This window comes from Enterovirga sp. CN4-39 (genome assembly GCF_049446235.1).
GTDB lineage: Bacteria > Pseudomonadota > Alphaproteobacteria > Rhizobiales > Beijerinckiaceae > Enterovirga.
Genome location: NZ_JBMSEF010000015.1, coordinates 1 through 109,158, shown reverse-complemented (window position 1 = coordinate 109,158; position 109,158 = coordinate 1). Strand labels below are relative to the sequence as shown.

The 109,158-nt window shown below is 68.3% G+C and carries 114 protein-coding genes and 1 pseudogene (1 of these 115 only partly in view); 51 read left to right on the top strand and 64 right to left on the bottom strand.

The annotated features are described in order from the left end of the window. Both ACO2SS_RS21470 and flhA read right to left on the bottom strand, forming a co-directional pair. Window positions 1-114, bottom strand: the beginning of a protein-coding gene (locus tag ACO2SS_RS21470) for a hypothetical protein (RefSeq protein WP_423279866.1). It extends 375 nt beyond the left edge of the window; only the first 114 of its 489 coding nucleotides appear in the window; the start codon lies at window positions 112-114; the stop codon falls past the left edge of the window. Window positions 115-260: 146 nt separating this feature from the next. Next, a complete protein-coding gene (gene flhA, locus ACO2SS_RS21465) occupies window positions 261-2,270 on the bottom strand; it encodes a flagellar biosynthesis protein FlhA (RefSeq protein WP_423279895.1) in 2,010 nt (669 codons plus the stop codon). 307 nt (window positions 2,271-2,577) lie between these two features. Here flhA and ACO2SS_RS21460 point away from each other — a divergent pair, with 307 nt between their 5' ends. Continuing rightward, window positions 2,578-4,383 (top strand): chloride channel protein, encoded by a 1,806-nt coding sequence (locus tag ACO2SS_RS21460; protein WP_423279865.1) that lies wholly within the window; start codon window positions 2,578-2,580, stop codon window positions 4,381-4,383. A gap of 78 nt (window positions 4,384-4,461) precedes the next feature. Beyond that, window positions 4,462-4,716 carry a hypothetical protein gene (locus tag ACO2SS_RS21455; RefSeq protein WP_423279864.1) on the top strand — a complete coding sequence of 85 codons (255 nt, stop codon included), beginning with the start codon at window positions 4,462-4,464 and terminating at the stop codon, window positions 4,714-4,716. A 44-nt stretch (window positions 4,717-4,760) separates the two neighbouring features. Here the strand turns inward: ACO2SS_RS21455 and ACO2SS_RS21450 are convergent, their stop codons facing one another. The 8 genes from ACO2SS_RS21450 to ACO2SS_RS21415 all read right to left on the bottom strand — a co-directional run bounded on the left by ACO2SS_RS21450 (window position 4,761) and on the right by ACO2SS_RS21415 (window position 14,282). Beyond that, window positions 4,761-5,816 (bottom strand): glycerol dehydrogenase, encoded by a 1,056-nt coding sequence (locus ACO2SS_RS21450; protein WP_423279863.1) that lies wholly within the window; start codon window positions 5,814-5,816, stop codon window positions 4,761-4,763. Between the two features lie 14 nt (window positions 5,817-5,830). Then, complete coding sequence (locus ACO2SS_RS21445) at window positions 5,831-6,658, bottom strand: carbohydrate ABC transporter permease (RefSeq protein WP_423279862.1); 828 nt, start codon at window positions 6,656-6,658, stop codon at window positions 5,831-5,833. After that, window positions 6,658-7,527 (bottom strand): carbohydrate ABC transporter permease, encoded by an 870-nt coding sequence (locus ACO2SS_RS21440; RefSeq protein ID WP_423279861.1) that lies wholly within the window; start codon window positions 7,525-7,527, stop codon window positions 6,658-6,660. The genes ACO2SS_RS21445 and ACO2SS_RS21440 overlap by 1 nt, the downstream gene beginning before the upstream one ends. Window positions 7,528-7,702: 175 nt before the next feature. Continuing rightward, window positions 7,703-9,025 carry an ABC transporter substrate-binding protein gene (locus ACO2SS_RS21435; protein ID WP_423279860.1) on the bottom strand — a complete coding sequence of 441 codons (1,323 nt, stop codon included), beginning with the start codon at window positions 9,023-9,025 and terminating at the stop codon, window positions 7,703-7,705. 31 nt (window positions 9,026-9,056) lie between these two features. Continuing rightward, a complete protein-coding gene (locus ACO2SS_RS21430; RefSeq protein ID WP_423279859.1) occupies window positions 9,057-10,124 on the bottom strand; it encodes an ABC transporter ATP-binding protein in 1,068 nt (355 codons plus the stop codon). Window positions 10,125-10,126: 2 nt separating this feature from the next. Next, complete coding sequence (locus tag ACO2SS_RS21425) at window positions 10,127-11,644, bottom strand: xylulokinase (RefSeq protein WP_423279858.1); 1,518 nt, start codon at window positions 11,642-11,644, stop codon at window positions 10,127-10,129. 26 nt (window positions 11,645-11,670) lie between these two features. Beyond that, window positions 11,671-13,128 carry an FAD-binding oxidoreductase gene (locus ACO2SS_RS21420; RefSeq protein ID WP_423279857.1) on the bottom strand — a complete coding sequence of 486 codons (1,458 nt, stop codon included), beginning with the start codon at window positions 13,126-13,128 and terminating at the stop codon, window positions 11,671-11,673. A 134-nt stretch (window positions 13,129-13,262) separates the two neighbouring features. Beyond that, complete coding sequence (locus ACO2SS_RS21415) at window positions 13,263-14,282, bottom strand: LacI family DNA-binding transcriptional regulator (protein WP_423279856.1); 1,020 nt, start codon at window positions 14,280-14,282, stop codon at window positions 13,263-13,265. Window positions 14,283-14,661: 379 nt separating this feature from the next. Between ACO2SS_RS21415 and ACO2SS_RS21410 the strand changes: the two genes are divergently transcribed. From ACO2SS_RS21410 to ACO2SS_RS21400, 3 genes are all read left to right on the top strand, one after another. After that, entirely contained in the window at window positions 14,662-15,507 is an 846-nt protein-coding gene (locus ACO2SS_RS21410) for an outer membrane protein (RefSeq protein WP_423279855.1), read from the top strand. A gap of 643 nt (window positions 15,508-16,150) precedes the next feature. Continuing rightward, a complete protein-coding gene (locus tag ACO2SS_RS21405; RefSeq protein ID WP_423279854.1) occupies window positions 16,151-16,732 on the top strand; it encodes a YqaA family protein in 582 nt (193 codons plus the stop codon). Between the two features lie 8 nt (window positions 16,733-16,740). Further along, on the top strand, window positions 16,741-17,253 hold the full coding sequence (locus tag ACO2SS_RS21400; RefSeq protein WP_423279853.1) for a disulfide bond formation protein B: 513 nt from the start codon (window positions 16,741-16,743) through the stop codon (window positions 17,251-17,253). Here ACO2SS_RS21400 and ACO2SS_RS21395 read toward each other — a convergent pair. Beyond that, on the bottom strand, window positions 17,220-17,789 hold the full coding sequence (locus ACO2SS_RS21395) for an HNH endonuclease (RefSeq protein ID WP_423279852.1): 570 nt from the start codon (window positions 17,787-17,789) through the stop codon (window positions 17,220-17,222). The genes ACO2SS_RS21400 and ACO2SS_RS21395 overlap by 34 nt on opposite strands. A 137-nt stretch (window positions 17,790-17,926) precedes the next feature. Here ACO2SS_RS21395 and ACO2SS_RS21390 point away from each other — a divergent pair, with 137 nt between their 5' ends. Then, window positions 17,927-18,421, top strand: a complete 495-nt coding sequence (locus ACO2SS_RS21390) for a GFA family protein (protein ID WP_423279851.1) — start codon at window positions 17,927-17,929, stop codon at window positions 18,419-18,421. A gap of 1 nt (window position 18,422) precedes the next feature. Here the strand turns inward: ACO2SS_RS21390 and ACO2SS_RS21385 are convergent, their stop codons facing one another. The 10 genes from ACO2SS_RS21385 to argH form a co-directional block, all read right to left on the bottom strand. Beyond that, a complete protein-coding gene (locus ACO2SS_RS21385) occupies window positions 18,423-18,629 on the bottom strand; it encodes a hypothetical protein (RefSeq protein WP_423279850.1) in 207 nt (68 codons plus the stop codon). A gap of 50 nt (window positions 18,630-18,679) precedes the next feature. Then, window positions 18,680-19,561: a 3-hydroxybutyryl-CoA dehydrogenase gene (locus ACO2SS_RS21380; protein ID WP_423279849.1), complete on the bottom strand. Its 882-nt coding sequence runs from the start codon at window positions 19,559-19,561 to the stop codon at window positions 18,680-18,682. Window positions 19,562-19,597: 36 nt separating this feature from the next. Continuing rightward, window positions 19,598-20,542, bottom strand: a complete 945-nt coding sequence (locus ACO2SS_RS21375; RefSeq protein WP_423279848.1) for an electron transfer flavoprotein subunit alpha/FixB family protein — start codon at window positions 20,540-20,542, stop codon at window positions 19,598-19,600. A 25-nt stretch (window positions 20,543-20,567) separates the two neighbouring features. Continuing rightward, window positions 20,568-21,317: an electron transfer flavoprotein subunit beta/FixA family protein gene (locus tag ACO2SS_RS21370; protein ID WP_423279847.1), complete on the bottom strand. Its 750-nt coding sequence runs from the start codon at window positions 21,315-21,317 to the stop codon at window positions 20,568-20,570. Between the two features lie 144 nt (window positions 21,318-21,461). Beyond that, on the bottom strand, window positions 21,462-22,037 hold the full coding sequence (locus ACO2SS_RS21365) for a cob(I)yrinic acid a,c-diamide adenosyltransferase (protein ID WP_423279846.1): 576 nt from the start codon (window positions 22,035-22,037) through the stop codon (window positions 21,462-21,464). A 40-nt stretch (window positions 22,038-22,077) separates the two neighbouring features. Next, window positions 22,078-22,275 (bottom strand): twin transmembrane helix small protein, encoded by a 198-nt coding sequence (locus tag ACO2SS_RS21360; protein ID WP_423279845.1) that lies wholly within the window; start codon window positions 22,273-22,275, stop codon window positions 22,078-22,080. An 18-nt stretch (window positions 22,276-22,293) separates the two neighbouring features. Next, window positions 22,294-24,897, bottom strand: a complete 2,604-nt coding sequence (locus tag ACO2SS_RS21355) for a TIGR02302 family protein (protein ID WP_423279844.1) — start codon at window positions 24,895-24,897, stop codon at window positions 22,294-22,296. A 106-nt stretch (window positions 24,898-25,003) separates the two neighbouring features. After that, window positions 25,004-26,272, bottom strand: coding sequence for a diaminopimelate decarboxylase (gene lysA / locus ACO2SS_RS21350; protein ID WP_423279843.1), 1,269 nt, complete (start codon window positions 26,270-26,272; stop codon window positions 25,004-25,006). 27 nt (window positions 26,273-26,299) lie between these two features. Next, window positions 26,300-26,677, bottom strand: coding sequence for an LPS translocon maturation chaperone LptM (lptM, locus tag ACO2SS_RS21345; protein ID WP_423279842.1), 378 nt, complete (start codon window positions 26,675-26,677; stop codon window positions 26,300-26,302). A gap of 61 nt (window positions 26,678-26,738) precedes the next feature. Continuing rightward, window positions 26,739-28,133 (bottom strand): argininosuccinate lyase, encoded by a 1,395-nt coding sequence (argH, locus tag ACO2SS_RS21340; protein WP_423279841.1) that lies wholly within the window; start codon window positions 28,131-28,133, stop codon window positions 26,739-26,741. Between argH and tlpA the strand changes: the two genes are divergently transcribed. Beyond that, entirely contained in the window at window positions 28,132-28,782 is a 651-nt protein-coding gene (gene tlpA / locus ACO2SS_RS21335) for a thiol:disulfide interchange protein TlpA (RefSeq protein ID WP_423279840.1), read from the top strand. The two genes, argH and tlpA, sit on opposite strands and share 2 nt — an antisense overlap. Window positions 28,783-28,867: 85 nt before the next feature. Further along, on the top strand, window positions 28,868-29,056 hold the full coding sequence (locus tag ACO2SS_RS21330; protein ID WP_423279839.1) for a hypothetical protein: 189 nt from the start codon (window positions 28,868-28,870) through the stop codon (window positions 29,054-29,056). A 99-nt stretch (window positions 29,057-29,155) separates the two neighbouring features. On the opposite strand, the gene ACO2SS_RS21325 is transcribed toward ACO2SS_RS21330, so the two are convergent. Together ACO2SS_RS21325 and ACO2SS_RS21320 are read right to left on the bottom strand one after the other, a co-directional pair. Next, complete coding sequence (locus ACO2SS_RS21325) at window positions 29,156-30,829, bottom strand: acyl-CoA dehydrogenase family protein (protein ID WP_423279838.1); 1,674 nt, start codon at window positions 30,827-30,829, stop codon at window positions 29,156-29,158. A 57-nt stretch (window positions 30,830-30,886) separates the two neighbouring features. Then, window positions 30,887-31,819 (bottom strand): DMT family transporter, encoded by a 933-nt coding sequence (locus ACO2SS_RS21320; protein WP_423279837.1) that lies wholly within the window; start codon window positions 31,817-31,819, stop codon window positions 30,887-30,889. Between the two features lie 41 nt (window positions 31,820-31,860). On the opposite strand from ACO2SS_RS21320, the gene ACO2SS_RS21315 reads away from it, so the two are divergent. The 7 genes from ACO2SS_RS21315 (at window position 31,861) to ACO2SS_RS21285 (ending at window position 37,552) form a co-directional block, all read left to right on the top strand. Then, window positions 31,861-32,751 (top strand): YihY/virulence factor BrkB family protein, encoded by an 891-nt coding sequence (locus ACO2SS_RS21315; protein WP_423279836.1) that lies wholly within the window; start codon window positions 31,861-31,863, stop codon window positions 32,749-32,751. Window positions 32,752-32,753: 2 nt separating this feature from the next. Further along, window positions 32,754-33,509, top strand: a complete 756-nt coding sequence (locus ACO2SS_RS21310; protein ID WP_423279894.1) for an RNA methyltransferase — start codon at window positions 32,754-32,756, stop codon at window positions 33,507-33,509. 63 nt (window positions 33,510-33,572) lie between these two features. Further along, complete coding sequence (locus ACO2SS_RS21305; protein ID WP_423279835.1) at window positions 33,573-34,781, top strand: alpha/beta fold hydrolase; 1,209 nt, start codon at window positions 33,573-33,575, stop codon at window positions 34,779-34,781. A 10-nt stretch (window positions 34,782-34,791) separates the two neighbouring features. Next, window positions 34,792-35,133 carry a DMT family transporter gene (locus ACO2SS_RS21300; protein WP_423279834.1) on the top strand — a complete coding sequence of 114 codons (342 nt, stop codon included), beginning with the start codon at window positions 34,792-34,794 and terminating at the stop codon, window positions 35,131-35,133. A 79-nt stretch (window positions 35,134-35,212) separates the two neighbouring features. Next, window positions 35,213-36,094 carry a glutamate racemase gene (gene murI, locus ACO2SS_RS21295; RefSeq protein ID WP_423279833.1) on the top strand — a complete coding sequence of 294 codons (882 nt, stop codon included), beginning with the start codon at window positions 35,213-35,215 and terminating at the stop codon, window positions 36,092-36,094. Window positions 36,095-36,267: 173 nt separating this feature from the next. Then, window positions 36,268-36,885 carry a 30S ribosomal protein S4 gene (gene rpsD, locus ACO2SS_RS21290; protein ID WP_423279832.1) on the top strand — a complete coding sequence of 206 codons (618 nt, stop codon included), beginning with the start codon at window positions 36,268-36,270 and terminating at the stop codon, window positions 36,883-36,885. 409 nt (window positions 36,886-37,294) lie between these two features. Beyond that, window positions 37,295-37,552 (top strand): hypothetical protein, encoded by a 258-nt coding sequence (locus ACO2SS_RS21285; RefSeq protein ID WP_423279831.1) that lies wholly within the window; start codon window positions 37,295-37,297, stop codon window positions 37,550-37,552. Here ACO2SS_RS21285 and ACO2SS_RS21280 read toward each other — a convergent pair. Further along, window positions 37,539-37,994, bottom strand: a complete 456-nt coding sequence (locus ACO2SS_RS21280) for an Lrp/AsnC family transcriptional regulator (RefSeq protein WP_423279830.1) — start codon at window positions 37,992-37,994, stop codon at window positions 37,539-37,541. The two genes, ACO2SS_RS21285 and ACO2SS_RS21280, sit on opposite strands and share 14 nt — an antisense overlap. Window positions 37,995-38,473: 479 nt before the next feature. On the opposite strand from ACO2SS_RS21280, the gene msuE reads away from it, so the two are divergent. The 6 genes from msuE (at window position 38,474) to ACO2SS_RS21250 (ending at window position 44,974) form a co-directional block, all read left to right on the top strand. Further along, entirely contained in the window at window positions 38,474-39,037 is a 564-nt protein-coding gene (msuE, locus tag ACO2SS_RS21275; protein ID WP_423279829.1) for an FMN reductase, read from the top strand. A gap of 11 nt (window positions 39,038-39,048) precedes the next feature. Continuing rightward, complete coding sequence (locus tag ACO2SS_RS21270; RefSeq protein WP_423279828.1) at window positions 39,049-39,999, top strand: sulfonate ABC transporter substrate-binding protein; 951 nt, start codon at window positions 39,049-39,051, stop codon at window positions 39,997-39,999. A 35-nt stretch (window positions 40,000-40,034) separates the two neighbouring features. Beyond that, window positions 40,035-41,213 (top strand): FMNH2-dependent alkanesulfonate monooxygenase, encoded by a 1,179-nt coding sequence (gene ssuD / locus ACO2SS_RS21265; protein ID WP_423279827.1) that lies wholly within the window; start codon window positions 40,035-40,037, stop codon window positions 41,211-41,213. Further along, the gene (gene ssuC / locus ACO2SS_RS21260; RefSeq protein WP_423279826.1) at window positions 41,210-41,992 is read left to right on the top strand and encodes an aliphatic sulfonate ABC transporter permease SsuC; all 783 of its coding nucleotides are present in this window, start codon (window positions 41,210-41,212) and stop codon (window positions 41,990-41,992) included. The genes ssuD and ssuC overlap by 4 nt, the downstream gene beginning before the upstream one ends. 10 nt (window positions 41,993-42,002) lie before the next feature. Then, window positions 42,003-42,827 (top strand): ATP-binding cassette domain-containing protein, encoded by an 825-nt coding sequence (locus ACO2SS_RS21255; RefSeq protein WP_423279825.1) that lies wholly within the window; start codon window positions 42,003-42,005, stop codon window positions 42,825-42,827. A 173-nt stretch (window positions 42,828-43,000) separates the two neighbouring features. After that, window positions 43,001-44,974, top strand: coding sequence for an HWE histidine kinase domain-containing protein (locus ACO2SS_RS21250; RefSeq protein WP_423279824.1), 1,974 nt, complete (start codon window positions 43,001-43,003; stop codon window positions 44,972-44,974). 11 nt (window positions 44,975-44,985) lie between these two features. On the opposite strand, the gene ACO2SS_RS21245 is transcribed toward ACO2SS_RS21250, so the two are convergent. After that, entirely contained in the window at window positions 44,986-45,153 is a 168-nt protein-coding gene (locus ACO2SS_RS21245; protein WP_423279823.1) for a hypothetical protein, read from the bottom strand. 266 nt (window positions 45,154-45,419) lie between these two features. Here ACO2SS_RS21245 and ACO2SS_RS21240 point away from each other — a divergent pair, with 266 nt between their 5' ends. The 9 genes from ACO2SS_RS21240 (at window position 45,420) to ACO2SS_RS21200 (ending at window position 53,541) form a co-directional block, all read left to right on the top strand. Continuing rightward, a complete protein-coding gene (locus ACO2SS_RS21240; RefSeq protein ID WP_423279822.1) occupies window positions 45,420-46,469 on the top strand; it encodes an ABC transporter substrate-binding protein in 1,050 nt (349 codons plus the stop codon). A gap of 13 nt (window positions 46,470-46,482) precedes the next feature. Continuing rightward, window positions 46,483-47,277: an ABC transporter ATP-binding protein gene (locus ACO2SS_RS21235; protein ID WP_423279821.1), complete on the top strand. Its 795-nt coding sequence runs from the start codon at window positions 46,483-46,485 to the stop codon at window positions 47,275-47,277. Continuing rightward, window positions 47,274-48,059: an ABC transporter permease gene (locus tag ACO2SS_RS21230; RefSeq protein ID WP_423279820.1), complete on the top strand. Its 786-nt coding sequence runs from the start codon at window positions 47,274-47,276 to the stop codon at window positions 48,057-48,059. Before ACO2SS_RS21235 ends, ACO2SS_RS21230 begins: the two co-directional genes overlap by 4 nt. 9 nt (window positions 48,060-48,068) lie before the next feature. Then, window positions 48,069-48,647 (top strand): TRAP transporter small permease, encoded by a 579-nt coding sequence (locus tag ACO2SS_RS21225; protein ID WP_423279819.1) that lies wholly within the window; start codon window positions 48,069-48,071, stop codon window positions 48,645-48,647. A 2-nt stretch (window positions 48,648-48,649) separates the two neighbouring features. Next, complete coding sequence (locus ACO2SS_RS21220; RefSeq protein WP_423279818.1) at window positions 48,650-49,957, top strand: TRAP transporter large permease; 1,308 nt, start codon at window positions 48,650-48,652, stop codon at window positions 49,955-49,957. A 39-nt stretch (window positions 49,958-49,996) separates the two neighbouring features. Then, entirely contained in the window at window positions 49,997-50,971 is a 975-nt protein-coding gene (locus ACO2SS_RS21215; RefSeq protein ID WP_423279817.1) for a TRAP transporter substrate-binding protein, read from the top strand. Window positions 50,972-51,266: 295 nt separating this feature from the next. Then, complete coding sequence (locus ACO2SS_RS21210; protein WP_423279816.1) at window positions 51,267-51,806, top strand: PAS domain-containing protein; 540 nt, start codon at window positions 51,267-51,269, stop codon at window positions 51,804-51,806. Window positions 51,807-51,927: 121 nt separating this feature from the next. Then, complete coding sequence (locus tag ACO2SS_RS21205) at window positions 51,928-53,055, top strand: 5-methyltetrahydropteroyltriglutamate--homocysteine S-methyltransferase (RefSeq protein ID WP_423279815.1); 1,128 nt, start codon at window positions 51,928-51,930, stop codon at window positions 53,053-53,055. Between the two features lie 78 nt (window positions 53,056-53,133). Then, complete coding sequence (locus ACO2SS_RS21200) at window positions 53,134-53,541, top strand: hypothetical protein (RefSeq protein WP_423279814.1); 408 nt, start codon at window positions 53,134-53,136, stop codon at window positions 53,539-53,541. A 59-nt stretch (window positions 53,542-53,600) separates the two neighbouring features. On the opposite strand, the gene ACO2SS_RS21195 is transcribed toward ACO2SS_RS21200, so the two are convergent. Continuing rightward, window positions 53,601-54,752 carry a ceramide glucosyltransferase gene (locus ACO2SS_RS21195; protein ID WP_423279813.1) on the bottom strand — a complete coding sequence of 384 codons (1,152 nt, stop codon included), beginning with the start codon at window positions 54,750-54,752 and terminating at the stop codon, window positions 53,601-53,603. Window positions 54,753-54,873: 121 nt separating this feature from the next. On the opposite strand from ACO2SS_RS21195, the gene ACO2SS_RS21190 reads away from it, so the two are divergent. Continuing rightward, complete coding sequence (locus ACO2SS_RS21190) at window positions 54,874-56,211, top strand: tetratricopeptide repeat protein (protein ID WP_423279812.1); 1,338 nt, start codon at window positions 54,874-54,876, stop codon at window positions 56,209-56,211. A gap of 136 nt (window positions 56,212-56,347) precedes the next feature. Here the strand turns inward: ACO2SS_RS21190 and ACO2SS_RS21185 are convergent, their stop codons facing one another. The 3 genes from ACO2SS_RS21185 to ACO2SS_RS21175 all read right to left on the bottom strand — a co-directional run bounded on the left by ACO2SS_RS21185 (window position 56,348) and on the right by ACO2SS_RS21175 (window position 60,245). Then, the gene (locus ACO2SS_RS21185) at window positions 56,348-56,842 is read right to left on the bottom strand and encodes a MucR family transcriptional regulator (RefSeq protein WP_423279811.1); all 495 of its coding nucleotides are present in this window, start codon (window positions 56,840-56,842) and stop codon (window positions 56,348-56,350) included. 288 nt (window positions 56,843-57,130) lie between these two features. Then, window positions 57,131-58,987: a feruloyl-CoA synthase gene (locus ACO2SS_RS21180; RefSeq protein WP_423279810.1), complete on the bottom strand. Its 1,857-nt coding sequence runs from the start codon at window positions 58,985-58,987 to the stop codon at window positions 57,131-57,133. Between the two features lie 49 nt (window positions 58,988-59,036). Continuing rightward, the gene (locus ACO2SS_RS21175) at window positions 59,037-60,245 is read right to left on the bottom strand and encodes an ABC transporter substrate-binding protein (protein ID WP_423279809.1); all 1,209 of its coding nucleotides are present in this window, start codon (window positions 60,243-60,245) and stop codon (window positions 59,037-59,039) included. Window positions 60,246-60,418: 173 nt separating this feature from the next. Between ACO2SS_RS21175 and ACO2SS_RS21170 the strand changes: the two genes are divergently transcribed. Both ACO2SS_RS21170 and ACO2SS_RS21165 read left to right on the top strand, forming a co-directional pair. Beyond that, a complete protein-coding gene (locus ACO2SS_RS21170) occupies window positions 60,419-61,363 on the top strand; it encodes a 3-hydroxyacyl-CoA dehydrogenase NAD-binding domain-containing protein (RefSeq protein WP_423279808.1) in 945 nt (314 codons plus the stop codon). Window positions 61,364-61,417: 54 nt separating this feature from the next. Then, window positions 61,418-62,311, top strand: a complete 894-nt coding sequence (locus tag ACO2SS_RS21165) for a 3-keto-5-aminohexanoate cleavage protein (protein ID WP_423279807.1) — start codon at window positions 61,418-61,420, stop codon at window positions 62,309-62,311. 3 nt (window positions 62,312-62,314) lie between these two features. Here the strand turns inward: ACO2SS_RS21165 and ACO2SS_RS21160 are convergent, their stop codons facing one another. After that, window positions 62,315-62,959, bottom strand: a complete 645-nt coding sequence (locus tag ACO2SS_RS21160) for a MarC family protein (protein ID WP_423279806.1) — start codon at window positions 62,957-62,959, stop codon at window positions 62,315-62,317. Between the two features lie 237 nt (window positions 62,960-63,196). Here ACO2SS_RS21160 and ACO2SS_RS21155 point away from each other — a divergent pair, with 237 nt between their 5' ends. The 4 genes from ACO2SS_RS21155 (at window position 63,197) to ACO2SS_RS21140 (ending at window position 65,902) form a co-directional block, all read left to right on the top strand. Then, window positions 63,197-64,369, top strand: coding sequence for a zinc-dependent alcohol dehydrogenase (locus ACO2SS_RS21155; RefSeq protein WP_423279805.1), 1,173 nt, complete (start codon window positions 63,197-63,199; stop codon window positions 64,367-64,369). Between the two features lie 12 nt (window positions 64,370-64,381). Continuing rightward, on the top strand, window positions 64,382-64,933 hold the full coding sequence (locus ACO2SS_RS21150) for a cyclase dehydrase (RefSeq protein WP_423279804.1): 552 nt from the start codon (window positions 64,382-64,384) through the stop codon (window positions 64,931-64,933). Window positions 64,934-64,998: 65 nt separating this feature from the next. Further along, window positions 64,999-65,619 carry a hypothetical protein gene (locus tag ACO2SS_RS21145; RefSeq protein WP_423279803.1) on the top strand — a complete coding sequence of 207 codons (621 nt, stop codon included), beginning with the start codon at window positions 64,999-65,001 and terminating at the stop codon, window positions 65,617-65,619. Between the two features lie 67 nt (window positions 65,620-65,686). Further along, the gene (locus ACO2SS_RS21140; protein WP_423279802.1) at window positions 65,687-65,902 is read left to right on the top strand and encodes a hypothetical protein; all 216 of its coding nucleotides are present in this window, start codon (window positions 65,687-65,689) and stop codon (window positions 65,900-65,902) included. Here ACO2SS_RS21140 and ACO2SS_RS21135 read toward each other — a convergent pair. After that, the gene (locus ACO2SS_RS21135; RefSeq protein ID WP_423279801.1) at window positions 65,889-66,440 is read right to left on the bottom strand and encodes an RBBP9/YdeN family alpha/beta hydrolase; all 552 of its coding nucleotides are present in this window, start codon (window positions 66,438-66,440) and stop codon (window positions 65,889-65,891) included. The genes ACO2SS_RS21140 and ACO2SS_RS21135 overlap by 14 nt on opposite strands. Window positions 66,441-66,480: 40 nt before the next feature. Beyond that, window positions 66,481-67,737 carry a class I SAM-dependent methyltransferase gene (locus ACO2SS_RS21130; RefSeq protein WP_423279800.1) on the bottom strand — a complete coding sequence of 419 codons (1,257 nt, stop codon included), beginning with the start codon at window positions 67,735-67,737 and terminating at the stop codon, window positions 66,481-66,483. Window positions 67,738-67,955: 218 nt separating this feature from the next. Between ACO2SS_RS21130 and ACO2SS_RS21125 the strand changes: the two genes are divergently transcribed. Continuing rightward, window positions 67,956-70,346 carry a DUF2235 domain-containing protein gene (locus ACO2SS_RS21125; protein WP_423279799.1) on the top strand — a complete coding sequence of 797 codons (2,391 nt, stop codon included), beginning with the start codon at window positions 67,956-67,958 and terminating at the stop codon, window positions 70,344-70,346. Window positions 70,347-70,349: 3 nt separating this feature from the next. On the opposite strand, the gene purB is transcribed toward ACO2SS_RS21125, so the two are convergent. The 4 genes from purB to ACO2SS_RS21105 all read right to left on the bottom strand — a co-directional run bounded on the left by purB (window position 70,350) and on the right by ACO2SS_RS21105 (window position 74,873). Then, window positions 70,350-71,657 (bottom strand): adenylosuccinate lyase, encoded by a 1,308-nt coding sequence (gene purB, locus ACO2SS_RS21120; protein WP_423279798.1) that lies wholly within the window; start codon window positions 71,655-71,657, stop codon window positions 70,350-70,352. 156 nt (window positions 71,658-71,813) lie between these two features. Beyond that, window positions 71,814-72,497, bottom strand: coding sequence for a ribulose-phosphate 3-epimerase (gene rpe / locus ACO2SS_RS21115; RefSeq protein WP_423279797.1), 684 nt, complete (start codon window positions 72,495-72,497; stop codon window positions 71,814-71,816). A 607-nt stretch (window positions 72,498-73,104) separates the two neighbouring features. Next, window positions 73,105-74,112: a P1 family peptidase gene (locus tag ACO2SS_RS21110; RefSeq protein WP_423279796.1), complete on the bottom strand. Its 1,008-nt coding sequence runs from the start codon at window positions 74,110-74,112 to the stop codon at window positions 73,105-73,107. Window positions 74,113-74,186: 74 nt separating this feature from the next. Further along, window positions 74,187-74,873, bottom strand: a complete 687-nt coding sequence (locus ACO2SS_RS21105) for a LysE family translocator (RefSeq protein ID WP_423279795.1) — start codon at window positions 74,871-74,873, stop codon at window positions 74,187-74,189. Window positions 74,874-75,205: 332 nt separating this feature from the next. Between ACO2SS_RS21105 and ACO2SS_RS21100 the strand changes: the two genes are divergently transcribed. Beyond that, window positions 75,206-75,769, top strand: coding sequence for a hypothetical protein (locus ACO2SS_RS21100; protein ID WP_423279794.1), 564 nt, complete (start codon window positions 75,206-75,208; stop codon window positions 75,767-75,769). A gap of 741 nt (window positions 75,770-76,510) precedes the next feature. On the opposite strand, the gene ACO2SS_RS21095 is transcribed toward ACO2SS_RS21100, so the two are convergent. The 8 genes from ACO2SS_RS21095 to ACO2SS_RS21060 all read right to left on the bottom strand — a co-directional run bounded on the left by ACO2SS_RS21095 (window position 76,511) and on the right by ACO2SS_RS21060 (window position 82,697). Continuing rightward, the gene (locus tag ACO2SS_RS21095; RefSeq protein ID WP_423279793.1) at window positions 76,511-77,638 is read right to left on the bottom strand and encodes a branched-chain amino acid ABC transporter substrate-binding protein; all 1,128 of its coding nucleotides are present in this window, start codon (window positions 77,636-77,638) and stop codon (window positions 76,511-76,513) included. A 129-nt stretch (window positions 77,639-77,767) separates the two neighbouring features. Further along, the gene (locus tag ACO2SS_RS21090) at window positions 77,768-78,121 is read right to left on the bottom strand and encodes a DUF6867 family protein (RefSeq protein WP_423279792.1); all 354 of its coding nucleotides are present in this window, start codon (window positions 78,119-78,121) and stop codon (window positions 77,768-77,770) included. A 7-nt stretch (window positions 78,122-78,128) separates the two neighbouring features. Then, window positions 78,129-78,434: a type II toxin-antitoxin system RelE/ParE family toxin gene (locus tag ACO2SS_RS21085; protein ID WP_423279791.1), complete on the bottom strand. Its 306-nt coding sequence runs from the start codon at window positions 78,432-78,434 to the stop codon at window positions 78,129-78,131. Next, window positions 78,413-78,646, bottom strand: coding sequence for a hypothetical protein (locus tag ACO2SS_RS21080; RefSeq protein ID WP_423279790.1), 234 nt, complete (start codon window positions 78,644-78,646; stop codon window positions 78,413-78,415). The genes ACO2SS_RS21085 and ACO2SS_RS21080 overlap by 22 nt, the downstream gene beginning before the upstream one ends. A 49-nt stretch (window positions 78,647-78,695) precedes the next feature. Further along, a complete protein-coding gene (locus ACO2SS_RS21075; RefSeq protein ID WP_423279789.1) occupies window positions 78,696-79,478 on the bottom strand; it encodes an ABC transporter ATP-binding protein in 783 nt (260 codons plus the stop codon). Further along, window positions 79,475-80,329, bottom strand: coding sequence for an ABC transporter ATP-binding protein (locus ACO2SS_RS21070; RefSeq protein WP_423279788.1), 855 nt, complete (start codon window positions 80,327-80,329; stop codon window positions 79,475-79,477). Before ACO2SS_RS21070 ends, ACO2SS_RS21075 begins: the two co-directional genes overlap by 4 nt. Beyond that, window positions 80,329-81,780 carry a high-affinity branched-chain amino acid ABC transporter permease LivM gene (gene livM / locus ACO2SS_RS21065; RefSeq protein ID WP_423279787.1) on the bottom strand — a complete coding sequence of 484 codons (1,452 nt, stop codon included), beginning with the start codon at window positions 81,778-81,780 and terminating at the stop codon, window positions 80,329-80,331. The genes ACO2SS_RS21070 and livM overlap by 1 nt, the downstream gene beginning before the upstream one ends. Then, window positions 81,780-82,697, bottom strand: a complete 918-nt coding sequence (locus tag ACO2SS_RS21060; RefSeq protein WP_423279786.1) for a branched-chain amino acid ABC transporter permease — start codon at window positions 82,695-82,697, stop codon at window positions 81,780-81,782. Before ACO2SS_RS21060 ends, livM begins: the two co-directional genes overlap by 1 nt. A 214-nt stretch (window positions 82,698-82,911) precedes the next feature. Here ACO2SS_RS21060 and ACO2SS_RS21055 point away from each other — a divergent pair, with 214 nt between their 5' ends. Further along, entirely contained in the window at window positions 82,912-83,382 is a 471-nt protein-coding gene (locus ACO2SS_RS21055; RefSeq protein WP_423279785.1) for a CoxG family protein, read from the top strand. 7 nt (window positions 83,383-83,389) lie between these two features. Here ACO2SS_RS21055 and ACO2SS_RS21050 read toward each other — a convergent pair whose 3' ends face one another. The 3 genes from ACO2SS_RS21050 to ACO2SS_RS21040 form a co-directional block, all read right to left on the bottom strand. After that, window positions 83,390-83,866 carry a DUF6644 family protein gene (locus ACO2SS_RS21050; protein WP_423279784.1) on the bottom strand — a complete coding sequence of 159 codons (477 nt, stop codon included), beginning with the start codon at window positions 83,864-83,866 and terminating at the stop codon, window positions 83,390-83,392. 22 nt (window positions 83,867-83,888) lie between these two features. Further along, a complete protein-coding gene (locus tag ACO2SS_RS21045) occupies window positions 83,889-84,251 on the bottom strand; it encodes a DUF6152 family protein (protein WP_423279783.1) in 363 nt (120 codons plus the stop codon). Between the two features lie 102 nt (window positions 84,252-84,353). Then, on the bottom strand, window positions 84,354-84,935 hold the full coding sequence (locus tag ACO2SS_RS21040; protein WP_423279782.1) for a DUF1003 domain-containing protein: 582 nt from the start codon (window positions 84,933-84,935) through the stop codon (window positions 84,354-84,356). A gap of 208 nt (window positions 84,936-85,143) precedes the next feature. Between ACO2SS_RS21040 and ACO2SS_RS21035 the strand changes: the two genes are divergently transcribed. The 6 genes from ACO2SS_RS21035 (at window position 85,144) to ACO2SS_RS21010 (ending at window position 92,196) form a co-directional block, all read left to right on the top strand. Further along, complete coding sequence (locus ACO2SS_RS21035; RefSeq protein ID WP_423279781.1) at window positions 85,144-85,584, top strand: hypothetical protein; 441 nt, start codon at window positions 85,144-85,146, stop codon at window positions 85,582-85,584. Window positions 85,585-85,673: 89 nt separating this feature from the next. Continuing rightward, entirely contained in the window at window positions 85,674-87,677 is a 2,004-nt protein-coding gene (locus ACO2SS_RS21030; protein WP_423279780.1) for an acetyl-CoA carboxylase biotin carboxylase subunit, read from the top strand. 151 nt (window positions 87,678-87,828) lie between these two features. After that, window positions 87,829-88,383, top strand: coding sequence for a gamma-glutamylcyclotransferase family protein (locus tag ACO2SS_RS21025; protein WP_423279779.1), 555 nt, complete (start codon window positions 87,829-87,831; stop codon window positions 88,381-88,383). Further along, window positions 88,380-88,688, top strand: coding sequence for an acylphosphatase (locus ACO2SS_RS21020; RefSeq protein ID WP_423279778.1), 309 nt, complete (start codon window positions 88,380-88,382; stop codon window positions 88,686-88,688). Before ACO2SS_RS21025 ends, ACO2SS_RS21020 begins: the two co-directional genes overlap by 4 nt. Window positions 88,689-88,730: 42 nt before the next feature. Beyond that, a complete protein-coding gene (locus tag ACO2SS_RS21015) occupies window positions 88,731-90,665 on the top strand; it encodes an FUSC family protein (protein WP_423279777.1) in 1,935 nt (644 codons plus the stop codon). A 172-nt stretch (window positions 90,666-90,837) separates the two neighbouring features. Beyond that, window positions 90,838-92,196 (top strand): TAXI family TRAP transporter solute-binding subunit, encoded by a 1,359-nt coding sequence (locus ACO2SS_RS21010; RefSeq protein WP_423279776.1) that lies wholly within the window; start codon window positions 90,838-90,840, stop codon window positions 92,194-92,196. 407 nt (window positions 92,197-92,603) lie between these two features. On the opposite strand, the gene ACO2SS_RS21005 is transcribed toward ACO2SS_RS21010, so the two are convergent. Further along, on the bottom strand, window positions 92,604-93,014 hold the full coding sequence (locus ACO2SS_RS21005) for a rhodanese-like domain-containing protein (protein ID WP_423279775.1): 411 nt from the start codon (window positions 93,012-93,014) through the stop codon (window positions 92,604-92,606). Window positions 93,015-93,080: 66 nt separating this feature from the next. Between ACO2SS_RS21005 and ACO2SS_RS21000 the strand changes: the two genes are divergently transcribed. From ACO2SS_RS21000 to ACO2SS_RS20985, 4 genes are read left to right on the top strand one after another with little or no spacing between them, the layout of a single operon-like run. Further along, window positions 93,081-93,788: a DUF599 domain-containing protein gene (locus ACO2SS_RS21000; protein ID WP_423279774.1), complete on the top strand. Its 708-nt coding sequence runs from the start codon at window positions 93,081-93,083 to the stop codon at window positions 93,786-93,788. A gap of 7 nt (window positions 93,789-93,795) precedes the next feature. Then, window positions 93,796-94,086 carry a DUF3253 domain-containing protein gene (locus ACO2SS_RS20995; RefSeq protein WP_423279773.1) on the top strand — a complete coding sequence of 97 codons (291 nt, stop codon included), beginning with the start codon at window positions 93,796-93,798 and terminating at the stop codon, window positions 94,084-94,086. Further along, window positions 94,083-94,391, top strand: a complete 309-nt coding sequence (locus ACO2SS_RS20990; RefSeq protein ID WP_423279772.1) for a YciI family protein — start codon at window positions 94,083-94,085, stop codon at window positions 94,389-94,391. Before ACO2SS_RS20995 ends, ACO2SS_RS20990 begins: the two co-directional genes overlap by 4 nt. A 55-nt stretch (window positions 94,392-94,446) precedes the next feature. Next, the gene (locus ACO2SS_RS20985) at window positions 94,447-94,650 is read left to right on the top strand and encodes a YgaP family membrane protein (RefSeq protein WP_423279771.1); all 204 of its coding nucleotides are present in this window, start codon (window positions 94,447-94,449) and stop codon (window positions 94,648-94,650) included. Window positions 94,651-94,675: 25 nt separating this feature from the next. Here ACO2SS_RS20985 and ACO2SS_RS20980 read toward each other — a convergent pair whose 3' ends face one another. The 5 genes from ACO2SS_RS20980 to ACO2SS_RS20960 form a co-directional block, all read right to left on the bottom strand. Next, a complete protein-coding gene (locus ACO2SS_RS20980; protein WP_423279770.1) occupies window positions 94,676-95,380 on the bottom strand; it encodes a ribonuclease activity regulator RraA in 705 nt (234 codons plus the stop codon). A 17-nt stretch (window positions 95,381-95,397) separates the two neighbouring features. After that, complete coding sequence (locus ACO2SS_RS20975) at window positions 95,398-96,234, bottom strand: aldo/keto reductase (RefSeq protein WP_423279769.1); 837 nt, start codon at window positions 96,232-96,234, stop codon at window positions 95,398-95,400. A gap of 153 nt (window positions 96,235-96,387) precedes the next feature. Then, complete coding sequence (locus ACO2SS_RS20970; protein ID WP_423279768.1) at window positions 96,388-97,248, bottom strand: hypothetical protein; 861 nt, start codon at window positions 97,246-97,248, stop codon at window positions 96,388-96,390. Window positions 97,249-97,346: 98 nt separating this feature from the next. Then, a complete protein-coding gene (locus tag ACO2SS_RS20965) occupies window positions 97,347-97,973 on the bottom strand; it encodes a glutathione S-transferase family protein (protein ID WP_423279767.1) in 627 nt (208 codons plus the stop codon). A gap of 45 nt (window positions 97,974-98,018) precedes the next feature. After that, a complete protein-coding gene (locus tag ACO2SS_RS20960; RefSeq protein ID WP_423279766.1) occupies window positions 98,019-99,188 on the bottom strand; it encodes an isovaleryl-CoA dehydrogenase in 1,170 nt (389 codons plus the stop codon). 131 nt (window positions 99,189-99,319) lie between these two features. Here ACO2SS_RS20960 and ACO2SS_RS20955 point away from each other — a divergent pair, with 131 nt between their 5' ends. Further along, window positions 99,320-100,903 (top strand): ABC transporter substrate-binding protein, encoded by a 1,584-nt coding sequence (locus tag ACO2SS_RS20955; RefSeq protein WP_423279765.1) that lies wholly within the window; start codon window positions 99,320-99,322, stop codon window positions 100,901-100,903. Window positions 100,904-100,968: 65 nt separating this feature from the next. On the opposite strand, the gene ACO2SS_RS20950 is transcribed toward ACO2SS_RS20955, so the two are convergent. From ACO2SS_RS20950 to ACO2SS_RS20900, 11 genes and pseudogenes are all read right to left on the bottom strand, one after another. Next, window positions 100,969-101,757, bottom strand: a complete 789-nt coding sequence (locus ACO2SS_RS20950) for a GH25 family lysozyme (protein WP_423279893.1) — start codon at window positions 101,755-101,757, stop codon at window positions 100,969-100,971. 213 nt (window positions 101,758-101,970) lie between these two features. After that, window positions 101,971-103,038 (bottom strand): ABC transporter substrate-binding protein, encoded by a 1,068-nt coding sequence (locus tag ACO2SS_RS20945; protein WP_423279764.1) that lies wholly within the window; start codon window positions 103,036-103,038, stop codon window positions 101,971-101,973. Window positions 103,039-103,041: 3 nt separating this feature from the next. Next, on the bottom strand, window positions 103,042-103,374 hold the full coding sequence (locus ACO2SS_RS20940; RefSeq protein ID WP_423279763.1) for a hypothetical protein: 333 nt from the start codon (window positions 103,372-103,374) through the stop codon (window positions 103,042-103,044). Continuing rightward, complete coding sequence (locus ACO2SS_RS20935; RefSeq protein ID WP_423279762.1) at window positions 103,371-104,129, bottom strand: ABC transporter ATP-binding protein; 759 nt, start codon at window positions 104,127-104,129, stop codon at window positions 103,371-103,373. The genes ACO2SS_RS20940 and ACO2SS_RS20935 overlap by 4 nt, the downstream gene beginning before the upstream one ends. 198 nt (window positions 104,130-104,327) lie before the next feature. Then, window positions 104,328-105,137, bottom strand: a complete 810-nt coding sequence (locus tag ACO2SS_RS20930; RefSeq protein ID WP_423279761.1) for an ABC transporter permease — start codon at window positions 105,135-105,137, stop codon at window positions 104,328-104,330. Then, window positions 105,134-105,961: an ABC transporter permease gene (locus tag ACO2SS_RS20925; protein ID WP_423279760.1), complete on the bottom strand. Its 828-nt coding sequence runs from the start codon at window positions 105,959-105,961 to the stop codon at window positions 105,134-105,136. Before ACO2SS_RS20925 ends, ACO2SS_RS20930 begins: the two co-directional genes overlap by 4 nt. Continuing rightward, on the bottom strand, window positions 105,958-106,482 hold the full coding sequence (locus ACO2SS_RS20920) for a 2,4'-dihydroxyacetophenone dioxygenase family protein (RefSeq protein WP_423279759.1): 525 nt from the start codon (window positions 106,480-106,482) through the stop codon (window positions 105,958-105,960). Before ACO2SS_RS20920 ends, ACO2SS_RS20925 begins: the two co-directional genes overlap by 4 nt. A 13-nt stretch (window positions 106,483-106,495) precedes the next feature. Next, complete coding sequence (locus ACO2SS_RS20915; RefSeq protein WP_423279758.1) at window positions 106,496-107,245, bottom strand: SDR family NAD(P)-dependent oxidoreductase; 750 nt, start codon at window positions 107,243-107,245, stop codon at window positions 106,496-106,498. Beyond that, on the bottom strand, window positions 107,242-107,973 hold the full coding sequence (locus tag ACO2SS_RS20910; protein WP_423279757.1) for a FadR/GntR family transcriptional regulator: 732 nt from the start codon (window positions 107,971-107,973) through the stop codon (window positions 107,242-107,244). The genes ACO2SS_RS20915 and ACO2SS_RS20910 overlap by 4 nt, the downstream gene beginning before the upstream one ends. Before the next feature lie 334 nt (window positions 107,974-108,307). Beyond that, the gene (locus ACO2SS_RS20905) at window positions 108,308-108,544 is read right to left on the bottom strand and encodes a DUF6894 family protein (RefSeq protein ID WP_423279756.1); all 237 of its coding nucleotides are present in this window, start codon (window positions 108,542-108,544) and stop codon (window positions 108,308-108,310) included. A gap of 496 nt (window positions 108,545-109,040) precedes the next feature. Beyond that, window positions 109,041-109,158: pseudogene (locus ACO2SS_RS20900) on the bottom strand (sugar O-acetyltransferase); the annotation flags it as partial.

The following is a 109,158-nucleotide window of genomic DNA, read 5'->3' as shown; positions in this document are numbered from 1 at the left end:
GTTCGGGATCGTGAGAGTGACGGCAGGATCGTCGGATGGCACGGCGAGATTCTTCGCCCACGCGGACGACACCAGCGCGACCGCCATGGCGGCCCCGATAAGCAGCTTCTTCATGACTATGTCCTGAGCTTGAGGCGCCGTTCTTGATGCGATCTCCCCAAAGACCGCGCGGCGATACGGGCGGTAGGGCGCTCGCTAGACTTCGTCAATACTGCAAATGCTTCACGGTCTCGGCATGATGAATGCGGCCGTGGATAGTCTTACACGCTGCCCACCGTCTTGAGCCGGACGCGCGAGTGGATCTCCGCCTGACCCAGCACGGGCGTCTCCCGCCGGAACCGCTCGATGATCGAGCGGACATAGGGGCGGGAGCTGGAAGAGGTGACGAGCACGGGCATCTCGCCCATCCGGGCCGCGTCCTCGAACCGCTCCCGAACCGCGGTGACGAACTCGCCGAGCTTGGACGGCTGCATGGCGAGGTGGCGCTCCTCGCCCTGGCCCACGATCGAGTCGAGGAAGGCCGTCTCCCAGGCGGGCGACAGGGTGACGATGGGCAGGTGCCCCTGCGGCGCGGTGTATTGCGCGCAGATCTGCCGGGCGAGCCGCATCCGGACATGCTCGGCGATGTCGCGCGGGTTCTTCACGACGCCGACCACATCGGCGACGCCCTCCAGGATCGTGCCGAGATCGCGGATCGAGACGCGCTCCGCCAGCAGGAGCTGAAGGACACGCTGGATGCCGGTCGTCGAGATCTGCGAGGGGACGAGCTCGCGGACGAGATCGCCGTGCTCCTTCGGCAGCTCCTTGAGCAGCTTCTGCACCTCGATATGCGACAGGAGCTCGGCCGTGTGCCCCTTGATGACCTCCGTCAGATGGGTCGAGATCACGGTCGCGGCGTCCACGACCGTGTAGCCGCGCAGCGAGGCCTCCTCGCGCAGCACGTCGTCGATCCAGGTCGCAGGCAGGCCGAAGGTCGGCTCCAGCATGTGCTGGCCGGGCAGCTGAACCTGGCCGCCCATCGGGTCCATGGCCATCCATAGATTCGGGAAGACGCGGCCCGTGCCGGCTTCGACCTCCTTCACCCGCACGATGTAGGTGTTGGGATCGAGCGTGACGTTGTCGAGGATCCGCACGGACGGCATCACGAAGCCGAGCTCCGAGGCGAGCTGGCGGCGAAGGGCCTTGATCTGCTCGGTGAGCCGGTCGCCCCCCTCCGTGCCGTTCACGAGCGGCAGGAGCGCGTAGCCGATCTCGATCTTCAGGTCGTCGATCTTCAGCGTCTCGGCGATCGGCTCCTCGGCGGCGGGTGCGCCCGGCTGGCCGGCAACGGCCTGGACGGCGTCGGCCAGCGCCTTGGCCTTGTTCTGGCCGTCGAGCTTGTAGGCGAGCCAGCCGGCCGCGGCCGCGAGCGTCGCGAAAGGCAGGATCGGGATGCCGGGCAGCAGGCCGATTCCCGCCATCACGGCCGCCGACATGCCGAGCGCCTTCGGGTAATGCGCGAACTGCTTGTGCAGGGCTCCCGCAGCCGCGCCGCGGACGCCCGCCTTCGAGACGAGGAAGCCTGCCGCGATCGAGACGATCAGGGCCGGCACCTGGCTGACGAGACCGTCGCCGGCCGTGAGCAGCGTGTAGCTCTGCGCCGCCTGGCCGAAGGAGAGGCCCTGCTGCGCGACGCCGATGATGATGCCGCCGACGACGTTGATGAAGGTGATGAGCAGGGCCGCGATGGCGTCGCCGCGCACGAATTTCGAGGCGCCGTCCATGGCGCCGTAGAAGGCGGATTCGTCCTCGAGGTTCTTGCGCCGCTCGCGAGCCGTGTCCTGGTCGATGAGCCCGGCCGAGAGGTCGGCGTCGATGGCCATCTGCTTGCCCGGCATGGCGTCGAGGGTGAAGCGGGCCGCCACCTCGGCGATGCGGCCCGAGCCCTTCGTGATGACGACGAAGTTCACGATGATCAGGATCGCGAAGACGATCACGCCGATCACGAAGCTTCCGCCCATGACGAAGTTGCCGAAGGCTTCGATCACGTGGCCGGCGGCCGCGCCTCCCTCGTGCCCATGCGCAAGGATCAGGCGCGTCGAGGCGAGGTTCAGGGCGAGCCGGAACATCGTCGCGATGAGGAGAACGGTCGGGAAGATGGAGAATTCGAGCGGGTTCTCGATGAACAGGGCCGTCATCAGGATGAGGACGGACATGATGATCGAGAGCGCGAGCAGCAGGTCCAGCAGCAGCGCCGGCATGGGGAAGACGAGCACCACCAGGATGCCCATCACGCCGACGGCAAGGAGGAGATCCGGCCGCCGGGTCAGCGCCCGCAGGTCGCCGAGGCTGGGAATGGGCACCGCCCCGAAGCGCGACGCCGCGGCCGGCGCCACACTGCGCGCGCCGTTGATTGCCGCCACTCCCTCGCTCATCCCGCGCCCGTTCGCACCGACCCCACCCGGCAAGTCTTGCCGACCGCATGGTTAGCGCGGAGTAAACACCGGCCGGCCGATGCGGGCTGCCGGAGCGGCAATTCGGGATTCGACCGCGCTTGAAGGAACCGGGCGCGCTCCCAGCGGTCATGTAACCGGATCGATGATGTCCACGCTCGAGCTCAAGCGAGGCGCCGGCGCGCCGCTCACGCCCGGCCTCACGGCTCGGGCCCTCTCGTCATTGCGCAGCCGCGTCCGGGCGAGCGAATTCTGGCTCGTGACGATCGCTGCCCTGATCGGGGCGGTGACGGCGCTCTTCGTGTCGGGCCTGAGCTGGGCCGCGCAGGCCATGCATCACGTTCTGTTCGGCATTGGCAGCGTCGAGCGGTTGTCGAGCGCGGTCCTGCTGCCGCCCTGGTCGCTCGTATGGCCTGCGGTCGGCGGGCTGATCCTCGGGGTGACCTCGCTCTGGGTCGTCCGCTGGCGAACGCGGCCCGCCATCGATCCGATCGAGGCGAACGCGCTCCATGGCGGACGCATGTCCGTCGTCGATTCAGGGGTGGTCGTCGGGCAGACGCTCGTCTCGAACGGCTTCGGGGCATCCGTCGGGCTGGAGGCAGCCTATACCCAGGGCGGCGCGGTGCTCGGCTCGCGTCTGGGTCTCGGCCTGCGGCTCCGCCGCGCGGAGGTGCGGGTCTTCGTCGGGTGCGGCGCCGCTGCCGCGATCTCGACGGCTTTCGGGGCCCCGATCACGGGCGCCTTCTATGCCTTCGAGCTCATCATCGGCACCTATTCGGTCGCGACGGTCGCGCCCGTCATGGCGGCCTCGCTCGCGGCCTTTCTGGTCGGGGATGCCATCGGGGTCGCGGCGACGCCGCTCGAGGTGGCAGCCCGGCCGCCCAACGAGGCCTTCGCCTACCTCATCTTCATGGCGCTCGGCTTCGCGTCGGGATTGGCGGGCATCGCCGTCATGCGCGGCGTGACCGCGGTCGAGCAGCTGTTCCAGAAAACCCGGATCCCGCCGACGGCCCGTCCGTTCCTCGGCGGCGCGATCGTCGGGGCCCTGGGCTTCATCACGCCGCAGGTGCTGTCTTCAGGGCATGGCGCCCTTCATGGGGTGCTGGAGAGCGATGCGCCTCTCTTCGCCTTCGCGTCCCTCTTCTGCCTCAAGATGCTGGCCTCCGCGGTTTCCCTCGGCTCGGGCTTTCGCGGCGGCCTCTTCTTCGCATCGCTCCTCCTCGGGGCGCTGCTCGGCCGCGTCTTCGCGAGCGCCATCATGCTGGCCGCGCCGCATCTGGCGATCGACCCCGTCACGACGGCGGTGGTCGGCATGAGCTCGCTTGCGGTCGCGGTGGTGGGCGGCCCGCTGACGATGACCTTCCTCGCGCTCGAGACTTCCGGCGATCTCCTGATCACCGGGATCGTGCTCGCGGCCGCCACCGTCTCGAGCGTCACGGTGCGCGAGTTCTTCGGCTATTCCTTCTCCACCTGGCGCCTGCACCTTCGCGGCGAAACGATTCGGTCCGCCCACGATATCGGCTGGATCCGCTCGCTCACGGCCGGACGCATGATGCGCCAGGACGTCAAGACGGTCCGCGAGGACATGCCCTTGGCGGAGTTCCGCAACAAGTACCCGATCGGATCGAAGCACCGCGTGGTCGCGCTCGACAGCGAGGGCCGCTATGCCGGGCTCGTGAACGTGGCCGACGCCTATGCGCCCGAGGAGGAGAAGCCCGTCAAGGCAGGCCGCGTCTGCGACCTCCTCCACCTCCGTCGCGACGTTCTCACGCCGAACATGAACGTCAAGGAGGCGATCGCAGTCTTCGACAGGACGGAGAGCGACGCGCTCGTTGTGGTGGAGGATCTCGCCAGCCGGAAGGTGCTGGGGCTGCTGACCGAGCAGCATGCGCTGCGGCGCTACGCCGAGGAACTCGACAAGGTGCGCCAGGGCCTCAGCGGCACGATCTAGCGCGACGCCCGCAGCTCACAGAGGGGAGGCCCGGTTGCCCAAGTGGCCTCCGGGCGTCCTGCGGCCTAAATGGGGTGCATGGACACGACCCCGCTCACCTGGACCCGCGACGAGATCGCCAGCGTGCCCTTGCGTCGGTTCAGGGCGCATTCCGGCGAGGTCGAGGTCGGCTATGTCGAGTACGACGGCGGCAACCGGATGTGGGTCTGGGCGAGCCCGCTCGCCGAGGACGCCTGGGGCTGGGGTGCCGACGAGAGCGGCGCCATGCAGGGGCTCGAGACCTGGTTGCGAGCCTGGCTCGAGAACTTCAGGCCCTTCTTCGCCCCCAGCTGACGCGGCCGCCCCGCTGCCGCCGATGTGATCGCCGCGGCAGGAGCTCAGGCGCCGGCCTCGACGAGGCGCATCGCCGCGATGATGCTGTCCTCCGTCGCCGGCTTGCCGAGGTGCTTCATATGGGGCGCCGCGAGCGTCGGACCGGCGATCGTCGCGTAATCGGACATGCTCGGGTCGCGCAGGCCCAGATCCACGAGCCGGCGCGGCAGGCCGCAGGCTTCCGAAAAGGCCGCAATGCCGGCCCGTTCCTCCGCCGCGAGGCCCTCGTGCGCCACCTGGACGAGGGTCCCATACGCGACCAGTTCTCCATGCAGGGCGCCCGCCAGCTTCGGATGGGCCGTCAGGCCCCGCGTGAGTGAATGAGCCAGGGACAGGCCACCGGATTCGAAGCCCAGTCCGGAGAGGAGCACGGCCGCCTCGACGACATTTTCCAGCGCCTGGTCGGGCTCGTTCCGGTCGCAGGCGGCGAGCGCCGCGACGGCATCGCGCCGGACGGTGGCGTAGCACGCATCTGCGAGCGCGAGCGCCGCAAGGGGTGGATTGCCGCCGAAGAAGTTGATCCCGCCCGCAGCCGCGCAGGCGCGCGCCTCGAAGGTCTTCGACATGCAGTCGCCGATCCCCGCCGCGAGCAGGCGCCGCGGTGCGCGGGCGATGATGGCCGTGTCGACCAGGACGACGTCCGGATTGGAGGCGAGCATCTCGACCCCGACGATGGCGTGTTTCTCGTCATAGACGACGATGAGCCGGCTCGTCGGGGCGTCATTGGAGGCAATCGTCGGCACGACGACGATGGGGCATCCGATGCGCTTGGAGACGCCCTTGCCGGCATCGATCGCCTTGCCGCCGCCCATGGCGACGACGACGTCAGCGCCCGCTCCGCGAGCCTCGGTCGCCAGCCTGTCGATCTCCGGATGCGTGATCTCGCCGCCGAAGCGCAGGACCGTGACGCCCGGAAGGGGCGGTCCTTCCCTGTCGAGCGCGATGGGATCGGCGACGACGACGGGCGAGCGGCCGAGCGCCGCCACGATTTCCGGCAGGCCGGACAGCGCGCCGGGGCCCTGAATGTAGCGGCGGGGAGCGCCCAGGATCCGTAAGCTCAAGGCGTTGTCTCCGGTTAGCCCTTGGTCGCCCCGGCCGCGAGGCCCTGGATGAAGTAGCGCGACAGGAGCGTGAACATGAGGAACAGGGGAAGCGCGATCAGCGTCGCGCCCGCCATCACCTCGCCCCAGCGCAGCTCGAACGAGCCCACCATGGAGGCAAGGCCGACAGGCAGGGTCTTCTGCGTGTCGGACGAGATCATCACGAGCGCATAGGCGTAGTCCGTCCAGGACAGCAGGAAGGAGAAGACCGCAACCGTCACGATGCCCGGAAGCGACAGCGGCAGCACGACCCGGACGAAGGAGCCGAGACGGGTGCAGCCATCCACCATGGCCGCCTCCTCCAGCTCGAACGGCATCGACTTGAAGAATCCCCACAGAAGCCAGACGCCGAGCGGAAGGGTCAGCGTGCAATGCGCGATCACGAGCGCGAACAGGCTGTCCGCGATGCCGAGGGTGACGAAGATGCCGTAGAGCGGGATCGCCAGAAGCATGGGCGGGAACATGTAGGCGTACAGCATCGAGCCGATGATCAGCATCTTGAACGGCATGCGGAAGCGCGTGACCGCGTAGGCGATCACCACCGACGCGACCAGCGTGATCGCGACGACGATCAGCGCCACGAGGATCGAGTTCCGGAACTGCTGCGGATAATCCGTCACCTCGAGGAGGTTCCGGTAGCTTTCCAGGGTCACGGTCTGCGGCAGGAAGGTCGGCCGGGCGAACAGGTCCTGGGGCGTTCGCAGGCTCGAGACGATCATCCAGTAGATCGGAAAGAACGACCACGCCGCGATCCCGAGCGCGGCGAGCCCGATCCCGATCCGTTGTGGGGCCGAGCGGCGCATCAGCGCTTCTCCTCCAGCGGGAAGAGCCGGATGTAGATCGTCACCACCGTCATCAGGATCAGGAAGGACACTGTCGCGACCGCCGCGCCGCCGCCGACGTCGAAGAGGGAGAACGCGCGCTTATAGGCGAGGATCGGCAGGTGCTCCGTCGCCCCCAGAGGCCCGCCGCGGGTGAGCAGCCAGATGATATCGAACTTGTTGAACATCCACACGGCCCGCAGCAGCACCACGACCGTGAGGACGGGCTTCAGCTGCGGCAGCGTCACGTGGAAGAAGCGCGCGACCGGTCCCGCGCCATCGACCTTCGCGGCCTCGTAGAGCGCCGGCGGGATCGTCTGCAGTCCCGCCAGGACGCAGATCGTCACGAAGGGCGTCCAGAGCCATACGGACGCGAAAATCACGGAGGCCCGCGCGGTCGCGGGCTGCTCGAACCACGGGATGGTGCCGAAGCCCAGGTCGCGGGCGAGAACCGTGAGCAGGCCGACGGAGCCGTCGGCAAGCCACTGGAAGGTGAGCGCCACGACGACCGTGGGCAGAAGGTAGGGCAGCGTTGCGAGGCCGCGGACCAGGCGCTGGCCGAAGAACGGCTGGTTCAGCACCATCGCGAAGGCGATGCCGATCACGACCTGCAGAGCGATCGCGGCGATTGAATAGAGCAGGCCGTTGCCCATGGCCCGCCAGAATTCCGGCTCGCCGACCACGCGGATGTAGTTGCCGAGCCCCACGAACCGGGGCTCGGCGATGAAGGAGGAGGCCTGGTGAAGCGAAAGCCAGATCGCGTTCAGGACCGGGCCCCCGACGAACAATGCCGTCAGGGCGACGCCGCTCCAGAAAAAGGCCCAGATGACCCAGTCGTGCCGCGAGCGCATTGATCAGTTGCTGGCCAAGGACCGTGGCGCTTGTTCCGGCCTCATCCTGCGATGCTCGCCCGAAGCGACCGCGAAAGACGCGCAACAGCAAGTCCTTCGCCGGCCGACCGGGTGCCCGGACGGAGCCCGGGCACGACGGCTAGCCTCGTCAGCATGAGAGCCACTTCGAACATCGTTACCCGGCAATGACTCGGTTCATCTTTGCGACCGCCTCCTCGACGCAGGCGTCCGATGCCATGTTCTTCAGGACCTTGTTCTGGATCATCTCGGGGATGATGAAGGACTCGAAGATCTTGGCCGGCCGGAGATCCGGCTTCGGTCCCTCCGTGTCGATCGACCGGATGGTGATGTTCGGATCTTCGAGGAAGCCCTGCATGGTCTTCACGGCGGCCGCGTGTTTCTCGATCAGCGGATGCGCCCGCCACCGCGGATCCTCGTAGATGTCGAGCCGCGGCGGCTGGAAGTGGAGCGGCGCCGAATGGAGGAAGTTGATGTAATGCGCATCCGAGAACCACTCGAGAAAGCGCACCGCTTCCTCCGACATGGGTGTCTTCCCGACCACCCAGCCGTCATAGCCGTGATTGACGGCTGCGCCTTTCCCGCTGCTGTCGGGATACGGCATCATTCCGTACTTGTCGGCCAGCTGGGGCGCGCGCTGCTCGAGGATCTCGATCATCCGCCCGGCATAGGGGGCGTGTGATGCCTGTCCGGACGAGAACGCTCCGGTGATCTGGCCGAATCCGGCCTGGGTCATGCCGGGCGGCATGGTCTTGTAGAGGTCGGCGAAGAAATCGAGATAGGCCGCCGTCCGCTTCTTGTTGGCGTCGCTCGCGAAGGTCAGGGTCCAGTTGTCGTCGAAGATCGACACGCCCTCGGCCCACATGTAGCCGATGCTCATCCAGCTCGTGGCATCGTTGCTGCCGATGGGCGTGGCCATGCCGAAGCGCTGATTGCCGCCCTCGTTCGACGACGTCTTGCGGCAGTTCTCGAGGAGCGCCGCCCAGGTCTTCGGCACTTCCAGCTTCTGCGCCTCGTACAGGTCCTTGCGATAGAACAGCCAGCAGAGATTGTAGTCGTACATGTACCAGTATTGCTGGCCATTGACGGGGAAGAGGATCCGCTTCCCCCACTTGTGCTTGTTGACGAGGTCGGTGATCGGCGTGAGCTGGCCTTCGTTGGCGAGCGTCAGCACGTGCGCGGCGAAGATGATGGTGGAGATGTCGTAAGGCCGGCCGCCTTTGATCGCCGCGACCGTGCGCGTGTAGGCATCGCCCGACGGAACGGTGTCGATGGTGACCTTGATCCCCTTTTCCTTCTCGTACTGAGCCGCCGCGACGCGGAGGGCCCGAACGGAATCCACGGCGGGCTCGCCGTTGAGGAAGCGCAACTCCTTCGTCTGCGCGTGAACGGCGGGCATCGGGAACGTGGCCGTGGCGGCGGCGCCGGCCCCGATCGTCAGGACCGTGCGGCGGGACGGACCTTGGATTGTCTTGCTCACCTGCGTCTCCTCCTCTGTGTGTTGTTTTGGTTCAGGCGGCGAGCGCCTGTCCGTCTTGGTCAAACAAGTGCAGCCGCGCCGGCGGGGCCCTGAGGCGGATGACGTCTCCCGGACCCACGGCGTCGTCCCTGTCGATCAGCGCGCGAACGGGCTGCCCCGCGTCGAGCAGGAGCACGCTCTCGGCACCCATGCGTTCGACGGCGACGACCCTGGCCGGGAAACCTGCCGGATCGCGTTCGAGATGCTCGGGCCTGATCCCGAGAGTCAGGGCCTGCCCCGGCCTGAGCGCCGAACACGAAGCCTCGAGCGGGATCGTGAGATCACGGGCGCGGAAGACGGGCCGGCCGGCTTCAGCCACGAGGCCGCCGCCATCGATGAAGTTCATCTCGGGAGAGCCGATGAAGCCGGCGACGAAGCGGTTCGCCGGCCGGTCATAGACCTCCAGAGGCCGGCCGACCTGCTGCACGACGCCATCCTTCATCACGCAGATGCGGTCGCCCAGCGTCATGGCTTCGACCTGGTCGTGGGTGACGTAGATCATGGACGTCCCGATCTCGCGGTGGAGGCGGGCGATCTCGTCGCGCATATGGACGCGCATCTTCGCATCGAGGTTGGAGAGCGGCTCGTCGAAGAGGAAGACGTCGGGCTCGCGGACCAGCGCGCGGCCGAGCGCCACGCGCTGCATCTGGCCGCCGGAGAGCTGGCGCGGCTTTCTGGCGAGAAGCGGCTCGATCTTCAGCATCTCGGCGGCGCGACGCACGCGCAGGCCGATTTCCGCCTTGTCGACACCACGCATCTTCAGGCCGAAGGCGAGGTTCTCCTGGACGGTCTTGTGGGGGTAGAGCGCGTAGTTCTGGAACACCATGGCGACATTCCGCTCGCGCGGCTCGAGCCGCGTGACGTCGCGCCCGCCGATGCGGATCGTGCCGCCGCTCGTCTCCTCGAGACCTGCGATCATGCGGAGCGTCGTCGACTTGCCGCATCCGGACGGCCCGACGAGGACCATGAACTCGCCCTCGGCGATGGCGAGATCGACCGCCTGGACGACGGTGAGGCCCGAGAAGCTCTTCGTGACCTGCTCGAGGGTGACGGAGGCCATGCTCAGGCCCCCGCCATGTGGGCGTGGATGCGGTGGTTCAGGGGCGCCAGCGCCGCCTGGATCTCGCGATAGAGCACGAAGCCGCGAGCGTAATGCTCGGCGCGCTCAGGATCCGACCTATGGGTCGCGACAACCCGGATGGCAGCCTCCGCGGCTGCCTCGTCCGAGAAGGCGCCGATGCCGACGCCGGCAAGGAGCGCCGCCCCGAAGCTTGCATCCGCGACGGCCGGCAACTCCACCGTCACGTCGAGGACATCGGCCAGGGTCTGGCGCCAGAGCGCGCTCTTCGCGCCGCCTCCCGTGAGCCGCGCCGTGGCGAAGCCGAGCCCGTTCGCGCGCAGCACCTCGAGGCAATCGCGCAGCGAATACGAGATCCCCTCGTAGAGCGCCCGCACAAAATGCCCGGGACCGTGATTGAAGCCGATCCCGACGAAATCCGCACGCAGGAGCGGGTCCCAATGCGGGCTGCGCTCGCCGTTCAGGTAGGGGTGGAAGAAGAGCCCTTCCGAACCCGGCGGGACTGCGCTGGCGAGACGTTCCATCTGGTCGAAGATCGCCGAGCCGTCCTCGCCGTCGCGACGGAAGAAGGTGTCGCGCAGCCATTTGTGCGCGGAGGCGCAGGAATTTGTCGCCGTGATCACGTACCAGTGGTCCGGGATCACGTGCGGGTAGTTGATCATCTCCTTGTGGGGAACCGCGTGCGGCGAGAGCACGCTGACGGTGGCCGCGGTCGCGAGCTTCGCAACCCCGATGCCGGGTCGCATCATCCCCGCCCCGTAGGTCTCGACGGCCGTATCCGACGTGCCGCAGATGACCGGAGTGCCTTCGGCGAGCCCCGTTGCGCGGGCGGCTTCCGCCGTGACGGAGCCGACCCGGCTCTTGGGCTGCACGATCGGGGGCAGCGAAGCCAGGGGCCAATCGATCAGGCCGCAGAGCTCGTCGGACCAGTCGCCCGTCCGGGCATCCACCATCAGGGTGCCGACGCCGTCGATGAGGTCGGTCTCGAACCCTCCCGTGAAGCGGGAGCGCAGCCAGTCCTTGGCCACGTAGAGGCGATGGACGCGCCGGAAAGCCTCGGGCTCGACCTCCTTCAGCCACAGCATCTGCGGCAGGGTCCAGGTCGGGTTGGCACGGTTGTAGCCGATCTCCAGGATGCGGTCGTCGGCTCGCTCGCGCAGCGCCCTCGTCTGCTGGCCGGAGCGCTGATCGTTCCAGAGGATGGCAGGGCGGATGACCTGACCGGCCCGGTCTTCCAGCACCTGCGTATGCGCGCCCGCCGAAAAGGAGATGGCGGCGATGCGCTTGGGATCGCCGCCGGCCCGCGCCAGGGCGGCGGGCACGGCTGCGCAGGCGGCGCGCCACCAATCCCAGGGGTCCTGCTCGCTCCAGCCCGGCTTCGGGGCCGATGTCGAGACCGCGTGGCTTCCCTCGCCGGCAAGCGCGCCGTCGAACGTGATCAGGCTCGCCTTCAGCGAGCCCGCCCCGAGATCGATCCCGAGAAGGAGATCAGGCGCCGGCATGGGTAAGCCCCGATTGCGCCGCGGCCTCAGCCATGCCCGACCTCGACGGCTCCGGGCGCAGGACGGAGGCCCAGCTTGCCGGGGTTCAGGCGATTATCCGGATCCAGCCCGTCCTTGATGGCCTGCAGGATGTCCATGCCGTGACCGAGCTCGCGGCGGAGCCAGCGGTTGCGGAACACGCCCGCCCCATGGTGGTGCGCAACGGTGCCTCCGCAATCGAGGGTCGCGCTCTCGAGCGCATCCCACAGGCGGGCGTGAAGCGCGAGACCCTCCTCATCCGGCATCGGGGGAAGGCGGATCGTCATGTATTGGCAGGCGCCCTCGGCATAGACGTGAGACCAATGCGCTCCGAAATGCATCTCGGGGCAGATGCCGAGGGCGGATGAGCGGCAGGTCTCGTATAGCTTCGCAAGGCTCGACCAGGGCGCGCAGACCTCGATCGTGTCCATGAAATAGCCGGCCGCCTGCCACTTGCCCGAATAGGATTCGTAGCGGACCTCACGCCAGTGGTTAAGCGGAGCGTCATCCGCACGGCTGGCGCCTTCGTCCTCGCAGATCGCCAGGGCTTCCGCCTCCTCGGCCGCAGCCGTCCGCGCCGTGCCGCAGAAGACCATGATGGCCAGGATCGGCTTCGACTCGAAGGCTGCGAGGCCGCCCGTTCGCTCCCGGCTCTCGGTCTCGTCGTAGATGCGCACCACCTGTGGCCGGAGCTCGGCCTGCATGATGCGGCGCGCTGCGGCGAGCGCGGCATCCTGGCTCGGAAAGGCGAGCACGATTCCATGCTCGACCTCGGGCTTGCGGAAGATGCGCAGCGTCAGCTCGGTGATCACTCCGAGCGTGCCTTCGCTGCCGACGAAGAGGTCGATGAGCGAGGGCCCGACGGAACGGCGCGCGACCGGGCGCACCTCGATCTGCCGGCCGTCCGGGAGCACGGCCTTCAGGCCGACGACGATATCCTCGATCTTTCCGTAGCGGGAACTCGCCTGGCCGCCGCCGCGGCACGCCGCCCAGCCACCGACGGTCGAGATGTTGATGGATTGCGGGAGGTGGCCGCAGGTCCAGCCGGCGGCGTTCAGGGCGCGCTCGAACTCGCCGCCGTTCATGCCGGCCTGGACCACTGCAAGCCCGTTGGTCTCGTCGATCTCGACCAGGCGATCGAGGCGGGTGAGGTCGAGCATGACCTCTCCGCCGAGCGGGATCGTGCCGCCCAGCACGCCGGATCCAAGGCCGAAGGGAATGACGCGGAAGCCGTCGCGCTGCGAGCGCGCGAGGAGCTCGGCGACCTCGCGCTCGTCGGCCGGCTTCGCGACCGCCACCGGCAGCGCGCCGGGAAGTCCGCCGGACCGGGCCTTGAAGATGCCGAAGGGGAGTCGATCCCGGGCGTAGCGGGTCAGGGTCTCGCCGTCGGTCGAAACGTGGTCCGCGCCCACGACGTCGGCGAGGGCGGCAACATGGGGGCCGGTACCGGAAACGGCCGCACTCATGCGGATCGGCCCCGCCGCGAGGCGTGGTAGCTGGTCATCGGCGTTCCTCCACGGCGCTGTTGCGCAATCGTTTGTTCTACCCTGCGGCCACTCGCCGGCTCTGTCAAGCGGGTAGGTCTATGCCCGCAGCATCTTCAGCTCGGGGGAGGGGCTGTGGATCGGCGCAGAATGAGGCCGTTCGGCGCGAGAAGGGGGGGAGCGTCCAAATGCTCACCCCCGATAAGACGAACGAGGAGTTCGACAGCCCGGGCGCCCATGCTTTCCGTCGGGGTCTGGACGGTCGTCAGTGCCGGATAGATCATTGCGGCAATGGGGGCGTCGTGAATGGCGACGACTGAGACGTCCGATGGGATGCCCAGGCCGGCTTCGTGGAGGGCCGCGAGCGCCCCGGCGGCAGAGACCACGGTTGCGGCGAGCACGGCCGTCGGCCTCGGATGGAGGCGGGCCAGGAGCGCCTCCATGGCCTCTTTGCCGCCCTCGACCGTGTAGCCCGCAGCCTCCACGAGATCCGGATCGAACGGCAGCCCGTACGCCTTCAGCCCCGCCTGGAACCCCGCAAGGCGTGCCCGGCCGTTGAACCCTTCGAGCCGGCCCGCGAGATGGGCGATGCGGCGATGTCCGAGCTTGAGGAGGTGCTCGACCCCGACCCGGGCGGCTTCCTCCGAGTCGAGGGCCACGGCCGGAGCGCTTCCGATACGCCGGTTCATGAGCACGAAGGGGACGCCGGTATCCTCGAGCGCTTCGATCAGGCCGCGATCCTCGTCGAGGCTCGCGACCAGAAGTCCGTCGACCCGGTGCGCGCCCGTGAGCCGCTTGTACTCGCCTTCCGCTGCCCTGCCCGGATCGCGGTGCGAGATGATGAGCGAGTAGCCGAGTGCGCTCGCCGCCAGCTCGGCCCCGCGAATGGCGGAGGAGAACACCGGATTGTCGAGCTGCGGCACAACGATCCCGAGTGCAAACACCCGCGACGTGCGCAGACCGCGAGCCAGGGAGTTGGGCCGATAGTCGAGAGCTTCGGCGACCTTGATGATCCGCGCCCGCGTCTCGTCGCTGACACGCTGCGTCGCGCTGCCATTCAGAACGCGGGACGCGGTCGAGACGTCCACCGCGGCGAGGCGCGCGACGTCCTTGAGATTGGGCCGTTGGGGATGCATCGTCGGAAGCTTGAGGATCGATCCGGTTCGGCGTCCAGGCCGTAAATGGTCCTACCTCAACTTGCGGCGGCAACGGTCCCAATGCCCCGGCGGCGAGACGGCCCAGGCGGGTGGAGCGCTGCGGAGAACAGTCCGACGGTCTCGAATATCTCCTGACTTCGCGGTGCTTCCGGCTGCATGAAGCGGCGTCTTGCGCGTATAGAAGTCGGTTACAGAAAATAGATCGTCATGCTAATCGTCATGAAGGCAGGATGGAAAAAGGGAGTACCCCTTTCGTATATTGGTGAGTTCATAATTTGAGGGCCTGATGTTGCCGATATACACCAGATCGAAACGGGATTTGGGTGCAGGATGGAAGCGTAGCAACTGAGAGGGCTCCATGCGTTTAAAGCTACTCACCGCAACGGCGCTTACCTGCATCTCAGCATCGGCCTTCGCTGCTGACCTGCCGACCCGCGCCGCTCCACCGCCCTACGTGGCCGTTCCCGTCTTCACTTGGACGGGCTTCTACGCCGGTGTGAACATCGGCGGCGGGTTCGGCGTGAATGGCGACCGAAACCGCATCGTTACGATCGCTCCGGGCGGCCTGCCGGGTCCGCTCGGCGGCTATGCCGGAACGGTAACGCTCAGCGGCAACAACAACCAGGATGGCATCGTTGGCGGCGGTCAGATCGGGTACAATTACCAGATCGGCAGCTTCGTCATCGGTCTCGAAGCTGACATCCAGGGCGCAGACCTGGCCGGTAATCGCGCCGGCACGGTGATTTTTGCGCCTCCTCCGATTATTCCTGGCGGAGGGATATTCGCTCCGGCCATCAACAACCGCGCGGGCGGTATCGAGTGGTTCGGCACGGTGCGCGGGCGTGTCGGTTACGCCTGGGATCGCCTGCTCGTATTCGGGACAGGCGGCTTCGCGTACGGCGACGGGCCGAACATCAATTGTGCGACGGCTCTCGGCGCCGTCGCCTGCGGCAGCAACCTCAACGATATCCGCACGGGTTGGACTGCCGGTGGTGGCGTGGAATACGCCTTCACGCCGAATTGGACAGGCAAGATCGAGGCACTCTACGTGAGCCTCGACCGTAACCGGGCCGGCAACTTCGTCGGCGCAACGTCCATCGGCGGGGTCGTCACTCCGGTGTTCGTCGCGGGCAATCGCCAGCGGACTGCCGACGAGTTCGTGGTCGTCCGCGCCGGCGTGAACTGGAAGTTCAACACGTTCTGATCGCGAGAAACTCGGAAACGAGGGCCCGGCGGCAACGCTGGGCCCTCTCGCTTGATTGAGGCCCAATCTCGCCTGGCCGTGTTCGCTTCGCATGACAGCGGGCAGCGGCAGATTTTGCGTTGCCGTTATCAGTAGCGATGGTTCATTGGTGCAGCTTTATGTCGACGAGCGCCATGTTTTTGCCAATATAACGGCCAGAAAATGTCAGCTAGCATCAACAAGAAGGCGCAAATTATTCTAGAAATGAATGTCATTGACTTGACATTTGTGCTGGACGGAGCGGGAATGGCGCGTGTTCCGAAGCATCATTCGGGCGGGACACGTGGAGCAATCTGAGGAAACTTAGATCCCGGCCCACAACGATGGGTCGGGATTTTTCTGAGTGGCGAGCGCTGCGGGCTCAGGCGCTGTTCTGTCCTTCTTGGATTTTCAAGCCTGCCCTCGCCCGCGAATTTACTCCCGACTTCTGCGTCTGTTTCTCGGCGTTGTGCCTGAACGGCGCATTTAGGTAGGCCAGTCTCACCCCGGCGCGAAGTGAGGTGAAGGCCGGTCGGATCTCACGGGGCGACTGCGACCGTGCTGCTCTGGCCAGCTTCGCGGGGCTGTGGTCAAAGTCGCGCGCTGGTTCGTGGGCAGAGGCCGGATGCTGCGCAAGACTTATGACTGGATGCTCGGCATCGCGGCGCGGCCGAGCGCGCCTTACGCGCTGGGCGCGGTGTCCTTCGCGGAAAGCTCGTTCTTCCCGGTTCCGCCGGACGTGATGCTCGTCCCGATGGCGCTGGCGCGCCCGAAGCGGGCCTGGTTCTACGCTGCCCTGTGCACGGTGACGTCCGTGGCCGGCGGCCTGCTCGGCTATGCGATCGGTGCGCTGCTCTACGATTCGGTCGGGAAGTGGCTGTTCCAGCTCTACGGCCTCGAGGCCGGGGCGGAGGCGTTCCGCGCCGCCTATGCCCAATATGGCGCCTGGATCATCCTCCTGAAGGGCTTCACGCCGATCCCGTACAAGCTCGTGACGATCACGTCCGGCTTCGCGGGCTATGATCTGCTCGCTTTCACGATCCTGTCGCTCATCACGCGCGGCGCCCGCTTCGCGCTCGTGGCGGCGCTGCTCGGGCGCTACGGCGATATCATCAGGGGCATTCTCGATCGGCACCTGGGGGCCGTTGCGGCCCTTCTGGTCGTGTTCGTCATCGGCGGCTTCGCCGCCATCAAGTTCCTGTACTGAGCCCGACGATGATCGACCGGCTGACGCCACGGGCGATCGCGGTCCTGATCGTCCTCGTCGCGCTGGCGACGATTGGCGGCGCGCTGGTATCGGAGCACGTCTTCGGGCTGGTCCCCTGCAAGCTGTGCCTGCTCCAGCGCCAGCCGTATTACTGGGGCATCCCGCTCGCGATCCTGGTCGCCCTCGCGCCGCAGGGGCTGCTGCGGCCGGGGCTGCTGGTCCTGTCGCTGGTGTTCCTCGTCAGCGCGGGCCTGGGCGCCTACCATTCCGGTGTCGAGTGGGGCTGGTTCCTGGGGCCCTCTGATTGCGGGGGAGGGAGCGGCGCCGCGCCGGGTGCCGTCGGGGATTTCCTCCAATCCCTCAACAACGTGCGCGTGGTGAGCTGCACGGAGGCGGCTTGGCGCTTTCTCGGCCTTTCGCTCGCGGGCTGGAACGCGCTCGTCTCGCTTGCCCTGGCGGGCCTGGCGGTGCTCGGGGCAGCGCGCGCTCAGGGCTCCAGCTCGGTGTCCCAGTACAGGTAGTCCAGCCAGCTTTCGTGCAGGAAGTTCGGTGGGAAGTGGCGTCCTGCCCGATGCAGGTCGTGGAGGTCGGGCGCGTAGGGTGCCTGCCGGGGCCACATCTCGGCGTCGCGGGGGAGTTGGTCGCTCTTTCTCAGATTGCAGGGAGAGCATGCGGCGACGACGTTCTCCCAGGTCGTGAGGCCGCCCTTGGACCGGGGAATGACGTGGTCGAAGGTGAGTTCGTCGCGCGCTCCGCAATATTGGCAGGTGAAGCGGTCGCGAAGGAAGACGTTGAAGCGGGTGAAGGCGGGGTTGCGGGCGGGCTGAACGTAGGTCTTCAGGGACACCACGGAGGGAAGTCGCATCTCGAAGGAGGGACTTCGCACCATCCGGTCGTATTCGGACACGATGTTCACGCGGTCGAGAAACACCGCCTTGATCGCGTCCTGCCAACACCAGATCGACAGGGGAAAGTAGCTGAGCGGTCGGTAATCGGCGTTGAGCACCAGCGCCGGGCACGCTTCGGCGTTCACAGTAGGCTGCACGTGAACCGTCAAAACACCTCCTCCGGTTGGATGAGAGGCCACGGGGCTCGCACTGCGGGCAATCTACCGTTTTCATGACGGGGTTGTGAAGCTTTCCCGGATCGGCAGAGTTGCCGCATTCACAAGGTGTGACTGGAGGAGACCAAACGATGTCCCTCACGCTCGTCGGATCGTGCCACTGCAGGGCAGTCCGCTTCTCCGTCGCGACCCACACGCCCCAGCCCTATCAGCTCTGCTACTGCTCGATCTGCCGCAAGACGGCCGGCGGGGGCGGCTATGCCATCAATCTCGGAGCCGATTCGGCCTCTCTCGTCGTCGAGGGACGCGACGCGCTCGGGATCTACCGGGCCGAGATCGTGGGCGAGGACGGGCGCTGCGAGGTGAGCGAGGGCCAGCGGCACTTCTGCCGTCGCTGCGCCTCGGCCCTGTGGCTCTACGACGAGCGCTGGAGCGAACTCGTCCATCCCTTCGCACCCGCGATCGAAACGCCGCTCCCGGTGCCGCCGGAGCGGGTTCATATGATGCTGCGCTACAAGGCGAACTGGGTCGTGCCGGCGATCGGGGAGGGCGACACCACCTTCGATGAGTATCCGGAGCAGTCGATCGAGGACTGGCACCGCGCACGGGGCCTCTGGGTCGACTGACTCAGACGCTGACGTCGATCAGGGTTCCCTGGCCGGGAGGCGGCCTTGCGGCGCCTTTCGTGGCCTCGAGCGCCTGCTCGACGAGGCCCACGACCGACGCTTCCGCATCGGCCTGCTGCTTCACCATGGCGGTCGCGAGCGCCTGGCCGGTCGCGGCGCCCTGCATGGTGACGAGGGAGGCCGCGAGCGAGACAGGCGAGAGGGACATGCCCCGATCCTTGCCGCGGCAGCTTTCGGGGCGGTTAACCGCGGGGTCGCTCAGCGCGTCGGGACGGGATGCTCGCCGCGGTAATCGTAGAAGCCGCGCTTCGTCTTCCGGCCGAGCCAGCCGGCCTCGACATACTTCACCAGGAGAGGGCAGGGCCGGTACTTCGAATCGGCTAGGCCCTCGTGCAGCACCTGCATGATCGACAGGCAGGTATCGAGGCCGATGAAGTCGGCGAGCTGCAGCGGGCCCATCGGATGGTTCGCACCGAGCCGCATCGCCGTGTCGATCGCGTCCACCGATCCGACGCCCTCGTAGAGGGTGTAGATCGCCTCGTTGATCATGGGCAGCAGGATGCGGTTGACGATGAAGGCCGGGAAGTCTTCCGCGACCGTCGAGGTCTTGCCGAGCTTGGCGATCAGCTCGCAGGCCGATTCGAAGGTCGGCTCCTCCGTCGCGATGCCCCGGATCAGCTCGACGAGCTGCATCACCGGGACGGGATTCATGAAGTGGATGCCGATGAACTTCTCGGGCCGATCGGTGGAAGCGGCGAGGCGCGTGATCGAGATCGACGAGGTGTTCGTCGCAATCATGGTCTCCGGCCGCAGGACCGGACACAGCTTCTGGAGGATCGCCCGCTTGACCTTCTCGTCCTCGGTCGCAGCCTCGATCACGAGCTCGCAGCTGCCGAGTTCCTCATAGGTTTCGGCGGGCGTGATCCGGGAGAGGGCCGCCTTGCGGTCCTCTTCCGTGATGGCCCCGCGCGACACCTGCCGCGCGAGGTTGCCGTTGATCGTGGCGAGGCCTTGGTTGATGCGGTCCAGGGAGAGATCGTTCAGGCGGACGTTCAGCCCGGCCCGCGCGCAGACATGGGCGATGCCGTTGCCCATCTGGCCCGCGCCGATGATGCCGACCGTCTTGATCTCTGTAGCCATGATCCCCTTCACCTGCCTCGCTTTGCGAGCGCCCGGTCAGCGTTGCGTCTTGCCCAGCTCCTGGTCGAGCTCGGGCAGGATCTTGAACAGGTCGCCAACCAGTCCGTAGTCCGCCACCTGGAAGATGGGGGCTTCCTCGTCCTTGTTGATGGCGACGATCACCTTGGAATCCTTCATCCCGGCGAGATGCTGGATCGCCCCGGAGATACCGACCGCAATGTAGAGGTCGGGCGCGACCACCTTGCCGGTCTGCCCGACCTGCCAATCGTTCGGAGCATAACCCGCATCGACGGCAGCGCGCGAGGCGCCCATGGCGGCCCCGAGCTTGTCCGCGATCGGCTCGATATAGGTCTTGAAGTTGTCGACCGAGCCGAGCGAGCGTCCGCCCGAGATGATGATCTTCGCAGCGGTCAGCTCCGGCCGCTCGCTGTGAGCGATCGCCTCGCCCTTGAAGGTCGAGACGCCCGGATCCTCGCCGCCGGAGACGGCTTCCACGGCAGCCGAGCCACCTTCGCCGGCGGCCTTGAAGGCTGCGGTGCGAACCGTGATCACCTTCTTCGCATCCGTCGCCTGGACGGTCTGGAGAGCGTTGCCGGCATAGATCGGCCGCTCGAAGGTGTCGGCCGACTCGATCTTGGTCACGTCGGAGACCTGCATCACGTCGAGCAGGGCGGCGACGCGGGGCATCACGTTCTTTCCCGTGGTCGTCGCGGCGGCGACGAGCGCGTCATATTGCGGGGCGAGCGACACGATAAGCGCGGCGAGAGGCTCGGCGAGCGCATGGCCGTAGCGGGCGTCATCGGCGAGGAGGACCTTCTCCACACCCTCGAGCTTCGCGGCGGCGTCAGCGGCGGCCTGGCAGCCCGAGCCCGCAACGAGGATATGGACGGGCGCGCCGAGCGCCTTGGCGGCGGTCAGCGCCTTCTTGGTTCCATCGGCCACGGACGCGTTGTCGTGGTCGGCGACGAGCAGCGTTGTCATCTATCCGTTCCTGTCCGCGTAGCCGTCAGAGGACGGCCGCCTCGTTCTTCAGCTTTTCCACGAGCTCGGCGACGGAGCCGACCTTCACGCCAGCCTTGCGGCCACCCGGCTCCGTGGTCTTCAGCACCTTCAGGCGAGGCGCGATGTCGACGCCCAGCGTCTCGGGGCTCGTGTCGGCGATCGGCTTCTTCTTCGCCTTCATGATGTTGGGCAGCGAGGCGTAGCGCGGCTCGTTCAGGCGCAGGTCCGTCGTGATGATCGCGGGGAGCTTCAGCGTCAGCGTCTGCAGGCCGCCATCGACCTCGCGGGTCACATCCACCGAGCCGTCGGCCAGCTCCACCTTCGAAGCGAAGGTGCCTTGCGGCCAGCCGAGCAGGGCGGCGAGCATCTGGCCCGTCTGGTTGGCATCGTCGTCGATCGCCTGCTTGCCCAGGATGACCAGCTGCGGGCTCTCCTCGGCCACCACGGCCTTCAGGAGCTTGGCGACGGCGAGCGGCTCGACGGTCTGGTCCGTCTTCACCAGGATGCCGCGATCGGCCCCCATGGCGAGCGCGGTGCGGATCGTCTCCTGCGCCTGCTGCGGGCCGATGGAGACCACGACGATCTCCGTGACCTTGCCGGCTTCCTTCAGCCGGATCGCCTCCTCGACGGCAATTTCGTCGAAGGGGTTCATCGACATCTTCACATTCGCGAGTTCGACACCGGAGCCGTCCGGCTTCACGCGAACCTTCACATTGTAATCGATGACCCGCTTGACGGGCACGAGCACCTTCATCGGAGATACGTCCTTCGATCTCGACCTGTGAAATGGGCGCGCAGCTTTTCGGCCTTGCCGCCGCTTGCCGGACCCTCAATCACGAAAGGGGGCGGACGGTAAAGGCGCCACTGCACGAAAGCAACGCGAAGAGCCCTGCCCAGCCTAGCGATTCTGCCCCGGGACCCAGAGGACGTCGGCCGCACCGCGACCATTCGCGTGCCGGGCGGCGACAAAGAGCAGGTCCGAGAGCCGGTTCAGGTATTTGATGGTGGTGGGGGACACGAACTCGTCGTCCTTGGCGGCCAGCGCGGTCACGAGACGCTCCGCGCGCCGGCAGACGGTGCGGGCGAGGTGCAGGTAGGCCGATGCCGGCGACCCGCCAGGGAGCACGAAGGAGCGGAGCGGCTCCAGCCCGTCGTTCATCGCGTCGATCTCGGCCTCGAGCCGCTCCACCTGCGCGTCCGCGACGCGGAGATCCTCGCGGCCCTTCCGTTCCACCTGGGGCGTGGCGAGATCCGCTCCCAGATCGAAGAGGTCGTTCTGGATGCGGGCGAGGATCCGGTCGAGCTCCGGATCGGCGCCGGTATGGAGGCGGGCGAGACCGATCGTGGCGTTCGTCTCGTCCACGGTCCCGTATGCCTCGACCCTGAGATCGTGCTTCGGCCGGGTCTCGCCGCCGATGAGAGCGGTGCGGCCGCCGTCGCCGGCGCGCGTGTAGATGCGATTGAGCGCTACCATCGGTCTTCGTCTCGGTTCGGCAGGGTACCGGACGCGTTGTCTACGAACCGGACCCGCCGCGCCACCACAGGACGAGCATGATCAGCACGATCGCGGCGAATTGCAGCATCACGCGCAGGCGCATCAGCTTCTGCGATTTCTGCGCCGGGCCGCCCCGCATCATGTTGACCAGGCCGAGCAGGAGCACGCCGGCGACGGCGAGCGTGGCGAGAAGAACCAGAAGGCTCGATCCTGACAAAGTCTTTGATCCTGAAACTCAGTTCCGCCGGAGCAGGCGTTCGAAATAGTCGAGCTCTTCCTGCGGACGCGTGGGGTCGCCGAGCTTGCGCCGAAGCTCTTCCAGGATTCGCCGCGCCCGTTCAACGGCCGATTCGTTGACGCCCGGGATTCGGACGCGACCATCGGAGAATTCCCGGCTCCGGGTGGGGCGGCCGAGCGGGTCGTCGTTGCGGGGATCGTTCTGGGCCCGTCCCTGCGGATTGCCGGGCCCGGTAGGCTCGCCGCCTTCACCCTCGCCCTCGTTCTGGCCCATCATGCGCTGCATCTGCTGGGCCATGCCCTGCATGCCGCGCTGAAGGCCTTCGAGCGCGCGGCCCTGGCTCTCGACCGCACTGCCTTCGCGGCCCTGGCCGAGCTGGCCCTCCGCCTCGCGCATCGCGCCTTCGGCATCCGAAAGGCCCTGCTCGCCCTGCATGCCCATCCCGCGCATGCGCCGCTGCATCTCCTGGAGGCGCTCGCGGAGGGCCTGCTGGCGGCGGCTCAGGCCCTGGCCCTCCTGGCCCTCCTGGCCGTTCTCCGCGCCTTCCTGCTCGCCCTCCTCGCCCTCCTGACCTTGCTGGCTCTGCTGCCCGGGCTGCTGCCGCTGTCCCGGGCCGCGCTGCCGCTGGCCTTGGCGCGTGCCCTGGCGGTCGCGCCGGTTCTGTCCCTGGCGGAAGGTTTCATCCCGGAGCTGCTGCTGCTCCCGGATCATGTCGTCCATGTCCTCCATCTGGCGGTTCATCTCGCGCGCCATCGGGTCGCTCATGCGGGAGTTCGGCCGGGCTGTGCGGAGGTTCTCGAGAATGTTCTTCAGCTGGTCGAGCAGGCGCTGCGCCTCGGCCATATCGCCCCGGCGCATCGCGTCCTGCATCTCGTTCAGCATGCGGTTCAGGTCGTCCTGGCTGATCGTGCGATCGAGCGCGCGCGACGACTGCTGCTGATTGTCCTGCGGCTGGTTCTGCATGCGCTCGGCGAATTCGCGCAGGAACCGGTCCATCGCCTGCCGCAGCTCTTCCGAGAGGCGCGCGATCTCCTGCTCGCCGGCTCCGCGCTCCATGGCCTCGCGCAGGCGCTCTTGCGCGGCCCGCAACTCGCGCTCGGCATCCGAGAGATCGCCTTCCTCGATCTGCAGGGCCATGGCCCACAGCCAATCGGCCACTTCGGTCAGGGCCGCGTCGTTCCGGGCACGGCGGAAGCGATCCGAGGCCGCCCGCAGGCCGAGGAAGACGCCCCATTCGGGCGTGAACCGCTCGGGTGCGATGAGAAGCGAATCGAGCGCGATCTGGACCGGCCGGCGGTTGTCCGGATCGAGGATGATGTTGCGGCGCTGCTCGACGAGCGCCTTTGCGAGCGGCTTCGTGAAGGGACGCTGCGGCAGGGTGAAGTCGATCGTGGCGCTGCGGCCCTCCTGATCCGCTTCGTCCTTGGCGACGAGCGTGATCTTCACGCGGGCGCCGGCCCAGGGATGGGCCGTGAGATCCACCCCGGCCTTCGTCTCCTCGCCGGACCGCGGGTCGGCCGGGAGCGTGAGGGCGATCCGCGGCGGCGGGACGAGCGACCGGCGGCCGGCGCCTTCGGGTTTTTCGACCAGGCCCTCGGCGCTGCCGATCCCGTAATCGTCCTTCATCGTGTAGGCGAGGGAGAAGGTCCCGCGGGCGTTCACCTCCGGCGGGCCGGCGATCGCGACCTCTGGCGGGCGATCCGGGATCGCCTCGACCAGGAGCCGCATCCCGCCGGTCAGGCCGGTCTTGATCCCGAGATCCGTCGAGCCCGTGATCTTGAAGCGAGTCTCCTTGAGGTCCGGCTTCTGGTCGTCGGCTCCCTTCAGGGGCGCAAGGCCCGGCCCGGGCTGAAGCTGGGCCTCACCGCGTCCGGCGACTCGGATCACGAGGGTCGAGCCGACAGGCGCCTTCAGGTGCTGCTCGCCCGCCGCAAGGTCGATCATCAGCGGCGGCAGTCGCGTGTAATGCGGCGGATCGATCCAGCCATCAACGCGGAACATGGCGCCGGCTTCGGCGGGACCGCGCCAGTCGAAGGCCGCGCCGATCCGTCGTCCGGCTTCCGGGCCCGCGACGAACAGCGCCGCGACGGCCGCGACGAGGGCGGCTGCCCGAAACGCGCGCGGATCCCGGCGGGGCATGTTGGGATGGGGCGGCGCCACCTCCAGCCGACGAATGGCGGCTTCGGCCCGCTTGCGATGCAGATCCCAGAGCGCGCGGCTCGCCGGGTCGTCCGTTCCGAGCGCGAGACTGTCCTCGAAGCTCCGCGCCGGGCGGTGCCCGACCGGGGAATCACGGTCGAGCCGGTCCAGCGCCTCCTCGCGCGGCGGGGGACGGACACGCAGAAGCGGGTATAGCGACGCCAGGAACAGGAGGCCGAAAGCCGCGAGCCCGACCTGCTTCCAGAGCGGCGTGAGGTCGAGCCAAAGCCCCAGCCAGGACGCCGTCAGGAAGGCGAGGACAACCGTGATGGGCGGCCAGAGCGCGGGCCAGAGCCGCTCCCACAGGAGCGCCCGGCTCGCGCCCGAGACGAGCGCGTCGAGCCGTGCCCGCGCCGGAGGTTTCGCAGGCGTAGTCGAGGTCGAGCCGCGCGTCAGGCGCATCTCGGCCTGGGAAAAGCAGAAGCGCTCACCGGCCGACGATAGCAGCTTTCGCGGCCCTGGCCAGCGCGGCGGACGGGCGCGGCCCCTACCGTACGGTGTGCCCGGCTCAGGAGAGCCAGTTCGGCAGCCGGTCCATGCCGATCAAATCCTCGTAGGTCTGGCGCGGCCGGACGACCGAGAACCTGTCGCCGCGCACCATGATCTCGGGCACGAGCGGGCGGGTGTTGTAGGTACCGGCCTGAACCGCCCCGTAGGCTCCCGCCGTCATGACGGCCAGCAGGTCGCCGGGCTTCACCTCGGCCATCTCGCGTCCGAGCGCGAGGTAATCGCCGGTCTCGCAGACGGGGCCGACCACGTCCGCCCTGATGCGGGCCGTACCCTCGCCGGGTTCGGCGACGGGCACGATGTCGTGATGGGCCTCGTAGAGCGTCGGGCGGATGAGGTCGTTCATGCCCGCGTCGACGATCACGAAGGTGCGGTTCTCGCCCTGCTTCACGAAGACCACCCGCGTCACGAGGATCCCGGCATTGCCGGCGATCATGCGGCCGATCTCGAAGACCAGCTTGAGGCCGAGGCCGCGGGTCTTCTCCTTGACCACGGCCGCGAAGGCCTCCGGGTCCGGGGGAGGGGGATCGTCGTGGCGGTAGGGGATGCCGAGCCCGCCGCCGAGATCGAGATGGTGCAGCCGGTGGCCGTCGGCCATGAGGTCGCGGGCGAGCTCGACGAGGAGTTCGGTCGCGTTCGCGTAGGGCGCGAGGTCGGTGATCTGGCTGCCGATATGCATGTCGATGCCGGCGACCCGCAGGCCCGGCAGCCGCCCCGCCGCCGCATAGGCGTCGCGGGCGCGGGAGATCGGGATCCCGAACTTGTTCTCGCTCTTGCCGGTCGAAATCTTGGCGTGGGTCTTGGCGTCGACGTCCGGGTTCACCCGCACGGAGATCGGCGCGACCTTTCCCTTCGACAGGGCGACCTCGGAGAGGGCTTCCATCTCGGGCTCGCTCTCGACGTTGAAGCAGAGGATCCCGGCATCGAGCGCCGCGGCCATCTCCGCCCGGGTCTTGCCGACACCCGAGAACACGATCTTGTTCGCCGGAACGCCCGCGGCGAGAGCCCGTCGCAACTCGCCCTCGGAGACGATGTCCGTGCCGGCGCCGAGCCGCGCCAGCGTCGCGATGACGGCCTGGTTCGAATTCGCCTTCACGGCGTAGCAGACCAGCGCGTCCGTATCCGAGAAGGCCTCCGCGAAGACGCGGTAGTGCCGCTCGAGCGTCGCCGTCGAGTAGCAGTAGAACGGCGTGCCGACCTCGTCGGCGAGCGCGCGCAGGTCGACGTCCTCCGCGTGGAGGACGCCGTGCCGGTACTGGAAATGGTGCATGGCTAGGGGTCTGGACCCGCTTTCCTTCTAGAGCAGCGGGTCGAGGATGAAGGGCTCGTTCGGGACCACGTAGGCGCGGTTGCGCTTGCGGGGCGTCGGGTTGGGCGAGGGCACGACCGACTGCATGTCCGTCTCGCTCTCGTCCTCCTCGGGCGTATCCTCGACGAGGGCGGCCGGGCTGGTGGACAGGGCCGTGCTGGGGGCGGTGCCCTGGACGGCGCTGCTCCGGTTTCGCCGCAGCCGCGGATCCGCCGGAACCGTGGTCTGCGCAGGCGGGGAGACGCCCGCAGCCTCCGGCGGCTCCAAGGGCCCGCGCCGGCCGCAACCGGAGAGCACCAGCGCGATCAGGATCGCCGTGGAGGTGACGAGCAGGCCTCGTCCGGGTGAGCGCATCTGTCGTGTCATCGGATCGTTCCGGCGGTCGCCGCGCAGCTTAAGCACAGGGCGACGACGGAGGCGAGACTGCTCAGGCCTGGGCGCTGGCGCGAAGCCGGCGGAGCCAGCCCTCGGCCTGCTCCCGCACGTTCTCCGGGGCGGTTCCGCCATAGGAGCGGCGGCTGCGCACGGACGCATCGACGCCGAGCACGCCGAAGACCTCGTCCGTGATGCGAGGCTCGACGCCCTGCATGTCCGCGAGGGTCAGGTCCTCCAGACCGACGCCCCGGCCCGACGCGATCCCGACGATGCGTCCCGTGACATGGTGCGCGTCCCGGAAGGGCAGGCCCAGCGCCCGGACCAACCAGTCGGCGAGGTCGGTCGCGGTGGCGTAGCCGGCTCCCGCGGCCTTCCGCATCGCCTCCGCATTCGGCTTCATGTCGCGCACCATGCCGGCCGTGGCGGCGAGGCAGAGCGACAGCGTCTGCATGGCGTCGAAGGCGCCTTCCTTGTCCTCCTGCATGTCCTTGCCATAGGCGAGGGGTAGGCCCTTCAGGACCATCAGCAGCCCCTGCAGGGCGCCGGCGACGCGACCGGTCTTGCCGCGCACGAGCTCCGCCGCATCCGGATTGCGCTTCTGCGGCATGATCGAGGAGCCGGTCGTGAAGGCGTCCGACAGCGCGATGAAGTTGAACTGGGGCGTCGTCCAGAGGACGATCTCCTCGGCGAAGCGCGAGAGGTGAACGGCCGTGATCGCGGCCGCCGAGAGCGCCTCGAGGGCGAAGTCGCGGTCGGAGACGGAATCCAGCGAGTTCGCGGTCGGACGGTCGAAGCCGAGCGCCTGCGCGGTCATGTGGCGGTCGATCGGGAAGGAGGTTCCGGCGAGCGCGGCGGCGCCGAGCGGACATTCGTTGAGGCGCTTGCGGGCATCTGCAAATCGCCCGCGGTCGCGCGACAGCATCTCCACATAGGCCAGCATGTGGTGGCCGAACGTCACGGGCTGCGCCGACTGGAGATGGGTGAAGCCGGGCATGACGAGGTCGGCATGCGCCGCGGCAGCCTCGGTGAAGGCCAGCATCAGGTCGGCGATCTGCCCGTCGATGGCGTCGAGCGTGTCGCGCATCCAGAGCCGCATGTCGGTCGCGACCTGGTCGTTCCGGGAACGGGCCGTGTGGAGGCGGCCGGCATCGGGGCCGATCAGCTCCTTCAGCCGGCTCTCCACATGCATGTGGATGTCCTCGAGCGAACGCGACCAGGTCATTTGGCCGGCCTCGATCTCGCCGCGGACGGTTTCGAGCCCCTTCGAGATCGCCTCGACGTCCGCCTGAGGCAGGATGCCCGTCTTGCCGAGCATGGCGGCATGCGCCAGGGAGCCACGGATGTCCTGCGGCGCGAGCTTCTTGTCGAAATCGATGGAGGCGTTGATCTCCTCCATGATCTCGGCCGGGCCGCTCTCGTAGCGCCCGCCCCACATCCGGTTAGACATGTCGAAAACCCTCGCCCGCACGCCTCGCCGCCGGCCCGTCCTGGCCGGCATCGCCGTGCTCGCACTCGCAGCTGCAGGGGCCGGCCTATACGGGACTGGCTTGCTGTCCGGCAACAGCGCCGAGGCGAGCTGCTCGGCTTCCGCGCCTGTGCTGGAGCGCTTGCGGCCCCTCGCGCAAGGGGAGGTCGCCGCCTTCGAGGTCTCGCGCGAGCCGGTCCGTTCTCCCAGCCTCTCCTTCATGGCTCCCGACGGCAGCCGGCGCGATCTCGACAGCTTCCGTGGCCAGACCGTTCTCCTGAACCTCTGGGCGACCTGGTGCGAGCCCTGCAAGCGCGAGATGCCGGCGCTGGACAAGCTCCAGGCGGAACTCGGGGGGGCGCGGTTCGAGGTCGCGGCGGTGAATATCGACACGCGCAACATCGAGCGCCCGAAAGCCTGGCTCGATCAGGCGGGGATCAGGAGCCTCGCCTATTACACCGACCACGAGGCGAAGATCTTCCAGGAGATGCGCAACGCCGGGCTGGCGGAGGGCATGCCCACGACGATTCTGGTGGACGCGAATGGATGCCGGCTCGGCCGCCTGTCCGGGCCGGCCGAATGGGCCTCGCCCGACGCCCTGAAGCTCATCCGCGCGGCGATCGGCTCCTGAGGCGCTCGCCGTCCGCCCGGGAGCGGACGGGATCGGTTCCGGCCGCTGCGCGTTGCCTGCGTACGAAACAGGCCGGAGACGACCTATGAACCTGGACACGCAGAAATCGGGCGAGGCCGATGCCCATCGCAAGACGGGCTTCGGCGCGAAGGCGAGCCCGAATGATCACAAGCTGCCCGAGAACTCCAAGGAGAACCTCGACGAGAAGCTCGACCACGCCGTGGACGAGACGTTCCCGGGGAGCGACCCCGTCTCGGTGAAGATCACGAAGTGACGGGCAACGCCCCTCGCCGTCCTCGGGCCTGACCCGAGGATCTCGGGACGGAGATGGAGATGGCCGGGTCAAGCCCGGCCATGACGGGGCGCGGTGGGGCTACTGGCTCTCCAACAGCCGCCGCGCGATGACCTGGGCCTGGATCTCGGCCGCGCCCTCGAAGATCGACAGGATACGGGCGTCGCAGAGAAGGCGGCTCACCGGATATTCGAGGGCGAAACCGTTGCCGCCGTGGATCTGCAGGGCGTTGTCTGCCGCCGACCAGGCGATGCGGGCGGCGAGCAGCTTCGCCATCCCGGCCTCGAGGTCGCAGCGCCGTCCCTCGTCCTTGGAGCGGCCGGCAAAATAGGTGAGCTGGCGGGCGATGTGGACCTCGACCGCCATCATGGCGATCTTGTCGGCGACGCGCGGGAAGGCGATCAGCGGCCGCCCGAATTGCTGCCGCTCCTGCGCATAGCGGAGCCCGACATCAAGGGCCGATTGCGCGACCCCGACCGCCCGGGCCGCCGTCTGGATGCGGGCCGATTCGAAGGTCTGCATGAGCTGTCGGAAGCCCTGCCCCTCGACCTCGCCGAGGAGGTTGCTGGCCGACACGGCGAAGCCGTCGAAGGCCAGCTCGTATTCCTTCATGCCCCGGTAGCCGAGGACCTCGATCTCGCCGCCGGTCAGGCCCTCCACGGGAAACGGGTCGGCATCGGTGCCGCGCGGCTTCTCGCCGATGAGGATCGACAGGCCCTTGTAGCCGGGCTCGTCGGGGTTCGTGCGCACCAGGACCGTCATGATGTCGGCGCGGACCGGATGCGTGATCCAGGTCTTGTTGCCGTGGATGCGCCAGGTGTCGCCGTCCTTCACGGCGCGGGTCTTCAGCGAGGCGAGGTCGGAGCCCGTGTTCGGCTCGGTGAAGACGGCCGTCGGCAGGAGCTCGCCGGACGCGATGCGGGGAAGGAAGCGTGCCTTCTGCTCCTCCGTTCCGCCGCCGAGGATCAGCTCGGCCGCGATCTCGGACCGGGTCCCGAGCGAGCCGACGCCGATATAGGCCCGCGACAGCTCCTCCGAGACGACGCACATGGAGACCTTCGAGAGGCCCATGCCGCCATGCTCCTCCGGGATCGTGAGCCCGAAGACGCCGAGCTCGGCCATCTGCTCGACCACCGGAAGGGGGATGTATTCGTTCTTCAGGTGCCAATGATGCGCGTGCGGCTCGACCTCGGCCTCCGCGAAGCGCCGCATCTCCGTGCGGATCGCCTCGAGCGTCTCGTCGAGCCCCGGATCGCCGATCACGCCGACGCCGACCTGGCCGATCAGCTCGACGAGGCGCGCCCGGTTCTCGGCCGTGTTGCCGGTCTCGATCAGGGTCTCGATCGCGTCGGTGCGGAAGCGGGCGGCTTCACGGCCAGGCAGGCCGACATCGGCGAGCCGCGCCGTCTCGACCTGGCTCATCGGGATGCCCGAGAAGGCCTGCTCCAGGTACTCGCCGAGACCGATGCGGACGAGCAGCGATTCCGTTTCCCCGAACCGGCCTTCGGCGCTCATCCGCTCGGCATAGGAGGCGAGCTCGCCGATCGCGGTGGCGTAGGTCGAAAGCCAGGCGAGCGCGTGCGCGGCATGCTGCTCCGCATCGAGGCGAGCCGACGACAGCCGGCCGTTCTCCACGAGCCGATCGCGCAGCCGGCGCCCCGCCTCGGCGACCAGCGCCTGTACGTCGATGGCGGCCGTCCGGGCGAGTGAGACCAGATCCTCGGCTGGCGGGGCGGACGATGGAACGGCGGACATGGACTGACCCTCGAACGATGTGCGCCGCACCATACGCGGATTGATCCCGATCGGTAGTCAGGCTCTCGCGGCCAGCGCTACGCCAAAAGCAGCAAGCAGCATTCCGAGGAGCTGTATCCCGCTCAGCGTCTCGCCGAACAGCGCATAGCTCATCAGGGCCGAGACGGGAGGCACGAGAAAGAGCAGGGACGACACGCCGACGGCGGCGCCACGGCGGAGCATGATGAGGAGAAGCGCGATCGCCCCGATCGACAGAGCGAAGATCGACCAGGCCATCCCGAAGAGCAGGGGAGGGGCAGGCTCGATGCGCATCTCCTCCGTCGCAAGGCTTCCCAGCCCGACCACGACGGCCGCGCCGACATATTGCAGCGCCGTCCCGGAGCGGAGATCGAACTTCGTGCCGGTTCGCTTCTGCCAGAGCGTGCCCGCGGTCATCCCGGCGAGACTCAAGAGGGAGACGACGAGCGTCGCGGCGGGATACCCGCCGTCCCCGCCGATCTTCGGCCCGAGCACCAGGGTGATTCCGACAAAGCCGATCGCAACGCCGACCCAGCGGCGCAGCGAGACGATTTCCCCGAGCAGCGGGCGAGCTAGGAGGGCGACGAGGAGCGGCTGTGCGCCGGCGATCAGGGCGGAAATCCCGGCCGGCAGCCCGTGCCCGATCGCCCAGAACACGCCGCCGAGGTAAATGCCGTGGAGGAGGACCCCCGCGATGAGGGCGTCACGCCATCCGCGCCTGCCCTTCGGCCATGGCGCACCTGCAAGCAGCGCAAGGCTCGCCAGGATCGCGGCCGCGAGAATGAACCGTACCGTGAGGAAGATCAGCGGCTCGGTATAGGGCGCGACAAGGCGGGCCACCACGAAGCCGGTGGCCCAGATCAGCACGAACGCGCCGGGAATCAGGATCGTTTCGAGGCGCGCCGGCATGTCGGAGCGCGCATAGCGCAGCGGGGGGCCGCTGGCGAGCGCGGTCGCCTTCCCGACTTGCACGCTCGGGCTCCTCCTGCCATCTGCCCCGCGGAAGGCCGACCGTGTTCCGTCCACGCATCTTTCTCGAGCTCCTCTCGCTCGCCTTCCAGCGCTTCGTGCTGCATGACGGCTGGGCGATCGCGAGTCATATTGCGCTCTCGGCGCTGACCTCGCTGTTCCCGTTCCTGATCCTGCTGACCGCCCTCGCGCCGCTGTTCGGCACGGCGCCGCTGGCGGACGAGGCCGCCAACATCATTCTCGAAGCCTGGCCGAAGGAGGTCGCCGGCCCGATCGCGAACGAGGTCCACAGCGTCCTCAGCCAAAGCCGGCGGGACGTGGTGACCTTCGGCGCCATCCTGGCGCTCTACTTCTCGTCCTCGGGCGTCGAGAGCCTCCGGGTGGGCCTGAACCGCGCCTATGGCATCCGCGAGGTGAGGGCCTGGTGGGTCACGCGGCTCGAATCCATCGCCTACGTCATCCTGGGGGCCTTCGCGATGCTCGGCTTCGCCTTCCTCGTCGTCCTCGGCCCCTTCTTCTACCGGTGGATATCCGCGCGGCTCCCCGCGCTCGAACCTTTCGACGTGACCATCGCATTCCTGCGCTATGGCATCGCCACGACCCTGATCGTCGGGGCGCTCGCGGTGGCGCACAAGTTCATCGCCGCGGGGCGGCGGCGGATCCTGGACATCCTGCCCGGCATCATGGTGACGCTCGGCTTGTGGCTCCTGGGCGGGCTCGCCTTCAGCCGCTACCTGGAGAGCTTCTCGGGGGCGTATTTCACGACCTATGGCGGCCTCGCGACGGCCATGATCGCGCTCGTGTTCCTCTATTGGCTCGCGGCCATGTTCCTGTTCGGCGGAGAGCTCAACGGAACCGTGATCGCAGCCAAGCGGCTGAAGCTCGGGCACAATCCGGACCCCGCCAAGCTCGGCGCCCTGATCGAGATGCCGTGACGATGCCCGGAGCAGCCGGCCGGCCCGAGGGGCCGGCGATCATCCTCGTCGAGCCGCAGCTCGGCGAGAATATCGGCATGGCGGCGCGGGCCATGGCCAATTTCGGCCTCCGCGAGCTCCGTCTCGTCGCGCCGCGGGACGGCTGGCCCAACCCGGCCGCCGCGGCGGCCGCGGCCGGCGCGACCGGCCTGCTCGACGCGGCCCGGGTCTACCCGAGCACGGCCGAAGCCGTCGCCGATCTCCATTTCGTGCTGGCGACGAGCGCCCGCTCGCGGGGCCAGATGAAGCGCGTCCTCGCGCCCGATGCGGCGATGGCCGAGCTCGCCGAGCGCGGCGGGAGCGGGCAGGGCGTCGGCATCCTCTTCGGACGCGAGCGGACGGGGTTGGAGAACGACGACATCTCCCTCGCCGATGCGCTGGTCACCTTCCCGGTCGATCCCACCTTCGCGTCCCTCAATCTGGCGCAGGCCGTGCTGCTCGTCGGCTATGAATGGACGCGAGCCCGGACCGGCCTTGCGCTGCCATTCGCCGCCAATCCCTCGGCGCCGCCGGCGAGCCGCGCGTCCCTGATCGGCCTGTTCGAACACATGGAGGCGGAGCTCGATGCGGCGGAGTTCTACCCGGCCGACAAGAAGCCGGTCATGAGCCGCAACATGCGGGACATGTTCCACCGGATGAGCCCGACCGAACAGGATGTGCGGACCTGGCGCGGGGCGATTCGCGCGCTCGCCGAGCTGCGGCGCAAGCGAAAAGCGTAACGACCCTTCAGACAATCTCTGTTAAAGAGGGCGCCTCCCGTCGACGGACCCATCGCCTCTCGAATGCAAACGCGTTTCGCCATCGGTCTCGCTGCGCTCCTGGCGCTGTCAGGCCCTGCCCTTGCGGCAAACCCGCCGCCTCAGCCGAAGGCCGGAATGCCGGGCGGGGCCAACAACCCCGATGCGGAGGTCGTGAAGCGCTCGGTCGGGCGAGCGAGCGCGGTCACCTATGTGTTCCACCTCGCCAAGGAGCCGGAGCAGCCGCGGCCGGTGGTCGTGTTCCTGCACGGCTGGGGCGCCGTGAACCCCTCCGTCTATGGCGGCTGGATCGATCACCTCGTCCGCCGGGGCTATCTCGTGCTCTATCCGGCGTTCCAGACGGTCGGGCGGACGCGCCCGCCCGACGCGACCAAGAATGCGACGGCTCTCGTCAAGGACGCGCTGGCGGCCTTGGAGAACGATCCCAAGGCGAAGCCGGACCTCTCCAAGCTCGCCTATCTCGGCCATTCGGCCGGCGGCGGCGTCGCCGTGAACCTCGCGGCCGATCCCGCCGCGGCCGGGCTGCCGGTGCCGAAGCTCGTCTTCATCACCATGGTCGGGGGGATCGCGTCCGACGAGAAGTCGCGGGGCATCCAGCTCGCGGACCTGTCCAAGGTGGATCCGCAGACCTCGATCGTCGCCATGATCGGCGACCGCGAGTTCCAGGCGAGCGACCGCGCCTCGCGCCGCATCCTGCGCCAGGCATCCGAGGTTCCGCAGACCAAGAAGCTGTTCATGCGGGTCGCCTCCGACGACCATGGATTCCCGAGCCTGTCGGCGACGCTCGCGAGCCCCGGCTCGCCCATGTCCGCCTATGATTCCGCCGGCATCAAGGTCGAGCCCGATCCGCCCGTGGATCCGCGGGCGCCGCGGGTGCCGCAGCCGAAATGGTCCGCCGACATGGTCCTGTCGGGCGAGCAGCACGTCCTCCTCGCCCAGCTCGGCCGCAACCCGATCGACACGCTCGACCATCTCGCCTTCTGGAAGACCTTCGACATGGCGGCGGATACGGCCTTCAACGGGTCGGGCGACCTCGCCGCCCTGCGCAACGATCCGGCCTTCCTGGACATGCAGCGCTGGAGCGACACCTGGCCGATCCGGCGTCTGCATGCGGAGCATCCCCGCCCGGTGGACGCCACCGCGACGGCTCCGGTCGTCCGGGCCGCGCCGGCGCCGACGAAGATGCCCGTGACCCGGCAGCGCAAGCGCGAGCGCGACCGCGACCGCCGCTGAGGGTTCGGGGATGTCCGGATGGAGCGCCGCGGCGCTCGCGTTCGCGATCGTGTGCGAGGTCGTCGGCACGACGGCGCTCGCCGCGTCCCACGGCTTCACGCGCCTGGTGCCGTCCGTCGTCTGCGCGGGCTCCTATGCGCTCGCCTTCTATGCGCTCTCGATCGCCCTCAAGGGCATGCCCGTCGGCATCGCCTACGCGATCTGGGCAGGGATCGGCATCGTCCTCATCTCGCTCGCCGGCTGGATCGGCTTCGGCCAACGGCTCGATGCCCCGGCCATCGCGGGCATCGGGCTGATCGTCGCGGGCGTGCTCGTGATCAACCTTCTCTCGGCGAGCGCGCGGCTCCATTGAAGCGATTGCTCGCATTCGTTGCGTCCTGTTAACCGGGCGGGCCTAGGCTCCCGGAGCTTGTCTTCGGCTGTCTCCCGCCATGTTCGCCGACCTCCTCGCCGGAACCTCGCAAACGCCGATCACCGTGCCGAGCCGCATTCCCTCCATTCTCGCCTTCGATTCCGGGCTCGGCGGGCTGACGGTCTTCTCCGAGCTCGTCAGGGCCTGGCCGGACGCGGACTTCGTCTACGCGGCCGACGATGCCGGCTTTCCGTACGGCCGGCTGCCTGAGAGCGAGCTGACGGCTCGCGTGCTGGCCGTGATGGACCGCCTCGTCGCGGTCCACCGGCCCGATCTCGTGGTCATCGCCTGCAACACGGCCTCGACGCTCGTCCTGCCGCATCTTCGGCGGCGGTTCGACATGCCCTTCATCGGTACCGTGCCGGCCATCAAGCCGGCCGCGTCCGCGTCCCGGTCCGGCCGCATCGCGATCCTGGCGACGCCCGCCACCGTGGCGCGGGACTACACGCGCGGGCTGGTCGAGGCCTATGCCGCGCAATGCCGGGTGGAGCTGGTCGGCTCGCGCCGCCTTGCGGGTTTTGCGGAAGCCGAGCTGCGCGGACATCCCGTGTCGGACGAGGAGCTCATGGCCGAGCTCGCGCCCTGCTTCGTCGAGGACGAGTCCGGGCGGACGGACGTGGTCGTGCTGGCCTGCACGCATTACCCGCTGCTTCTCGAGCGCTTCCGGCGCCTCGCCCCTTGGCCGGTGACCTGGATCGACCCCGCCCCTGCGATCGCGCGGCGCATGCGCGACGTCCTGCATCGGCCGGCTGCGCACGAGACCGTGCCCGAGGATCATGGCGGCCGCCTCGCGATCTTCACGGGCGGGGAGGGGCTCGACCCGCCGCTCCGGGCCGCGCTCGCCGCCCGCGGGCTCGGGCAGGTCGTGGTCGATCCCATCCCGCTCGTCGCGGGACATTGACTTGAGCGCCCAAACGGCTAGATAGGCCCGGTTCGCGCGGTCCCACTGGACCGCGCGTGCTTTTTTGCGCACCCGAGACCCGGCAAAGCCGGATCTGTCGTCCCCCCGGCCTGAAGGCCGGCCAGGGAAGAGGAGGGCGCGTTCAAACAGCGAACGCGACAGAAGGACACGAGATGTCGAAGCGAGTTACGGCGAAGCACAAGCTCGATCGCCGCATGGGCCAGAACATCTGGGGCCGCCCGAAGAGCCCCGTCAATCGCCGCGAATACGGCCCCGGCCAGCACGGACAGCGCCGCAAGGGCAAGATGTCCGACTTCGGCACGCAGCTGCGCGCCAAGCAGAAGCTGAAGGGCTACTACGCCAACATCACCGAGAAGCAGTTCCGCCGCTATTACGGCGAGGCGATCCGGATGAAGGGCGACTCGGGCGAGAACCTGATCGGCCTCCTGGAGCGCCGCCTGGACGCGGTCGTCTACCGCTCCAAGTTCGTGCCGACCCCCTTCGCCGCGCGCCAGTTCGTGAACCACGGCCACGTGAAGGTGAATGGCCGCCGCGTGAACATCCCGAGCTTCCTCGTGAAGGCCGGCGACGTGGTCGAGGTGAAGGACGCCTCCAAGCAGCTCGAGATCGTCGTCGTGGCGAGCCAGCTCGCCGAGCGCGACGTGCCCGACTACATCGAGGTCGACCACTCCAAGATGACGGCGCGCCTCACCCGCGTCCCGGGCCTCAGCGAGGTGCCGTACCCGGTCCAGATGGAACCGAACCTGGTCGTCGAGTTCTACTCGCGCTGATCCGGTTCACCCGGCAACGAGATCCGAGGCCGTCCCTTTGGGGCGGCCTTTTTCTTTGGCGCCGTCGGTTGCGCGCCTTGCGAAGCGAGGTTGCGTTCTACTCTGAAGGCGTAGACAGTGACGCTATCGCTGGCATTCCGAAACGTAGGCGCCGGCGGCTGAGAGAGGCGTGTGCTCCCGCTTACAGCGACCCGGAGCACATCCATGTCCTTCCGTGAAAGGCGCGAGAGCCTTCCTGCTTCCGATACCCGCATCATCGAACACTCGAGAGAAGTGATCCGGCGCTCCTATGAGCTGCTCGCAGAGTCCCGGGCCCGCGTCGGCGTGTCTCCGGGGAGCCGGGCAACCCGGGAAGGACAGCGGGAGTGGGGCGGGCAGGCTAACCAGCGCATCGAGGCGATGGATCGGAATGGCTCCTGACTATCGGCCGTTCGCGCCGACCATCGATGATTATCAGACGCTGGAGCGGTTCAAGCGGGCGATCAACCTGTCGCACGAGCTGCTTGCCGCGACCGTGGCGCATCGAGACTACCTGGCTCACGCCTCCACGATCGCAATCCTGTCCACGTTGCAGCCCGCGCCTGCATCCGACGCCGAGATCGAGCGGGATTGGGCCGAACTTGCCGCTGATGTCTGGCAGGGCGGACCGGGCGCTATCGCGCGATGACGTAGGCGGTCTCCGACTTGATGCGCTCCATGGCGAAACGGGAGGTGACGCTCTTCAGCGCCACCGTCCCGATGAGGCGCTTGTAGAACGCATCGTAGGCGGCCATGTCGGACACCACCACGCGCAGCATGTAGTCGACGTCGCCCGCCATCCGGTAGAATTCCATGACCTCGGGCATGGCCGCGACCTTCTCGGCGAAGTTCGACAACCACTCCTCCGAGTGGTCCGGGGCCTGGATCGACACGAAGACCGTGATGCCGAGTCCGATCTTCTCCGGGTTCACGAGCGCCACGCGCTTCTCGATCACGCCGGTCTGTTCGAGCCGGCGGATACGCTTCCAGCACGGCGTCTGCGACAGTCCGACCTTGTCCGCGATCGTCGCGATCGGCACGTTCGCGTCTGCCTGCAGGATGCGCAGGATGTCACGATCGATCCGGTCCATGTGACCTCGTGAGCGCCCCGGAACGGGTCGGCGCCTTCTCCTGCGATTTAGCCTTGTCGCTCTGAGCCTGCAAGCAAGCGTTCTTTCTGTAGAACGAGCCCTGGGAGAAGTTTGTTCTCCATCCTGAGCGCGTTCGACGAGATCCGCCGCAGGGCGGGATGGTCTCCAGGTCCGGTTTGACGAACGATCCGCTGCCCGGTGCGGGCGCGGAAACGAGGGGAATGCGCCCGGTCACCGCCGTGAGCTTGCAGCAATATCTTCTCTGAGCCCCTCGCCGACATAGATCGTTCACTCTGCCTGAGGTGCAATAAAGCCTGTTTATACTCGTTGACTTGCGGGGGATGAAGACGAACATTTTGGAGCAAGCGCGGCAGAGATGTTGCTGTGAAGTCGATCGATCCGATCGATGAGCGAAGAAGATGACGATCTGTGCTCGCTTCAGTTTGGCGAGTCATGCGCGCCATCGAACGGATGCCTGGATGCACATGGTTCGTCTGGTTGGAATAGCGGGCAATACGCGGCGGCCGTCACGAACGCGTGCTCTCGTCGAGCGGATCGGGCGCGAGGTTGCGCGCCAGCACCCGGCGCGTTTCGAGTTGCACGACCTCGTGGATGCCGGGCCGGGTCTCGGGGCGTTCTCGCGGCAGGATCTTCCCGATCGGGCGAGGGCCATCCTCGAGGCGATCGAGAACGCCGATGCCCTCGTGATCGGGAGCCCGGTCTTCAAGGGCTCCTATTCCGGCCTCTTCAAGCACCTGTTCGACTTCGTCGGGGCCGAGGCCCTCGCCGGGGTGCCGGTGATCCTGGCCGCGACCGGGGGCGGCAGGCGCCACGCGCTCGTCGTCGAGCACCAGCTGCGCCCGTTGTTCGGCTTCTTCTCGGCCCTCACGGTCCCCACCGCGATCTACGCCAGCGACGAGGATTTTCGCGATGGCGAGCTGTCCGATCCCGTCACCCTCGCGCGGGTCAGCCAGGCGGCGGACGAACTCGCCAGGCTCGCCCGACCCGTTCCGCCCAACGCGGCCCTGACCCGAGCCGCCTGAGAGATCAGACCATGCTGAACCGTCGAACCGCCCTTGCCGGCCTGCTCGCAGCCCCGGCGCTCGTCTCCGCCTCGCGTTCCCGGGCCGCGAACGCCCCGTCCGAGTTTCGGATCGGCTACCAGAAGAGCGGCGTCCTGGTCGTGGCCCGCCAGCAGGGCACGATCGAGGCGCGCCTCAAGGCCCTCGGCGTGCCGAGCGTGAAGTGGGTCGAGTTCCAGTACGGGCCGCCCATGATGGAGGCGCTCGGCCTCGGCTCGATCGATTTCGGACAGGTCGGCGACACGCCGCCGATCTTCGCCCAGGTGGCCGGCGGAAAGGTCGTCTACGCGGCCGCGACGCCGGCCTCGCAATCCGCCATCCTTCTGCCGCAGGACAGCCCGATCCGCACGCTCGCGGACCTGAAGGGCAAGAAACTCGCCTTCGCGCGCGGTTCCAGCTCGCACAACTTCGTCGTCCAGGCGCTCGCGAAGGCGGGCCTCGCGCCATCCGACGTGCAGCAGACCTTCCTCAGCCCGGCCGATGCCGTCGCCGCCTTCTCGCGCGGAAGCGTGGACGCCTGGGCCGTCTGGGACCCGTATTTCGCCATCGCGGAGAGGCGCCACAACGCCCGCATCCTCACGACGACCGAGGGGATCCTCGATTCGTATTCCTTCTACCTGGCCAATCGCGACTTCGCGGCCCGGCATCCCGAGGTGCTGAAGGCGGCGATCGCCGGGCTCGGCGAGACCACGGCCTGGGCTGCCCAGAACCGGGACAAGCTCGCCGCCGCGCTCTCGGAAGAGACCCGGGTCGAACTGGACCTGCAGAAGGCGTCCGTCGACCGCCAGAAGATCGAGATCGGCCCGATCACCGATGCCGTGGTCCAGAGCCAGCAGACCATCGCGGACAGCTTCCACAAGCTCGGCATCGTGCCGCGCCACGTGACCGTGCGCGACATCGTCTGGACCGCCCCGCAGAGCTGACCGGCACAGGATCACAGGACGACAGGAGACATCCCATGAGCGTGACGGCTCTCCGGCGCGGCGGCGCCGACCCGATCAGTTTCTTCTGGTTCATCCCGACGCATGGCGACGGCTCGTATCTCGGGTCCGAGCGGCAGCAGCGGCCGGCCGAGTTCCCGTATTTCAAGCAGATCGCCCAGGCGGTCGACCAGCTCGGCTACGAGGGGGTGCTGCTTCCCACCGGGCAGAGCTGCGAGGATTCCTGGATCACCGCGACGGGTCTCGCGACCGTCACGGAGCGGCTGAAGTTCCTCGTCGCACTGCGCCCCGGCGTCGTGACGCCGAGCTTCGCCGCGCGGCAGACGGCGGCGCTCGACCGCCTCTCGAACGGGCGACTGCTCCTGAACGTCGTGGTCGGAGGCAATCCCGTCGAACTCGCCGGTGACGGCGTGTTCCTGCCCCACGACGAGCGCTACCTGCAGGCCGACGAGTTCCTGACCATCTGGCGCCGGCTCCTCTCCGGCGAGAATGTCGACTTCGACGGCAAGTACTACCGGGTCCAGGGCGGCCGGCTCGACTTTCCGCCCGTCCAGGCGCCGCACCCGCCGCTCTGGTTCGGGGGCTCCTCCGATGCCGGCCAGGCGATCGCGGCCGAGCATGTCGACACCTACCTCACCTGGGGCGAGCCGGTCGCGGGTGTCGCCGAGAAGGTGGAGCGCGCGCGGCAGAAGGCGGCCTCGCGCGGCCGCAAGCTGCGCTTCGGCATCCGGCTCCACTTCATCGTCCGCGAGACGGAGGAGGAGGCCTGGGCGGCCGCGGACCGGCTGATCAGCCGGATCAGCGATGCCCAGATCGAGGCGGCCCAGAAACGCTTCGCCGAGCAGATGGATTCGGTCGGGCAGAAGCGGATGGCGGAGCTGCATGGTGGCCGCCGCGACAAGCTCGTCGTAGGCCCGAATCTCTGGGCCGGCGTCGGCCTCGTCCGCACCGGGGCCGGCACCGCGCTCGTCGGCACGCCCGAGCAGGTGGCGGAGCGCCTGCGCGAGTACCAGGCGGTTGGCATCGATACCGTGATCGGCTCGGGCTACCCGCATCTCGAGGAGGCCTACCGGGTCGCCGAACTGCTGTTTCCCGAACTCGGGATCGAGAACCGCCTGCGCCGGCTCGGCGCCGCGGTGGCGAACGAGTTCACGGTCGGCCAGCATGGCCGGGCAAGGGTCGCGGCGGCATCGTGAAAACCCTCAAGCCTTTCATCTCGGGCAGCGCGATCGGCTGGCTCCTGCCCGTCGCGCTCATCCTCGTGTGGGAAGCCGCCTCCCGGCTCGGCGGCATTCCGCCGAACGTGCTGCCGGCCCCGTCCGACGTCGTCGCGGCGGCGGTCAAGCTCGGCCGCTCGGGCGAACTCGCGCAGAACATCTGGGTCTCGACGCTCCGCGCCGTCTCCGGCTTCCTGGTGGGGGGCGGAATCGGGCTCGCGCTCGGCCTGGCGAACGGCTTGTCGAGCCTGTCCGAGAAGCTGACCGACACCACGTTGCAGATGATCCGCAACGTCCCGCACCTCGCCATGATCCCGCTCGTCATTCTCTGGTTCGGGATCGACGAGGAGGCGAAGCTCTTCCTGGTCGCGCTCGGGGTGTTCTTCCCGATCTACATCAACACCCTCCATGGGATCCGGGGCGTCGATCCGCAGCTCGTGGAAATGGGCCGCGTCTACGGCATGTCGCCCTCGCGCCTCTTCTGGAAGGTGATCCTGCCCGGCGCGCTGCCGTCCATCTTCGTCGGCCTGCGCTATGCCCTCGGCATCATGTGGCTCACGCTCATCGTGGCGGAGACGATCTCGGCCTCCTCGGGCATCGGCTACATGGCCATGCAGGCGCGCGAGTTCCTGCTGGTCGACGTCGTGGTGCTGTCCATCGTCATCTACGCGCTGCTCGGGAAGCTCGCCGACACGATCGCCCGGGTGCTGGAGCGCCTCTCCCTGCAATGGCACCCGGCCTTCCAGGCCAAATCGTGAGGATCTGCGGATGTTCGCTCAAGCTCTGCGGCGGCAGGCCGACCTTCCGGCCGATGCCGGCCTCCGCACCGCTCCCGGCCGCGCCGCCGGCCCGGCAGGAGGGCTGCCGATCACGGTCCGGGGCCTGGAGAAGTCCTTCGGACCGAAGCGGGTGCTGTCTGGGCTCGATCTCCACATCCCGGCCGGGCAGTTCGTGGCCATCGTCGGCAAGTCGGGATGCGGCAAGTCCACCTTGCTGCGTCTCCTCGTCGACCTCGACGAGCCCACGGCCGGAACGATCCGCGTCGGCGAGGAGAGTGCCCCTCGCAGGGCCGCCCGCCTCATGTTCCAAGAGCCCCGGCTCCTGCCCTGGGGGCGCGTGCTCGCCAATGTCGAGGTCGGGCTCGACCCCTCCGTTCCGGCCGCGACCCGGCGCGAGAGGGCCCTGGCGGCGCTCGATGCCGTGGGGCTCGCGGATCGCGCCGGCGAATGGCCCTCCGTCCTGTCCGGCGGGCAGAAACAGCGGGTGGCGCTCGCCCGCGCGCTCGTGAGCCAGCCGCGGTTCCTGGCGCTCGACGAGCCGCTCGGCGCGCTCGATGCCCTCACGCGGATCGAGATGCAGGGGCTCATCGAGCAGATCTGGCGCGAGCAGCGCTTCTCCGCCGTCCTGGTGACGCACGACGTGGGCGAGGCGGTCGCGATGGCGGATCGCATCCTGGTCATCGATGCAGGCCGCATCGCGCTCGACCTTCCCGTGGACGTCCCCCGGCCGCGCCGCCGCGGAGACCCGGACCTCGCAGCCCTGGAGGGCCGCATCATCGAGCACCTCTTCAACGACCAGGGCGCCGGCATCTGACACCCCGTCGGCACGGCGCCGGAACGCTGGAACAGCTTTGTACGTTACGAGACTGAGGGAGAGGCGTTCTCCCTCGCGATCTTGTAATTTCGTAACCCTTGGTCGCTCCCGTACTTGGAACCTGTGCAGAGGCAGGGCAGTGCTCTGCCGTGGGATCATCGAACGATCAGGGTATGTCGGCGAAGCTGCGGCAGCTCGAGGACACGGACCGGCCGCAGGCGCCTGAGGAGGCACAGGCCGACCTTGGCGGTCGGAACTGGTCGGAACTCCCCCTGGGGGAGCCCGGGACATGGCCCGCCTCCCTTCGCACGATCGTCGACCTGATGATCCACTCCCGCTTCCCCATGTTCCTCGCCTGGGGGCCGGAGCTCGCCTTCCTCTACAACGATGCCTACCGGCCCATTCTGGGGACGAAGCATCCCGACGCGATGGGCCGGCCGTTCCGGGACGTGTGGCCGGAGATCTGGGACGACATCTCGCCCCTCGTCGAGGCGGCGCTGAAGGGCGAGGCGACCTGGTCGGAGGACCTGCCCCTCGTGATGCTCCGCAAGGGCTATCCGGAGCAGACCTACTACACCTTCTCCTATTCGCCCGTTCGGGACGAGAGCGGCCAGGTCGCGGGCATGTTCTGCGCCTGCACGGAGACGACGAGCGAGGTGTTCAACGAGCGCCGCGCCAGCTTCCGGATCGCGCTGGACGATGCGCTCCGGTCGATCACGGATCCCATCGAGATCACGCGGACGGCGGCCGAAGCTCTCGGCCGGGAACTCCGGGCCTCCCGCGTCGGCTACGGCGAGATCATCGAGGGCGGGGCCGTGCTCGCAGTCGAGCGGGATTGGGTCGGCAATTCCGACGTCGCCAGCCTCGCCGGCGAGACGCGCGTCCTGGATTCCCTCGGCCCCGATCTGGCGGCCGTTGTGCGGGCTGGCCAGACGGTCGTCGTCGAGGATTGCCGCTCGGACCCGCGCGTTCCCGGCGAGAGCGCCTGGGCGAACTGGGACAGCATCGGCTGCCGCTCCCTCATCGCGGTTCCGCTCTATCGCGACGAGGATCTCGCGGCCCTCCTGTTCGTCCATGAGCCGGGGCCGCGCCGCTGGACGGCGTTCGATGTCGGGCTGACGGAGGACGTCGCCCGACGGACCTGGGATGCCGTCGTCCGCGCCCGGGCGGAAGCCGCCCTCCGGGAGAGCGAGGCGCGTTTCCGGCACATGGCCGACAGCGCCCCGGCCCTGATCTGGATGACGGACGAGCGGGGCAAGGTGACCTTCGCCAACCTCCATTTCGACCACGTGCTCGGCCGTCCCAACCGGGCGATGCATGGCGACGGCTGGATGAACGTCGTCGATCCCGCGGATCTCGAGCGGTTCCGCGCGATCATGCGCGACGCCTTCCACAAGCAGGCCCAGTTCAGGGCCGAGGTGCGCGTGGTGGCCCGCGGAGGCAATGTGCGCTGGCTGCGCTGTGAAGGCGTCCCGCGCACGTCGGACAGCCACGCCTTCCTGGGCTACACGGGCTGCGCCGTCGACATCACGGACGTGAAGCGCGCCGAGGAGCACCAGACGCTCCTCATCCACGAGCTCAACCACCGCGTGAAGAACACGCTCGCCACCGTCCAGTCCGTCGCCGGGCAGACGATGCGGAATGCCGGATCGCTCGAGGCTGCCCGGGAATCCTTCGAAAGCCGGCTGCTGGCGCTGTCGCGCGCGCACGACGTCCTGACGCGGGAGAACTGGGACGGCGCCAGCCTGCACGAGATCGTCGCTCAGGCGCTCGAGCCGTACCGGGCCCATGGTGCCGACCGCTTCGTCCAGCGCGGTCCCGAGGTGCGCCTCATTCCCCGCACGGCGCTCGCCGTCGCCATGGCGCTGCAGGAGCTGGCGACCAATGCCGTGAAGTACGGCGCCCTCAGCAATCACACCGGGTCGATCACCGTGGAGTGGCGCGTCGATCCAGCCTCGCCTTCGCCCCGCCTCCATCTGCGCTGGGAGGAAAGCGGCGGGCCGGACGTGAAGCCGCCCTCCCGGCGCGGCTTCGGCACGCGCCTGATCGAACGGAGCCTGGCTCAGGAGCTGGAGGGAGACGTGAAAGTGGCCTTCCGGCAGACGGGCGTGGTCTGCACGATCGATGCCCCGCTGCCGACCGGGTGAGCGGGCGGGCCCTACTTCTCCAGGACGTCCGCGATCTGCTTGAGCTTCCGGCTCGCATCCTCCAGCTCGTAGAGCGCGATGGAGCGTGTCCCCGCCTTGATGGCCCGGTGGCAATCGTCGAGCTGTGCCTTCACGATCTTCCGGATCTCGGCCGCTGCGAGCTGGGCCTTCTTCTGCACGCGAGTACCTCCGACACGGGCGCGTTCCGACGTCCCGAACGTGATGAACGAAGGGTTGCTACGGCTCGGTTAATGCCTCGCTTCGGGGCTGCCCGGTGCCGGCCTGCCGCGCGAGGCCGGCCGCGCGGAAGGTTGCCGCGGGACAACCGCCGCGCCCTCGCGCGCGACCTCTTCTGGTCCGGCACGTCTTCTGCTTACATCCGGGCGAGGGCCCGCCAAGAAGGCCCTCGGGTGGCCGGCCCGCGCCGGCCCTGACAGGGCGTCCGATGATCGAAGCTTCACCCCATCCCCGCCGGCCGCGCGGCGCCCGGTTCCTGGCCGCGTGCCTCGGCGCCGCTCTCACGGCCCTGGCCGGCGCCGCGCAGGCGCAGACGCCCGTCAGGCTGTCGCTGGACTGGCGGTGGGAAGGACCGGCCGCGCCCTTCGCGGTCGCTCTCGACAAGGGCTACTTCAAGGCGGAGGGCCTGGACGTCACGATCGACCCGGCCGCGGGCTCGCGCGAGCCGATCTCCCGCGTCGCCTCGGGCACCTACGATGCCGGCTTCGGCGACATCAATTCGCTGGTCAAGTTCCGCGACGAGAATCCCGGGACGGACCTGAAGGCCGTCATGATCCTCTATGACCGGCCGCCCTTCGCGATCATCGGCCGGAAGAGCCGCGGCATCACGCCGGATCTCGCGAGCCTCAAGGGCAAGAAGTTCGGCGCGCCCGCCGCGGACGGGGCCTATGCCCAATGGCCGATCCTCAAGGCCGTCAACAAGATCGACGATGCCGGCATGCGGTTCGAGAATGTCGGCTTCCCGGTGCGCGAGCCGCTTCTCGCGCAGGGCGAGGTCGACGCCGTGTTCGGCTTCTCCATGTCGTCCTACATCAACCTGAAGTCGCGCGGCGTTCCGGCCGACGACATCGTCGTCCTGCTCATGTCCGACCACGGGGTGGAGCTCTACGGCAACGCCATCATGGTCTCGCCGAAATTCGCGGCCGAGAAGCCGGAGGCCGTGAAGGGCCTGCTCCGCGCCATCGCCAAGGGCACACGCGACACCGTCGCCAATCCGAGCGCGGCCGTTGACAGCGTGATCAAGCGCAACGACGTCGCCAAGAAGGATGTCGAGCTCGAGCGGCTGAAGATGATCCTCGACCAGAACATCCTGACGCCCTGGGTGAAGGCGAACGGCATCGGCGGCATCGACAAGGCGCGGTTCGAGCGCGCGCTCGATCAGATCGGCCTGACCTTCACGTACAAGAACAAGCCGAAGCCCGAGGACGTCTTCAACGACGCGTTCCTGCCTCCGCCGGCGGACAGGAAGGTGATGTGACGGCACCACGAAGGTGACCCCCTTCATCGAGATCCGGGACGTCACGCATGTCTATGGCGGGGCGCCCGGCGGAAGTCCTGCCGTGCAGGACCTGAACCTCGCGGTCCGCGAAGGCGAGTTCGCGGCCGTGGTCGGCCCGTCCGGCTGCGGCAAGTCCACCCTGATGAAGCTCGCCACGGGGCTGCAATTCCCGCGCACGGGTACGACGATCGTGGCCGGGCAGGAGGTCCGCGCGCCCGTGAAGCTCGCCGGAATGGCGTTCCAGAATCCCACCATGCTGCCCTGGCGGACGACGCTCGACAACCTGCTGCTCCCGCTCGAGATCGTCGAGCCGCACCGCTCCCGCATCCGCCGGCACAAGGCCGAATATGTCGAGAAGGCCGAACGGCTGCTCGCGCAGGTGGGCCTCGCCGGGCAGGGGGCCAAGTATCCCTGGGAACTCTCCGGCGGGATGCAGCAGCGCGCTTCGCTCTGCCGGGCGCTGATCCACGAGCCGAAGCTCCTGATGCTGGACGAGCCCTTCGGGGCGCTCGACGCCTTCACGCGCGAGGAGCTCTGGTGCGTGATCCGCGACCTCCACGCCGAGCAGCGCTTCACGGTCGTGCTCGTCACCCATGACCTGCGCGAGGCCGTGTTCCTGGCGGACAGGATCTTCTGCATGAGCGCGAGGCCCGGCCGGATCGTCACCGAGCGGGAGGTCGACATTCCCCGTCCGCGGGACCTCGAAGTGACCTATACGCCCGCCTTCTCCGAGATCGTCCACGAGCTCCGGGCGCATATCGCCCAGGCCCGGATGGCCGCCGCGTGAGGAAAGCTGCCCTCTCACGCTCCGACGCCACCCTCGCGCTCGCGCCGTGGCTGTTCACGCTCGGCTTCTTCGTCCTGTGGGAGCTGGCGTGCCGCCTCTTCGGCATCTCGGCCTTCGTCCTCCCGGCGCCGAGCACGATCCTGTCGGCCGTCTGGGAATACCGGAGCCAGCTCGCCTTCCACGCCGCGCACACGCTCTGGATGACGCTGGCCGGCTTCCTCCTGGCGACCGGCGCGGGCCTCCTGCTCGGCATGCTGTTCGGCGCCTCACGCCTCATCAATGCCGGGACCTACCCGCTGCTCGTCGGCTTCAATTCGATCCCGAAGGTCGCCGTGGTGCCGATCCTCGTCTTCTGGTTCGGGGTGGGGTGGCTTCCGCCCGTTCTGACTGCCTTCCTGATCTCGTTCTTCCCCATCGTCGTGAACGTCGCGACCGGGATCTCGACCATCGAGCCGGAGACGGAGGATGTGCTGCGGGCGCTCGGCGCCTCGAAGCGGGACATCATCGTGAAGGTCGGCGTGCCGCGCGCGATGCCCTATTTCTTCGGCTCGCTGAAGGTCGCCATCACGCTCGCCTATGTCGGATCCGTCATCGGCGAGCAGAACGCCTCCAACGTCGGTCTCGGAAACCTCTTGACCCGCGCCTCGGCCGCCTTCGAGGTACCGCTCGTCTGGGCGGCCCTGATCGTCCTCGCCGTGATGGGCGTCGTCATGTACGTCGCGACCGTCCTGGTCGAGCGCTCCATGACCGGCTGGGCCCAGCGCTCGCATTTCGCCACATAGGGCGCCGCCATGATGCAAGCACAGACACCTCGCGAGGCGGGCCCGGTCCGGCGGCTGCTGGACGGGCTCTATCTTCTGGCTGGCTGGCTCGCCGGCCTCTTCCTGATCGCGATCCTCCTCCTGATGATGGGCCTGTCGCTCGGGCGCGAGGTGGGCTTCAACATCCCGGCCGGCGACGATTTCGCATCCTGGTGCATGGCCGCGATGGCCTTTCTCGGCCTCGCCCACACCTTCAAGCACGGCGACATGATCCGGGTCGGGCTTCTCATCGACCGCCTGAAGGGTCGGACCCGCTGGTTCTTCGAGATGTTCTCGCTGCTGATCGGCACCGGCTTCGTCGGCTACTTCGCCTGGTATGCGGCCGTCATGACCTGGCAGTCGTGGGAGTTCAGCGACACCTCGACGGGCGTCGTCGCGGTTCCGCTCTGGATCCCGCAGCTCGGATTCTCCGGCGGCCTTGCCATCCTGCTCGTCGCCTTCGTGGACGAGCTCGTCCATGTCGCGGCCGGCGGAATGCCCCGCTACGAGAAGCCGCCGCCGCAGAGCGCCGACGAGGTCATCGAGCGCGCGATGGAAAGTGCGGTCTGACCATGGCGATGATCGAAATCTCGGGGCTCCTGCTCCTCTTCCTCCTCGGCCTGCTCGCCGGGGGCGTATGGATCGCGATCGCGCTGCTCGCCTGCGGCTGGGTGGGGATGCAGTTCGTGGCCGGCGGTATCCCGGCGGGCTCGGTCCTGGCGACCACCATTTGGGGCAATTCCGCCTCCTGGACGCTGGCGGCCCTGCCGCTCTTCATCTGGATGGGCGAGATCCTGTTCCGGACGCGGCTGTCGGAGGAGATGTTCCGCGGGCTCGCCCCCTGGCTGAACCGGATCCCCGGCCGGCTCATGCACGTGAACGTGCTCGCCTGCGGCATCTTCGGCTCGGTCTCGGGGTCATCGGCCGCGACCTGCGCGACCGTCGCCAAGATCGCGCTGCCGGAATTGAAGAAGCGGGGCTACGACGAGAAGCTCGCGCTCGGCTCGCTGGCCGGCGCCGGCACGCTCGGCATCCTGATACCGCCCTCGATCACCATGGTGGTCTACGCGGTCGCCGCCAACGTCTCCATCATCCAGGTCTTCCTGGCCGGCTTCCTGCCGGGCCTCCTCGTGATGGTGCTCTATTCCGGCTACATCGCGATCTGGTCGATGGCGAACCCGGATAAGGCGCCGCCGCCCGAGCCGCCCTCCACCTTCCGGCACAAGCTGAAGGAATCGGCCAACCTCATCCCGGTCTCGCTGCTGATCGCCCTGATCTTCGCCGCGCTCCTGTTCGGCTGGGCGACGGCGACGGAATGCGCCGCCTGGGGCGTCGTCGCCTCGGTCGGGATCGCCTGGTGGTCCGGAAGCCTGTCCTGGCAGGCGTTCTGGCTATCTGTGATGGGCACCGTCCGGGTGACCTGCATGATCATGCTGATCCTCGCGGGCGCGTCCTTCATGTCGACCTCGATGGCCTATACGGGCATCCCGGCCGCGCTCGCGACCTGGGTCGACGGCCTGCACTTGTCGCCCTACGCGCTCGTGGCGGCGCTGACCGTGATGTACATCATCCTCGGCACGGCGCTGGACGGCCTGTCCATGATCGTCCTGACGACGACCGTCGTCATCCCGATGATCAAGTCGGCCGGGTTCGATCCGGTCTGGTTCGGAATCTTTCTCGTCCTCGTCGTGGAGATGGCGGAGGTGTCCCCGCCCGTCGGGTTCAACCTCTTCGTCCTCCAGACCATGTCCGGCAAGGACTCGAACTTCGTCGCGCTCGCCTCGCTTCCGTTCTTCTTCCTGCTCGTCGTGGCCGTCGCGATCATCACGATCTTCCCGGACATTGTGATGATCCTGCCGAGACTTGCTTTTCCTGCGTGAGACCCGGAACTTGCATCAATAGCAACAGAGGGAACGTAGATGAGATTGAAAGCAGTCGTCTTCGGTTTGTCCGTTGGCCTGCTTGCGGCGCTGCCCGCGAGCGCGCAGACCAAGTGGAACCTCCCCAACGCCTATCCGACCGATAATCCCCACACCGAGAACCTGTCCGCCTTCGTGAAGGACGTGGCGGATGCGACCGGGGGCAAGCTCCAGATTACGGTCCACGCCAACGCCTCGCTGTTCAAGGCTCCGGAGATCAAGCGCGCCGTCCAGACCGGCCAGGCGCAGATGGGCGAGGTGCTGATCTCCATCCACGAGAACGAGGATCCGATCTTCGGCCTCGACGTCGTCCCCTTCGTGGCGACCTCGTTCCCCGAGGCGAAGAAGCTTTGGGCGGCCCAGAAGGCGGCCGTCGAGACGAAGCTCGCGAGCCAGGGTCTCAAGCTCCTCTTCGCCGTGCCGTGGGCCCCGCAGGGCATCTATTCGAAGAAGGACATCAACTCGGTCGACGACATGAAGGGCCTCAAGTGGCGCTCCTACAATGTCGGCACCGCGCGCATCGGCGAGCTCGTCGGCGCCCAGGCCGTGACCGTGCAGGCGGCCGAGCTGCCGCAGGCCTTGGCGACCGGCGTGATCAACGCCCTCATGACCTCCGGCGGCACCGGCTACGACGCCAAGATCTGGGAATCGCTGACCCACTTCTACGACGTGCAGGCCTGGATCCCGAAGAACCTGACCTTCGTGAACAAGGCCGCCTTCGACGGGCTCGACAAGCCGACGCAGGACGCGATCCTGAAGGCTGCCGAGACCGCCGAGGCGCGCGGCTGGAAGGCCTGGGAGGAGAAGGCCGGCTGGTATCTCGACCAGCTCAAGTCGCGCGGCATGAAGGTGCAGCCGCCCTCCGAGAAGCTCGCCACCGACATGCGCAAGATCGGCGACCAACTCACGGCCGACTGGACCAAGAAGGCCGGCGCGCCCGGCCAGGCGATCATCGACGCTTACAAGAAGATGTGAGCCTCGCGATCCGAGCAGCTGGGGCGCGGGGGCGCGCCCCATCCGAGACTGGAAGCGGCCGGGATCGCGGGATCCCGGCCGTACTCGCATCTGCGATCCGCCCGATGGCTAGCTCCCCCTGAGTATTGAGAAGACGTTGCCGCGGCTGTCATTCCCTCCAGGGGTGCGCTGAAAGAGACTACGCCTAAATAGCCTTTGCCGATCTGGAATAGTCGTCGCAAGAACTCCGTTCTATATGGGGCGGATTCGGCGCGCTGCGTTGGTCCGTGGTCCGTGCTTCTGACGTGGCGTCTCGATGATTTGGGCAAGTGATGCGGAAGGGCATGCAACCTTCGTCAGCCCGGAATGGACGGCGCTGACGGGGCAGCCCCGGGACAAGGCCGAGGGCTGGGGGTGGCTCGAGATGATCCACCCGGCCGATCGCGACACCGCGCGGAACACCCTCACGGAAGCCAGCAGGGCGGCCGCCGCCTTCACCATGCAGCTCCGGGTGCGCGACGCTGCGGGCGACCACATCTGGGTCACGAGCGGCGCGATGCCCTCGTTCTCGCGGCAGGACGGCCGGTTCCTGGGGTTCCTCGGATCGCACTCGGAAACCGCCCCTCCCGTGCCGGAGAAGGCGCAGGGCAGGGTCGGCCTCTATAATCCGCCCTCATCGGGGTCGCCGGGCCGGCCCAACTCGGCGCTGGAAGCCATTGCCGACCACCTGCTGCTCGCACGGGCGGCGGCCGCCGAGGCCGGCGAGGACATGATCCGCAGCATCATCGACATGTGCCTGCTCGAGACCGGGCAGCGCCTCGCGTCGTCGCAAGGACCCGCCCCGAGCGGCGGCTGAACCGGTCCGTCCGGCCGATGCGGGCGTCCCGGCATCCGCTTCCCAGCAGCGGGGCGCGGGATTATGACCGATCCACGCCGGGCAGCCGGACAGTCGCCCTGGCGGTGACGGAGAGACGACCTTGATGCGTCAACGCCCCCCTTATCGCGCCGACATGGTCGGAAGCCTCCTGCGGCCCGCCCGCCTGAAGGAAGCCCGGGAGAAACACGGGGCCGGCAAGATCGATCAGGCGGCCCTGACGGCGATCGAGGACGAGGAGATCCGCAAGGTCATCCGCAAGCAGGAAGAGGTCGGCCTGCAGGCGGTCACCGACGGCGAGTTCCGGCGCGCCTTCTGGCATTACGACTTCCTGGAGCATCTGGACGGCGTGCAGGGCGTCTGGCTGGACCAGGGCGTCCAGTTCAAGGGCATCCAGCTCACGCCCAAGGGCCTGCGGGTCGTCGGCAAGATCGGCTTCACCAGCCACCCGATGATCGAGCATTTCCGGTTCGTGAAGGAGAACACGACCCGGACGCCCAAGATGACCATCCCCGGCCCCAGCATGCTGCACTACCGGAGCGGCCGGCAGATGATCAATGCCGGGCTCTATCCGGACATGGACGAATATTACGCCGATCTCGGCGCCGCCTACGCCAAGGCCGTGAAGGCGTTCTACGATGCCGGCTGCCGCTATCTGCAGCTCGACGACATTTCCTTCGCCTATCTGTGCGATCCCGAGCAGCGGAAGATGCTGGCAGATCGCGGCGACGATCCGGAGAAGCAGGGCGAGATCTATGCCGGGATGGTCCGCCGGGCGCTGCAGGACAAGCCGGCGGATCTCACCGTGACCATGCATCTCTGCCGCGGCAATTTCCGCTCCACCTTCATCGCCTCGGGCGGCTACGAGCCGATCGCCGACCTCCTGTTCAACGCGATGCCGGTCGACGGCTATTTCATGGAATGGGACACAGACCGGGCCGGCGGGTTCGAGCCTCTCCGTTTCCTGCCGAAGGGCAAGACGGTCGTCCTCGGGCTGGTGACCTCCAAGACCGGCCAGCTCGAGAAGCCCGAGGACGTGAAGCGCCGGATCGAGGAGGCGAGCAAGTTCGCCGATCTCGACCAGCTCTGCCTTTCGCCCCAATGCGGCTTCGCCTCCACGGAGGAGGGGAACACCCTCGCCGAGGACGAGCAATGGTCCAAGCTCCGGATGATCGTGGATGTCGCCCGGGAGGTCTGGGGCGATCCGGCGGCACCGGCGAAGGCCGCCTGAAGCCACGCCGCGCGCGGCACCTTGGCCCGGAACGATCGGCGCGGCCGGGCGTCAAGCCAGATCAGAGTGGAGTTCGAGATGGCAAAAGGCTCAAAGACGAAGCTCCCGAAGACGGTGGCGGGGATCAAGATCCCGAAGGGATTGCGGAAATCGGGCGTTCTCGAAACCCTGGTGGGAAGCCAGGCCGGTCGGCAGCTCCTGGCGGACGCGATCATGGCGGCGGCGACCGCCGCGGCATCCGTGCTGGCCGGGAAGGCCGTCGCGTCGGCTGCCCAGGCCCAGGAAGGCACGGCTCGCCCAGCTCAGAAGGGCAGGGAGGGCGGAGCCGGCGACGGACCCGGGGGCGCGATCGCGGGCCTGATCACGGAGGCCGCCGAGGCCATGCTGTCGCCCCGATCCGAAGCGCCCGAGAGCGAGAAGACCGAGAGCCGCAAGCCCAAGAAGAAGGGCAGCGAGGCGGGAGCGCCGAAATCGCTCCATAGCTGAGACGTCGCGCCGGGGACTTCGCCGCGCCGGGAGGCGCGGCCCGGCCAGCCCGCGTCGGCCTAGTTGGCGCTGGCGCCGGCGCGCAGCTCCGCGGCCTTCGTCCTGACCGCCATGGCGTTGCCGCGCCACTCGATCCGGACGGCCACCCAGGCATAGGCCCACATCGGCAGCAGCATCGCGTCGCGCACGAGGAAGATGAAGGGGGAACGCCAGGAGAGAGGCCACCCTTTCAGGCGGCTGATCGCGAACTCGGGCAGGTACCAGGCGAGCGCGACCCCGAGCACGGCAAGGGGCACGCTCGCGCCGTAACCTGCCGCCCACACCCCGCCGGCAATCATCGGAAGGAAGGCCCCGGAGGAGATCTCCGGCGCGAAGAACAGCGGGAAGGTCACGCGCCGCAGCCTCGCCCAGCGCAGCTGGCGGTACCAGACCTCGGACGCGGTCCGGCGCCCGAGCGGCTGCTGGAAGGGCGCATCGACCAGATGGACATGCAGGCCGGCCTTGCGGACGAGCTTGGTTGCCGCCGCATCCTCGGCGATCTCGGCGGCGAGAGCCCGGATGCCGCCGCGGCTGTCCAGGATGCTCTTGCGCCACAGCATGCTCTTGCCCTGCGCGAAGCCGAAGCCCAGGGCCTCACCCGCATATTGCCACCGGGCCTGCAGGCTGTTCAGGAAGGCGCATTCCACCTCCGCCCAGAAGCCGTCCGGATGCGAGCCGGCGGGGGTCGAGCAGACGAGGCCCGTATCGGGCCGCCATGAGGCCTGCAGCCGCTGGACGTAGTCGCGCGGCATCAGCACGTTCGAGTCCGCGAGGATCACCCATTCGTGCTGGGCCTCGTCCCAGCCGCGCACGCAATTGTTCAGCTTCGGATTTTCGCTGATGCGCTCTTCCCCGATGACGAGCTGGGAGGGGATGGCCGGATACGCGGCCATGAGCTTCTGCACGATCGGGATGATCGGGTCGGACGAGGATGCGACGCAGAAGATCAGCTCGTAATTCGGGTAGTCGAGCTCGAACCCCGAGCGCAGCGTCTGCTGGCTGAAGCGCTCGATCCCGCAGACGGGCCGGACGATGGAGACCGGCGGCGGATCGGGGGGGACCGGCAGCGGCGCGCGCGGACCCTTGATCCGGATGGTCGCGACGAGGAGGCTGACGAAGTTCACGAGGGTTGCGGCGAGACAGAAGGTGCCGGCCCAGAAGGCTACCGTCATCAGGCTCTCTTTCTGAGGATCCGTGGGGACTTAGAGACGCGACGGGACCGCCACAAGGCTCGTGGTGCAACACCCGCGCCTGAGTCTATGATCGGCCGGTCGCAGTATCGCGGGATGCATCATGCAGCAGGCTGCCGGCACCGGGGCTCAGGACGGCGAGCAGGCCGTCACGATCGAGGAGGCGCTCGACATCGCGGTGAGGGCGCACCGGTCCGGCGACCTCCGGACGGCGGAGGCCGTCTATGGCCGCATCCTGGCGGCGGCACCGGATTATCCGCCGGCGCTCCACTTCTACGGCCTGCTCCACCATCACACCGGCCGGTCCGATACGGCAGTCGAACTCATCCGCAGGGCCATCGTGCAGCAGCCCGACGATGCCGGCATGCACAACAATCTGGGAAACGTCCTCAACGAGCAGAACCGGCACGGCGAGGCCGAAAAGGCCTATGCCGAGGCCGTTCGGATCCAGCCGGATCATGCCGACGCCCTCAGCAACCGCGGCGTCGCCCTGAGGACGCTCGGGCGCCTCGACGAGGCCGAAGCCTGCTACCGGCGCGCCATCGCGGTCGATGCCGGCCATCGCGAGGCCTACGACAATCTCGGCCGCCTCCTCACCGGACGCGGGCGCGTCCAGGAGGCGATCGGCTGCCACGTGCGCGCGATGGAGCTACAGCCGCGCAACGCCGATACGCGCCGGCTCCTTGCCGCCGCCTATGCGGCGACGGGTGAACTGGCGAAGGCCAAGGACATCCTGGAGGCCTGGCTCGCGGACGAGCCGGGCAGCGCGACCGCGCGCCATCTCCTGGCTGCCGTCTCGGGCGAGAACGTCCCCGGGCGCGCCGACGACGTCTATGTCGAGACGATGTTCGACGGGTTTGCCGCGAGTTTCGATACCAAGCTGGCGAAGCTCGGCTACCGGGCGCCCGCCCTGGTGTCTGAGGCCGTCGCGCGGGCATGCGGAGAGCCGGCGGGCAATCTCTCCATCCTGGACGCGGGCTGCGGCACGGGGCTCTGCGGCCCCCTGCTCAAGCCATACGCGTCCCGGCTGGAGGGCGTCGATCTGTCGTCGAAGATGCTGGACGGCGCGAGGGCGCGCGAGATCTACGACGAACTCGCCCATGAGGAGCTGACGGCCTTCCTCCTGCGTCAGCCGGGCCGGTACGACCTCGTCGTCTCTGCCGACACCCTCTGCTATTTCGGGGCGCTGGAGACCGTGCTGGCCGCCGCCGCACAGGCGCTCCGGCCGGGCGGCGTCCTCGCCTTCACGCTGGAGGAGGAGATGGCAGCCGGCGAGGTGAGGCTGAACCCGCATGGCCGCTACAGCCACCGCGAGGATTACGTGCGGGCGGTGCTCGTCCAGTCCGGCCTGGCGGTGGCCGGGATCGAGCACGAGGAGTTGCGGCAGGAACGTGGTCTTCCCGTCGCCGGGCTGGTCGTGACGGCACGGAAGCCGATCTGACCGGATGCGTTCCGCATCTCGCGGGTGAGATTTCTGTCCGCAACGTGGACAGTTTCCGGATCAACTTGGATCATCGGGCGCCAGAAACGAAAAACCCGGCCACTTGGGCCGGGTCGACTTTGAGCCAGGGGTGGGCTCAGCTTTCGGCGGTCGCCTTCGGGCGGCCGCGGCGCTTCGGGGCGGCAGCCGCGGGAGCTTCCGCAGCCGGCGCTTCCGCCGTCTTCTTGCGGCGCTGCTGGCCAAGGCCGAGGGCCTTCGCGAGCTCCGAGCGCTGCTTGGCGTAGTTGGGGGCGACCATCGGGTAGTCCTTCGGCAGGCCCCACTTCTCGCGGTATTCCTGCGGGGAGAGGCCCCGGCCCGAAAGGTGACGCTTCAGCGACTTGTAGCGGCGCCCATCCTCAAGGCTCACCAAGTAATCCGGCGTGATCGTCTTCTTGATCGGCATCAGCGGAGTCGGCTTCTCCGGCTCCGGCGCCTTCTTCTCGTCCAGCTTGCGCAAGGCAGTGTGAACCGAGGCGATCACCTCGGGCAGCTCGGCGGACGGAATCTTGTTGTTGGCGACGTAGGCCGAGACGATCTCGCTCGTGAGCTCCACCAGTTCTTGCGGCTGGATGTCCGTGGCGGCTTCCATGTTCAAACTCTCGTCGATTCGTATGCACGATACTATGGTGGGGGTCTGTATAAGGGCTTCTCTCACGATATCCAGACGTGAATCGCGGGTTTTTGAAATATTTTTGGGTTGCCGCACGAATTCCTGTGAGAGGATGAAGATCGGTCCCGGGATTGGGCAAGTTGTCGCGATGCTCGGCGGCGGGGCGACCAAACCTTAATCCGCCTTCAGCTTCATGGGGACCCGCCGCAGGGGCGGGTAGCCCCTTGATCCAGGGGCCATGACCGGCGCGCGAGCGCCAGCGGAGCCTCAGGTGTTCGCCGGCCGGATGACCCGCGGGGAGGGCGGCTCCGCATAGAGCTCCTCGACCAGCGCGGCCCGATTGCGCAGGACGGCCCGCTGGTTGATCGAGCCCTTGTCCGTCATCTCGTTCAGGTCGATCGAGGGCGGGCTTTCGAGCAGCATCACCGCGGCGATCCGGTTGGAGGAGCCGGTGGATGCTTGGGCGAGGCGGGCCAGCACCTCGGCGAAAGCCTCGCGCACCCGGGCATGCGCGAGGAGATCGAAGGCCGAAGCAACCGGGTCGAGATCCGGGCAGAGCGCGCGGCATTCGTCCAGGTCGGGGACGATGAGGCCCATCACGGCATCCCGATTCTCGCCCGAGAAGGCGATGTCGCGCGCCAGCGGCGCGGCGGCGTTCAGGAACTGCGCCCGGAGCGCCCCGACGCTCACCCAGACGCCCGTCGTGAGCTTGAAATCCTCGTTCAGCCGGCCGTCGAAATAGAGCCCGATATCCGGGTTCTCCGGATCAACGAAGCGCAGCGCATCGCCGAACCGGTAAAACCCTTCGTCATCTTTCGACGCATTCGTCAATTCTGGGTTGCGCCAATAGCCGGGCGTGATGTTCGGGCCCTTCACCCGCGCCTCGAGCTTGTCCTCCACGGGCGCGAGCTTCAACTCGACCCCGCGCGCCGGGAGGCCGACCCGCCCGGAGCGGCACTGGTCCGGCCGGCAGACGAGCGCGAAGGGCGCGCTCTCCGTCGCTCCGAGGCCGGTCAGCATGGGAATGCGCTCGCCGGCATGGGCGACCGCGATTTCGTCGAGCGCGTCCCAGATCGGCTGCGGCAATCCGGCCGCCGCGAAGAAGGTCAGCCCGAGCCGGCGGAAGAAGCTCTCCCGGAGCACCTCGTCGGATCGAAGATGCGGGATCAGCGCCTCGTAGCCCTTCGGCACCGTGAAGTAGGCCGTCGGCGAGACCTCGCGCAGGTTCCGGACGGTCTCGCCGATGAGCGCCGGCACCGGCCGGCCGTCGTCGATGAAGAGGGATCCGCCGTTCGACAGGACGATGTTGAAGTTGTGGCTCCCGCCGAAGACGTGATGCCAGGGCAGCCAGTCGACCAGGACGGGCGGCTCCTCGGTCAGGCAGGGGAAGCTCGCCTGAAGCTGCGCGGCGTTGGCGCAGAGCATCCGGTGGGTGGTGATGACGGCCTTCGGCAGCCCGGTCGAGCCGGACGTGAACAGGAATTTCGCGATCGTGTCCGGCGTGACGCTCCGGTGGGCGGCGCGGGCGGCCGCGCGCTCGCCGGCTGCCTCCGCCTCGAAGCGCTCCAGCGGGATCGCCTCCCGGTCCGACAGCGCGCCTTGGCCGAGCACGACGGGGATTTCTGGCGCGACCGCGGCTTCGATCGCGCGCCCGAACACCGCCGGGTCCGAGGCATAGACGAGGCCGGGCGTCAGGATGCGCAGCACGTCCCGCAGGCGCTCGAAGCCGCCGCCGACCGTCGAATAGGCCGGCGAGACCGGGGCATAGGGGATCCCGACATGCATGGCGGCGAGGGCCAGTGCCGCATGATCGAGGTCGTTTCCGGACAGGATGACGAGCGGGCGGTCGGCGGAGAGCCCGCGCGCCAGCAGCGCCGCGCCGATGGCCTCGGCCCGCGCCAGCGCCCCGGCATAGGTCAGCTGCCGCCAAGCCTCCGTCCCGTCCCGCTTGGCCACGAAGATCCGGTCCGGCGCCGCCGCGGCGTGGCTCAGCAGCCAGTCCGTCACCCGGTCGGGATAGGGGCCGAGCGGCTCGATGCAGCGGATATGGACCGTTCCGTCGGGGCGGAAGTCGAAGGCGTGCTGGTCGGAGGCGAGACGGACCGGCCGAAATGGGGCGCTCACGAGCTCGATCCTCCGTGCAAGGGCGGGGCCGCGGGGGCCCCGGCTGCCCTTATCCCTTCACGAGCGGGCAGCCGCCCTCCGCCAGCGGTCTCCAGGCCTGCTCGGCCGGGATCGTGCGGACCGGCTTGAAGACGTCCCACTTGCCCGTCGACTCGGCCGGCGTCTTGGTGGTGAGGAGATACATCGGGTGGAGCTTGCGGCCATCCTCCCGAATGGAGCCGGCGCCGAAGATCGGATCCTCCGTCGGCAGCGATTTCATGGCCGCGACCACCGCCCGGCCGTCGGCGGGGCCCCCGGCCTTCTCCACGCCCTTCAGGTAATGCAGGACGGCCGAGTAGACGCCGGCCTGCATGTCGTTGGGCGCGTTGCCGCGCGGGTGGCGCTCCATGTAGCGCTTGGCGAAGGCGCGCGAGCCGTCGTTGAGGTCCCAGTAATAGGGCGTCAGGATGTAGACGCCCTGCGTCGCCTGGAGCCCGAGCGAGGGCATGTTCGTCACGTTGAGGATCAGGCCCGCGAGCTGCTGCTTGCCGCCGATCCCGAACTCGGCCGCCTGCTTGAGCGTGTTGGACATGTCGTCGCCCGCATTGGCGAGGCCGATCACCTGCGCGCCGGAGGCCTGGGCCTGGACCAGGAACGACGAATAATCCGAAGCGCCGAGCGGATGCCGGGCGGCGCCGATGACCTGCCCGCCCTGGGCCTTCACCTCGTCCGCCGCGCTCCCCTCGAGGTCCTTGCCGAAAGCGTAGTCGGCCGTGATGAAGAACCAGCTCTTGCCGCCGTTCGCGACGAGCGCCCGGGCGAGGCCGTGGCCGAGCGACCAGGTGTCGTAGGTCCAGTGCACCGTGTTTGGCGAGCACTGGCGCCCCGTCAGTTCCGCCGTGCCGGCGCCCGAACCGACGAAGACCTTGTTCTTCTCGCGGGCGAGGCTCGAGACCCCGAGGGCGATGGCGGAGTTCGGCACGTCCATGATGGCGTCCACGCCCTCCTGGTCGAACCAGCGGCGGGCGATGCCGATGCCGACATCGGTCTTGTTCTGGTGATCGGCCGTGACGACTTCGATCGCCCGGCCGGCAATGGTCTTCTTGCCGAAATCCTCGACCGCCATGCGGGCCGCGATCACCGAGCCCTCGCCCTGGTAGTCGGAGAAGACGCCGGACTGGTCGTTGAGGATGCCGATCCTGATCGGCTTCTCCTGTGCCGACACTGCGGTCGCGGCCAGAGCACCGGCGAGCGCCAAGGTGAGACCCAGCTTCCCCATCAGCGTTCCTCCCGACGCGGTTCCTTCTTCCAGGGCGCCGCGGGCGGGCCTGGCCGAACCGTCCTTGGTATTCCGAGCAGGTTTTTGGAGGGCGCGCAAGCCGGTTGCCTTGGCAACGGTTATCGGGCGATATCAAGGGCAAGAGGGTGCAGAAAACCCGCGCGGGAGGATCAGTGGCTCAGCGGACCATCAGGCGGATCGCCGTAGTCGGCACGGGCGTCATCGGCGCGAGCTGGGCCGCCTGGTTCCTCGCGCGCGGCTTCGATGTCGTGGCGACCGACCCCGCACCGGATGCCGAGCAGCGCCTGCGGGACTACGTGGCTTCCGCCTGGCCCGCCCTCGAGACGCTCGGCCTCCAGGCGGGCGCCTCGCGCGACCGCCTCCGTTTCGTGCCCGAGCTCGAGCAGGCCGTCGCCGAGGCCGACTTCGTCCAGGAGAACGGCCCCGAGCGGGAGGACGTGAAGCGCGAGCTGTTCCGGCGGCTCGGCGAGGCGACCGGGCCGGACGTCATCCTGGCATCGAGCTCCTCCGGCTTCGGGCCGAGCGTCTTCCAGGACGCCGCCCGGCACCCGGAGCGCGTGCTCGTCGGCCATCCGTTCAACCCGCCGCACCTCATCCCGCTCGTGGAGGTCGTGGGTGGAGCGCGGACCTCGGAGGAGGCGATCGACGCCGCGATGGGCTTCTACGCCGCCATCGGGAAGCACCCGATCCGGATCCGCAAGGAGCTCGTCGGCCATGTCGTGAACCGCATCCAGGCGGCGCTCTGGCGCGAGGCGTTCCACCTCGTCGAGTCGGGAGCCGTGACGGTCGCGGAGGTGGACGCCGCGATCGCGCATGGTCCGGGCCTGCGCTGGGCCCTGATGGGGCCGTGCCTTCTGACCCACCTCTCCGGCGGCCCGGGCGGGATTGCCTACACGCTGGATCATCTCGGCCCCCTGATGGAGCGGATGTGGGCCGATCTCGGCGACACCCATGTCACGCCCGAGCTGAAGGCGAAGCTCGTCGCCGGGATCGAGGACGAGTTGTCGCCGGTCGACCGCACCGCGATGCTGGCGGAGCGCGACAGGCTCCTGATCGATCTCGTCTCGGCCAAGGAGCGGGCGAAGAACCTTCCATAACGGGGCGCGGGTCATGCGCCAGCGGGACCGCAGGCCGCCATTCAGGAGAGCGACATGTCCAAGGTGATCGTCACGGTGGCCCCGACGGGCGGGATGGCGTCGAAGGCGCAGAATCCGAACTTGCCGACGCAGCCGGACGAGATCGCCGAGTCGGTCTACCGGTCCTGGAAGGCGGGGGCCGCGATCGCGGCTCTTCATGCCAGGCGGCTCGACGACGAGGCGACCTGCAACGACGCGATCTACCGCGACATCAACACCCGCGTCCGGGCCAGGACGGACATCATCATCAACAACTCGACCGGCGGCGGCTCGTCGGGGGACATGCTCGTGCCCCGTCCCGACGGGCTCTACGAGTCGAATTTCGAGGAGCGCCTGAAGGGCTGCGAGGCCGGCGCCGAGATGGCCACCTTCGACGGCATGACCTTCGCCGACGTCCATGGCGGCAAGGAGATCCTGGTCGTGACCACCCCCTCGCGCTGCGAGTTCCTCGCCAAGCGCATGCAGGAGCGGGGGATCAAGCCGGAATGGGAGGTGTTCGGCCCGCAGCACATCCTGCAGGACGTCACGCGGCTGATCGAGAAGGGCTACGACAAGCCGCCCTACTACATCAACATGGTGCTGGGGGCGGACAAGGGCTTCCAGGGCGCGATGCCCTATTCGCACGACATCCTGGCCGCCATGATCCGGCTCCTGCCGCCGCAATCGATCTTCTGCGTCTCCGGGATCGGTCCGGCCCAGCTTCCGGCCACCACGCAGGCGATCCTGCTCGGCGGCCATGTCCGGGTGGGGCTGGAAGACAACAACTACTACGCGCGCGGAAAGCTCGCGACCAACGAGATGCTGGTCGAGCGGACCGTGCGCATCATCCACGAGCTCAACATGGAGCATGCCTCGCCCGGAGAGGCGCGGGAGATCCTGGGCCTGCCGCCGGTGCGGATCGGCGGGTGACGCTCAGCCCCGCACGCTGTGCACGAACTCGGCGACGCCCGTGAGGGCGATCTGCGTGCCGATGCAGAGGAGCAGGAAGGCGGACAGGCGCGAGACGATGCGCGCGCCTGACTGGCCGAGCAGCGCAACGAGGCGGTCGGCCGACCCGTAGGCGAGCGCGACGGTGACGGCCATCGCGAGCGCTGCCGCGGACGCCGCCGTAACGAAGCCCAGATAGCCCGGCGCACCCGGCGCCACGGTCGAGCCGAGCGCGACCGCAACCGAGATCGTGCCCGGGCCGGTCGTGAAGGGAAGGGTAAGGGGGTAGAACGCGATCGCCTCCAGCCCCTCGGATTCCTGGGCCTGGTCGGTCTTGGCGCCCTCCCGCTTCTCCGGCTGATGCAGCAGCTGCCAGGCGAGGCTCGCCACGATCAGGCCCCCCGCAAGCCTCAGGGCCGCGAGGCTCACGCCGAAGAACGACAGGATCGGGCCGCCCGCCCACAGCGCGACCAGCATCACGAGGGCGGAGTAGATCCCGATCCGGCGCGAGAGGGCCACCCGCTCCCCATGCGTTCGGGTCGCCGTGACCTGGCTGAAGATGATGGCTCCGCCGATCGGGTTGATGATCGAGAACAGGGCCGAGAAGACGAGCAGGAAATTCTGGACCACCCCGTTCACTTTCCTGCTGTGCCCCGCGCGATGTCCGGGCCGACTTGGTAGCCAATCCGCCAGCATCAGCAAAGCAAGGCTCCGGCCCTCTCACGGTCCCAAACCGTACGAAGACCCGAAAGTCCGAACGAGACCCGGAAGGGCAAGTTGAGCCTCACACGGGCGGTCGGCGACCGCCTGCCCGGCATCGAGCCCGCCACAGTCCGTTTGAAGCCTGCCCGCGAGGAGACAGCCACTATGAAAGCGCTCGTTTGGCACGGAACGCAGGATGTCCGCTGCGACAGCGTTCCCGACCCCGAGATCGAGGATCCCCGTGACGCCATCATCAAGGTGACGAGCTGCGCGATCTGCGGGTCCGACCTCCACCTCTACGACCACTTCATGCCCGGGATGCAGAGCGGCGACATCCTGGGCCACGAGACGATGGGCGAGGTGGTCGAGGTCGGCTCGGCCGCAAAGAGCTCGCTGAAGGTCGGCGACCGGGTCGTGATCCCTTTCACGATCTTCTGCGGCGAATGCGACCAGTGCAAACGCGGCTTCTACTCTGTCTGCGAGCGCTCCAACCGCAACAAGGCCATCGCCGACAAGGTCTTCGGCCACGCGACGGCGGGGCTCTTCGGCTACTCGCACCTCACGGGCGGCTATCCGGGCGGCCAGGCCGAGTATCTGCGCGTCCCGATGGCAGACAAGACGCATATCAAGGTGCCGAAGGGGATCCCGGACGAGAAGCTCCTCTTCCTGTCCGACATCTTCCCGACCGGCTGGCAGGCGGCCGTCCAGTGCGAGATCGAGCCGAACGACACGGTCGCGATCTGGGGCGCCGGCCCCGTCGGGCAGATGGCCGTCCGTTCCGCTATCCTGCTCGGCGCCAAGCAGGTCGTCTGCATCGACCGGCTGCCCGAGCGCCTGTCGATGGCGGCGGCCGGCGGCGCGATCACGATCAACTTCGCCGAGGAGAGCGTCGTCGAGCGGCTGAACGAGCTGACCGGCGGCAAGGGCCCGGAGAAATGCATCGACTGCGTCGGCCTCGAGGCGCACGCCACCGCGACGCTCGATTCCATGTATGACCGGGCCAAGCAGGCGATGTTCCTGGAGACGGATCGCCCGCACGTCCTGCGCGAGATGATCTATGTCTGCCGGCCGGCGGGCGTGCTCTCCGTGCCCGGCGTCTATGGCGGGCTGCTCGACAAGATCCCCTTCGGGGCGGCCATGAACAAGGGCCTGACCTGGCGCATGGGCCAGACGCACGTGAACCGCTGGACGGACGATCTCCTGAAGCGGATCGAGGAAGGGCAGATCGATCCCTCCTTCGTCATCACGCACAAGGTCGGGCTCGAGGACGGGCCCGAGATGTACAAGGTCTTCCGCGACAAGCAGGACGGCTGCATCAAGGTCTTCATCCAGCCCTGACGAGGTGATCCCATGGCCAACACGCTTCCCCGGACGGCCCTGAAGGGTCGCTCGCAATCCGCCAACGACAAGCTCGCCTCCGGGCTCGGCTGGTTTTCCATCGCGCTCGGCGCGGCCGAGCTCTTCGCCCCGCGTGCCATCTGCCGCTGGCTCGGCATGGAGGGGCACGAGAACCTGGTCCGCGCCTATGGGGTCCGGGAGGTCGCGACCGGCGTCGCGATCCTCGGCAGCCACGATCCCCAGCCCTGGGTCTGGGGCCGGGTCGGCGGCGACGGGCTCGACCTCGCGACGCTCGCGACGGGGCTCCACGGCGACAACCCGAACAGGGGCAACGTCATGGTCGCCATGGCGGCGGTCTCCGGCGTGACGGCGATCGACGTCCTCTGCGCCAATGGCCTGACGAGCGAGAAGGGCGGTCCGGACACGGCGATCACCGACTACTCGGATCGGAGCGGCTTTCCGAAGGGCATCGAGGCTTCGCGCGGGCTCGCGCTCGACGTGCAGCCGCAGAACCGCCTCACCACGCCGGAGACGCAGCGCGCCTTCCCGCACGCGGCGGCCTGACGCTCGCAAGCGGGCCGCGTCGGAGGACTGGACGCGGCCCGCCACTCGGCCCACCGTAGGACGTGGTGGGGGGTGCCGAAGGTGGTGTCGTGGATGCCGTAGGCGGGCGAGGGCGGCTGGCTGGTGTGTTTGCCACGGCCGTTCTTCTGGCGATGTCCGGCGCCGGTCCGGGGCGACATGCCTCCGCGCAGGAGCGGACGTTCCGGCTGGCCGACGCTGCCGACGACGAAGCCTGGAAGGCGCTCGAGGCCGAGCAGGAGCGCCGTCGCCGCGCCCGCCAGCCACCGGCCGCGGCCGAGCCGGCTCCACGAGCCGAGCAGCCACGGGGGCAGGTGGGGAGGAGCCCCGCGCCCGCTCCAACTCCCGCGAAGCCGGCCCGCCGGCCGGAGCGCCCGAAGCGCGAGGCTCGCCCCGCCGCGCCTGAATCACGGCCTGCCGTCAGGCGGCCTGCACTTGCGCCGCAGGTCGCCCGGCCGAGGCACGTCCCCGAGGAGAGGGCACGCCCGGTCCAGGAGCGGCGTCCGGCCCCGGTTGCCGCCCGTCCTGCAGCCACGAGCAGGGCCGCGGAATGCTACCGGGCGGTCGGCATCCAGACCGATGCGAGCGGGAGGCCGCTGCGAGATGTCGGCGCCCTTTCCGACGAGCGCTCGCAGGAGGCCTTCATCCGCTGCGTCGACGGGCGGTGAGGAGGTCGCGCTAACCGATCGGCAATCCCTGCGCGGCTACCCCTGGGCGGGTATTCGGGGAACGACCATGTCGAACGACGATCTCGCGGCCTGCCTGCGCATGCGAGCCAGCCTGGCCGGAATCATCGATCTCGACCCCGAGGGCGTGGCCGCGAGGCTCGCCGAGATGGACGAGCAGATCGCGCGCCTCCGGACCCAGCTCGGCATCGAGGAGAAGCGCCCGGCGGCCGGCGGCTTGCCGATCGAGGTCATCCCGATCGGCGCGCGGGTCAGAGCTGCCTGAGAAAGCCGGCGAAGCGCATCAGGCCTTCCGGCCAGGGGCCGTAGCCGCTCTCCGTGTTCATGTGCCCGGCCTGGCCGGCATCCACGATGAGCGCGCCCCAGGCATAGGCGAAATCCTCCGCCCGCTCATAGGCGCAGAACGGATCGTCGCGGCTGGCGACGAGCAGCGACGGGAAGGGCAGGGGATCCCGCGGCAGCGGCCGGAAGCTCGGATCGATCTCGGGCGGCACGTCGGGCCGCTCCACGTCCGGCAGGCCGACCAGGAAGGCGCCCTTCACGGCTCCGGCCGGCAGCAGCGGGGCCGCATGCGCGACCAGCGCGACGCCCAGCGAATGGGCCACCAGGACGACCGGCCGGCTGCTCGCCTCCACCTCGGCCACCAGTCGGCGGGTCCAGCTCTCACGGACCGGCCTGTCCCAATCCTCCTGCTCGACCCGGCGCGCAGTGGAGAGCTTCTGCTCCCACCGGGTCTGCCAATGGTCCGGGCCCGATCCGGAGAGACCGGGCACGATCAGGATGTCGGCATCGGATGTGCGCATGGGCCGGAGGTAATGTGTCTCCGGGCGGAGGTCGAGCCGGCTATTCCGCGGCCACCGGCATGGCGGCAAGTTCGGAGGCCCGGAGGGCCGCCTCGCGCTCGCCGATATAGTCGCGCGTGATCGGCAGGACGTCGTTGCGCCGGCCGAGCTGGATCTGGAAGACGACCACGTCCTCCCAGCGGAACGCCGCCTCGCAGAGCGAGAGGTAGAATTCCCACATGCGGCAGAACCGCTCGTCGTAGAGCCGCATGGCTTCGTCGCGGCGCGCCATGAAGCGCTCGCGCCAGGCCTTCAGCGTCTCGGCATAGTGGAGCCGGAGCACCTCCACGTCCGTGACCATGAGGCCCGAGCGCTCGATGGCCGGCATCATCTCCGTCATCGTGGGCAGGTGGCCGCCGGGGAAGATGTACTTGCGGATCCACGGATTGGTGTAGCCCGGCTCGCCCGTGCGCCCGATCGTATGGAGCAGCATGACGCCGTCCTCGGCCATGAGCCGGGCGCAGGACTCGAAAAACGCCGGGTAGTCCTTCGGGCCGACATGCTCGAACATGCCGACCGACACGATGCGGTCGAAGGTGCCCGCGGTGGCGCGGTAATCCTCCAGCTCGAAGGCGACCCGGGGGGCGAGGCCTTCGCGTACAGCCAGGCGGCGGGACGCCGCGAGTTGCTCCTCCGAGAGAGTGATGCCGCGCACCCGCCCCGCGCCGGCGTGGCGGGCGAGGTAGACCGCAAGGCCGCCCCAGCCGCTGCCGATCTCCAGGACGCTGTTGCCGGGCTGGACGAAGAGCTTGGCCGCGATGTGCCGCTGCTTGGCGCGCTGCGCGTCGTCGAGCGGCCCGTCCCCATGCTCGAAATAGGCGCAGGAATATTGCCGGTGCCGGTCGAGGAAGAGATCGTAGAGCGTGCTGGAGAGATCGTAATGGTGCGCGACATTGGCTTTCGACAGCCGCGCATCGTTCCGGCCGGCGAGGCGCCAGGCGATCGAGCGGAGCGTCGCCGTGGTCGGGATGGGTAGCTTCGACCGTTCCGCGTGGCTGTCCTGCAGGAGCAATTGCAGGAACTCCATCAGCGTGCCCTGCTCGACGAGGAGGCGGCCGTCCATGAACAGCTCGCCGAGCGCCAGTTCCGGATCGAGCACGAGCGTTCGCGTCGCGCCCTCGCCGACGAGCCGGACGGCGACCTCGGGCTGCCCGCCATCGCCGGCGCGCAAGATCTGGCCGGCCTCTGTCGTGACCCTGAGCGTGCCGCGCCGGACGATGGTCGCCAGCGCTCTGGCAAGAAGGCGATCGAACACCATGGCGTGGTCCCGACAGCAAACCCGACGACGATAAGATTCGCCGACGCTTCCCTTTCCGCAAGAGAGAAGGTCATGCGCACGCGGCATGACTGCCGGTTGTGTCAGGGGTCGAACATGCAAATCACCGCGGGATCGTCCACCGGCGAAGCCCCGATGAGGGATTGCTCGTTGCGACTTAAGGTTGCAATATCCCTGCCTCGCGGGTGGGATTGCCGATAATGCAGCAGAGCGCGCGGCCGGGCACGTCATCTCCACGCAACATCGTCCTGTTCTCGGACGGCACGGGAAATAGTGCCGGCAAGCTGTTCAGAACCAATGTTTGGCGAACCTATCAGGCGCTCGACCTGAAGGACCCGCAGCAGCCTCTCCAGCCCCGCCAGTTTGCGCTTTATGACGACGGCGTGGGCACGTCCTCCTTCAAGCCACTTGCGGTGGTGGGAGGGGCGGTCGGCTTCGGGCTCGCGCGCAACGTGCGCGACCTATACGCCTTCGTGTGCCGGACGTACCGGCCCGCTGGCGCAGTCTCCCCGGATCAGCCTGCTGATAGGATCTACGGCTTCGGCTTCAGCCGCGGTGCTTTCACGATCCGCGTGTTGATGGGGCTCATCCTGACCCAGGGACTGGTCGAGTACGATGGGGACGAAGCGAAGCTCGAGCGGGATGTCGCGGCCGCCTGGCGGCAGTACCGGCGGGAGCGATACACCTCGGCGTGGCCCTTCGTGGATCTCTTCCGCGGTGCGCGGGACGCGGTGATCCGGATCCGAAACGGGCTGATGCGCTACCAATCCTATGCGCAGGTTACTCGGATCGGCACGCCGTACGGCCTGAACGGGGATCCTATCGAGATCGAGTTCCTCGGACTGTGGGACACGGTCGACGCCTATGGCCTGCCCGTCGACGAACTCACCCGCGCTATCGACCAGGTCTTCTGGCCCCTGTCGATGCCGAACTACAACCTCGATCCGCGTGTGCGGCGCGCGATGCACGCCCTGTCTTTGGACGATGAACGCAACGCGTTCCATCCGCGGCCCTGGAACGAAGGTCCCGCCGACGTCGTCCGCGCCGGGCAGCAGGAGCCGCCCGCGCCGGGAGAGCCCTGGCAGGACCGGAGCCGCATCAGTCAGGTCTGGTTCGCCGGCGTGCATTCGAATGTGGGCGGCGGCTACCCGGACGACGGCCTCAGCTATGTCCCGCTGATGTGGATCCTGCGCGGGGCCGAGATCGCCGGTCTTCGCCTGGAGCCGCAGATCGTCGCCGAGTACACGGCCCTCGCCGACGAGAACGGGCCGATCTACGATTCCCGGAAGGGCCTCGGCAGCTACTACCGCTACAATCCCCGCCGCATCGCCAATGTGCTCGCCAAGAACGAGCTCACCGTTCAGGCCGTGAAGGTCCATGAGAGCGCGTTCCGCCGCATCAGGGCGGGCCTAGACGGCTATGCGCCGATCGTCCTGCCACCTTCGTTCGAGGTGGTGAAGATCGACGGCGAATTCGTCGAGGGCGCGGGCTATCTCGGCCAGCCTGGGACGCCCATTCTGCCGAAAGAGACGGAGCTCGTCTGGAACTGGGTCTGGCGCCGGCGCGTCGCCTATTTCCTGACGCTCGGGCTGACCTTGGCCCTGCTCGCGATGCCTCTTTATGCGCCGACGGCCCCGGGCGGCGCCTGCACCTCGACCTTCTGCTTCCTCGCGACCCCAATGGGCTGGCTCGCGGCGCTCCTGCCCTCGTTCGCCGGAACCTGGCTCAACGTTTTCCAGGCCAATCCAGGATGGTCGACGATTCTATCGCTCGCGATCCTCGCCGGCATGCTGGCAGGCTCTGCGCTCTCGGTCGCGATCTCCGACCGGATGCGGCTCGCCTGGTATAATCTGACGCCGCTTCGGCCGGCCGGCATCACGCCCGCTCCCGTGCGGCCCATGCGCGGCTTCGAGGCGGCACTTCACCGTTTCCGGTGCAGTCGGCTCTACCACGGGGTGAACTGGTGGATGAGCCAGCGTATCCTGCCGGGCGTCTTCGTCGTGCTGGTTGCTTACGCCGGGATCGCTCTCACGACCCGGGTCGCGCTCGCCGTCTCAGAGTCCGTCGGCGGCGTCTGCTACGAGAACGGTAGCCGGAGGGCTGACGAGACGATCCTGACACGCCGGTCCTGCAATGCGACTCCCTTCCGATTGGAGCGGGGCGGCGTCTATCGGCTCAGGCTCAGGATCACGGAGCCATGGACCTGGGCCGACGGGCCGGCCCCGGTCGGCGGGACAGCTGTTCCGGCGAGCCCCAACGGCATCCTCCGGAATGCTGCGCCCTGGTACATGCCCGCCGGTGTCCCTCTCCGGCGGCATCTCGTCGAACCCTGGTTCCGCATGATAGCCCGCATCGGCGAACGCGGTACGGACAGCTACTCGCTCGTGTGGCGGCGCATGGACAGCCCCTCGGGATCGGACGTTCCGGCCGAGCCGGGACAGGTCTGGGAGGCGATCATAACGGCCGGGTCCACCGGCCGCCTCTTCTTGTACGTGAACGACGCGACCCTGTACCCGCTCTTTGCTCCGTTCTACTCGTCCAACAAGGGAGCAGCGGCGCTGGAGGTCGAGGCAGCCGTCGGTGCGACCTGAGCCTCAGCTCGCCCCGAACACCCGGCGGAAGATCGTGTCGACGTGCTTCAGGTGGTAGCCGAGGTCGAACAGCTCCTCGAGTTCCGTCGCGGAGAGTTTCGAGGAGACGTCCGGGTCCTTTTTCAGCAGCGTGAGGAAGTCGCCCTCGCCGCGCCAGACCGGCATGGCGTTGCGCTGCACCCAGGCATAGGAATCCTCGCGGCTGACACCCCGTTGCGTCAGGGCGAGCAGCACGCGCTGCGAGTGGATGAGCCCGCCGAGGCGATCGAGGTTCTTCCGCATGTTCTCGGGATAGACGAGCAGCTTGTCGACGACGCCCGTCAGGCGGGCGAGGGCGAAATCGAGCGTCACCGTCGCGTCCGGGCCGATCATGCGCTCGACCGAGGAATGGGAGATGTCGCGCTCGTGCCAGAGCGCCACGTTTTCCATGGCGGGCATCGCATAGGCGCGCACCATGCGGGCGAGGCCCGTCAGGTTCTCGGTCAGGACCGGGTTGCGCTTGTGCGGCATGGCGGAGGAGCCCTTCTGGCCCTCGGAGAAGAACTCCTCGGCCTCCAGCACCTCCGTGCGCTGCATGTGGCGGATCTCGATCGCGAGCCGCTCCACGGAGGAGGCGATCACGCCGAGCGTGGCGAAGAACATGGCGTGGCGGTCGCGCGGGATGACCTGGGTCGAGACCGGCTCCGGCTCGAGGCCCAGCTTCTCCGCCACGTATTCCTCCACGCGCGGATCGATATTGGCGAAGGTGCCGACCGCCCCCGAGATGGCGCAGGTCGCGACCTCGCGCCGGGCGAAGAGCAGCCGCTGCTTCGCGCGGTCGAACTCGGCATAGGCCTGGGCGAGCTTGAGCCCGAAGGTGACGGGCTCGGCATGGATGCCATGCGAGCGGCCGATCGCCGGGGTCATCTTGTGCTCGAAGGCCCGGCGCTTCAGCGCCGCGAGCAGCGCGTCGAGATCGGCCAGCAGGATGTCGGCGGCGCGCACGAGCTGGACGTTGAGGCAGGTGTCGAGCACGTCCGACGAGGTCATGCCCTGGTGGACGAACCGCGCCTCCGGCCCGACATGCTCGGCAAGGTGGGTCAGGAAGGCGATGACGTCATGCTTCGTCACCCGCTCGATCTCGTCGATGCGGTCGACGTCGAACACGGCCTTGGAGCCACGCTCCCAGATCGCCTCGGCCGCCTCCTTCGGAACGACGCCGATCTCGGCCAGCGCCGAGGTCGCATGCGCCTCGATCTCGAACCAGATGCGGAACCGGGTCTCGGGCGACCAGATGGCCGTCATCTCGGGGCGGGAATAGCGCGGGATCATTCTTGTGTCCTCGGGCCGGCCACGCCGGCCTGTGTCATGGTCGGGCTTGACCGGGCCACCCCGCCGTCATCGCGAGGAGCCTCGGCGACGAAGCGATCCACCCAGCGACGGATGGATTGCTTCGCTCCGCTCGCAATGACGCCGGAGCGCATCGGATCAGGCCCAGGTGCCGGTCGCTCGTTCGGCCGCCTGGCGGATGCCGGCGAGATTGTCGCGGTAGCGCTCCGGGCCGCCCTTCAAGGCGGCGGAGCCGGCGACGAGCACATTGGCGCCGGCCTGCGCGGCCGCGGGCGCCGTCTCGGCCGTGATGCCGCCATCGACCTGGATGTCGATCTCCCGCCCGGCCGTCATCGCCGTGATGCGACGGATCTTTTCGCACACGGCCGGGATGAAGGCCTGGCCGCCGAAGCCGGGATTGACGCTCATGACCAACACCAGGTCGACGAGGTCGAGGACCGGCTCGATGGCGCTCTCCGGCGTTCCGGGATTGATGGCGACGCCGGCCCGTTTGCCGAGAGCCCGGATCGTCTGCAGCGAACGGTGGAGATGCGGCCCGGCCTCGGTGTGAACCGTGATGATGTCGGCCCCGGCCTCGGCGAAGGCCGCGAGGTAGGGATCGGCCGGCGCGATCATCAGGTGGGCGTCGAGCGTCTTGCCGGTCAGCCGGCGGACGGCCCGCACCATGTCAGGTCCGAAGGAGATGTTGGGGACGAAATGACCGTCCATGACATCGAGATGGATCCAGTCGGCCCCGGCGGCATCGAGGTCGCGAACGACATCGCCGATGGTCGCGAAATCGGCAGACAGGATCGACGGGGCGAGAAGGATCGGCTTGGTCATGGGATGTCACGCGGTACCACCCGCATGCCGCGCGGGCAACGACGGGCCGGGTTCTGGCAGCTCTTTACGGGCGATTAACCACGCCGGCCCCATCACAGGATCAGCGTATCAGGCGATTCCGGGATGCTGCGATCCGGGAATGGCAGGAGGATGGTATCGGGGGAGTGCAGGATCAAGGTGAGGATGCGGGCGGTGCAGCAAGGTGTCGTCTGCCCCGGATGAGCCGGGCGCCGGCTCGACCCTGACTGGTGAGCGCGACCTGGAGCGGCTTGCCTCGTTCGTTTCCCAGGGCCCCCGTTGAGCGGTTGCCGGACTGGCCCTGGTCGCGCCGGGGGAGGGGCTTTCGGGCAGGTGAAGGCGCCACGAGGCCCGGCGCAGTGGTCGGGAGCAGAGAGGCGCCGAGGGGGGAGTCGCCCATCGGGTGAAGAGGGTGTCCGCGATGAAGCTTAGCCCGGTTTCCTCCACGGCGATCGAGGCTCCTTCAGGCAGCGCGCGAGGAGCCTGATGTACCATCGAAGCCGCGCCTTCTAAGCTTTTGCCAAGACGGCGGTTTCCGGGATGGGCACACAATCCGGATGAACTGCATCCGTTGCAGGAGAACTCGCGCCTAACCCCTTGAGCGGCCGAAGCGATCCGCCCAGGCCGGCAGCGCTTCCGGAAAGGGCAGGGCGGTCGCCGCATGGACCCCGCGGGCGATGGCCCGCGCGAGGCAATCGGACGCTGTCGCGCCCAGCTCCGTCAGGAGGTCGAGCCCGCCCTCGGCCGGCCGTCCCAAGGTCGAGACCGCAAAGACCGTGTCACCGTCCATCGGTGCGTGGGAGAGGCTGAGCGCCTTCGCGAGGCCCCCCTGGGCCATGATGGCCAGCCGCTTCGCCTCGGCTTTGCTGAGGGTGGCATCGGTCGCCACTAGGCAGATCGTCGTCGCAGGCTGCTGCTGTCCCTTCCAGCGGAAGCGGCGGGCATCCGCCGGAACGTTCGTCGGAATGCCCAGCCCGCCGAACTCGCCATCCCGCTCGAAGGGGGCTGCCCAGAAATGCGGCCCGCCATCGATGACGGCCGAGCCGATCGCGTTCACGCAGGCGAGGGCGCCGACATTGTAGCCGCGGGCGGTGGTGGCGCTCGCCGAGCCGAGACCGCCCTTCAGATCCACGGTGGTCGCGCCGTATCCGCCGCCGGCCGTCCCGAGGGCAAAGCTGTCGGCGGCGGCCTCGCAGGCCGCGTAGCCGAGCTCCCGATAGGGCGGGAAGCGGCCCCAATCCTTGTCACCGCCGTTCAGGAGATCGAACAGCACCGCCGTCGGGGCGATCGGCACGCGCGCGGACGCGACTGGGATGCCGCGGCCATGCTCGTTGAGCCAGGCCTGGACGCCGGTGGTCGCGTCCAGCCCGAAGCCGGATCCTCCTGACAGGACGATGGCGTCGATCCGCTCCACCGCCCGGTCCGGCTCGAGGCATTCGAGGTCGCGCCCCGCCGGGCCGCCGCCCGCGACGAAGACGGAGGCGACCGCCGGGCGCTCGAAGAGCGCCACCGTCACGCCGCTCGCGAGCCTCGGGTCCTGCGCATTGCCGACCCGGATCCCGGGCACATCGGTCAAGAGGTTGCGGCAGCTGGTCATGCCGCGACAGAACCGGATTCGCCCCGGAGCGTCAAAGGATCCTGCGATCCTCCCGTCCGGGGATCCTGGTGCGCTTACTTCGCGGCGACTGCGACCGCGGCCCCGGCCATGATGGCGCCGCTCGTCCGGTTGATGGCGCGGACGGCACGCGGGCTGGTGAGAAGGCGGCGGGCGCGCGCCGCGAGCACGATGTAGAAGCCGAAGACGAGGGCAAGGACGCCGAGCAGGATCGCGGCGAGTTCCGCAAAGCCGAGGAGCGTGATCCCGGCCACGTCGATCAGGTTCGGCACCAGCGCCAGGTAGAACACCATCACCTTCGGGTTCCCGAGCGTGACGGCGAGGCCTGCCAGGAACAGCCGCCAGGACGGGTCCGGGCGGGGGGCGGCCTCCGCCTGCGCGCGGATGGCGGGTGCCGTCCAGAGCTTCCAGGCCAGGAACAGGAGATAGGCGGCGCCGGCGAATTTCAGCACCAGGAACACGCCGTGGAAGGCCTGGGCGAGGGCGGAGAGCCCCGCCACGGCAACGGCCAGCCAGACGACGTCGCCGATGGCAAGGCCGGCCGTGAAGGCGACCGCGCCGGCCGTTCCCCGCCCGAGGACGCGTGCGACCAGGGCCGCGATCCCCGGACCGGGCGATGCCGCCGCAACGAAGAGGGCGCCGGCGAAAAGCAGGAGGGCATCGAGGCTCATGGCCCGAGCATAGGCCAGATGACCGTCGCCGCGTAGGGGGAGCCGGATCGATGCCAGCCGCCAGGAGGGCACGGTCGGGTCCGGCGGCGAGCCCGTCGGGCTGCGTGGCTGCGAGGGCCTAGTCCGCCCAATGTAGCAAATGTACCTTACATGATGGCGAGTGCCATCAAGAGTTTTTGTGCAAGCACCGGGGGTGGCGGATCACCCGGTGTCCAAGCTACGAACGGCGAATCCACAGCCGCGGGTTGCGGGTGGTAAGTGGCTATATGTCGCCGCTTCAGATACTTCGGTGGATTGCGAGCCGGGCCGTTTGGATTGCGGTCGTCCTACTCGCGCTTAACGTCGAGAAGTTGGCGGAGTCATCCGGCTGGGATCAGTTTCTGGCAAGAAACTGGAGCCCCGCCGTGGATAGTGTCATCAACGCCCTCCAGTCGGCAGTGGTTCAGTATCCCGCCGCTATCCTACTTGGATTCTGTATTGGCGTTTGGCTCGACGCCATCCTCCGTAAGCGGGAATTCGAGTATGAGCAGATTGATCGTAACAAGCTCGCCGACGAGATCGAGATTGTAGCCCGCAAAATTAGTCAGATCGCAGCCGACGGGGCAGCGGCCGAAGTTATTGGGTGGGAGCAAGACTCTCAGGAACTGATGGCTCAGCCAAGCGGCACTAGGCATCTTACGCGTGATCGCGCGACCGCGGCACGAGGACGCGCTCTCGAAAAGTACGGCGAATATCATTTCCCGATAGAGACGCTCCTCGCGAAGGCTGCCAAATGCGTTTCGCTAGATCGGTCAGACCTCTGGCGCGTAAGCCACATTCTCTCCTCCGGTCGGGACATTGGAGAGATGGCCCGGTTTCTCGCGGTAATCGCAATCGAATTGCGGCACCCTCAACCAACGTTACCCATTCGCGATAGGCATAGTGAACAGGTGCATAGAGCAGCTATTCCGCCGCCATCGTCGTCTTAATTCCAGTAGCGACTAAGCATGGAATCAAAACGCGGCCGTGCATACGAAGCGTTTTCCGTTACGATCTCGGATATGATGCGGCAACGATTTCTAGATTGTTGATGTCGTGAAATTATTAGCGTTGGAATCAGGCGCCTATGCCGTGATTTCGAGGCACAGGATCGGATATATGTCCGTGAGCCTAGCGGGCGTGATGCAGCCTGCAATTGAAACCAGGTCGAGGTCAGCTCTGGCCTGGGCCAGCTTGCGCTGATGAGCTACGATGCTCGCCTTGTTCTCCGTCTGATTGGGACGGAGCTTGGTGACGGTTCAGATCTCCGCCATCAGAGCGGGTCAGCAAGGAGAGCGTTGTGGCTTGGATCAGTGTGAACGCGGTCGGCTTTGGCTCGGAGCCGGAGCCGGTTCTGATCAACACGGATCAGATCAGGTTTCTCCATCGAACTCGGATCACGAGCGTTCAGACCGGATCCGTCATCCACTTCGAACAGGGCCACTCCGTCACTTGCGTTGAGAGCGCCGCGGTCGTTGAAAAGCTGATCGACGAAGCAGAGCATAGGCGTTGACAAACGCCATCTTCCACATTGCGTTTTGGTGTAGTTGATACAATGCCGCCCCTCCCTGAGGCCGGCTTGGTGCCGGGCCCCCGTCACCCGGAGCTCCAACACAGGGGAGGGCCGGCAAACGAAAAGGCCCGCCGTGAGGCGGGCCTGATCGCGTTCGCGAGTTGCGTGAGGGCTCGGCCTACATCCCGACTTCGTTGCCGGAATAGTCGATCTTGCCGTCGGCGCCCTTCTTCCAGACATACATCACGTAGTCCGGCCGGGTGATGTCGCCCTTCTTGTCGAAGGAGATGTCGCCGATGACGGTCTTGAAGACCTTACCCGAGTGCATGTAGTCGGCCATCTTCTTCGGGTCGGTCGACTTCGCGGCTTCCGCCGCCTGGGCGAAGATCTGGACGGCGGCGTAGCTGTAGAGCGTGTAGGCCTCCGGGTCGTAGTTCTTGGCCTTGAACTTGGCCACCACGTCCTTGGCGTTGGGGTTCTTCCGGGCGTCCGGCCCGAAGGTCATGAAGGTGCCCTCGGCGCCCGGCCCGGCGATCTGCACGAACTCCTTGTCCGTGATCCCGTCGCCCGACATCATCGGGGCCTTCAGGCCCTGGTCGCGCATCTGGCGGATGATGAGGCCGGCCTCGGTGTGCAGGCCGCCGAAATACACGACGTCGACGTTCTGCTGCTTCAGCTTGGAGACGAGCGCGGAATAATCCTTCTCGCCCGTGTTGACGCCCTCGTACATCGCGGCCTTCAGGCCCTTGCTCTCCATGGCCTTCTGGGTCTCGTCCGCGAGGCCCTTACCGTACGGGGTCTTGTCGTGGATGATGGCGACCTTCTTGCCCTTGAAGTGGTTCGCCAGATAGGCGCCCGCGACCGCGCCCTGCTGGTCGTCCCGTCCGCAGGCGCGGAACGTGTTCCACATCTTGCGGTCGGTGTATTTCGGGTTCGTGGAGGCCGGCGAGATCTGGATGATTCCGGATTCCTGGTAGACTTCCGAGGCCGGGATCGACACGCCGGAGTTGAAGTGGCCGACCACCCACTTGACGCCGTCCGCCGCGAACTTGTTGGCGAGCGAGACGCCCTGCTTCGGATCGGATGCGTCGTCCCCGACCTGGACGGAGATCTTCTGGCCCAGGACGCCGCCCTTGGCGTTGATGTCCTCGACAGCCTGCTCCGCGCCGTTCTTGAGCTGCGCCCCGAAGGCGGCATTCGCGCCCGTGATGGGACCGGCGACAGCCATCTTGATCTGCGCCTGCGCGGCCCCGGACACGGCAAGGCCGAGGCCAAGCGCGAGACCGGTCAACAATCCTGTCTTCATTGCCACGTTCTCCCCTGAAGGGTGTTGGGCCGGAACAACTCTCCGGCGCCGGCAGCTTCAACCGCCGTCCGGAGCAATCTTGCCGTTTTCGGGGCCGTTGTCACCGGGGCGAGACTGAGCAAAAGGTCGTCACACCTGCGCCTTCTCGCGCCACGAAAGCGGGCCGGCGGGCTCGTAGAGCCAGCTATATTGCCGCGTCATTTGCCGGGCCCGGAAATAGCGGTAGCCGAGCGAGGCGATCGCCGCGACCACGACGAGGTCGACCAGGTAGAAGCGGAGGTTGAGGAAGCTGCCCTCGAAGAGCGCGTGGTGGATGAAGCGCACCGCGAGCGCCAGCGGCAGCGACCACAGCAGCACCTGCCAATAGGGCCGCCAGGTGAGCGCCAGGGCCCGTCCCGTCATCCAGGCCGTCCAGCCGCCGAGCACGACCGTGACGAGGATGAACAGCCAGGCGGAGGATTCTTCGTAGAGGATGCCTTGCATCTGACGATCATGCTCTCGGGCGGTTCTGGGCGGTGTGATAAATGCCGATGATCAGGACCCGATCTTCGTCCCGGTCCACTTCATAGACAAGCATGTAGGGCAGGTCCGCGAGAGCGAACCGCCTCGTCCCCGACGCGGCGTGCCGACGCCCCAGATCCGGGAATGCCGCAATTCGCTTTGCGACCTGTTGGAGGCGGACCGCGACGCGCCGGGCCGCCATGGGGTCCCGCTCGCGAATGTAGGCGCCAATCTCCTGGAGGTGTTGGGTCGCTTCCGTAGAATAGGCGAGCCTCAAAGGCCGAAGCTGCGCCACGTCGCGGCGACCTCTTCGTCCGTTGCAAGCCGAACGCTCCCGTTCCTCAGGCCCGCCTGGATGCGTGCCACGTCCTCCTCCTGCTCGGGAGTGAGGTCGTACTCGGGGCTATCCTGATCCAGCAGTGCGAGAATGATCTCGGCAGCCCTGTCCTGGTCCGCCGCCGGGCGCTCCCGCAGACGGGACAACGCTTTCTCGAGGAGCTCAGTCATAACGGGAATCTATCCCTCCGCTGCGCCATCGGAAAGGGCGGCCCTCCCGTCAATGCCGCCCGCCTTCCAGATAGGCCGCCTGCACCTGGGGGTTCGCCAGGAGTTCCTTGCCGGTTCCGGACATGGTGATCGTGCCCGTCACCATCACGTAGCCGCGGTGGGCGAGCTTGAGCGCGTGGTAGGCGTTCTGCTCCACCAGGAACACCGTCATGCCCTCGCGCTCGTTCAGCTCGCGGATGACGCTGAAGATCTGCTTCACGATCAGCGGCGCGAGGCCGAGGGAGGGCTCGTCCAGCAGCAAGAGGCGCGGGCGCGCCATCAGGGCCCGGGCGATCGCCAGCATCTGCTGCTCGCCGCCCGACATGGTCCCGCCGCGCTGGTGCAGCCTCTCCTTCAGGCGCGGGAAGATTCCGAGCATCCGCTCGAGGTCGCTCTGGAAATGCGCGAAGTTGTCGAGCGAGGCCCCCATCTGGAGGTTCTCGTAGACCGTCATGCGCGGGAAGACGCGCCGGCCTTCCGGCGACTGGGCGATGCGCAGCCGCGCGATCTCGTGCGTGGACAGGGCCGTGATGTCCCGGCCGTCGAAGGTGATGCGCCCGCGCCGCGCCCGCGGATTGCCGCAGACCGTCATCATCAGGGTCGACTTGCCGGCCCCGTTCGCGCCGATCAGCGTGACGATCTCGCCTTCGAACACGTCGAGGTCGACGCCTTTGAGGGCGATGATGTTGCCGTAATAGGTCTCGACCCCGCGTACCGACAGGAGAAGGCGTTTCTGGGCGGCTTCCGCGGCGCGGGTCTCCTCGACCAGGACGTTAATGCCGGCGACGCTCATGCCCGGGCCTCCACGCCCACCTCGGCCTCCACGTGTTCGACCTCCTCGTCCTCGACGCCGAGATAGGCGGCGATGACCCTCGGGTCGCTGCGGATCTCTGCCGGGAGGCCGTCGGCGATCTTGGAGCCGTAATCCAGCACCACGACGTGGTCGGAGATCTCCATCACCACCGACATGTCATGCTCGATCAGGAGGAGGGAGGTGCCCTGCTCGGAGCGGATCGAGAGCAGGAGATCGTTGAGCTCCAGGCTCTCGCGCGGGTTCAGGCCGGCCGCCGGCTCGTCGAGGCAGAGCAGGACGGGTTCGGTGCACATGGCGCGCGCGATCTCCAGGCGGCGCTGCGCCCCGTAGGGCAGGTCGCCCGCCGGATCGTCGGCCCGGTCGACGAGCCCTGTCATCTCCAGCCAATAGGTCGCCTTCTCGACCGCCAGCTTTTCCGCCCGCTTGAAGCTCGGCAGCCCGATGAGCCCGGCGAAGGTGAGGCCGGAGGCGAGCATCAAGGGGTTGTGCTGGGCGACGAGCAGGTTCTCCAGCACGGTCATTCCGGAGAACAGCCGGATGTTCTGGAAGGTCCGGGCCACCTTCGCGCGCCAGCTGATGGCGTGCCCGGGCAGCCGCTCCAGGAGGTGGGTGGCTCCGGAGGGATGGCGCAGGCTGATCATGCCCTCGGTCGGGCGGTAGAACCCGGTGATGCAGTTGAACACCGTCGTCTTGCCGGCGCCGTTCGGGCCGATCAGGGCCGTGATGTCCCGGCGGCGGCAGGAGAAGGAGAGGTCGTTGACGGCGACCAGGCCGCCGAACCGCATCGTGAGGTGCTCGACATCGAGGATGTTGTCGGACGCGGAGGCCATCAGCCGTGGCCCTCCTTCACGAGGGAGCCCGAGATCGATTTCCGCTCCTTGAACACGACGGAGGGCTCCCGGACGGAGATGAGGCCGCGGGGACGCCACACCATCATGGCCACCATGGCGAGCCCGAACAGAAGCAGGCGGTACTCGTTCGGATCGAAGCCCTCGCCGAACACGGCCTTGAGGAAGCCGAGGTTGCGCAGGAGCTCCGGGCCGCCGACCATGGCGATCGCCGCGATCGCGACGCCCACCTGGGACCCCATCCCGCCCAGGACCACGATCGCCAGGATGGTCGCCGATTCCAGGAAGTTGAAGCTCTCCGGGCTGATGAAGCCCTGGCGGACGGCGAAGAAGGAGCCCGCGAAGCCGCCGAACATCGCCCCGATCGCGAAGGCGGTGAGCTTCGTGTTGGTCGTGTTGATGCCGAGGGAGCGGCAGGCGATCTCGTCCTCGCGCAAAGCCTCCCAGGCGCGGCCGACCGGCAGCCGCCGCAGCCGCAGCGTGACGAGGTTGGTGACCAGCGCCAGGACGAGGATCAGGTAGTACAGGAAGATGACGCGCTGCATCGGGTTGAACTCGAACCCGAACCGGGCCGCGAACCCGTCCTCGTCCGCCGTGAAGGGGATTCCGAAGAAGGTGACGCGCGGGATGGAGGAAATGCCGGCGCCGCCGCCCGTCACGTCGACCCAGTTGATCAGGACGAGGCGGATGATCTCGCCGAAGGCGAGGGTCACGATGGCCAGGTAGTCGCCGCGCAGCCTCAGGACCGGGAAGCCGAGCAGGATGCCCCAGAAGGCCGCCAGGATGCCGGCCAGCGGCAGGCAGATCCAGAACGAGAGCCCGAATGTCGTGGACAGGAGGGCGTAGGAATAGGCGCCGACGGCGTAGAACGCGACGTAACCGAGGTCGAGGAGGCCGGCGAGCCCGACCACGATGTTCAGGCCCCAGCCGAGCATCACATAGGTCAGGACCAGGATGCCGAGATCGATCCAGTAGCGCGACTCGGCGAGGCCTCCCTTCATCATGTAGACGGCGAGCGGGAAGGCGAGCGCCATCCCCACGAAGAGGGGCGACGCGAACCTCGCCAGGCCGAAACCGGATTGCTTGGTGGGATCGGCGGAGACCGTGACGGTCGCCTTCCGGGTCCTCGCCCGGCTGAAGAGGCCCTGGTCGCCGCCGAGCAACCCGATGGCGATCCGCCCGAAGAAGACCAGCGCGCAGGCGACGATCACGACGTTCCAGCGCGGGACCAGGATCAGGCCGCCCGTCGGGCCCTGTTCCGTCCGCAGCAAGATGATCGGCACCGAAAGGCCGAACATCAGCAGCGCCGCAAGGCTGGCGCTCTTCAGAGTGCCGGCGATGTCGAGGGGCTTGCGGTCGGCGAACGGCACGTCGCCTCCGGTCAGCGCCGCATCGGAGGTCGGCGCGACGGAGGTCGGGTGGACGGCCGACATCAGACCTTCTCGACCTCGGGCCGGCCGAGGATGCCCGAGGGCATGAAGGTGAGCACGATGGCCAGGATCGAGAACGCGGCGACGTCCTTGTACTCGATGGAGAAATAGGCCGACCACATGGTCTCGATGAGCCCGATGATGAGCCCGCCGAGCACGGCGCCCGGAAGGGACCCGATGCCGCCGAGCACCGCCGCCGTGAAGGCCTTCACGCCCGGCACGAACCCGTCGGCGAAGTTCACCACGCCATAATAGAGGAGGTACATCGTGCCCGCGACGGCCGCGAGCGCGGCGCCCATGACGAAGGTCAGGGAGATCGTGCGGTCGACGTTGATGCCGATGAGCGCGGCCATCTTGCGGTCCTGCTCGCAGGCGCGCTGCGCCCGGCCGAGCGAGGTCTTCTGCACCACATACCAGAACATGGTCAGGAGCACCGCCGTGACCACCATGATGATGATCTGCTTGTAGGAGAGGGCGACGACGTAGCCGTTGCGCTCGAAGAGCGGGATCACCTCGCGCACCATCGGGGGCGTGGGCTTGTTGCGGGCGCCCTGGGCCACCTGGACGAAGTTGGACAGGAAGATGGACACCCCGATCGCCGAAATGAGCGGGGCGAGCCGGAAGGATCCTCGAAGGGGCCGGTAGGCGAGGCGCTCCAGGGTCCAGCCCCACAGAGACGTCAGCACCATGGCCAGGATCATGACGATGAGCAGCGCCAGGGCGACCGAGGAAATGCCGATCCAGGTCGTCAGGACAAGGAAGAAGATCAGCGCGATGAACGCCGAAAGCATGAAGACGTCGCCGTGGGCGAAGTTCACCATGCCGATGATGCCGAACACCATCGTGTACCCGATGGCAATGAGGCCATAGATCGACCCCAGCGTCAGCCCGTTGATGAGCTGCTGGACGAATACTTCCATGCGCCGCCGCTACTCCAGATCGCATTCATGGTTGAGATGAATGCCGTCACGGGAATCGATCATGCACGGAACGGGCCTCCGATCCAGCACGACACTTGGCTGAGTCTGGCAGCAAACCGCGGGCCAGCGCCGGATTCATGCTGCGGGACCGCTTCCCTGCCGGGGACCCGGATGGCAAAAGGCCGGGGAAGCCGAGAGAGCGGGAGCGAACGACATGGCGATGACGATGAACGGGGCGGTGACGCTGCCCGCGGACCGCGCGAAGGTGTGGGAGGCGCTCAACGATCCCGAGATCCTGAAGCGTTCGATTCCTGGCTGCCAGGAGCTCGAAAGGACGGGGGATAACGGGTTCGCGGCCGTCGCCAAGCTCTCGGTCGGCCCGGTCAAGGCCACCTTCAAGGGCAACGTGACCCTGTCCGACATCGATGCGCCGAACGGCTACACGATTTCCGGCGAGGGCCAGGGCGGTGTCGCGGGCTTCGCCAAAGGCGGCGCCAAGGTGCGGCTGGAGGATGCCGAAGGCGGCGGTACGATCCTGAACTACGATGTCGAGGCGCAGGTCGGCGGCAAGATCGCCCAGCTCGGCGGCCGGCTGATCAACGGCGTCGCGAAGAAATACGCGGACGAATTCTTCGCCAATTTCGCCAAGGCGCTGGAGCCGGAAGGCGCCGCCCCGGCCGCCTGATCCCGCCTCACGTATAGGCGATCATCCGGCCGAGGGTCGCGACCGATAGCCAGATGGCGAGCGAAGCCGCCGCGACCGCGCGGCCCGCCAGGCTCGGGCGCTCGTCCCACCCGTCGAGCTGCTTTCGCCAGGCGAGCCGGAAGGCGAGCGCATTGGCGAGGCCGAGCGCGACCAGGGCGAGCTTCCACCGGAACGTGTTGGAGGCCGCCAGAGACGCGGCGTCGGCCGCGAAGAGGCCGATGCCCGTGAGGGCTGCGATGAGCAGCCCGGCCACCGCCAATGGCGTCAGGAAGCGCGCGAGCGCCGCGGTCGGGATTGCCTGCCCGAGACCGCATAGGCGCAGGTCGAGCACGCCGATCCCGCCGACCAGCAGGACCAGCCCGAGCAGGTGGAGGACGTTGAGCCACGCATAGGCAGGCCCTCGTGCCCAGGCCCCGAGGTCCGATGCCTGGACGGCTGCGGCTCCTTCCGCGAGCCAATCCACGCCGGGCGGATCCCTGGACGGCTCAGCGCAGCTCGATCGTCTTCCCGGCCACCGTGATCCGCTCCAGCCGCATCTCCGGCGTGCCGTCGGTCCGCGGGTAGCCCTCGACGGTCGCCGTCGTGCCGTCCTTGAGCATGTCGCGGGTGAGCCCGCGCGATTCCATGCGGCTCGTCGGGGCGAGTATCACGGCCCAGCTCTTGCCCTGGTAATCCATCTGCGCCTCCGCGTGCGGATTGCGCCAGGCCACGGACTTGAGCGGGCCCGTCGCCTTGATGGCCTTGGCCGAGTCGTAGGAGCTCCAGCCGTGGTGGGCGAGGGCGGCTACCGGGACGATGACGGCCAGCGCCAGCGCGGCGAGGGCGGTGCGGGTCGGACGATCTCGCATAAGGGGATCCCCTCTCGATCACGATCTGAGCGCCCACTATGGCCGAGCTGCGCCACGGGACAAGGAGGGCTCACGCGGCCTTGATGGGCCGGGCGGGAAGGCTCACGACCCCTCGCGCTCGCTTTCCTCGATCTCGTCGAGGACGGCGTCCGGCGCGACATCCTGCTTCAACTCTTCCAGCTGCGGGTCGGTCGCGCCCTCGATGCCGAGCTTCGCGGCGATGCCGCTGGTGAGCGCCACCACCTTGGTGATCTCGTGCTCGGCGAGGAGGCTGATCTGCAGGTCGAGGTCGGCGCGCCGGTCCGCGGCGGCGGACATGCGGTTCTGGCTGATCAGCACGAAGGTCGACAGGAAGATCGCCTCGACGGAAGCCGAGGTGCCGAGGATGACGAAGCTCTCGTCCCATTTCGGCAGGATCGGCAGGAGCCCGCTGTTCACGGCCGCCCAGATCCCGAACACGACCATGTGGATATAGACGAACGTCATGCTGCCGGCGAAGCGCGTGATGGCGTCGGCGACGCGCTCCTGCCGGCTCGCCTCCCGCCGCTCTCGCTCCCGGCGCTGCGTGAGTGCGTGGATGTTCCGCTCGAGGGTCGGGCCCAAGCCCTTCGGCTGAGGCGGCGGGAAGATCGGCGGAGATCGGCCGCCTGCCGTCCCCGGGCGGTCCTCGCTTGCGCCTGCCACGTCATGCCCTCCGGCTGCGTCGCTCAATCCCGATCCGGCGAGATCGGTTCCCGGCAGCAAGAAACAGGCAACCACGCCTCATCAGCCCTGTTTAACCTGAACGGGGATTCAGATTTGCGAGTTAACTGCGGCAAAACGGAGGTTGCGCAAAGGTCAACGCATCAAATAGTCACGAGAGCCAAATAAAAGGCTCCGGGAGAGACATCAAATGGTCAGGTGGTCACTCGAGAGCTTTATCAACTCGACGATCGCCCGCGGCGAGATTTCACGCGCCGACGTGAATTCTCTGCGGCGGGACGTGCTGCCGAATGGGATCGAGAGCCGCGATGAAGCGGATGTTCTCATCGCGCTCGACCGCGCCATCTTCGACAAGGACGGGGACTGGGCTCCCTTCCTGATCCAGGCGGTCGTCGATTTCGTGGTCTGGTCGTCGCGGCCGACCGGCCGGGTGGACCGCGACGCGGCCGAGTGGCTCGTATCATCCCTCGGCTGCGGCTCGGGCCCGACCCGGAACGCCGTCGCGATCGCCTTCGAGGTGATCCGCGAGGCCGAATCCACCGACGAGGCGCTGGTCACCTTCGTCATGCGCTGGCGGGCGCGGGAGAGCGCGGTGCTCGCCCACGGCCGCGCTCCGGAGCTCGTCTTCTGATCGGCTCGCTTCCCGAACGGGGCAGGGTGCGCTAACGGGACCGGGTCTTTCGTGTGACGCGACCGCGTCCCGCTCCAGATCGAGGGCCCATGTTCGAGAAGATCCTCATCGCCAATCGTGGCGAGATCGCCTGCCGCGTGATCAAGACGGCCAGGCGAATGGGGATCAAGACCGTCGCGGTCTATTCCGAGGCGGACCGCGACGCGCTCCATGTCGAGATGGCGGACGAGGCCGTCGCCATCGGGCCGGCCGCGGCCGCCGAATCCTACCTCGTCATCGACAAGATCGTGGAAGCCTGCCGCCAGACCGGCGCCCAGGCCGTCCATCCGGGCTACGGCTTCCTCTCCGAGCGCGAGGCCTTCCCGCGGGCGCTGGCCGAAGCCGGCATCACCTTCATCGGCCCCAATCCCGGCGCGATCGCCGCGATGGGCGACAAGATCGAATCGAAGAAGGCCGCCGCGGCCGCGAAGGTCTCGACCGTCCCGGGCTTCCTCGGCATCATCGAGAGCCCCGAACACGCGGTCAGCATCGCCGACGAGATCGGCTACCCCGTGATGATCAAGGCGTCGGCGGGCGGCGGCGGCAAGGGCATGCGCATCGCCCATTCCGCCGGCGAGGTCGCCGAGGGCTTCGCGCGGGCGAAGTCGGAGGCAGCGTCCTCCTTCGGTGACGACCGTGTCTTCGTCGAGAAGTTCATCACCGATCCCCGGCACATCGAGATCCAGGTGATCGGCGACAAGCACGGGAACGTCATCTATCTCGGCGAGCGCGAATGCTCGATCCAGCGCCGCAACCAGAAGGTGCTGGAAGAGGCCCCGTCGCCGCTCCTCGACGAGGAGACCCGCCGCAAGATGGGCGAGCAGGCCGTCGCGCTCGCCAAGGCCGTCGGCTACGATTCGGCCGGCACCGTCGAGTTCGTGGCCGGGCAGGACAAGAGCTTCTACTTCCTGGAGATGAACACCCGGCTCCAGGTCGAGCATCCCGTGACCGAGATGGTGACCGGGCTCGATCTCGTCGAGCTGATGATCCGGGTCGCGGCCGGCGAGAAGCTGCCGCTCGCGCAAGCGGACGTGAAGCTGGACGGCTGGTCCGTCGAGAGCCGCGTCTATGCCGAGGACCCGACGCGCGGCTTCCTGCCCTCCACGGGCCGGCTCGTCACCTATCGTCCGCCGGCGGAAGGCCCGGTCGATGGCGGGGCGGTGGTCCGCAACGACACCGGCGTCTTCGAGGGCGGCGAGATCTCGATCTACTACGACCCGATGATCGCCAAGCTCGTGACGCATGCGCCGACGCGCCTGCAGGCGATCGAGGCCCAGGCGAAGGCGCTCGACGCCTTCGCGATCGAGGGCATCCGCCACAACATCCCGTTCCTGTCCGCCCTCATGGCGCATCCGCGCTGGCGCTCGGGAACGCTGTCCACCGGCTTCATCGCCGAGGAATTCCCGGACGGCTTTTCCGAGACGCCGCCCTGGGGGGATGTCGCCCGCACGATGGCGGCGGCCGCGGCCGCGATCGACCACCTTCTGAACGAACGCAAGCGCGGTATCTCCGGCCAGAGGCGGCCGCAATCGGTGCGGTTCGAGCGCGATCGCGTCGTGCTGCTCGGCACGGAGCGGCACGAGCTGACCGTCGAGGACCACCCGGCCGGCATCGTCGCGGCCTTCGCGAACGGCCCCCGCCTCGAGGTCGCATCCACTTGGCGCCCGGGCGAGCCCGTCTGGACCGGCTCGGTCGGCGGCGAGGTGGTGTCCGTCCAGGTCCGCACCATCCCGAACGGCTTCCGCCTGTCGCATGCCGGCACCTCGGCCGATGCCCGGGTCTATACCCGCCGCGAGGCGGAGCTCGCCGCCCTGATGCCCGAGAAGGTCGCCTCGGGGGCCGGCAAGGCGCTGCTCTGCCCGATGCCTGGCCTCGTCAAGGCGATCCAGGTGAAGGCCGGCCAGGAGGTGAAGGCCGGCGAGCCGCTCGCCATCGTCGAGGCCATGAAGATGGAGAACGTCCTCCGCGCCGAGCGCGACGCGACGATCGCCAAGGTCCTGGCCAAGGAGGGCGAGAGCCTCGCGGTCGACGCGGTGATCCTCGAATTCGCGTGAGGTGTCACCTCTCCCCGCAAGCGGGGAGAGGTCGAGTCGGCGGCCACGCCGACCGGGTGAGGGGGCGCGCCCCCAGCTCTTCCCGGTCCCCTCATCCGGTCGCACTCACGTGCGACTCGACTTCTCCCCGCATGCGGGGAGAAGAGAAGGCATGCCCCTCTACTTCGCCTATGGCTCCAACATGGACCGGGCCGCCATGGCGCAGCGCTGCCCGGCCTCCAGGCCGGTCGGGCTTGCCCGGCTGCCGCGGCATCGGCTCGTCATCATGCGCGAGGGCTACGCCTCGGTCCTGCGTGACCCGCGCCGCGAGGTCTGGGGCATGCTCTGGGACCTCGCGCTCGCCGACGTGCCGGCGCTCGATCGCTACGAGGGCGTCGCCGGGGGGCTCTACGCCAAGGTGCAGCAATCCGTGCTCTCCGCCGCCGGGGCGCGCCGCGCGCTCGTCTATGTCGGCCGCAATGCCGGACCCGGCATCCCGCGACCGGGCTACATGGAGGCGGTGCTCGATGCGGCGCGCGGGGCGGCGCTGCCCGAGCCCTATCTGCGCGAGCTGGAGCGGCTGTCGCCCCGCGTGCAGAAACCGGATGCCATACAGCCCCGGCCCGCCGCACGGCAGGGACGGGAGGCGGGAACCGTGACGCCTCGCCGAACGTCTCCGCTCGAACCGGAGCGCGATCCTTCTGCGGGATGGAACTGGGACGGATGAGCGAAGACGGCAACCGCATTCTCCTCCGCACGATCGTCCGCGGGCGCGTGCAGGGGGTCGGCTTTCGCGCCTGGACGCAGCACCAGGCGCAGCTCCACGGCCTCGAAGGCTGGGTGCGGAACCTGCGCGACGGCGCCGTCGAGGCCATGCTCGCCGGCCCCGGCGATCGCATCGAGCTCATGCTTAAGGCGCTCCGCGAGGGCCCGCACGGCTCCCGCGTCGAGGCGGTGGAGGAATACCCCGCGAACGAGGCCGAGTTCGGCGATCCGATCGACGGCGGCTTCGAGATCCGCAGGACGGCCTGAGGCTGGCCGTTCCCGTGCGCCGCCTCCGGCGACGAGGCTGACATGACGGCCCTCACCGCGGCCTCCCGCCTGGGCTTCGATCCCGAGCGCCTCCGCTTCGGCCTGCGCACGGCCGCAGGCGCCTGCATCGCGCTGCTCGCGGCGTATCTTCTCGGCCTCGAGCATCCGCAATGGGCGGCCATGACGGTCTGGGCCGCGGCCCAGCCGGTGCGCGGCATGCTGCTCGAGAAGGGATTGTTCCGGGCCGCCGGAACCCTGGTCGGGATCGTGTTCGGGATCCTGCTGATGGTCCTGTCGGGCGGCAGCCCGATCGTCATCGTGCTCGGGCTCTCGATCTGGATCGGGCTCTGCGCCGCCGCTGGAAACGTCCTGCGCGGCTTCCTCTCCTATGGGGCGATCCTGGCCGGCTATTCCGCCTCGATGGTCCTGCTCCTCGATACGGGGCACCCCGACCGGATCCTCGCGCTCGGGCTCGATCGCTTCCTCACCGTTATGGTGGGCGTCGCGGTCGGGACGCTGACCGCGTTCCTGCTGACGCCGAAGGGCGCCGAGGATGCCATCGTGGGCCGCATGCGGCGCGTGGATGCGCGCGTGCTCCTGCACCTCGCCGCACGGCTCGGTGCGCCGGGGCAGGGCAGGGAGGACGAGACCCTTCTCCTCGGCGAGCTCGCCGCCATCGAGGAAGGGCTCGATCCGCACGCCGCGGGATCGATGCGCTCGCGCCGCGCCGCGCGCGTCTTCAGGGCCATCCTCATGGCGCAGGTGCGGGCCTTGCTCTGGGCGCGCGCCACGCGAGGCGAGCCGAGCCCCCATCCGGCCGCCGCTTGCCTCATCCAGGCCGCCCACGCGCTGGAGGCCGCGCGCCCGCTCGCGGAGGTGGTGCCCGCCATCGAGGAGGGCGCAGCGAAACTGGCGGACCAGCCGGAGCTGAAGGAGGCGCTCGGACAGCTCGCGCGGGCGATGCGGACGCGGCTCGCCGGGGACGAGGCCGAGCAAAGGCCGGAGCCGCTCGCCCAGTGGGCGGTCCTGCACCGCGACTGGCGCGGCGCCCGCGAGGCCATGATCCGCGCGACGGCCGTCATGCTGCTCGTCGGAGCCTTCTGGCTGGTGACCGGCTCGAGCGCCGGGCCCTTCGTGCTCCTCGGCACCTCCGTGATGATCTCGGTGTTCTCCACCTTCGAGAACCCGGCCCACGTGATGCGCTTCGTCTTCCTCGGGCAGGTGGTCGGGGCGCTCGCCGCCCTGGCCTGCCGCTGGGTCGTCTGGCCGCTCGCCACGGGCGAGACGCAGCTCGTCCTGATGATGGTGCCCTTCGTCCTGTCCGGGATCCTGCCCTTCGCGCACCGGCGGACGATCGCGGCCGGCACCGACTACAACATGATCCTCCTGCTGCTCCTGCAGCCGCATTATCCGCTGACCGGCGATTTCGCCCATTCGGTCGGGATCGCGCTCGGCGTCGTGGTGGCCCCGCTGATCGCGCTTGCCGCCTTCCGGTTCGTCTTCCCGGTCGATGCCGGGCGGCGCATGCACATGATCGCCGAGACGATCGTGCGGGAGCTGGAGAACATGGCGCGCTCGCCCCGCCCGGATGCCTCTCCGGTCGTGTGGCGCGCCCGTCTCGAGCATCGCCTGCTGCGGCTCCTGCGCTGGGGCGAGCGCTCCGGGACCGATCCGGCACCGCTCGTCGATGCGGGCCTCGCGGCCTTGCGCCTCGGAGAGGCGGTCCGGATCATGCGCCGGCTCGCGGGGGAGCCCGGCATGACGGCCGGCATCCAGCGAACGGCCGGGATCGCCCTGCAGCGGATTGCGCAGCTCGAAAGCGAGCCCGGGCGGGCGGCCCGAGCCATGGATCGGCTCGCCGCGCGGCTCGCTCCCCTCCGGCCGGGCGAGGCCGCACGCGTCGCGGACGCGGCGGGGCGCCTCCCGGCGGCCTCCGCCCTTCTTCGGCATGCACCTCGGCCTCGCCGGGAACCTTGAGCCCCGCCGCGTCATTGCGGACGCCGGATGCAATCCGCGACCCGCATTGGGGCAGGCTGAGATCATGATTCCGGAAAGGCGCAAGGAGGCGATGCGGGGCGGGTTGCGCGAGGGGCCGCGCGTCACGGCCCGCAGGGCGGCCTGACGCTTGCGCCGCTCGCGTCCATCTGCCGTGCCCTCGCTGCTGCGGCCCCTCCTGCGCGCCGAGAGCTGGCTGCTCATCCTGGCCCTCACCTTCGCGGGATGCGCTGCCTTCCTCTATTTCACGCGGGCGACCGTGCTCAGGGTGGGGGTTGCCTCCGAGGGCGGGACCGAGCCCGCCCTGCTCCAGGCCTATGCCGAGACCTCGGTGACGCGCCGGACGGGGATCAAGCTCGAGATCGTGTCGTTCGGCGGCCTGCGCGAGAGTGCCGAGGCGCTGGCCGCCGGCAAGGTCGACCTCGCGGTCGTGCGGCCCGACATCCTGGTGCCGGGCAATGGGCTGACGCTCGCCGTCATCCGCGAAGTGGCCGCCCTGGTCGTCGCGAAGGAGGGCGGCCCGGTGAAGCAATTCACTGACCTCGGCGGCAGGCGTCTCGGGCTCCTGCCCGGTCAGGCCGTGGACCGGCCGCTCATCGCCGCCATGCTCGGCCATTTCGGCCTCGAGCCGCGCGATGATCGCGCCGCCGGGCCGGTTCCGGAGGAGAGCGTGTCCCTCGTGCCCCTGGAGGAGGCGGATCTCGCCGCCGCCTTCGGATCGGGCCGGGTGGATGCCGTTCTCCTGCTGGAGACGCCCACCTCGCGGGGTGCGCGCCGCATCGTGCAGGCCCTCGACGAGGCGGCCGGCGAGCGGGCCCTCACCATCCTCGGCGTTCCCGACCCCGCCGCGATCGTCGCCACCCATGCCAAGCTGCAGACCGTGACGGTGCCGGCCTCGCTGTTCGGCGGCGACCCGCAGCTTCCCGCAGAGGACGTGACGACGATCGGCTCCTCGTACCGGCTCGTCGCGCGGGCGAGCCTTTCGCGCAGCGTCGCCGCCGAGGTCACGCAGCACATCTTCGAGCACAGGGCGGATGTCGCCGCCACGGTGCCGGCCGCGGACGACATCGCCTTTCCGGCCTACGACACGACGGCGGCCGCCACCACGGCCAAGCTGCCGAACCATCCCGGCGCGATCGATTATTTCGAGCGCGAGCAGGAGAGCTTCATCGAGCGCTACGAATCCTGGATCTACCTCGTCGCCATCCTGGGCGGCGGCTTCGGCTCGGCGCTCGCCTGGCTCCGGCAGACCGTATTCCGCATCCGGCGCGAGCGGATCCAGGTGGCAACCGCGCGCCTTCTCAGGATCCGGTCGGATGCGACGCGCACGCGCGAGCCCGACAAGCTGCGCGCGATGGCGGACGAGGTCGACAGCATCGCGGCGAACATCGCCCGCCAGGCGCTCCGCCGCCGGGCCGACTGGCGGCTGGTGGAGGCCGCCACCATCGCCATCGAGGCAGCCCGCTCGACCCTCGCACGGGCGCTCGGGCCGCAGGGCGGCAGTTCGGGCTGAGCGTCTTCCACCTCCCCGCTCGCCCCGGCGCAGGCCGGGGCCCACCCCCTGGGCACCGGCTTTCGCCGGTGTGAGCGGGCAAGGCCAGCTCAGCCTGGCACCCGGTTCAAGGCGGGACGCCCCCCACCCCGGTTCGAAGCTGCGCTTCGACTCGGCCCTCCCCACGAGGGGGAGGGGAGACCCCCGCTCGCCCCGGCGCAGGCCGGGCCCCCCCCTGGGCACCGGCTTTCGCCGGTGTGAGCGGGCAGGGTCAGCTCCGCTCGGCACCCGCTCGACGGCGGGACGCCCCCCGCCCCGGTTCGAAGCTGCGCTTCGACTCGGCCCCTCCCCACGAGGGGGAGGGGAGACAACACGCCCACCCCGCTCATCCCGGCGAAAGCCGGGAGCCACCCCGCCTGGACCTCCGCTCACCCCTTCTTCGGCGTCCAGGCCTCGACGGGGCCGCCCGCCTTCTTCCAGGCGCCGAACCCGCCCTCGATATGGGCCACGGGCTTCAGCCCCATGTCGTGCGCGGTCGCGGCCGCGAGGGCGGAGCGCATGCCGCCGGCGCAGAAGAAGACGAATCGCTTGTCCTGCGCGAAGATCGGCTTGTGGTAGGGGCTGTCGGGATCGATCCAGAATTCCAGCATGCCGCGGGTGCAGTGGAAGGCGCCCGGCACGCGGCCGTCGCGTTCGAGCTCGCGCGGATCGCGGATGTCGACGAGCACGACGTCGTCCCGCCCGTGGAGCTTCAGGGCCTCCTCGGCCGGGAGCGTCTCGATCTTGGCGTTGGCCTCGTCGACGAGCGTCCGGTAGCCGCGCGTGATGGTCTGGGGCATTTGGCTTGCATTCCTCCCGGCGCGGATTAGCGCTCCGCTGCTGGATCAGGTCAACGGGCGAGGGACATGCCGGTCGCGGCTTTCACGGTGGCGGATTACTGCGGGCTCGCCTTCTTCGTGGCGGCATGGCTCGCCTATTACGTCGCGGTCGAGCGGAGCGAGGCCGGGCGGCGCAGCCTGAACCGGGTCATGAATGCGCATCGCTACCACTGGATGCGCGGCCTCCAGGAGCGGGACAACCGCATCATCGACGCCAACATCAATGCCAGCCTGCAGAACGGCACGGCCTTCTTCGCCTCCACCTCGCTCCTGGCGATCGGCGGCTCGCTCACCCTCCTGCGCTCGACGGACGAGGTGCTGACGATCTTCGCCGAGATGCCGCTGGGCTTCGCGACGACGCGGCTCGCCTGGGAGGTGAAAGTGATCGGGCTGACGGTCATCTTCGTCTATGCCTTCTTCAAGTTCGGCTGGTCGTACCGGCTGTTCAATTACGGCGCGATCCTGATCGGGGCGGTGCCGAATCCCGGGTCGGCCACGAAGGAGGAGACGGAGCTCGCCGCATGGCGGGCCGCCTCCATGAACACGGTGGCGGGCCGGCATTTCAACCGCGGGCAGCGGGCCTTCTTCTTCGCGCTGGCCTATCTCGGCTGGTTCGTATCGGCCTATGTGCTCATCGCCGCGACCGCGGCCGTGCTGTTCGTGATGTGGCGCCGGCAATTCGCCTCGGATGCGCTCGCCGCGCTGAGCCGCGGCCCCTGGCCGCCGGCGCCGTGAGAGGACGATGATGAAGGTTGCACCGGAGCGGATCGAGGAGACGATCCTTGCCCTTGTCGAGGAGAGGGGGGCGGGCAAGACGATCTGCCCGTCGGAGGCCGCCCGCGCCATCGCGGGCAGCAAGCCGGACGAGTGGAGCCGGCTGATGGGACCCGTCCGGCAGGTCGCCGTGCGGCTCATGAAGGAGGGGCGGATCGTGATCCGCCGCAAGGGCCGCCCGGTCGATCCGGACGATTTCAGGGGCGTCTACCGCATCTCCGGGCCGGATGCCGGCACGCCGGGCGGAGAGGAGGAATGAGCCAGCTCTTCGCCGTCTTCCGCGAAAGGGCGGAGGCGTGGGACATTTCCGTGCCGGCGAGCGGCCAGGCGCATTGGGATGCGCACAGGGCCTGCCTGGCCGCCCTCGCCGAACGTGGCGTGCTGGAAGCCGGAGGTCCCTTCGAGGGGACGCGGGAGGTGATGCTCCTCGTGCGGGCAGCAAGCGAGGCGGAGGCTGAGCGGGAGGTCGCGGCCGATCCGTGGACCCGGCACGGGCTGCTGCGGACGACCCGCATCATGCGCTGGCGAGTGGCGGCGGGAGCGGCGGCCGGGCTGCGCTCTTGATGCGGCACCCGCAGCGCGAGATCATGAAGCTGCCATCCCCTCAGAGGGCAGCACAATGACCATCGAGCGCAGCATCCTCCTTGTGGTCGGGATCGTGGTTCTCGGCTCGGTTCTTCTTGCCGTGTACCAGAACATCAACTGGCTCTGGCTGACGGGCCTGATGGGGGCCCATCTCATCCAGGCATCCTTCACCGGGATGTGCCCGGTGGTGATGGCGCTCAAGCGGATGGGGCTTCCGTCGCGGCCGGCCTTCGGCTGAGCCGGCCGCACGGAGCCGGGCGGGCTCAGCCCTTCTTCATCTCGGCTTCGAAGCGGGCGCGGGTCTCCGCATTCATGGGGTAGAGGCCGGGCAGCGGCACGCCGCGCTCGACCTCCTTCATGATCCACATCTCCACGAGCTCCTGGTCGGGACCCGCCTTTGCGACGTCCTCCACCAGGGCTGCCGGGATGACGACCGCGCCGTCGCCGTCCGCCACGACGATGTCGTTCGGGAACACCGCGACGCCGCCGCAGCCGATCGGCTCGTTCCAGCCCACGAAGGTCAGGCCCGTGACGGAGGAGGGCGCCGCGATGCCGGAGCACCAGATCGGCAGGCCCGTCGCTTCGCAGCCGACGCCGTCCCGCATCACGCCGTCCGTCACCAGCGCCTGCACGCCGCGCTTCTTCATCCGGGCGCACAGGATGTCGCCGAACACGCCCGCACCGGGCACGCCCATCGCGTCGATCACCGCGATGCAGCCTTCCGGCATTGCCTCGATCGCGGCCCGCGTGGAGATCGGGGAAGACCAGGATTCGGGCGTCGCGAGGTCCTCGCGGGCCGGCACGAAGCGGAGCGTGAAGGCCGGGCCGACGAGCCGCTCCCCGGCATGGAAGGTCGGCCGAGGGCCCTGCATCCAGGTGCGCCGGACGCCCTTCTTCAGCAGCACCGTGTGGATGGTGCCGGTGGAGGTGGCGCGAAGCGCCTCCAAAATCGCCTTGTCGATCGTCATTTCGGAGTTTTCCTTGGTCAGCCTTTGTCCCAGGTCGGGGCGAAATCGGGCTCGACGACCCTGCCATCGGGGCGGGACAGGGCCGAGATCCTAGCCATCTCCTCCGCGGAGAGGGTGAAGTCGAAGACGTCCACGTTCTGCCGGATGTGCTCGCGGCTCCGCGAACGGGGAATGGCCACGATTCCCGGCTGCTGGACGTGCCAGCGCAGCACGATCTGGGAGACCGAGCGGCCATGCGCCGCTGCAATGGCCTTGAGGGTGCTGTCGTCCAGGAGGGCCGAGCGGCCGAGCGGGGAATAGGCGGTCATCGCCATCCCATGCCGCTCGCATGCCTGCTTCACGGCGCCCTGGTCGAGATAGGGATGGTATTCGACCTGGTTGCAGACCAGCGGCTCGGTCGCGAGCCTGACGGCCTCGTCCAGCATGGCGGAAGGATAGTTCGAGACCCCCACATGGCGGGCAAGGCCGCGGGCCTTCACGCGGCAGAGCGCGGCCGTCGAGTCGGCGAGCGGCACCGCCGGGTTCGGCCAGTGGATGAGAAGAAGGTCGACTTCGGAAAGGCCGAGCCGCTCGAGGCTGCCTTCGGCCGAACGCTCCAGGTCGCCCGGCGCGATGTCGGTCCACCAGACCTTCGTCGTGACGAAGATCTCGTCCCGGGGCAGGCCGCTCGCCCTTATCGCCTCCCCGACCGCCGCCTCGTTCCCATACATGCGGGCGGTGTCGATATGGCGGTAGCCGCCCTCGAAGGCCCAGCCGACGGCTTCGATGCAGGCCTCGTCGGCGAGGGTCCAGCTGCCGAAGCCGATTGCCGGGATGGCGGCGCCGTTCGCCATCACGAGAGGTGCCTGGGGCATGGTGGGATCCGCTTGTCGCCGCCGAGCGATGATCGTTCAGGGCGGGCGCGTCAACAGCCGCGATGAGCGCGGGACACCCCAACTCGTCGCCGGATACGGGTCTTTCGGCCCCGCGGAAGCCGCCGCGACAGAGAGGCCGGTGAGTGACCGCGCCTATTGAGGCGCGCTTCCGCCGGAGGAGCCCGCTCCGCCCGAAGGTGCCGGGCTCGCGCTCGATGCTGCCGAAGGCGGCCCAGCCGCGCCCTGGGTCGGTGTGCCCGTCGAACTCGATCCGGACGGAACGCCGGGCGTCGCGGGCGGGGCGAATTCGAACTCCTCGATCATCATGTCGCCGGGTTCGAACACGCCATAGGAATCGTCGCCGGTCTGGAAGCTCTGCACGGGCTTTGCGCCCGGCTTCGGCTTCATGGCGAGCACGCATTCGAGGCCGCCGATCGGGATCTGGGTGATGAAATCCCGCACGTCGGAGGGGGAGCAGATCGAGTCGGCGAGATTGAGCACGATGTTGCGGGTCTGGCCCGACTTCACCTTCTCCCTGATCTCGACATGCATCTTGGCAAGCAGGAAGTCCTTCACGGCCGCGGCATATTTCGGGTAGCCGCTCGTATCGCTGATCGAGTCGTCGAACTCGTCGAACGTGCTCCTCTCCCGTTGCTCGATGCGGGCGAGGCTGTAGAGCGCGAGCAGCCGGTGCGCCTGCTTTCCGACCGTCTTCTTCTCCGCCGGGCCCATCGCGGCGAAGTCGATGATCGGATTTCGGGGATGCCTGGCGACCGGCGAGTAGCAGTCGAAGATCCGGCCCTCTATGCGGAAGTCCGGATCCTTCGAGGCTTTCAGCCCGTCCGGCGGCTCGATCGTCGGCGAATGCTCGACCCTGAACTGGGCGAAGGCCAGCGCGTCGGCCGCCTCGTTCTGGCGGCGGATGCTCTGCTGCTTCACGCCGCCTTGGCTCTGGGCATCCTCGGGGATGCCGGTCGGAACGCCGCGCAGCTTTCCGGATCGCGTCAGTCCCATCGGGCCATCCCCGCTCGTCAGAGCGAAGGTGAACGAGAGCGCGTCGTCCGGGCGTGCCGGAGCGCACAGCCCGGGAGAAGACGCGGCCGGATGGCCGATCAGGTCACCGGAAGGGACAGGACCTGTTGGGCGCCCGGGCGCTGCTTCAGGCGCTCGTACCACGCCTCGACATTCGGGCACTTCCGGACCTGCATGGGCATGTTGAGGACGCGGTGCGCATAGCAGCCGGCCGATATGTCGCCCGCCGTGAAGGTGTCGCCCGCCACATAGGTCCGGCCGGCCAGCCAGCTATCGAGGACGCCCATGTTCTCGTCCGTCTTCCGGACGGACGTCCGGATCGCCGCCTCGTCGCGCTTCTCGGGTGGTGTCCGGATCAGGCCCCAGAAGGCGTCACGCAGGGAAGGCGTGGCGGTCGCCGATTGCCACTCCATCCAGCGGTCCGCGTCGGCCCGAACGCGCAGGTCCTCCGGCCAGAGCCCGGCCCCGGGATGCTTGGCCGCCAGGTAGCGGACGATCGCGTTCGACTCCCACAGGACGAAGCCGTCGTCCTCGATCGTCGGGACCAGCCCGTTCGGATTGAGCGCTCGGTATTCCGGCATGTTGACGATGCCGTGCTGGCCTCCGGCCTCGACCCTCTCGTAGGGAAGGCCGAGTTCGTCCAGGCACCAGGCAACCTTCTGGACATTGATCGAGGACAGGCGACCCCAGAGCTTCAGCACGGACATCTTCCTTAGTGACGATCGACAGTTGGTTGGCTTGGCGACGAGCCCTCAAGCGCTCTTCTCGAACAGCTCGCGCCCGATCAGCATGCGACGGATCTCGCTCGTTCCCGCGCCGATCTCGTAGAGTTTCGCGTCCCGGAGCAGGCGGCCGGTGGGATAGTCGTTGATGTAGCCGTTGCCGCCGAGAAGCTGAATCGCGTCGAGCGCGCATTGGGTCGCCTTCTCGGCCGCGTAGAGGATCGCTCCGGCGGCGTCCTCGCGAGTGGTCTCGCCCCGGTCGCACGCCTTGGCGACGGCATACACGTAGGCCTTGCAGGCATTCATGGTCACGTACATGTCGGCGACCTTGCCCTGCACGAGCTGGAAGGCGCCGATCGGCTGGCCGAACTGCTTGCGCTCGTGGACATAGGGCATGACCACGTCCATGCAGGCCTGCATGATCCCGAGCGGCCCAGCGGCGAGGACCGCGCGCTCGTAGTCGAGACCCGACATGAGGACGTTCACGCCGCGGCCGACCTCGCCGAGCACGTTCTCCTCCGGGACCTCGCAATCCTCGAAGACCAGCTCGCAGGTATCGGAGCCGCGCATGCCGAGCTTGTCGAGCTTCTGCGCGGTGGAGAAGCCCTTCATGCCGCGCTCGATGATGAAGGCCGTGATGCCGCGGGAGCCGGCATTCGGGTCGGTCTTGGCATAGACGACGAGCGTCTCGGCCTCGGGTCCGTTGGTGATCCAGAACTTGTTGCCGTTCAGCACGTAGCGGTCGCCGCGCTTCTCGGCCCGGGTCTTCATCGAGACGACGTCGGAGCCCGCGCCCGGCTCGGACATGGCGAGCGAGCCGACATGCTCGCCCGAGATCAGCTTCGGCAGGTACTTGCGCTTCTGCTCATCGGTGCCGTTGCGGCGGAGCTGGTTCACGCAGAGGTTCGAATGGGCGCCATACGACAGGCCGACCGAGGCCGAGGCACGGGAGACCTCCTCCATGGCGACGACGTGCTCGAGATAGCCGAGCCCGGTGCCGCCATACTCCTCCTCGACCGTGATGCCGTGGAGGCCGAGCGCGCCCATCCTGGGCCAGAGATCGCGCGGGAAGGTGTTGGTGCGGTCGATCTCGTCGGCGCGGGGCGCGATCTCGGCCGAGGCGAAGTCGCGGACGGTTTCGCGTATCGCGTCGGCGGTGTCGCCAAGATCGAAATCGAACTCGCGCGCATTCCTCAGCATGGCGTTCTCCCGTTTCGACCCTCCTTAAGGACCCTGAGGGCTCCTGTCATGCCGGGCGTTTTGAGGAAGATCGAACCGCTGGCGCGAAGCGTGCAGCGGTGAAAAACTCAGGCGGCAGCTGGGGGGCGACCATGGACAGACGGCAGTTCATCGCGGGGGCGGCGGCAACATCGGCGGGGCTCGCCTCTCCGGCGCTCGCGCAAGGGCCAAGCGCGCAGGTGCTGCGCTTCATTCCCCAGGCCGACGTGACGATCCTCGACCCGCTCGCCACGACGGCCTACCCGACCCGCAACCACGGCCACATGTGCTGGGACACGCTCTACGCGCAGGACGAGAACTTCGTGCCCCGGCCTCAACTCGCCGAGGGGCATGTGGTCGAGGATGACGGGAGGCGTTGGACCTTCACCCTGCGCGAGGGAGTACTCTTCCACGACGGGGAGAAGATCCGGGCCCGGGACGCGGTCGCGTCGATCAAACGCTGGCTGGCGCGCGACACCCATGGCCAGACCCTGTCGAAGCGGCTCGACGACATCCGCGTGGTCGACGACCGCCGCTTCGAGATGCGCCTGAACAGGCCTTTTGGCCTCATGCTGGACGCGCTCGGCAAGGTCTCGGGCTACCCGTGCTTCATCTATCCGGAGCGGTTCGCGACGACCGATCCCGCCCAGCCCTTCAAGGAGGTCGTGGGCTCCGGCCCCTATCGCTTCGCGGCTGACGAGCGGGTGCCGGGAGAGCGCACCGTCTATACGCGCTTCGACAGATACGTCCCGACCCCGGTGGGGACGCCGTCCATGCTGGCCGGCCCCAAGCTCGCTCACTTCGAGCGCGTCGAGTGGCGGGTCATCAACGACCCCGGCACGGCCTCCGCCGCGATGCAGGCCGGGGAGGCCGATTGGTGGGAGGTCGTCCCGCCGGACCTGAACGAGGTGGTCGGGCGCAGCCGCAACATTGCTCTCGAACGCATCGATCGTGGCGGCTTCTACGTGAGCCTGCGCTTCAACCAGCTGACCGGCCCCTTCGATGACGTCGCGGTGAGGCGCGCCCTCCTGAAAGCCGTGTCGCAGGAGGATTTCATGGCAGCCGTCGCCGGAGACGAGAAGAACTGGCGAGCGGGCGTCGGAGCCTTCCCGGTGGACAGTCCGCTGGCCAACGACGAGGGGCTGGCTGCGCTGACCGGGCCGCGCGACATCGCCGGCGCCAAGGCGGCGATCGCCGCGGCCGGGAAGGCCGGCGCCAAGACCGTCGCGCTGCACGCGACGGACATCGCGAACCAGCATGCGCTGATGTCCGTCGGGGTCGATCTCCTGCGCCAGGTGGGGCTCGGCGTGGAGGACGCCGTTTCCGACTGGGGCACGCTGCTGCAGCGCCGGAGCAATCGCCGGCCCTTGGACCAGGGCGGCTGGAGCGCGCTCATCGTCCTTCTGTCGGGGACGGAGCTGAATACGCCGGCCGGGCATCTTCTGCTGCGCGGCAATGGCGCCGATGCCTGGTTCGGCTGGCCGACGGCGCCGAAGCTCGAGGCGCTGCGCGACGCGTGGTTCGACGCGCCCGACCTGGAGAGCCAGAAGAAGCTGGCGCGGCAGATACAGGCACAGGTTTTCGAGGACGTGCCCTACATCCCGCTCGGCCAGTACTTCATGAACTCGGCCCTGCAGAAAAACCTGGCGGAGTTCCGCCGCGGGTTCCCGCTGCCGATCAATGTCAGGCGCGCCTGATCAGGAATCGAAAAGCCCGGGCGAATGCCCGGGCCCTCAGACCGAATGACTTTGTGGAGTCCTGCTCAGTTCGAGGCGTAACGCGTCGACGGGCAGGTGTGGCGCGGATCGCAATCGTTCTGCAGGAAGGCTCGCCAGTCCTTCTCGCTGCCATAGAAGGCGTTGCGGTCGACGTCGCCCTTGATGCCGGGGACGCGGCCGGTCGTCGTGAACTGCCACATCGTCCACTTCCGATCGCGGTAGCGATGGTGCGGCTCCGCGGCCGTCGAGCGGATCCAGTGCGGATAGTCGAGGAGTTCGCCCTCGAGGACATCCTCGTGGAACGGAATATCGGTGTAGATGATCGGGCGCTTGCCGGTGTGGCGCTCCATCTCGTGGAGCATGTGCCGGATCATCCCCAGCGCGGTCTCCTTGTCGAGCTTGTATGGGCAGGTCTTCGACTCGCCGTTCCACTCGACGTCCAGCACGGGCGGCAGGGCATCGGGGTCGTTCGGCACGTTCTGCTTGAACCAGCGGGCCTGGTCGGCCGCGGGACGGCACCAGAACATGAAGTGATAGGCGCCACGCACCATCCCGGCGTCCTTCGCGCCGTACCAGTTCTCGATGAAGCGCGGATCGATGTGGTCGCCGCCCTCGGTGGCCTTGATGAAGGCGAAGCGCTTGCCCGAGGATGCGACCGAAGCCCAGTCGATCTTGCCCTGCCAGCGGGAGACGTCGATGCCCTGGACCGGCATCCTGTGCGCCTTCTCGACGCCGGGATGGGGCCTGACATCCCCGAGCTTGCCGTAGGAGGAGGTGTTCTGAGCGCAGGAAGCGAGCGCCAAGGCCACTCCCGCAACGGCGATCCCGCGCATGGCGCGGCGGATGGTCTGGGCGGGGGTGAAGGCGAATGGCATTCGGCCGTCGCTCTCTCTACGCAGCTACGATCGTTACCGAATGCCCGTACTCCGGTTAACAGGGGTTTGACTGCGAGAGAGCACAAATCCGAAAAGCGTTGCGGCCCGGCAACATAGTGGTGCCGGGCCGCCGCGAAGTGGGAAGACGGTTAAGAGAAGTGGGACTTGCCGTCAGGCCTTGAAGACGTAGCCCGGCTTGATCTGCGCGGCCTCCGGGATCGGCGGCAGGTCGGCGAAGAGCCCCGGATGGTCGGCCATCACCTTCAGGATGTGCTTCGGCTCGATGTGCTTGTTCACGTCGAAGGTGTCCTTCAGGAAGCCGAGCCGGTGCAGCCGCTGCTGGGCGGCGTGCAGCCCGGCATAGTTATTGGCCGAGAGCCGCCGGTCCGCCTGCTGGATGTTGAACTCCATGGCGGCCTCCGCGATCTCGATCTTGAGGCCGGGCACCCAGCGGGTCGCCACTTGCGCGGCGCGCTTCGGGTTCTTCCGCATCCACTGGTCGGCCTCGGACACGCCGGCGAGGAATTTTTCGATCGTGGCGCCGTTCTTCGCGATCCAGTCCCGGGTCGCGACGTTGAAGCCGATATACGAAATCACCTCGCCGCCACGGATGATCTCGACCGCGCCGGGTACGTCCTTCACGGCCACGATCGGCCACGGGTCCCAGGCGGAGAACGCGTCGACGCCCTTCGAGAGCAGCGCCACGGTCATGTCCGGCGGCGGCGTGTTGACGAGCGTGACGTCGTTCGGCGTGAGCCCCGCTTTCTCGATCAACGCCAGGATGTAGAGGTGGTTGATCGTCCCGAAGGATGTTGCGATCTTCTTGCCTTTCAGGCTGGCAAGGTCGCCCTTCTTGATCCCGGACGCATCGCTCGCGATCAGCGCCATGGTCGAATCAGAGCCAAGCTTTGCGGCGCTTCCCGAGAAATTGCCGAGCGCCATGAGATCCATCCCACGCAGGACGGCTCCGATCATCGGCACGCCGACCTGAACGATCTGCGTCTCGCCGGCCTGCAGGGCGTTCAGGGCGTCGACGCCGGTCGCGTAGGGCCGGGCGATCTCCACGTCGAGCCCGTACTTCTCGAAGAAGCCGCGCTCGAGTGCGATCGGCAGGCCGATCTGGTCGATCGCCGAGACCATGCCGGCCTTGATCTTCGTCATCTCCTGCGCCCGTGCGGCGCCGGCCCCGACCAGCGCCGCGGCCGCAACCGATGCCCCCAGAAACTCGCGTCGTCTCATCCGTTACCCTCCCTCTTCCATTGGGCCGACGCGCCGCACCCAGTAGGGGCGGGCGACGGCGTTGAGATCGTCTTGTTTCACTCCCCGTACTTCGACGGAGTTGTCCTCGGTGCCCGAGACGCGGCCGAAGCGCTGCATCTCGAGCACGTGGAATCGCTCGGGCGGGAAGGACAGCGTCACCAGGACGTTGACGCGCGGCCGCCCCTCCCGGAGCTCGGGCGCGACCTTTCCCGTTGCCGCCAGCGTCAGCCAGCCCTGCCAGCCGAGATAGACGGCAAGGAACGCCAGGATGATGCGGCCCCGCGTGGAGGCAAGGACCGCCCGAAGCAGCTTCATGCCGAGCGGACCATCTGCAGCACCTCGGCCGAGAGGCGCTTGAACTCGTCCTGTTCCGTGACCTCGTCCCAGACCCTCGGCCGGGACAGCGTGACCGGGATGTCGCGCAGCACGCGGCCCTTCGAGAGCACGACCACGCGGTCCGCCAAGAACACCGCCTCGGCGACATCGTGCGTGATGAAGAGCACGGTGTGCTGCTTCTCCTGCCAGATGCGGGTCAGCTCCTCCTGCAGCGTCATGCGGGTCTGCGCATCGACGCTGGCGAAGGGCTCGTCCATCAGCAGGACGTCGGGGTCGTTCGCGAGGGCCCGCACCACGCCGACCCGCTGCTGCATGCCGCCGGAGAGCTCGTTCGGGTAGCGCTCCGCCGCATGCGAGAGCCCTGCGAGCGCCAGGTATTCGCGCGCGATCCGGTCGCGCTCGGGCTTGGCGACGCCGCGCATCTTCGGCCCGAACCCGACATTGTCGAGCACGGTCTTCCAGGGAAACAGCGCGAAGGACTGGAACACGACGCCGCGATCGGCGCCCGGCCCCTTCACGGGGCGGCCGCCGACGCGGATCTCCCCGCCGGTCACCGGCAGGAATCCCGCCACCATGTTCAGGATCGTGGTCTTGCCGCAGCCGGAGGGGCCGACCACCGACACGAACTCGCCCTCGCGGATATCGAGCGAGACATCGTGAACGGCCGTGACGTTCGTGCCCGCATAGGGGTCGAAATAGGTCTTCTGCAGGTTGCGGATCTCGAGGGACTTCATTGCCTGTCTCCCCTTCTCCCCGTCGCCGATGGGGAGAAGTCGAGTTGCGCGTCAGCGCAACCGGATGAGGGGCTTGCGAGCGAAGGCCGTTGCCGCTCACCCGGACGCCCGCTGCTGCGGGCTGCTCGACCCTCGGGTCCGAGCCCGAGGGCAGGCCCTCTCCCCGCAAGCGGGGAGAGGAGGACGATGCGAGCGACCTCACACACGCTGCACCAGCCCCCAGCGCTGCCCGGTCGCCCGCTCGATGGGCGCGAGGATCCAGGCATCGACCACGTACCAGAGGAGGCCGAGCACGATCATGCCGAGCACGATCTCCATGGCCGAGCCGGCGCGGCGCGCGTCGAACATCATGAAGCCGATGCCGCTCGTCCCGACGATGATCTCGGCCGCGATCAGGGCGCGCCAGCCGTAGCCGAGCCCATTGCGCAGGCCGGTGACGATGTTCGGCAGCGCGCCGGGCAGGATCACCTCCGTCAGCACCCGCCAGCGCGGAGCCCCGAGGCTGAGCGCCGCCCGCGGCAGGTCGCGCGGGACGGAGCGCACGCCGAGCACGGTGTTGAACACGACCGGGAAGATCACCGTGTAGACGATGACGAAGGTCATCGTCGTGATGCCGAAGCCGAACCAGATCAGGAGGATCGGCAGCCAGGCGATGTCGCCGATCGCTTGGAAGAACAGGATGATCGGCCAGGTTGCGCGATAGGCCGTCTGGCTCAGGCCGACCAGGATGCCGAGCGGGATCCCGATCGCCATGCCGAACGCGGCGCCGAGCGCCAGGCGGCCGATCGAGTCCTCCAGGTAGGCCGGCAGGATGCCCTTGTAGGTCAGGTCGACGAAACCCTTCGCGACCTCCACCGGCCCCGGGAAGAAGGCGCGCGGGAAGACCTGGAGGGAGGCGACCAGCCACCAGAGCGCGACCACGGGGATGAAGGGCACGAGCGCGGCGAGGGCGGGCCAGCGCGCGGTCCAGCGGGCATAGTAGCCCCAGGCTTGCAGGGCGGGGTTCATGAGCGGGTCACCAGGCCCCAGCGCTCGATCGTGGCGCGTTCGAGGGGCGCGAGCAGCAGCCGGTCGATGAGGAGCCAAAGGACGCCGATGACGATCATGCCGAGCACGATCACCTCGGTCCGGTAGAAGTCTCGGGCGACGAAGAGCATGTAGCCGAGCCCGACATTGGTCGCGATCATCTCGGCCGCGATGAGCCCGCGCCAGGCGAAGCCGAGCCCGGTGCGGATGCCGGTCACGATGTTGGGCAGGGCCCCCGGCAGGAGCACCTCGGTCAGCATGCTCCAGCGGCCCGCGCCCAGCGAGGCGGCGGCATGCCGGAGCCGCATCGGGATGGCGGAGACGCCGAGCAGCGTGTTGTAGGTGACGATGAAGAAGACGGCGTTGAAGATCACGAAGGTGATCGCCCCGAACCCGTAGCCGAACCACAGCGTCGCGATCGGGATCCAGGCGATGCCGGCGAGGACGGAGAAGAAGCGGAAGAGCGGCGTCAGGAAGGTCGAGATCCCGGTGCTGACGCCCATGGCGATGCCGAGCGGGACCGCGACCAGGATGCCGAGCGCCGTGCCGACGAGCACGCGGCCGAGGCTCGCGCCGACATGGGCGAAGAGGCTCCCGTCCCGCAGCGACTCGACCAGCGCACCCCAGACCATGCCGACGCCCGGAAACACGCGCGGGTTCACGTCGAACACGTTCGTGACGACCGGCCAGAGCAGGAAAAGGCAGAGAAGGGGCAGGAGGAACGTCACCGCGCCGGCGACCCGCCGCGAGATGGGCGAGCCAGCGAAAGGCGCACGCGCCGCGATGGAACTCGCCGGAGCGCTCATCGGATGAACTGGTCGATGTAGTCGGCGCCCAGGCCGTTCGTGGAATAGTGGGCGCGGCACTTGTCGATACGGGTGAAGACGTCGTCGTAGCCGGTCGTATTGCCGTCCGGGTCGACATAGATCATCGCGCCGTTCACCTGGAACAGCGTGATCATCTCCTCGACATGGGGGTCGACGACGAGCGTGTGGGTCTCGCCGGGCGCCTCGTAGACGTAGCCGCCCTCAGTCGCGACCCAATCATGCTCGAGGTAGCGCCACTCGCCCTTCAGCACGAAGCCGTGGACCGGCAGGGGATGCCGGTGGCGCGACAGCACGCCGGACTTCCGCACCTTCAGGAGGTTCATCCAGTAGCCGCGCGACACGCACATCAGGAGCGGGCGGAACCAGACATTCTCCTCCACCGGAACCCAGATGCGCTCGTCCGTCGGGATCGCGTTCGGGACGATCAGCTCGGGCGGCGATTCCTTGGGCTGCGGATGCCGGTAGGGAGTCCATTTCGGATTGGCCGGGGCGTCGGACATGGAGGTGCTCCGATCAGATCGTGAGATAGCCGCCGTCGACGGCGAGGATGGCGCCGGTGACGAAGCGCGCGGCGGGCGAGGCGAGGAAGACGACCGCGTCGGCCACCTCCTCGGGCGTGCCCCAGCGGCCCATCGGCGTGCGGGAGAGGATCGGCGCCGAACGCTCGGGATCGTCCTGCAGGGCCTGGGTGAGGGCCGTGGCGATCCAGCCGGGCGCGACCGCGTTCACGCGGATGCCGTCCTTGGCCCAGGCCGCCGCGAGGCTCTTGGTGAGCTGGCCGACGCCGCCCTTCGAGGCGCTGTAGCCCGGGCCGCGCGGCGCGCCGAAGAAGGTCAGCATGGAGGCGAGGTTCACCACGGAGCCGCCGGAAGCCGCGAGCTTCGCCTTCGCGGCGGACGCGACCCGCATCGTGCCCGTCAGGTTGACGGCGACGACGTCCGCGAAGACCTCCGGATCGTGCTCCGCATCCCGCCGGATCATGCCGGCCGCGTTCACCAGCACGTCTACATTCGGCATGGCCGAGATCGCGGCCTCGATCGCGGCCGGATCGCGGACGTCCAGGGTCTCGAAGCCGATCCCTGCATTCGCCGCCTCCGCGGCGGCGCGCTCCCGCTCCGTCGCCGTGGCTCCCGTCGCCGTGACGGACGCGCCGAGATCCCGGAAGGCACGCGCGCAGGCGAGGCCGATCCCGCTCGTGCCGCCCGTCACGAGGACGGAGCGACCTGCAAACAGGTCGGGAAGATAGGTCGCCTTCCGTGTCATGCCGCGGCGTCTCGCTTGTCCCTCTCGCCTGCCGCGAGCGCATCCCGGGTCTGGTTCAGGAGACGGTTCATCCACTCGCGTGCCGTCTCGGGCTCGCCCCGCTCGATCGCCTCCAGCACGGCGAGGTGGTTCGGCAGGTTGCCCTCGAGCAGGGGGGCCGCGACGTCGAACACGGCGCTGAGGATCGCGTCGATGCCGGCGCGGAAGCTGGCGAGCACCGGATTATGCGTGGCGTGGAGGATCGCGAGGTGAAAGGCCTTGTCGGCCTCGATGGCGGCCTCCAGGTCGCCGACCGTCTCTTCCATCCGGTGATAGGCCTGGCGGATGCGGAGCTTGTCGTCGGGGCCGGCCCGCTCTGCCGCAAGCGCGGCGGCGCCGGGCTCGATGATGCGGCGCGTCTCGTCGAGGGCGACGAGCAACTCGCGGTCGATGCCCCCGGCCCGGATCCATTGCAGGACGTCCCGGTCCAGCAGGCTCCAGTCGCGGCGCGGCAGCACATGCGTGCCGTGCCGCGGCCGGACCGTCACGAGGCCCTTGGTGGCGAGGATCTTCACGGCCTCGCGCACGACGCCGCGGCTCGCGCCATAGCGCGCTTCCAGGTCGTGTTCGGGGGGAAGGGGCGCGCCGGGCGGAAACTCGCCCCTGGCGATGCCGCCGCCGAGATTGGCAACGACCTTGCCGATCTTGCCGGGCTTCGTGCCGGCGCGCGGGCCGAGCGGCGCCTGCATCAGCGGCCGCCCTCGTCGGTCTTCGGAATTCGGGCGCAGCCATGCGGCGCGCATGCGTCATGCCGGTGCATGACTGTCCTCCCAGCACCCGCTCTGCGGCGGTGATTGCGGCAAAGCTGGCACGTCTTGCCGCAGCAGGCAACAAAGATCTGACGTTTAACGTCGGATGTTCGACAGGTTCGCTGCGAGCAGGCGCAGCCGATGCCGTCCGCTGACGCTTTCCAGGATGTTGCGGAGCGCCTGCCGCCGCCCGCCGGCTACACGAGACCGGTCATTTTCACTTGGGTCGCCGTCTAAGCGCCGAAAGCGGGATTGCCGGGCATCGAAGGCCTGTTCATCCGATGATCTTCAGCCGAAAGGAAACAGCGGCGCAGAACAGGGGATTCCGGCTCTCGTCCGAGACATCGATCGCGAGTTCGCGGTGCTCCGGCCCGGACAATCGTTCCCTTGCCACTTCACCGAGCGCCCGGATGGCCAGATCGCGCGCCTGGCAGGCGTCGTGGCAATCGATCCCTTCCTCGTCAGAGACGAGATCAGGTCCATTACGATGGTCGAAGTAGAAGCGAGGCATGGTCGAAGGTCCTCAACCCAGTCGCGCCGCAAAAGATCCAAGAACAGACGTCCGAGCGCCCAACTCGCCGGCCTCGATCCGGAACGGGGCAAGCGCCCGCGCGAGCACATCGCAGCCATGCGGACGTGCGGGGCGGACCTCGGCTGTGTTCGCCGACATTTCGATCATACGAATGTCGCGCTCGAAGTGATTCATCGGGTGTCTGTGGCAACGAATGAGGGCGGCGGCAGGTACAAAGGTTAATGCCCGCCCCTCGGTCCGCTCTCGTACGCCCGACCCGCTCCGCAGCGGACTGCCTGCGGGTGCCGCTCGATGAAGCAGACGATCCGGGGTCGTCCGGACTTCGGCCCGAGGCCTTCCAGTCCGGGAGATTGTCGTCGGGGGGAACGGTGGTGCCGGCGGGCGTGAACCCCGACAAGCGGCCCGAGCTTTCTGTATTGCGTTCGGCCGGCCTGGCCAGCGTATTGGGAGCGTGCAGCGGCGTCGGCCAACGACCCTAAGCAGACTTGAAGCCGGTCCGATCAGCTTCCGTAATTGAGCGGATTACCCGACAGGGAACGCCTGCGGCGATCACGTTCGGCGGCACGTCCTTCGTCACGACACTGCCCGCCCCG

Bases quoted from the DNA above. Each gene is read 5' to 3' on its own strand.
- flhA (WP_423279895.1), bottom strand. From the start codon at position 2,270: ATGGGCATCCTGGTGGTGCTCGTCTTCCCCATGCCGGCGCTGCTGCTG.
- ACO2SS_RS21460 (WP_423279865.1), top strand. From the start codon at position 2,578: ATGATGTCCACGCTCGAGCTCAAGCGAGGCGCCGGCGCGCCGCTCACG.
- ACO2SS_RS21455 (WP_423279864.1), top strand. From the start codon at position 4,462: ATGGACACGACCCCGCTCACCTGGACCCGCGACGAGATCGCCAGCGTG.
- ACO2SS_RS21445 (WP_423279862.1), bottom strand. From the start codon at position 6,658: ATGCGCCGCTCGGCCCCACAACGGATCGGGATCGGGCTCGCCGCGCTC.
- ACO2SS_RS21440 (WP_423279861.1), bottom strand. From the start codon at position 7,527: ATGCGCTCGCGGCACGACTGGGTCATCTGGGCCTTTTTCTGGAGCGGC.
- ACO2SS_RS21430 (WP_423279859.1), bottom strand. From the start codon at position 10,124: ATGGCCTCCGTCACCCTCGAGCAGGTCACGAAGAGCTTCTCGGGCCTC.
- ACO2SS_RS21425 (WP_423279858.1), bottom strand. From the start codon at position 11,644: ATGCCGGCGCCTGATCTCCTTCTCGGGATCGATCTCGGGGCGGGCTCG.
- ACO2SS_RS21420 (WP_423279857.1), bottom strand. From the start codon at position 13,128: ATGAGTGCGGCCGTTTCCGGTACCGGCCCCCATGTTGCCGCCCTCGCC.
- ACO2SS_RS21415 (WP_423279856.1), bottom strand. From the start codon at position 14,282: ATGCATCCCCAACGGCCCAATCTCAAGGACGTCGCGCGCCTCGCCGCG.
- ACO2SS_RS21410 (WP_423279855.1), top strand. From the start codon at position 14,662: ATGCGTTTAAAGCTACTCACCGCAACGGCGCTTACCTGCATCTCAGCA.
- ACO2SS_RS21405 (WP_423279854.1), top strand. From the start codon at position 16,151: ATGCTGCGCAAGACTTATGACTGGATGCTCGGCATCGCGGCGCGGCCG.
- ACO2SS_RS21400 (WP_423279853.1), top strand. From the start codon at position 16,741: ATGATCGACCGGCTGACGCCACGGGCGATCGCGGTCCTGATCGTCCTC.
- ACO2SS_RS21390 (WP_423279851.1), top strand. From the start codon at position 17,927: ATGTCCCTCACGCTCGTCGGATCGTGCCACTGCAGGGCAGTCCGCTTC.
- ACO2SS_RS21385 (WP_423279850.1), bottom strand. From the start codon at position 18,629: ATGTCCCTCTCGCCTGTCTCGCTCGCGGCCTCCCTCGTCACCATGCAG.
- ACO2SS_RS21380 (WP_423279849.1), bottom strand. From the start codon at position 19,561: ATGGCTACAGAGATCAAGACGGTCGGCATCATCGGCGCGGGCCAGATG.
- ACO2SS_RS21375 (WP_423279848.1), bottom strand. From the start codon at position 20,542: ATGACAACGCTGCTCGTCGCCGACCACGACAACGCGTCCGTGGCCGAT.
- ACO2SS_RS21370 (WP_423279847.1), bottom strand. From the start codon at position 21,317: ATGAAGGTGCTCGTGCCCGTCAAGCGGGTCATCGATTACAATGTGAAG.
- ACO2SS_RS21365 (WP_423279846.1), bottom strand. From the start codon at position 22,037: ATGGTAGCGCTCAATCGCATCTACACGCGCGCCGGCGACGGCGGCCGC.
- ACO2SS_RS21355 (WP_423279844.1), bottom strand. From the start codon at position 24,897: ATGCGCCTGACGCGCGGCTCGACCTCGACTACGCCTGCGAAACCTCCG.
- lysA (WP_423279843.1), bottom strand. From the start codon at position 26,272: ATGCACCATTTCCAGTACCGGCACGGCGTCCTCCACGCGGAGGACGTC.
- lptM (WP_423279842.1), bottom strand. From the start codon at position 26,677: ATGACACGACAGATGCGCTCACCCGGACGAGGCCTGCTCGTCACCTCC.
- tlpA (WP_423279840.1), top strand. From the start codon at position 28,132: ATGTCGAAAACCCTCGCCCGCACGCCTCGCCGCCGGCCCGTCCTGGCC.
- argH (WP_423279841.1), bottom strand. From the start codon at position 28,133: ATGTCTAACCGGATGTGGGGCGGGCGCTACGAGAGCGGCCCGGCCGAG.
- ACO2SS_RS21330 (WP_423279839.1), top strand. From the start codon at position 28,868: ATGAACCTGGACACGCAGAAATCGGGCGAGGCCGATGCCCATCGCAAG.
- ACO2SS_RS21325 (WP_423279838.1), bottom strand. From the start codon at position 30,829: ATGTCCGCCGTTCCATCGTCCGCCCCGCCAGCCGAGGATCTGGTCTCA.
- ACO2SS_RS21310 (WP_423279894.1), top strand. From the start codon at position 32,754: ATGCCCGGAGCAGCCGGCCGGCCCGAGGGGCCGGCGATCATCCTCGTC.
- ACO2SS_RS21305 (WP_423279835.1), top strand. From the start codon at position 33,573: ATGCAAACGCGTTTCGCCATCGGTCTCGCTGCGCTCCTGGCGCTGTCA.
- ACO2SS_RS21300 (WP_423279834.1), top strand. From the start codon at position 34,792: ATGTCCGGATGGAGCGCCGCGGCGCTCGCGTTCGCGATCGTGTGCGAG.
- murI (WP_423279833.1), top strand. From the start codon at position 35,213: ATGTTCGCCGACCTCCTCGCCGGAACCTCGCAAACGCCGATCACCGTG.
- rpsD (WP_423279832.1), top strand. From the start codon at position 36,268: ATGTCGAAGCGAGTTACGGCGAAGCACAAGCTCGATCGCCGCATGGGC.
- ACO2SS_RS21285 (WP_423279831.1), top strand. From the start codon at position 37,295: ATGGCTCCTGACTATCGGCCGTTCGCGCCGACCATCGATGATTATCAG.
- ACO2SS_RS21280 (WP_423279830.1), bottom strand. From the start codon at position 37,994: ATGGACCGGATCGATCGTGACATCCTGCGCATCCTGCAGGCAGACGCG.
- msuE (WP_423279829.1), top strand. From the start codon at position 38,474: ATGCACATGGTTCGTCTGGTTGGAATAGCGGGCAATACGCGGCGGCCG.
- ACO2SS_RS21270 (WP_423279828.1), top strand. From the start codon at position 39,049: ATGCTGAACCGTCGAACCGCCCTTGCCGGCCTGCTCGCAGCCCCGGCG.
- ssuD (WP_423279827.1), top strand. From the start codon at position 40,035: ATGAGCGTGACGGCTCTCCGGCGCGGCGGCGCCGACCCGATCAGTTTC.
- ACO2SS_RS21255 (WP_423279825.1), top strand. From the start codon at position 42,003: ATGTTCGCTCAAGCTCTGCGGCGGCAGGCCGACCTTCCGGCCGATGCC.
- ACO2SS_RS21250 (WP_423279824.1), top strand. From the start codon at position 43,001: ATGTCGGCGAAGCTGCGGCAGCTCGAGGACACGGACCGGCCGCAGGCG.
- ACO2SS_RS21240 (WP_423279822.1), top strand. From the start codon at position 45,420: ATGATCGAAGCTTCACCCCATCCCCGCCGGCCGCGCGGCGCCCGGTTC.
- ACO2SS_RS21225 (WP_423279819.1), top strand. From the start codon at position 48,069: ATGATGCAAGCACAGACACCTCGCGAGGCGGGCCCGGTCCGGCGGCTG.
- ACO2SS_RS21220 (WP_423279818.1), top strand. From the start codon at position 48,650: ATGGCGATGATCGAAATCTCGGGGCTCCTGCTCCTCTTCCTCCTCGGC.
- ACO2SS_RS21215 (WP_423279817.1), top strand. From the start codon at position 49,997: ATGAGATTGAAAGCAGTCGTCTTCGGTTTGTCCGTTGGCCTGCTTGCG.
- ACO2SS_RS21210 (WP_423279816.1), top strand. From the start codon at position 51,267: ATGATTTGGGCAAGTGATGCGGAAGGGCATGCAACCTTCGTCAGCCCG.
- ACO2SS_RS21200 (WP_423279814.1), top strand. From the start codon at position 53,134: ATGGCAAAAGGCTCAAAGACGAAGCTCCCGAAGACGGTGGCGGGGATC.
- ACO2SS_RS21195 (WP_423279813.1), bottom strand. From the start codon at position 54,752: ATGACGGTAGCCTTCTGGGCCGGCACCTTCTGTCTCGCCGCAACCCTC.
- ACO2SS_RS21190 (WP_423279812.1), top strand. From the start codon at position 54,874: ATGCAGCAGGCTGCCGGCACCGGGGCTCAGGACGGCGAGCAGGCCGTC.
- ACO2SS_RS21185 (WP_423279811.1), bottom strand. From the start codon at position 56,842: ATGGAAGCCGCCACGGACATCCAGCCGCAAGAACTGGTGGAGCTCACG.
- ACO2SS_RS21175 (WP_423279809.1), bottom strand. From the start codon at position 60,245: ATGGGGAAGCTGGGTCTCACCTTGGCGCTCGCCGGTGCTCTGGCCGCG.
- ACO2SS_RS21165 (WP_423279807.1), top strand. From the start codon at position 61,418: ATGTCCAAGGTGATCGTCACGGTGGCCCCGACGGGCGGGATGGCGTCG.
- ACO2SS_RS21155 (WP_423279805.1), top strand. From the start codon at position 63,197: ATGAAAGCGCTCGTTTGGCACGGAACGCAGGATGTCCGCTGCGACAGC.
- ACO2SS_RS21150 (WP_423279804.1), top strand. From the start codon at position 64,382: ATGGCCAACACGCTTCCCCGGACGGCCCTGAAGGGTCGCTCGCAATCC.
- ACO2SS_RS21140 (WP_423279802.1), top strand. From the start codon at position 65,687: ATGTCGAACGACGATCTCGCGGCCTGCCTGCGCATGCGAGCCAGCCTG.
- ACO2SS_RS21135 (WP_423279801.1), bottom strand. From the start codon at position 66,440: ATGCGCACATCCGATGCCGACATCCTGATCGTGCCCGGTCTCTCCGGA.
- ACO2SS_RS21130 (WP_423279800.1), bottom strand. From the start codon at position 67,737: ATGGTGTTCGATCGCCTTCTTGCCAGAGCGCTGGCGACCATCGTCCGG.
- ACO2SS_RS21125 (WP_423279799.1), top strand. From the start codon at position 67,956: ATGCAGCAGAGCGCGCGGCCGGGCACGTCATCTCCACGCAACATCGTC.
- purB (WP_423279798.1), bottom strand. From the start codon at position 71,657: ATGATCCCGCGCTATTCCCGCCCCGAGATGACGGCCATCTGGTCGCCC.
- rpe (WP_423279797.1), bottom strand. From the start codon at position 72,497: ATGACCAAGCCGATCCTTCTCGCCCCGTCGATCCTGTCTGCCGATTTC.
- ACO2SS_RS21110 (WP_423279796.1), bottom strand. From the start codon at position 74,112: ATGACCAGCTGCCGCAACCTCTTGACCGATGTGCCCGGGATCCGGGTC.
- ACO2SS_RS21095 (WP_423279793.1), bottom strand. From the start codon at position 77,638: ATGAAGACAGGATTGTTGACCGGTCTCGCGCTTGGCCTCGGCCTTGCC.
- ACO2SS_RS21090 (WP_423279792.1), bottom strand. From the start codon at position 78,121: ATGCAAGGCATCCTCTACGAAGAATCCTCCGCCTGGCTGTTCATCCTC.
- ACO2SS_RS21080 (WP_423279790.1), bottom strand. From the start codon at position 78,646: ATGACTGAGCTCCTCGAGAAAGCGTTGTCCCGTCTGCGGGAGCGCCCG.
- ACO2SS_RS21075 (WP_423279789.1), bottom strand. From the start codon at position 79,478: ATGAGCGTCGCCGGCATTAACGTCCTGGTCGAGGAGACCCGCGCCGCG.
- ACO2SS_RS21070 (WP_423279788.1), bottom strand. From the start codon at position 80,329: ATGGCCTCCGCGTCCGACAACATCCTCGATGTCGAGCACCTCACGATG.
- livM (WP_423279787.1), bottom strand. From the start codon at position 81,780: ATGTCGGCCGTCCACCCGACCTCCGTCGCGCCGACCTCCGATGCGGCG.
- ACO2SS_RS21060 (WP_423279786.1), bottom strand. From the start codon at position 82,697: ATGGAAGTATTCGTCCAGCAGCTCATCAACGGGCTGACGCTGGGGTCG.
- ACO2SS_RS21055 (WP_423279785.1), top strand. From the start codon at position 82,912: ATGGCGATGACGATGAACGGGGCGGTGACGCTGCCCGCGGACCGCGCG.
- ACO2SS_RS21045 (WP_423279783.1), bottom strand. From the start codon at position 84,251: ATGCGAGATCGTCCGACCCGCACCGCCCTCGCCGCGCTGGCGCTGGCC.
- ACO2SS_RS21035 (WP_423279781.1), top strand. From the start codon at position 85,144: ATGGTCAGGTGGTCACTCGAGAGCTTTATCAACTCGACGATCGCCCGC.
- ACO2SS_RS21030 (WP_423279780.1), top strand. From the start codon at position 85,674: ATGTTCGAGAAGATCCTCATCGCCAATCGTGGCGAGATCGCCTGCCGC.
- ACO2SS_RS21025 (WP_423279779.1), top strand. From the start codon at position 87,829: ATGCCCCTCTACTTCGCCTATGGCTCCAACATGGACCGGGCCGCCATG.
- ACO2SS_RS21020 (WP_423279778.1), top strand. From the start codon at position 88,380: ATGAGCGAAGACGGCAACCGCATTCTCCTCCGCACGATCGTCCGCGGG.
- ACO2SS_RS21015 (WP_423279777.1), top strand. From the start codon at position 88,731: ATGACGGCCCTCACCGCGGCCTCCCGCCTGGGCTTCGATCCCGAGCGC.
- ACO2SS_RS21005 (WP_423279775.1), bottom strand. From the start codon at position 93,014: ATGCCCCAGACCATCACGCGCGGCTACCGGACGCTCGTCGACGAGGCC.
- ACO2SS_RS21000 (WP_423279774.1), top strand. From the start codon at position 93,081: ATGCCGGTCGCGGCTTTCACGGTGGCGGATTACTGCGGGCTCGCCTTC.
- ACO2SS_RS20995 (WP_423279773.1), top strand. From the start codon at position 93,796: ATGATGAAGGTTGCACCGGAGCGGATCGAGGAGACGATCCTTGCCCTT.
- ACO2SS_RS20990 (WP_423279772.1), top strand. From the start codon at position 94,083: ATGAGCCAGCTCTTCGCCGTCTTCCGCGAAAGGGCGGAGGCGTGGGAC.
- ACO2SS_RS20985 (WP_423279771.1), top strand. From the start codon at position 94,447: ATGACCATCGAGCGCAGCATCCTCCTTGTGGTCGGGATCGTGGTTCTC.
- ACO2SS_RS20980 (WP_423279770.1), bottom strand. From the start codon at position 95,380: ATGACGATCGACAAGGCGATTTTGGAGGCGCTTCGCGCCACCTCCACC.
- ACO2SS_RS20975 (WP_423279769.1), bottom strand. From the start codon at position 96,234: ATGCCCCAGGCACCTCTCGTGATGGCGAACGGCGCCGCCATCCCGGCA.
- ACO2SS_RS20970 (WP_423279768.1), bottom strand. From the start codon at position 97,248: ATGGGACTGACGCGATCCGGAAAGCTGCGCGGCGTTCCGACCGGCATC.
- ACO2SS_RS20965 (WP_423279767.1), bottom strand. From the start codon at position 97,973: ATGTCCGTGCTGAAGCTCTGGGGTCGCCTGTCCTCGATCAATGTCCAG.
- ACO2SS_RS20960 (WP_423279766.1), bottom strand. From the start codon at position 99,188: ATGCTGAGGAATGCGCGCGAGTTCGATTTCGATCTTGGCGACACCGCC.
- ACO2SS_RS20955 (WP_423279765.1), top strand. From the start codon at position 99,320: ATGGACAGACGGCAGTTCATCGCGGGGGCGGCGGCAACATCGGCGGGG.
- ACO2SS_RS20950 (WP_423279893.1), bottom strand. From the start codon at position 101,757: ATGCGCGGGATCGCCGTTGCGGGAGTGGCCTTGGCGCTCGCTTCCTGC.
- ACO2SS_RS20945 (WP_423279764.1), bottom strand. From the start codon at position 103,038: ATGAGACGACGCGAGTTTCTGGGGGCATCGGTTGCGGCCGCGGCGCTG.
- ACO2SS_RS20940 (WP_423279763.1), bottom strand. From the start codon at position 103,374: ATGAAGCTGCTTCGGGCGGTCCTTGCCTCCACGCGGGGCCGCATCATC.
- ACO2SS_RS20935 (WP_423279762.1), bottom strand. From the start codon at position 104,129: ATGAAGTCCCTCGAGATCCGCAACCTGCAGAAGACCTATTTCGACCCC.
- ACO2SS_RS20930 (WP_423279761.1), bottom strand. From the start codon at position 105,137: ATGAACCCCGCCCTGCAAGCCTGGGGCTACTATGCCCGCTGGACCGCG.
- ACO2SS_RS20925 (WP_423279760.1), bottom strand. From the start codon at position 105,961: ATGAGCGCTCCGGCGAGTTCCATCGCGGCGCGTGCGCCTTTCGCTGGC.
- ACO2SS_RS20920 (WP_423279759.1), bottom strand. From the start codon at position 106,482: ATGTCCGACGCCCCGGCCAATCCGAAATGGACTCCCTACCGGCATCCG.
- ACO2SS_RS20915 (WP_423279758.1), bottom strand. From the start codon at position 107,245: ATGACACGGAAGGCGACCTATCTTCCCGACCTGTTTGCAGGTCGCTCC.
- ACO2SS_RS20910 (WP_423279757.1), bottom strand. From the start codon at position 107,973: ATGCAGGCGCCGCTCGGCCCGCGCGCCGGCACGAAGCCCGGCAAGATC.
- ACO2SS_RS20905 (WP_423279756.1), bottom strand. From the start codon at position 108,544: ATGCCTCGCTTCTACTTCGACCATCGTAATGGACCTGATCTCGTCTCT.